This window comes from Bacillus sp. SRB_331, from assembly GCF_003264175.1.
Lineage (GTDB): Bacteria > Bacillota > Bacilli > Bacillales > Bacillaceae_G > Bacillus_A > Bacillus_A mycoides.
The window spans coordinates 283,010-369,759 of sequence record NZ_NADV01000011.1; the positions used below are offsets into that span (position 1 = coordinate 283,010).

Consider the following 86,750-nt stretch of genomic DNA (forward strand, 5'->3'; position numbering starts at 1 on the left):
GGAGCAACGGGAGCAACAGGTTCAACAGGAGCAACAGGAGCAACAGGTGAAACAGGAGCGACGGGAGTAACAGGTACAAGTATCACGGCAACATATGCATTTGCAAATAATACTTCGGGTACAGCGATATCGGTACTGCTTGGTGGAACAAATGTCCCACTTCCAAATAATCAAAATATCGGTCCGGGAATTACTGTGTCTGGGGGGAACACAGTATTTACGGCCGCAAATGCCGGGAATTATTATATTTCATATACAATTAATATAACGGCTTCATTATTAGTTAGTTCGCGAATTACAATTAATGGTGCACCGCTTGCTGGGACTATCAATTCCCCTGCATTAGCAACGACATCATTTAGTGCAACAATTATTACGACTCTTGCAGCGGGGAGTGCAATTAGTTTGCAGTTGTTTGGATTGTTAGCTGTTGCCACGTTATCAACGACTACACCTGGTGCAGTTTTAACGATTATAAGATTAAGCTAAGTAACGTGAACTCTCTTATTCTTTTAAAATTAGGAGAGTTTCTACATATAATAAGAAGTTAAGGAGGTAAAGCATAGTTGTAAAAAGTCAGAATATTATGATTGTAACGATGTTACGACTATAATATAATGAAAACAACCATCATGAATGAACATTCATTTATTTTCACAAGTATTGGAAGGGGGAATGAGAGTGGAAAAACCTTGGTTGCAGAGTTATCCAGAGGAAATCCCAGGTACGATTTCATATGATATTCAGCCACTTCATGGATATTTAGAGAAAATGGCTGCTCGTTATCCAGAAAAGAAAGCGCTTCACTTTTTAGGTAAAGATGTTACATTTTCAGATTTCCATGACAAGGTAAAGAAATTTGCGAATTACCTTCAAAGGCTTGGTATTGAAAAAGGCGATAGAGTTGCGATTATGTTACCGAATTGTCCGCAATCTGTAATTGGTTATTATGGTACTTTGCTTGCGGGGGGGATTGTTGTACAAACGAATCCTCTTTATACAGAAAGAGAGCTTGAGTACCAACTTCATGACTCAGGGGCAAAAGCTATTCTTTGCCTGGATTTAGTGTTTCCGAGAGTTACTAATGTTCAAACTGCAACAAAGCTTGAGCATATTATCGTAACCCGTATTGCAGATTTTTTACCATTCCCTAAAAATTTACTTTATCCATTTGTACAAAAAAAGCAGGCAAATCTTGTTGTGAATGTGTCGGAAAGCGAAACGATTCATCTTTGGAAATCGGTAGAAAGAGAAAGTAATGCTGATGTTGAAGTTCCATGTGATCCTGAAAATGATCTAGCCCTTTTGCAATATACAGGGGGAACGACAGGGTTTCCGAAAGGGGTTATGTTAACGCATAAAAACCTCGTTTCGAACACTTTAATGGGAGCGCATTGGTTATATAATTGTAAAGAAGGAGAAGAGGTAATTCTTGGTGTCCTTCCGTTTTTTCATGTGTACGGGATGACAGCTGTAATGAATTTAAGTATTATGCAAGGATATAAAATGGTGCTTATTCCGAAGTTTGATATGAAAATGGTTTTTGAAGCAATTAAGAAACATAAAGTTACACTATTTCCAGGAGCACCAACCATTTATATTGCTCTATTAAATAGTCCTCTTTTAAAAGAATATGATATTTCTTCAATTCAGGCTTGTATTAGTGGTTCTGCACCACTTCCTGTAGAAGTGCAGGAGGAGTTTGAGAGAGTTACAGGTGGTAAATTAGTAGAAGGTTATGGATTAACGGAGTCATCACCAGTTACACATGGGAATTTTTTGTGGGAAAAGCGTGTGCCGGGAAGTATTGGGGTACCGTGGCCGGATACAGAGGCAATCATCATGTCACTTGAAACAGGAGAGTCATTACCTCCAGGTGAAATTGGTGAAATTGTTGTAAAGGGCCCACAAATTATGAAAGGGTATTGGAATAAGCCAGAAGAAACGGCAGCTGTACTGCAAGATGGCTGGCTCCATACAGGTGATGTAGGATACATGGATGAGGATGGCTTTTTCTATGTGAAAGATCGTAAGAAAGATATGATCGTTGCTAGTGGCTTTAACGTATATCCTCGTGAAGTAGAAGAAGTGTTATATGAACACGAAAAGGTGCAAGAAGTGGTAACAATCGGTGTTCCTGATCCGTATCGAGGGGAAACTGTAAAAGCGTTTGTTGTTTTGAAAGAAGGCGCTGAGTGTTCTGAAGAAGAATTAGATCAGTTTGCACGTAAATATTTAGCAGCTTACAAAGTTCCGAAGGTATATGAGTTTAGAAGTGAGTTGCCGAAGACGACAGTCGGAAAAATTTTACGCCGGGTCCTAATAGATGAAGAGAAGAGAAAGAATGAGGATGAGCAAACGGGCTAAGGCCCTTTCTTTTTGAAAAAATAGGATTGACACTTTTCTAAATAGTCAGTATTATAAGAATATGAATGACTATTCATTCAGTCATCTTCTTGAAGGGGACAGTAAAGTGAAGAAAAATAGACCGAAATACAATCAGATTATTGATGCTGCAGTCATTGTGATTGCGGAGAATGGATACCATCAAGCGCAAGTTTCTAAAATTGCAAAGCAAGCTGGGGTAGCTGATGGCACGATTTATTTATATTTTAAAAATAAAGAAGATATATTAATATCCTTATTCCAAGAGAAGATGGGAGAATTTGTTGAAACAATTCGTCAAAAAATAGCAGGAATTGAAAGCGCTGTAGCGAAGTTATTCATGTTGGTAGAAACGCACTTCTTGCTGTTGTCACAAAATGATCCTCTTGCTATCGTTACGCAATTAGAGCTAAGGCAGTCCAATCAAGACTTGCGCCTTAAAATAAATGAAGTATTAAAAGGCTACTTACAAGTTATGGATGAGATTTTAGAGACAGGTATAAAGCAAGGTGAATTTCAGGCGGATTTAAACGTTCGCGTGGCAAGACAAATGATCTTTGGAACAGTAGATGAAGTTGTGACCAATTGGGTAATGAGCGATCATAAGTATGATCTGGTCGCACTTTCAAAAACGGTACATGGGCTACTTATTGCAGCTTGTGGTTATCGTCAATAATGGGAGGGATCATGTTGAAATTCCTATCTGTAAAAGTTGAAGATCATATCGCGGTGGCGACGTTAAATCATGCGCCAGCTAATGCGATGTCTTCACAAGTTATGCATGACGTTACTGAATTAATCGATCAAGTGGAAAAGGATGATAACATTCGTGTTGTTGTTTTACATGGTGAAGGACGCTTCTTCTCAGCAGGGGCAGATATTAAAGAATTTACATCTGTTACTGAAGCGAAGCAAGCAACAGATTTAGCACAGCTTGGACAAGTTACGTTTGAGCGTGTTGAAAAATGCTCAAAACCAGTTATTGCGGCAATTCATGGAGCGGCACTTGGCGGCGGCCTTGAGTTTGCTATGTCTTGCCACATGCGCTTTGTAACTGAAAGTACAAAGCTTGGTTTACCTGAATTAACACTTGGATTAATTCCTGGTTTTGCAGGTACACAGCGCTTACCACGTTATGTTGGTAAAGCGAAAGCTTGTGAAATGATGTTAACAAGTACACCAATTACTGGTGCAGAAGCATTACAATGGGGACTTGTTAACGGAGTGTTTTCTGAAGAATCCATTTTAGAAGATACGCTTAAAATTGCAAAACAGATTGCTGGAAAAAGCCCAGCAACAACTCGTGCTGTGCTAGAGTTATTACAAACGACAAAATCGTCTCATTATTATGAAGGTGTACAGCGTGAATCACAGATTTTTGGTGAAGTATTTACGAGTGAAGATGGAAGAGAAGGCGTAGCAGCGTTTTTAGAAAAACGTAAGCCTTCATTTAGTGGTAGGTAGTCCAATTATTTTTTTAATAAAAATTAACAGAATTTTAAAATTGATAGAATCTTTCTGAAAAATAAGGGGGTAAATGGAATGAACATCTACGTACTCATGAAACGAACATTTGACACAGAAGAAAAAATCGTAATTAAAAACGGTGCAATTTACGATGGCGAAGCGGAATTCATCATCAACCCTTACGATGAATATGCGATTGAAGAAGCGATTCAAGTAAGAGATGCACAAGGTGGAGAAGTTACTGTTATAACAGTTGGTGGCGAGGATAGTGAAAAAGAACTTCGCACAGCATTAGCGATGGGCTGCGATAAAGCGGTACTAATTAACATTGAAGATGATGTTGAGAATGGTGACCAATTTACAACAGCAAAAGTGCTTGCTGAATATTTAAAAGATAAAGAAATCGATTTAATTTTAGGCGGGAACGTTGCGATTGACGGTGCATCTGGACAAGTTGGTCCACGAGTAGCTGAAGCGTTAAATATCCCATACGTAACGACGATTACGAAGCTTGAAATTGATGGTACAAATGTGAAGATTGAGCGTGATGTTGAAGGGGATACAGAAGTAATTGAATCATCATTACCTCTTCTAGTAACAGCGCAACAAGGTTTAAATGAACCGCGTTATCCATCACTTCCAGGTATTATGAAAGCGAAGAAGAAGCCACTAGAAGAAGTAGAATTAGATGATTTAGATTTAGAAGAAGATGATGTGGAAGCAAAAACAAAAACAATTGAAATCTATTTGCCTCCTAAGAAAGATGCAGGAAAAGTGTTACAAGGCGAGCTGCAAGATCAAGTAAAAGAACTTGTATCGTTGCTCCATACAGAAGCGAAAGTAATCTAATAAAATACGAAATTATATATGCAGGAGGGAAAATCTATGGCTCGTAAAGTATTAGTAATGGGTGAAGTTCGTGATGGATCGCTACGTAACGTTTCGTTTGAAGCGGTAGCAGCAGCAAAAACAATTGCAGAAGGCGGTGAAGTGGTAGGTCTTCTAGTTGGAGACAGCGTTGCCTCTTTTGCAAATGAATTGATTCATTACGGTGCAGATCGCGTTGTGACAGTTGAAAATGATAAGTTAAAATCATATACATCTGATGGATATGCACAAGCGTTTTTAGCTGTATATGCTGAAGAAAAGCCAGAAGGCATTGTATTTGGACATACGGCACTTGGTAAAGATTTATCACCAAAATTAGCAGCGAAATTAGAAGCTGGTTTAATTTCTGACGTAACGGCTTTAGAAGTTGAAGGTGGAAATGTTATCTTCACTCGTCCGATTTACTCTGGTAAAGCATTTGAGAAGAAGATTGTAACAGATGGTATATTATTTGCGACAGTGCGTCCAAATAACATTGCAACTCTTGAAAAAGACGAGTCTCGCACAGCTGACGTGTCTTCTATTACAGTTGATGTGAAAGATTTACGTACAATCATTCAAGATGTTGTCCGTAAAACTGCAGAAGGTGTTGATCTTTCTGAAGCGAAAGTTATTATAGCTGGTGGACGTGGTGTGAAGAGTGAAGAAGGATTTAAACCGTTAAAAGAATTAGCTGACGTACTAGGCGGCGCTGTTGGAGCATCTCGTGGTGCTTGTGATGCTGAGTACTGTGATTATTCATTACAAATTGGTCAAACAGGTAAAGTTGTTACACCAGACCTATACATTGCATGCGGGATTTCTGGTGCGATTCAGCATTTAGCTGGTATGTCTAATTCAAAAATAATTGTTGCGATTAATAAAGATCCAGAAGCTAGTATCTTCAAAGTAGCTGACTATGGTATTGTCGGTGATCTGTTTGAAGTATTACCTCTTTTAACAGAAGAGTTTAAAAAGTTAAAAGTACATTCATGATTTGAGTACCCTTGAGTTCCAAGTGAAGTACCCCTATATATAGAAAAAGGTGAGAGATCCCCTGTCTCTCATCTTTTTAGTATTTCATCCATATTTTTATATAGTATAAAGGAACATTTTTTTGTTACAATACATAACGATACATAATATTCGCCACGTATAAAAGTTAATGATATACTCTTGGTAGAATATACTTGAAGGAGGAAATAAAATGGCAATTATAAATGCAAATGACCAAAGCTTCGCAGCTGAAACTAGCGAAGGTGTTGTACTATTAGATTTCTGGGCGCCTTGGTGCGGACCTTGTAAAATGATCGCTCCTGTATTAGAGGAAATCGATTCAGAGTTAGGCGAGAAAGTAAAAGTAGTAAAAGTTGACGTTGATGAAAACCAAGAAACTGCTCGTCAATTCGAAGTAATGAGCATTCCAGCTCTTTTCGTATTAAAAGACGGTAAAGTGGTTGATCAAGCGTTAGGATATAAACCGAAAGAAGCGTTAGTAGAATTAGTTTCTAAACACTTCTAAAATAAAGAAGCTACCATTTGGTAGCTTTTTTTATTTTCTTTTTTACAACCTTTCCGTTACAATAAAAGAACGTATGTTGGGTGTTTTGGCATAGTATGTTTTTATGTGAAAATAAAAATGATAAGCATAAGCATGTAGAAATGGAGGGAGACGAGTGCACGAGCATTTAAAAGAGAAGTTAGCAATTTTGCCCGATCAACCTGGTTGTTATTTAATGAAGGATAAGCAGGGAACGGTTATATATGTCGGAAAAGCAAAGGTACTCAAAAATCGTGTGCGCTCGTACTTTACTGGTTCGCATGATGGGAAAACACTTCGGCTTGTTGGAGAAATTGTTGATTTTGAATATATTGTGACTTCCTCAAATTTGGAGGCTCTTATTTTAGAGTTAAATTTAATAAAAAAATATGATCCAAAATATAATATTCAATTAAAAGATGATAAAACATATCCTTTCATTAAAATTACAGCTGAAAAACAGCCGCGCTTACTCATTACGCGAAATGTAAAAAAGGATAAAGGAAAGTACTTTGGGCCTTATCCAAATGCGCAATCGGCACATGAAACAAAGAAATTATTAGATCGTATGTATCCACTTCGTAAATGTTCAAATATGCCAGATAAAGTTTGCTTGTATTATCATATGGGTCAATGTTTAGCACCTTGTGTGAAAGAAGTAACGGATGAGCAAAACAAAGAAATTGTTGATGAAATTATTAAATTCTTAAACGGTGGGCATAAAGAAATTCGTTCAGAATTAGAAACGAAGATGTATGAGGCTTCAGAAAAGCTAGAATTTGAACGGGCGAAAGAGTTGCGAGATCAAATTGCTCATATTGATGCAATTATGGAAAAGCAAAAGATGATTATGAGTGATTTAGTGGATCGTGATGTGTTTGGATATGCAGTTGATAAAGGGTGGATGTGTGTTCAAGTTTTCTTCGTTCGAAAAGGAAAGCTAATTGAACGTGATGTTTCTATGTTTCCGATTTATGATGAACCAGAAGAGGGATTTTTAACTTTTATCGGTCAATTTTATGAAAACAGTAGTCATTTCAAGCCGAAGGAAATTGTTGTTCCAGGAAGTATAGATTCAGAATTAGTAGAGCGCTTTTTAGAAGTTGAAGCGACACAGCCGAAGCGTGGGAAGAAAAAAGATCTTGTGGAATTAGCAAATAAAAATGCAAAAATTGCACTAGAAGAGAAATTTCACTTAATTGAACGTGATGAAGAACGGACGATTAAAGCTGTTGATAATCTAGGGAAGCAACTAGGGATTGAAACACCATATCGTATTGAAGCGTTTGATAATTCAAATATTCAAGGGATAAATCCTGTTTCAGCAATGATTGCTTTTATCGATGGGAAACCAGCGAAGAAAGAATATCGGAAATATAAAATTAAAACGGTCCAAGGGCCAGATGATTACGAGTCTATGAGGGAAGTTGTAAGACGCCGTTATACGAGGGCGCTTAAAGAGAATTTACCTTTACCAGATTTAATCATTATTGATGGTGGAAAAGGCCATCTGGCCGCTACAAGTGATGTTCTGGAGAATGAACTCGGATTATATATTCCAATGGCAGGGCTTGTAAAAGATGACAAACATAAAACATCACATTTAATCATTGGAGATCCGCCTGAACCTGTGATGCTTGAGAGGAATAGCCAAGAATTTTATTTATTGCAACGCATTCAAGATGAAGTGCATAGATTTGCAATTACATTCCATCGCCAGTTGCACGGGAAATCGGTCATTCAATCAGCATTGGATGATATTCCAGGAATCGGCGATAAACGAAAAAAGGTATTGCTAAAACATTTTGGTTCATTAAAAAAGATGAAAGAAGCTTCTATATCGGAATTTGTCGAAGCGGGTATGCCGAAAAATGTAGCGGAGACAATTTATACTTATTTAACAGATAAGAAGACGTTGTAGTTTACAACGTCTTCTGTTTTTTGGTATAATTTCTGAAGATTTAAAATAAACGAACCTAAATGAATATACAAAAAAGTCAACTAAACTTATATGTCTAGTTGACTGTAAGTAGATGCTACACTTCAATGAGATCTTTTATATCCCATTTAACAAGAAATGTAATAGAGTCTGAACGCTTTTTCTGTTCCTCATAGGACTCTGCAACGACGTTTCTTTGTCTTTGAATTTGCTCGGCGATAAATCCAGCTTCTAATTGATAAGATGAATGCCTTTTTTGTTTTTGACGCTCAGTAATAAGTGTACCTTTAAGTTGAAACTGCATTTCACGACGTTTATGTTCAATGATACTTAAAGTGCCCCAACCAGCTTTTTCAAAAAACTGAATGACTTCTTCAATTGTTTCTAGCGGATATTTTCTCGCAAGGTTTCTACCGGCCCAGTATAAAATACCATCTAAATCGTTACCAATTAAATCAGGTAGTAATTCTTCACGTAGCAATTCATAAGCGAAGGCGTTCAATGAAACATCTTCTAAAGATGTTATATCGATTGTATTTTTGCTCACAATATTCCCCTCTTTCTATAGGGATTATTATATAACATTTTTCATTTATAAAAATAGATTTTTCTTTGGGGAAATCTGAATATATAAGAAAAAAAAAGAATTGGCAAATTATATGCAAATTATGTATACGTTTTCTTGACGCTTCGACAAAAATAGGGGTAAAATGAACTTGGTATTAAATTATGCTGAAATATTTTGAATAATTTTTTCAGTTTTTCTTATGCCAATAGTGAAAAAACATTATTGTTGTAAATTAATCTGAAAACAGCAGTCAAACATTCAAGGGGGTAATGGGGACATGAAAGGCCGCGAGTATACGTTTCGTAAGTGGCACTCATTAATGGGGGTCATTCCGGTTGGTGTCTTTTTGACGCAACATTTAATTGTAAACAACTTTGCAACAAGAGGAGCAGAGGCTTTTAACAAAGCTGCAGGCTTTATGGAGCTCCTTCCATTCCGGTATGCGCTAGAAATTTTCATCATCTTTTTACCTATACTGTACCATGCTATATATGGCTTATATATTGCATTTACAGCTAAGAACAATGCGGTATCTTACGGCTATTTCCGTAACTGGATGTTCGTCTTCCAACGAATTTCAGGTATCGTTACGCTGATCTTCATTTCTTGGCACGTCTGGGAAACTCGTATTCAAGCATTGTTAGGTAAAGAGGTAAACTATGATATGATGGCAGATATTTTAAACAACCCATTTATGTTTGGTTTCTATTTAGTTGGTGTTGTTTCAACAATTTTCCACTTTGCAAATGGACTATGGACATTCTGTATAAGCTGGGGAATTACAGTATCTCCACGTTCACAAAGAATCTCTACTTATGTAACATTAGCTATTTTCTTAGGTCTATCTTATGTAGGTGTGAGTGCATTATTAGCGTTCATCGATCCACAGCTAGCAAACCAGTAAGGAGTGGGAGAGCATGAAAGGGAAACTTATAGTAGTCGGCGGTGGCTTGGCCGGCTTAATGGCAACGATTAAAGCGGCAGAAGCAGGAGTAAATGTTGAACTATTTTCTTTAGTACCAGTAAAACGTTCACATTCTGTATGTGCCCAAGGTGGAATTAACGGTGCCGTAAATACAAAAGGTGAAGGGGATTCTCCATGGATCCACTTTGACGATACAATTTATGGTGGGGACTTCTTAGCGAACCAACCACCAGTTAAAGCGATGTGTGATGCAGCACCTGGTATTATTCATTTAATGGATCGCATGGGTGTTATGTTCAACCGTACGGAAGAAGGACTTCTGGATTTCCGTCGTTTCGGTGGAACACAACATCACCGTACAGCATTTGCTGGCGCAACAACTGGTCAACAATTACTATATGCATTAGATGAGCAAGTACGTCGTCATGAAGTAGCAGGACTTGTAACGAAATATGAAGGTTGGGATTTCTTACGAGCTGTTGTAGATGATGAAGGTGTGTGCCGAGGAATCGTCGCGCAAGACTTACAAACTATGGAGATAAAAAGTTTCCAAGCTGATGCCGTGATTATGGCAACAGGGGGCCCTGGTATCATCTTTGGAAAATCAACAAACTCTATTATTAATACAGGTACAGCAGCGTCTGCTGTATATCAACAAGGTGCATATTATGCGAACGGTGAGTTCATTCAAATTCATCCAACGGCAATTCCTGGAGACGATAAGTTACGTCTTATGAGTGAATCTGCACGTGGTGAAGGTGGACGTGTTTGGACGTATAAAGATGGTAAGCCATGGTACTTCTTAGAAGAAAAATATCCAGCTTACGGAAACCTTGTACCTCGTGATATTGCAACGCGTGAAATCTTTGATGTTTGCGTAGAGCAAAAACTAGGTATTAACGGTGAAAACATGGTGTACTTAGATCTTTCTCATAAAGATCCGAAAGAACTAGATATTAAACTTGGTGGAATTATTGAAATCTATGAGAAATTTACAGGTGATGATCCTCGTAAACTACCAATGAAAATCTTCCCAGCGGTTCACTATTCAATGGGCGGATTATGGGTTGATTATAAGCAAATGACAAGTATTCCAGGTTTATTTGCAGCAGGTGAGTGTGATTATTCTATGCACGGTGGTAACCGCCTTGGTGCGAACTCATTATTATCAGCAATTTACGGTGGTATGGTAGCAGGACCGAACGCAATTGAGTATATGAAAGGTCTTTCTAAATCATCTGATGCTGTTTCAACTACTGTATATGAGCAAAATGAATTAATCGAAACAGAGAAATTTAACAATATTTTAACGCTTGATGGTAACGAAAATGCATATGTTCTTCATAAAGAGCTTGGAGAATGGATGACAGATAACGTTACAGTAGTTCGTGAAAATAAAAAGTTACTAGAAACTGATGCGAAAATTGAAGAGTTAATGGCGCGTTACAAACGCATTAACATTAACGATACAGCAAGATGGAGTAACCAGGGTGCTTCATTTACACGCCAACTTGCAAATATGTTCGAGTTAGCACGTGTTATTACAATTGGCGCATATAACCGTAATGAAAGCCGCGGAGCGCATTACAAACCAGAATTCCCAAATCGTGATGATGCAAACTTCTTAAAAACTACGATGGCGAAATTTGAGGGAGAAGGAAAGGCACCAGCATTCCATTACGAAGAAGTGGATGTTTCATTAATTAAACCACGTAAACGTGACTATTCCTCAAAACATGATGTAGCTGCTAAGGGTGAAGAGAAGGGGGATAAGCAACATGTCTGAGAAAACAATCCGCCTCATCATTACGAGACAAGATGGACCAGATGCACAAGAGTTTGATCAAGAGTTTGAAATTCCATATCGTCCAAATATGAACATTATTTCGGCACTGATGGAAATTCGTCGTAATCCTGTTGATTCAAAAGGAAACCAGACGACTCCGATTGCATGGGATATGAACTGTTTAGAAGAAGTATGTGGTGCTTGTTCGATGGTGATTAACGGAAAACCACGTCAATCATGTACAGCTCTTATTGACCAGTTAGAGCAACCAATTCGCTTAAAGCCGATGAAGACATTCCCGATTGTACGTGATTTACAAGTTGACCGTAGCCGTATGTTTAACGCGTTAAAACGTGTTAAAGCTTGGATTCCAATCGACGGTACGTACGACCTAGGGCCAGGTCCAAGAATGCCAGAGAAAAAGCGTCAATGGGCATATGAACTTTCGAAATGTATGACATGTGGTGTTTGCTTAGAGTCATGTCCGAACGTAAACAGTAAGTCTGACTTTATTGGTCCAGCACCGCTTTCACAAGCACGTTTATTTAACTCGCATCCAACTGGTGAAATGCATAAAGCAGATCGCTTACGTGCAATTATGGGTGATGGAGGACTTGCAAACTGTGGTAACTCTCAAAACTGTGTGCAATCATGTCCGAAAGGTATTCCATTAACAACTTCAATTGCAGCATTAAACCGTGATACAACAATTCAATCGTTCAAAGATTTCTTTGGTAGCGACAATAACTATTAATAAATATTGCCTCTTCATGTTGAAGAGGCAATATTTATAACTTTATATTTCTGTTTATTCAGTTTATTTTAAGGGCGAAAAGGAGAGGGAACGATGAAGAGAATTTCTTATATTGAAGACTTTGAGCAATGGGAAAGTGGTTTTTCATTTTATAATCCTGTCAAAGTTCGTTTTGGTGAAGTAGATATGTTTGGACATGTAAATAATGTCGTTGCTTTTACATATTTTGAAGAAGCGCGTATCGCATTGTTTAAAGAACTCGGATTTATGCAAGAATGGACACATGAATCATCAGAAACGATGATAGTCGTCGCAGATCTACAATGCAATTTTATTAAACAAATTTATTTTGATGAGCAGTTGAAAGTATATGTAAAGGCGGGAGCGGTTGGGAATTCCTCTTTAGATTTACACTATATGGTCAAAAATGCAGAAGGAGAAGTTTGTTTAGTTGGACGCGGTATGATGGTCCAAGCATCGAAAAAAACTGGAAGAGGCGAACCGTGGCCTGAGGAATGGAAGGAATTGCTATTATAATAGAATAAAAGAAAAATAAGAGAGCGATTCGCTCTCTTATTTTTTGTCCTCCATCGCCTCTTCTAATGTTAGGTGGTGCTTATATATGTATGTGGCGTATGGATTACCGACGTAGCGTAAGTGCCACGGTTCATATGCATACTCTGTTGTTTTTGTTTTATCCTCTAAATAACGAATGACAAATCCGAACTCATGGGCATGTTCTGCAACCCATTTTCCTTCTGCTGTCTCTCCGAAGATTGGTTCTAATTGGAATTTAGCAGATTTTGAGCTAATATCCATTGCTAGACCGGTTTGATGCTCACTTGTTCCAGGAATTGCACTTACCGAATCAGCCTCAGCTTTTCCTTGGCGTTTAATATATGTATTATGTAATGACTGTTGGCGTTTGTAAGAACGGTAACCTGAAACTGCTGTAAGTTCTAAACCTTCTTCTTTCGCTGCTTGGAACATTTTTTCAAGAGCGTCTGCAGCATCTTTGCGAAGTAATGTTTTCTCTTTATCTTTTGGACTAGTAAATGGTACGTTCGGTTTCGTCAAATCTTCTGGAATGTACCCATCTGGTAATTTACGATGTTTATTGACTAATACAAGAGCAGAATCTGGATTTGTTACAACGGAAAAATTATCATCTAGTTTCTTTGCATTATGATCAGCTTTTTGAAAAGCAGGAATCTCTTCTTTTTGGTGGTTATTATGTTTTTGATTTTCGACAGCTTTCGCTTCGTTTTGTAGTGGTGATTTAGAACCAAAGTAAACGAAAGATGTGATACCGATTACAATAGTAGCGGCAGAAATAATTATTATTTTTTTCATGATGCCCTGTAATCACAGTCCTTTCTTAATAAAATATGTATCGTTTTTATTATAAGTCTAGTTTGTTGAAAAAGAAATATAAGAGTCGTAACGTAATAGAAATGCAAAGAAAATGTCAGAAAATGTCAGAAGATGTGTGAAAATGTAGTATTTTTTCATATAATTCATTTCTTATCTTTCATGAAGTTCATTTTTTATGTAATATATGTATATAAGAAGATGTAGCGATTATTAAGAATAAAAGACCTCTGGTATAGACTAGGAGTGAATGGGAATGGATTTTGCAACAATTATTGGAAACATTTTAGGAGTATTAGCGGTAGTCGTAGGGATGGTCGTCAAGGGCGCTGACATAACAGCCTTACTAAATCCTGCCGCAGCACTAATTATTTTCGTCGGTACATTTGCTGCAGTGTGTATTGCATTTCCGATGAATCAACTAAAAAAAGTTCCAAAATTATTTAAAGTTCTTTTTGGTTCAAATAAAAAAGATCTAAGTTATGAACAATTGCTAGAATTATTTGTTCATTGGACATCTGAGAGTAGAAAATACGGTATTTTGTCTTTAGAGCAACAATTAGATGAAATTGAAGATGAATTTCTTTTGCGTGGTATGAAATTTGTTATTGATGGTGTATCTGCAGAGGATTTAGAACAAATTTTAGAAGCCGAATTAGAAGCGATTGAAGAGAGACATGCAAAAGGGGCTGCTATTTTCTCGCAAGCTGGTACATATGCACCTACACTAGGGGTTTTAGGTGCTGTTATTGGTCTTGTAGCTGCACTTGGAAATTTAACTGATATTGAAAAGCTAGGGCATGCTATTTCGGGTGCGTTTATTGCAACGATTTTCGGTATTTTTTCAGGTTACGTATTATGGCATCCATTTGCAAACAAATTGAAGCAAAAGTCTGCTGCTGAATTAGAGAAGAAACGTTTAATTATTGATTGTTTATTAATGTTACAAGAAGGTACATATCCGTTTATTATGAAAAACCGCATTTTAGGTGCGCTTTCTGCAACTGAGCGTAGGAAGCTAGAAAAAGGAGCGGAAAAAAATGCGGAGTAAGAAAAATAGAAGAGGCAAAAAGAAAAAACATGAAGAGCATATTGATGAAACTTGGTTAATTCCGTATTCTGATATGTTAACGTTGTTATTTGCATTGTTCATCGTATTATTCGCAATGAGTAGTATAGATGCTGCGAAGTTTAAACAGATGGCAGTTGCTTTTCGAAGTGAGTTAGCCGGTGGAACAGGAAATAAAGAATTTTTAAGCGATCAAAAACCAAATGAGGAAAAAGAATTATCAGCAAATAGCCTTGAGGCAGAACAAGCAAAAAAACAAGCGGAAGATAGAGCTAAAGAAAAAAAAGAAATGGATGAGTTGAAAGCATTACAAAAAAAGATTGATCAATATATTAATGAGAAACAACTATCCTCTTCTTTTCAAACTAAGTTAACTGAAAAAGGATTAATGTTAACGATATTAGAAAATGTACTATTTGATTCAGGGAAAGCAGATGTGAAGTTGGAATCGTTAGGGATTGCAAAAGAGATGTCTAACCTACTTGTTTCAGCATCACCTCGTGAAATTACAGTGTCGGGTCATACAGATACGGTTCCTATCGCAAATGCTCAGTTTGCATCAAACTGGGAGTTAAGTACACAGCGTGCAGTTAATTTTATGCAGGTGTTACTCCAAAATAAAGAATTGCAACCAGAAAAATTTAGTGCAGTTGGTTATGGAGAATACCGTTCAATTGCACCAAATGATACGCCAGAAGGAAAAGCGAAAAATAGACGTGTAGAAGTATTTATTTTACCTTTAACAAGAAATATGCAATAAAAGAGGATGGCGAAGGCCATCCTCTTTGTTATTTTGCATCAAATGATTTTAAATTGTCACGACGGATTTTGTCTTTTTCTGCATCTGATTTTTTGAAATTATAGTCATATAGAGCACCTTCCCAATCACCGTACATTGGATTAGGGAAAATGATGAATTTCTCACCAAATTGTGCTTTTGATTCTGCTACTGTTTCATTGCGATCTTTCACAGATTTTCCATCAAAACCAGTGAAATCAGATAAGTTGTCACCGAAGAATAGGACGATGTCATGTGTTTGAGAAACAAGTTCACGACGCTTTTCTTTCCCTTTTTCTTTCGGGTCCTGTAGTAATATATGTTCTTTCGTCGCTTGAGGAGCACCTACGCGCTCAAGGTTTTTAATTGTTGCATCTAGTTGATTTGTTTTACGATTTGAGATGTAGTAAATATCTACACCTTTAGACTCTGTATATTTTAAGAAATCAATAGCGCCTGGAAGAGCGTCAGCTTCAGCCTTATTAATCCAATCGTCCCATTTATAAGGATAGCCTTTTCCTGTTTTTACGCTCATTGCTTGATGAGGACTGTTATCTAAAACAGTTTCATCTAGATCAAGTACGATAGCAGGTTTTTTTTCTGTCCCTTTTGCAAGAGCTGCATCAAGCTTTAATTGACCAATATTGTAGCCTTGGTAGTAAAGTGCTTTCGTTTCGCCAGCTGTTTGATACCATAAATCGGCCATCAATTGCTGGTCTGTTAATTGTACTTTCTCTTCTTTTGCCACTGTTTTCTCAGCTGTTCCTGAACATGCTACAAGCGATGTGGAAAGAACGACTATAGATAATAAACTGGTAATACCCCTCTTCATCTTCATATGTATCCTCCTCGATGTTAGAAAATCATCTTATATTATATATTAAAATATAAAAAATTTTTTATGAACATTTGCATATTGTCTTTTGTATATATAGTAGTATGTCCTATATTAGAAAGATGGGAAAAATAACAAAAAGTGATTTGACGTGTTTTATTGTCGAAATGACAATTATAATTGACAAATATATCTTTGTTATTTACAATTTTAACTAAATAAAACAAATGGTGGATGTGGGATCATGATACGTATAAAAGATTGAAATATAGTACTATATTTTATTTCGAACAATCATAGTCTTTAATAGAGAGTACGAATGATACTAAAGGGGAGGCTTTATACATTGAGTTTACAAATTCAAAACTTAACAAAAATATTCGGAGAATCTAAAGCGGTTAATGGTTTGCAAATCTCGTTACCGAAAGGTGAAGTGTTAGGGTTACTTGGCCGAAATGGTGCAGGGAAAACAACGACAATTAAAATGTTACTAGGTTTATTAACGCCAAATGAAGGTTCTATTACGTGGGATGGAAAATCATTTGGTGATAGCGGGGTAACAATTGGATATTTACCAGAAGAAAGAGGCTTATATACAAAAAGTAGAGTAATAGACCAGTTGCGATATTTTGGTAGATTAGAAGGAATGACGAAAAAAGAAGTAGATCTTGCAATTGATTACTGGTTAGAGCGCTTAGCAATCCCAGAATATAAATTCAAAACAGCAGGAGAACTTTCAAAAGGGAATCAGCAAAAAATTCAATTGATTGCTGCTCTTCTTCATGATCCAGAACTTCTTATTTTGGATGAACCATTTAGCGGACTTGATCCAGTTAATGCTGGAATGTTGGCTAGTATTATTGGAGAACAAGTACAGAGCGGAAAGACAATTATTTTATCTAGTCACCGTATGGAGCAAGTAGAGGCTTTTTGCCAACATGTATGTATTTTGAAAAAAGGTGAAGCAGTCGTAGAAGGACAATTAAGTGATATTAAGAAAGAATACGGTTTTCGTAATTTAACAATCGAAGATACAAAAGAGAATGAAAAGGGATTAGAAGCTATACATGTCCCGTATGAAAAACAACAAGGCCTTCTTTATGTGAAAGTACAAGATGATGCAGAAGCTCTAAAGATTTTGCAACAATTGCAAGAACAAGGTGTTGGTTTACGACAATTTAAAATGTTAGAGCCGACGTTAAACGAAATCTTTGTAGAGAGGGCGAAATAAAGATGCGTAAATTTTCTCATGTATTTTCATTTTATTTTAAAGAAGCATTTTTATCTAAAAAATCATTAATTACGAGTGCGATTTTATTTTTGGTTGTGTTTGGGATTTTTGCATTTAATCATTTTACTTCAGGCGATGATAAAAATAAGGATAAAGATAAAATTGCAGTTGTAGTAGAGAGTTCCACATACAAAGTACAAAAAGAAGAGCTAAATAAGCTATTGCCATCAGCAAAAATAACGGTCGGTTCAAAAGATGATTTTGATAAACTACATAAGCAAGTAGAAGAGGGAGATTTAGATGGTCTATTCCATGTGACGGAAAAGAATGGAGTTCCAGAAGTTACGTATATGTTTAATAAGTTACCTAGTGAAACAACTTCTACAATTATAGCTAGTTATTTAAAAGCGCAATATACGGCGGTAACAATTGCTAAACATAATGTTTCACCGGAAATTGCACAGCAATTGCAAACCGAAATTTCTGTGAAACAAGAAGCGATAAAAGATCGTTCTGCTTCCGCAGGAATCGCATATTTCTTTACATTTGCTTTGTATATGTTTATTGTCATGTTCGGAAGTACAATTGCGATGAATATTGCTTCTGAAAAAGCTTCTCGCGTTATGGAAGTTATGATTCCGAAAGTAAAACCACTTACGATGATGTATGCGAAAATTTTAGCGGTTGTTTCAACGGCGTTATTACAACTTGCCATATTGGCATGTGGTTACTTGGTTCCTTGGTTACTAGGATGGGTAGATTTAGAAAATGGTTCATTATTTGGAGCGCCAATTGATTTTACAAAGATAGATGCACAAGTTATCGGTATGTTCCTTATTTATTTTGTTACAGGATATTTCCTTTATGCGATGATGTATGCGGCTGCTGGAGCGGTTGTCTCTAGGACTGAGGATTTACAAGGTGTTATATTGCCAGTATCGATTTTAATAATGGCCGCGTTCTTTATAAGTATTAAATCGCTAGGTGATCCAAATAGTACTGTTGTTGTTGTAAGTTCTTACGTTCCATTCTTCAGCCCGATGATCACATTTTCACGCTTTGTAGCTGGTGAAGCTGGTATGTTAGAAATTACGATAACAATGGCGGTTCTTTTAACAACAATCGGTATATTAAGTGCTGTTACAAGCCGCATTTACGTAAATGGTGTAATGAATTACTCAGAAAAAGTGAAATTTAAAGATTTAGCGAAATTTATAAAGCGTCAATAAGGAGAGAAAAGCATGATTTTCTAATGGAATCATGCTTTTTCTTTATGTATAAATTAAAAATAGTATATAATAATAAGAGTCGTCTTTTAATAGAATGAATAAAAAGGAGGGTGTGCAGATGGGAATTAGTAGTCGTTTTACAGTAGGTGTTCATATGTTAACGTTACTTGCAATAGATCGAAACTCTCGCTGTACCTCTGAATGGATTGCTGGTAGTGTGAATACAAATCCAGTTGTGATTCGTCGCATTACAGGAATGTTGAAGAGAGCGGGACTTGTTGATGTACAAGCTGGTAAAGGTGGTACGACACTTGCTCGTGATTTAGATGAAATTACATTACTTGATGTATATAAAGCTGTGGAAGTTGTAGAAGAAGGACATCTATTTTCTTTCCATGAAAATCCCAACATTGAATGTCCAGTAGGAGCTAATATTCAATCGGTATTAGAGATTGTTTTAATACAATCGCAAGAAGCGATGGAAAACGTACTTGCAAATGTAACGGTGCAGCAGTTAGTTACAAATTTAAAGTCGAAAATTAAAGAATAAAAAAAGCGAGCTTCCTCATGATGAGGGCTCGCCTTTTTTTATTCGGAAATATTGAAAATTCTATTTTTCAGTATTTAAAATAAACTTTCCTACAACAGCTGCTACGATACCACCAAAAATTGGGGCAACGATGAACACCCATAGTTGAGAAATTGCTTCTCCGCCAGCGAATAGAGCTGGTGCGATACTACGAGCTGGGTTAACAGATGTTCCAGTTAACGGAATACCTAATAAGTGAATTAATACTAATGTGAAACCAATTACTAGTCCAGCTAAAGAAGAACTTCCCTTTTTACCTGTTACAGCAACGATAACTAAAACAAATACGAAAGTTAAAATGAATTCAACTAAAAATGCTCCAGATAAACCAAGAGTTCCAAAACTATTTTGTCCTAAATTATCTAAAGGTAATTTAGCAGATCGTAAAATTGTTACTAACGTTGCAGTTCCTAATAAACCACCTAAAATTTGGGCTAATAAATAATAGCTAAGTTCCATAGCGTTCATTCTTTTGTTGATGAACATAGCGATTGATACTGCTGGATTAATATGACATCCAGAAATTGTTCCAATGCTATATGCCATAGCCACGATAGATAATCCGAAAGCCATAGCGATACCTAACGTTCCAATTCCTTCAATTCCGCCACCAATGACAGCTACTCCAGTTCCGAATAATACAAGTACAAACGTACCAATAAATTCAGCAATTGCTTTTTTTAACATAATTTACCTCCTAATAATGCGCATGAAACGTATTATAACATAAGTTTTAGTATAAACAGCTAATAAAATACTATTCTGATAAGGCGAAATAGGGAGACAATAAAAATAGATATGGTTCTATAGAGAAGAACCATATCTATTTTTATGCTGATTTTTTTGTTTAATGACTGGAGTAGAACGGTTTAAAACACTATTTACGACCATTCCTAACATTATAATAATCATCCCAATCAGTGACAGACCGCTAGGGAATGAACCATTTAAGAAAATAATCTCACCAAGCACAGTGAAGACCATCGTTCCAGCTTGTGTTGCTTCAACAGCTCCAAGTAAAGCAAGATTGTTTTTTGCTAAGTCAGTAGCAAAGAAAAATGTCATCGTCGCAATAACTCCGGAACATAATGCTAACAAAAATCCTTGCATCATTTGACTTGATGATGGAATACCGGTAGTGGAAAATCCGTATATACCAAGTAGGATTGTAATAGGGAGACTTCCGATTGCCATTCCTAATACACGTTGGAATGTATCAAGACGCCCGCCAACAAGTTCCATCATTTTTCGGTTACCGAAGGGATATAAGAAAGCTGCTAAAACGACAGGTAAAAAACCAGAAATGAATTGAGTCATTGTAATATGACCCGCTTCAGTAGCTTGCATACAAAGTACACCAAGTAAAATAAATAAAGCGACGTATAAACTGCGTAGTGGAATTTTTCCACGCACAAGTTTTGTACCTGATTTTGTTTCTATTTTAATGAAGAATAATGGCGATAAAAGTAAACCTGCTAATATCGTAACTTGCCAAGTTCCAGCAACGAGCCAAGCTGGAGAAAAAACAGCTGCGAAACTTAATAAAGAATAGAAGCCGATGCCAGCGACCGAGCCCCACCCGATCCATACAAATGGATGTTTTTTTAATTCTGCCCATAAAGCTCCTAAGTTTTTGCGAAATAAAACGATAAGGAATAAAATAGGGAGAGCAAATAGAAAACGGAAGGAAGCAGTCCAAGCCCAGCTTGTTCCAGATACATTCATTGCTCTGTTAATAATAAAGGTTGCAGAAAAAAAGGCCGATGATAAAAGACCTAGTAATATTGCGCGCATGAAATATAACACTCCTTTTGGAAAAAATAATTATGTATAGTATAATATACTTTAATATAATAAAAGTAAACTTTTTTATACTTTAAGGTGGTTTTATAGATGAAAGAAAATGAAGATATGCAAACGAAAGAAGTAATTCAGCAAGTAGGTCAGCTATTAAGACAAATTCGAAATGAACAAAAATTAAGTTTAGAAGAATTAGCCCAAAAAACAGGGGTTAGTAAATTAACATTAGGGAAAATTGAGAGAGGCGAAACGAATCCAACGTTAGCTGTCATTTGGAAAATAACGAAAGGGTTATCGATTCCTTTATCGAGATTAATGGTTGTTGGAGAACCTGTAGCTGTTGCGCGCTGCGGAGAAGGATTTGCAGTAGATGTAGGACAAGCATGGCATTTAGAAACGATGTTCCGTTACACGAAAGAAACAGGGATGGAAATGCACCGTGCTTGTTTAAGAGCGAATAGTATATATGAACCGGAAGCTCATCATGAAGGAGCAATTGAGCTTGTAACAGTAATGAAAGGGAAAGTTTCTATTCAAGTTGAGAATGACGTATATGTGCTAAATGAGTTTGACTCCATTCAGTTTGAAGCTAATAAGAAACATAGTTATAAAAATGAAGAGGATGAAGTAGCGGTATTACATTTAACGATGAAATATTCTTCATGAAAAAATCCCCTATAGAAAAATCTATAGGGGATTTTTTATACGCTATGCTCAAATATATGAAAGAATGTTATTAGTAAGAGCGTGGCATAAGTAATAAACAAATAAAATAAACTAAAAACCCCGTCCCAAAACATAAAATAGCAATGACCCAAAGTATGCGAATGAGAGTAGAGCTAATATCAAAATATTCTCCTAAACCACCGCATATACCAAATAACATTTTATCAGTTTCGGATTTATATAACCTCTTCGACATATTATGATCCTCTCCTTTTTATATCACCGCTGTTATGTATGAGTGATACAGTGTACTTTTATTCTATATGGAAATTTATGAGAAGACCATTAGGTTATATTACATTTTTTTGTGAAAGGACAATACAGTGGATTAATTGTCTTAATTTTCAGTTGGTATTAAAATGAAAATGAGGGTGTGACGTATTTTCTAATATAAGGTGGGGAAATGGTAATGACATTATATTGGTTGACTAATGTAAAGCTTGAAACAGGTTATACATATGAAGAAGCGAAAATTTCACAAACGGAAACTGAGATATGCAGTCTTCTTATTGAAGATGGGCGAATTAAAAGAATTATATCGGGAATCGCCCAAGAGGAAGGAACGTTAACTTTTGATGCTAATCGTTTATTAGTTTTACCAGCTTTTGAAGAGATGCATATTCATATTGATAAAACATATTATAGTGGGCCTTGGAAAGCTTGTATGCCAGCAGAAAATATTTTTACACGTTTTAATGAAGAAAAAACGATTTTACCAAAGCAATTAGCAACTGCTCAAGACAGGGCGGAAAATATGCTAGAGTTATTGCTTCGAAATGGTGCAACAAATATTAGAACGCATTGTAATGTGGATCCGGTTATTGGACTTCGTAATTTAGAGGCAACGTTAGCGGCTTTAGGAACATATAAAGATCGGTTGTCTGGTAGAATAGTTGCATTTCCGCAACATGGATTATTGCGAAGTAATTCTATGCAACTTGTGAAAGATGCGATGCGTATGGGCGCACAATTAGTTGGCGGAGTGGACCCTGCTACAGTAGATAATGATATTGAAAAATCATTACATACGATTATGGACATTGCGGTAGAATTTAACGCGGATGTTGATATTCATTTGCATGATGCAAATAACCTTGGAACGTTTACAATGAAGAGATTGGCAAGTCTAACGGAAGAAGCAGGATGGCAAGGTCGTGTAACAATTAGTCATGCGCTTGGACTTGGTGGTGTTACTGATAAAGAAGCTGAAGAAGTGGCAGAAAGACTAGCAGCATTAAAGATTGATATCACTTCAACTGTTCCAATCGGTAAACAAGTAATCCCAATTCCATTATTAGATCGAAAAGGAGTTAAAGTTTCATTAGGAAATGATAGTATTACAGATCATTGGTCTCCGTTCGGCACAGGTGATATGCTTCAAAAGGCAAATCGATCGGCAGAACGATTTGGTTGGAGTGATGAAAGGTCTTTAGGGAAAGCTCTTCGTTTTATTACTGGAGGGAAAGAAACGTTAAATAATGAAGGGAAACGAGTGTGGCCGAATGTAGGGGATGAGGCAAGTTTTGTTTTAACGAATGCAACATGCTCCGCGGAAGCAGTGGCTCGTCAAACAGAGAAGCGTGTAGTTATGTATAAAGGGAATGTTGTTATAGGGGATTTAGATCAAGTGAAATCTGATAATCTTGTATAGAAGAATCGTTTAGATGTTTTGAGAAGGGTTCTAATTGTGAAAATAGAACCCTTCTTTTTTATTTAGTAGAAACAGGGAAGTACTATACTTCCTTATAAGGAAGCAAGAAGGGATGAAAAGTTTGGACAATCAACATAATCAAAATCATATTATGGGAACTTTGCAATGGTTTATTTTTTTATTAGCAAACTCAATCGCGCTACCAATTGTCGTTGGCGGATTATTTCATCTTACGACGGAAGAAGTATTTTATTTAATGCAGCGTACGTTTTTCGTAGTTGGTATATCTTCTTTTTTACAAGGATGGCTTGGACATAAGCTTCCGATTGCGGATGGACCAGCTGGATCTTGGGTTGGTGTATTTACCGTGCTTGCTTATGCAACTGTAGGGCAGGATCAATTACATAGTACATTGCAAATTTTAGAATTAGGAATGATGGTTGCGGGAGTTGTTTTAATAGGGCTAGGAGTAACGGGAGTTATCGGGCGTATTTTATTTTTATTTACGCCGCTCGTGACAGGGACGTTCTTACTTTTATTATGTTTACAATTAAGTGGTGTATTTTTAAAAGGAATGCTAGGAATTACAGCTACTGTTTCTCAAATTGATGGATTTACAGCATTAATTGCTTTTGGCATATTTTTATTCGTAGTCATACTCTCCAACTTCGGAAAAGGGTTTGTTAAAAGTTATGCGGTTTTAATAGGGTTAATTAGTGGCTGGATTATTTTTCTCATTGCAGGAAAAGTGACGATCCCATCTCAAGTAACTCATTTTGTGCAACTTCCACATATATTCGCGTGGGGAATTCCAAAATGGAATACAGGTATGGCTGTATCAAGTTTCGTTATGGTATGTATTTTAGTTTCAAATACAGTGGCAGCTATTATAGCAATTAATCAAGCTACCATTCATAAAGCGACTATTGAACAAAAACAGTTGAAGGATGGAACGTGGGTTGGAGGGATTTCACATATCATTTCCTCTGTATTTTCAACTGTAGGTGTCGTTCCGTTACCAGCAACGGCAGGGTTTATACGCTTAACAAAACAAAAATATATACGATCGTTCTTAATGGCATGTGCGTTACTAGTCGTAATGTCTCTTTTTCCAAGTATCATTCGTTACTTAGCGTCTTTACCATCCGCTGTCGCATCGGCCGTTTTAATGGCTTCGTTCGTACAGTTAATTGGAATTGGATTTAATAATATAAAACAAGTGCCAATGAGCGAAAGGAATGTAACGATTTTAGGAGTTGCTATATTATTTGGAAGTGGTGTTATGTTTTTACCGTCTGGAGCACTCCAATCCTTGCCGTCTGTGATGCAATATATATTCGGAAATGGTTTGTTCGTAGGTACAGTTGTCAGCATATTACTAGAACAAATATGGCGTACTGAAAAGTAAGTGGATAAAAAGAGTGTACGCACTGTATAAAAGTCTAAAATAACATAAGAAATAAAGCCCATTTTCATTCACCACCTGCACATTTCGTTCATACAATATCTTGACTAAATAAACACCCAACTTACACATATACAGCTCTGGCTTAAGCAAGGAGGGTTATACCAGTTGAAGGAAAAAGCGTATCAATCTAAACCGTTACTCACAAAGAGAGAAAGAGAAGTATTTGAATTACTGGTTCAAGATAAAACGACGAAGGAAATTGCAGGTGAACTGTTTATAAGTGAAAAAACAGTACGTAATCACATCTCAAATGCAATGCAAAAGCTAGGGGTTAAAGGACGTTCACAAGCAGTTGTTGAGCTTCTTCGTATGGGAGAGCTCGAACTATAAGAAAGCAGCCGACTTTTATACAAAAGGTCGGCTATTTTTTTGTTTGTTTCATGCTCCATATGAATGATAAGAATGTTTCATACATAAATAGGTAGTAAGGAGGGGATATGTTGAAAAGGGTATTATTAGTTTCAACAAGCGCTCATGATTTAAATGGACACCCGACTGGTTTGTGGCTGGAAGAGCTCGCAGCTCCTTATCATTTATTTAAAAAAGCTAAGTTCGATGTTGATATTGTGTCGATAAAAGGCGGGAGAGTACCAATTGATAGAGTGTCTATTCCGAATGGCATACCTCGTGAATTTAAGCAGGTCGCTTCTTTATTGCAAAATACGAGGGCGATTTCAACTGTTCATTCTTCAGAGTATGATGCGGTATTATTTGGTGGTGGGCACGGGGCGATTGTAGATTTTCCAGGTAATCCATATGTAGCAAATTTAATTGAGAATATGTACAATAATAACCGGATCGTAGCGGCTGTTTGTCACGGGGTAAGTTCTTTAGTTGGTGTGAAAAATAAAGATGGCTCGTTTTTTGTTGCCGGTAAGCGTATAACAGGTTATACAAACGATGAAGAAAAAGCTGTACATTTAGAAAATCGAGTTCCGTTTTTGCTAGAAAGTAAGTTGAAAGAAGAAGGGGCTTTATTTTATGTAGCACCTAATTTCACGCCGCATGTTGTAGTAGATGGGCGTTTGATTACAGGGCAGAATCCGCAGTCTAGTGTGGGAATAGGTAAGGCTATAAAAAGAGCTGTAAATAAATTATAGAAAAGGTGCCCGCTACTAACAAAGGTAGCGGGTACTTTTTATGTATAGCGTAGATTGAAATTGTAATAAACTAAAAAGACGTAATGAGTATAATAACTTCATTTATAAACATTCATGAATTTGCTATACTATTTTGTATGAACAAAAGGGGAGGCTCTTTTAAATGAGAAAAGTAGCGTGTGCAAATACTTATATTAATAAAATAAAGCCCGTTATTCGAAAGACGAGTTTTAGCCAATTAAAAATAGATGAAATTGCGAAATATATGGATATTAGTAAAGCTACTTTATATAAACGTTTTTCTTCGAAAGATGAGATTATTGAGGCAGTAGTAGAGGATTTTATAAACTATCTTCTTGAAGGAGATGCGGATAATCAAGATGAAAGTATGTCGTTTACAGAACGTTTCCAAAAGACGTTTATCCATTCTTTAAAATGTGTGACGTATATTTCGGATGTCTTTTTACAAGATTTGAAAGAAGCGTATCCGCATTTGTCGGATCAATTAGTCGCTGCACAACAAAATCGCAATCGTAATTTGCAAATGTTTTTTGAATCGGGTATGGAACAAGGTTACTTTAATAAAATGAATGCGCAACTATTTATGGTGCAAGATGATGTGATGTTAAGACGCATTATAGATCATACTTTTTGCATTCAGTACGATATTACGTTAAAGCAAGCGATACTTGATTTCTACAATTTGAAGAAATACCAACTGTTTAAACCGGAATTTTTAGATGTAGTTGATGATTCTGAAATTGAAAAAGAAATTATAGCTAATCTACAAATGATTTCGTAAAAAAAGCAGATTTCCCTTACTAGAGGGAAATCTGCTTTTTTAGTACATATTATTTTTGCAACTGTTTTAATACTAATTCAGCTACTGAACCACCTGAAGCAGGGTTTTGACCAGTAATTACACGATTATCTTCTACAGCGTAAGCTTCCCAAGGTTGCGCAGCTTTTTCGTAAAGTCCCCCATATTTAACGAGTTCATCTTCTGTTAAAAATGGAACGAATTGATCTAATTCAGCTAGTTTCTCTTCTTCATTTGAGAATCCTGTTACTTTTTTATCGTTAATTAAACGATCCCCGTTACTTAATGTGATATGGAATAAACCAGCAGCTCCGTGACAAACAGAGGAAACAATTCCGCCATTTTCATAAATGTTGCGGCTAATAGTTTGAAGTTCTTTGTTTTCTGGGAAGTCCCAAATAACTCCGTGACCACCCGCGTAATAAATAACAGCGTAGTCTTCCTGATTCACTTCACTCGGTTTCATTGTAGAACCGAGACGATTCATAAATTCTTTCTTTTGATACCATTCCCAATCAATGCTCTCCGCCATCGCTAAACTATGCGGATCAATCGGTGTATAGCCGCCTTGTGGACTGACATAATCTACTTCGTAACCAGCTTCTTCTACTTTTTTAACGAAATGGACAGCTTCACCAAGCCAAAGCCCGGTAGCTCTATTTAAATTTGGGTATTTTTCTACGCTCGTTAATACAACTAACATTTTTTTCTTCATCATAATCCTCCTGTAATGTTTCTTCTATATAAAAGTTCTTTATTTACTTAATTATATTAAGTTAGAAATTGCAAATTTGAATAACCATGTCAGTCCCCCTTATACCGGATTCGAAATTAGTGTATAACAATTTTTGGACAAAGTAAACTAAAAACACTAAATTAGTTTACTTTGTATATTTTTCGTTGACAAACTGTAATGCTGAAACTATGATAGTTCCATGAATATCGAACAACATAATGTTACGTTTCGAATTCAATTTGTCGCGCGATAAATTTATACATTTGATGAAGTTGTTTAGTAGTGATAGAGGAGCTAAACAACTTTATTTTTCATTTACAGTTACTACAATCAGAAGAGGTGTTACGCATGGGGAAAGATATAAGTAACCATTCAAAATGGTTTGTTTTCACATTATGTTTTATCGTTTTATTAGGACCGATGAATGCGGTTTTATTTAATGTAGCGTTAGAGGATATTGCTAATGATTTATCTATTAGTCAATCGAAAGTAAGTTGGGTTGTAGTAGGTTATTCCTTAGTTGTCGGTATTGGTTCGATGATATATGGGAAGTTGGCTGATCGTTATAGCGTAAAAAAACTATTGGTTATTTCAATTATCATATTTGTAGCGGGTTCTATTATTGGATTTATGAATCAATCTTATGCGATTACCATTCTTGCAAGATTAGTGCAGGCGAGTGGGGGCGCGGCGTTTATTGCGCTTAGTATGATTGCAGTGGCAAAATTAGTTGCTCCTGCTAAGAAGCCTGGTGCATTAGCGACGATTAGTTCTTCTATTGCATTAGCGATAGGCATTGGTCCTTTAGTTGGCGGGGCTATTACAAATACATTAGGGTGGCCATATTTATTTTTGTTTATGGTTATTTCAGTAGTGGGGATTTTCTTGCTTATAAAATTTATGCCAGAAGAAGCGCAGCATACGGATGAAGCGTTTCATTTTGATTACATTGGAGCGGCGTTATTATTTGCATTCATTACGACTGTTTTATTAGGTGTCAATATTAATAGTTGGCTATTTGTGTTATCGGTAGCTTTCTTATTTTTATTCACGGTTCGTATGAAGAACGCGGAGCATCCATTTATTGATATTGAGTTATTTTCGAACAAACCATTTCTTCGTTTAATAGCGGTCGGGTTTATAATTAATGTTGCGCTATGTGCTAGTTTGTTATTATTACCATTACTGTTAGGAAGAGGGCACGGATTGTCGCCATTCGTTATCGGAATTGCATTGTTTGTTGCATCACTCTTTGGTATTGTATCTAGTTTTATTACGGGAAAGATTGTCCCTTCGTTTGGAAATGTGAATATGATTTATGTAGCGTCCGTCATTATGATCGTTGGCTTTTTAATTTTAGGGCTTATTCCGAACGGGAACTTAATCATTATTTTAGTGGCGGTTATTTTAACATTTATGAGTTATTCAGCTATTCAAGTATCATTAAACACATTTATACCGAAAACATTACATCCAGCTAAAGTTGGAGTCGGTCTTGGTTTATATAATTTAATTAACTTTTTCGGTATGGCATTTGGGCCAGCTGTAGCGAGCAAAGTTATGGAATCTACAAATAGTTATCGTTTGAATTTTATTTTAATCATCATTTTAATTTCTGCTCATTTCTTCTTATTAATAGGAATGTCTTCTTTCCAAAAAAAGATGGAGCAATAAAGTGAAACTTTAATTAGTGGGGGGCATCCCCCACTAATTATTAGCCCCCATATAACTTCTTTGCTTTCGCTGAATTTTGAGGTGGGGGTCTTACTGTCCGGCAAAGAGCGGGGTAAATACGCAATTTATATAGAAGAAACCGACTTTCATATAGAAGATCGGTTATTTTTCTGTCTTGCAAATTATGAAAAAAAGGAGCAAAATAAAAAAGGTCCTGATCTATATAGGTACAAATGAAAATTTTTATACAGGGGCACTTTAAGTTAGCGAACTTAAAGTGTGTAAAATATACTGATAAACATAAAAGATGATGAATGAGAAAACGGGTGATTAAGTTGAATAGAGCGATCGGTGTTATTGATTCAGGAGTGGGCGGTTTAACAGTAGCGAAGGAATTAATTCGTCAGTTGCCGAAAGAGCGTATTATATATTTAGGGGATACAGCACGTTGCCCTTATGGTCCGCGTTCTCGTGAAGAAGTGCGTCAATTTACGTGGGAAATGACGGAGCATTTATTAGATTTAAATATCAAAATGTTAGTTATTGCGTGTAATACAGCAACTGCGGTTGTATTAGAAGAAATGCAGAAACAATTACCAATTCCAGTAGTTGGAGTTATTCATCCAGGATCACGTACAGCTTTAAAAGTGACAAATACGTATCATGTTGGGATTATTGGAACGATTGGAACAGTAAAAAGTGGCGCCTATGAAGAGGCGCTAAAGTCTATTAATAACCGTGTTATGGTAGAAAGTTTAGCGTGCCCACCTTTCGTTGAGCTTGTAGAGAGTGGGAATTTCGAAAGTGAAATGGCGTATGAAGTTGTAAGAGAAACATTGCAACCGTTGAAAAGTACTGACATTGATACGCTTATTCTAGGATGTACACATTATCCGATTTTAGGTCCTGTTATTAAAAAGGTAATGGGGGATCAAGTACAATTAATTAGTTCGGGTGATGAAACAGCGCGTGAGGTAAGCACGATTTTATACCATAGTAAGATGCTAAATGAGGGAGAAGAACAAAGTGATCATCTCTTCTTAACGACTGGTAAAATAGGCCTGTTTAAAGAAATTGCATCAAAGTGGTTCGGTCAGCCGATTGAAAATGTGAAGCATATCAATTTAGAAATAGAATAATAGTAGATTCATATAAGAGAACTCCTGAGAAATCAGGGGTTTTTTCTGTATAAGCAGCCATAGCTTGTTCTAAAACATGAAACAGCTCGTATACATAATAGTACAAACTTAGATTTTAGGGGGGAATGGCATGCCTAAATCCACTTTTAAATGGGTTGTTGGTGCTACTGTGAGTGCGATTTTATTATCAGGGTGTGGCTTGTTAAATCAAGAGAAAGCGACAGAACAAATTGATCCGCCAAAAAAAGTTACGTATACAGAAGGTGAAAAGAAAGAAACTGCTAAAAAAGATAAACAAGGGCAAACAGTAAATAGAGAGTTATACCTCGTTGATAAAAATGGATATGTCGTACCGCAAACTATTGCAATGCCTACTCCGAAAGCGAATGAAGTTGTCCAGCAAACGTTAGAGTATCTTGTGAAAGATGGACCAGTTACAAATTTATTGCCAAATGGATTTCGAGCAGTCCTTCCAGCGAATACGACGATGACCTTGAATTTGAAAAAAGGCGGGACAGCAGTAATTGATTTCTCTAAAGAAATGAAAAATTATTCAAAAGAAGAAGAACGTCAAATTGTTGAATCAGTAGCGTGGACTTTGACTCAATTTACAGAAATAAAACAAGTGCAGTTCCAAATAAATGGTGAAAAGTTAGCGAAGATGCCTGTTGCGGGTACACCGCTTGGTGAAGGTGTAAGTCGTGCGAATGGAATTAACTTTGATGATGAACAAGTAGCAGATGTGACGCATACAAAACCGGTTACACTTTACTTTATGGCGCAAAATAATAATAAGCAGCAATATTACGTACCAGTAACAAGGCGCGTTGCAGAAGGAAAAGAAAATGATTACTCGGCAATTGTGGATGAGCTTGTAAAAGGTCCGATTCAAGGATCGCTACTAAATGATTTTAATCCAGGAGCTAAGCTTATTACGAATCCAAAAGTGGAGAACGGAAATATTACATTAAACTTTAATGAAAATATATTTGTGAACCCAGACAAAAACATGATTTCAAATTATGTGTTGAAATCGTTAGTCTTATCTTTAACGGAAAAACAAGGTGTGAAAAATGTTTCTATTGAAGTGAATGGGAAAGCAAATCTTATGGATGAGAAAGGTGAAAAGTTAATAAAACCTGTTGATCGTCCACAAAACGTGAATACAGGTAGTTTTTAATCGCGAATAATTTGATATACTTATGTAAGAAAGGGGAATTGCTTTTTGAGTTCCCCTTCTTTTATTGTTATACATAGCGTACATTTAAATTTGGCTATACTAATGAGAGTATTTATGAGGGGGTTATTTTTATGCGAGTAGATGGTAGAGGAAAAGCAGAGCTACGCCATATACATATTCATACAAATTATTTAAAACATCCAGAGGGATCAGTACTAATTGAAGTTGGAGATACAAAGGTAATTTGTTCAGCGACAATTGAAGAGCGTGTACCGCCGTTTATGCGCGGAGAAGGAAAAGGCTGGGTAACAGCAGAATACTCAATGATTCCACGTGCGACAGAGCAACGTACAATCAGAGAGTCAAGTAAAGGGAAAGTAACAGGGCGCACAATGGAAATCCAGCGTTTAATTGGACGAGCATTACGTGCGGTTGTTGATTTAGAAGCGCTTGGCGAAAGAACGGTTTGGATTGACTGTGATGTAATTCAAGCGGATGGCGGAACGAGAACAGCTTCTATTACAGGTGCTTATGTAGCGATGGTATTAGCTTTTGAAAAATTATTGCAAGCAGAAAAAGTATCTAAAATTCCGGTGAAAGATTATTTAGCGGCAACGTCAGTAGGTGTTGTTGAAGAACAAGGTGTTGTTTTAGATTTAAATTATGCTGAAGATTCTAAAGCAGACGTTGATATGAACGTTATTATGACTGGAAAAGGTCAGTTTGTTGAAGTGCAAGGAACTGGAGAAGAAGCGACGTTTAGCAGAGCTGAATTAAATGAATTACTTGATGCTGCTGAACAAGGGATTTTCCAACTTGTTGAAAAGCAAAAAGAAGCGTTAGGTGACATCGTATCTCATATAGAGTAGAGGTGGAAAATATGAAGCAAGTTGTTGTAGCGACGAAAAATCTTGGGAAAGTACGTGAGTTTGCTGAGTTATTTGAGAGATTTGACTTAGAAGTGAAATCTTTACACGATTTTCCTCATATTGAAGAAGTCGAAGAAACTGGTGAAACATTTGAAGAAAATGCAATTTTAAAGGCGGACAGTCTTAGTAGACAGTTGAATTCCATCGTAATTGCGGATGACTCTGGTCTTATTGTAGATGCCTTAAACGGGAAACCAGGTGTGTATTCAGCTCGTTTTGCTGGAGAGCCGAAAGATGATCAGGCGAATATAGATAAGGTGTTACAAGGGTTAACTGACGTCGATTTAGAAAAACGTACAGCTCGTTTTTACTGTGCGCTAGCAGTTGCTTTCCCTGAAGCAGATAAAGAGCCGGTTATTGTAAACGGAACGTGCGAAGGGAAAATTCTAGAACAGCGCCGCGGGGAAAATGGTTTCGGATACGATCCGATTTTTTATGTAGAAGAATATAAAAAAGCGATGGCTGAGCTAAATTCGGATGAGAAAAATGCGATTAGTCACCGCGGACGCGCTCTTCGTAAATTAGAAGAAAAAATCCCAGAATGGTTTTTAGAAGAATAAGGGAGAGAGATTGATGAAAGCTTTAATCGTGAGCGATAGTCATAGCTCTGTGAAGGAATTACAGCAGTTAAAAGAGAATTATGAAGGGAAAGTAGATGTCATGATTCATTGTGGTGATTCAGAGCTAACGCCTGCTCACGAAGAGCTACAAGGTTTCCAAGTTGTAAAAGGGAATTGTGATTATGCTAACTTTCAAGATGAAATTGTAACTGATGTAGATGGAATTCGTTTCTTAGTTGTACACGGTCATCGTCATAATGTGAAAATGACGTTACAAACGTTAGCGTATCATGCAGCAGAAGTAGGAGCGCAAGTAGCATGCTTTGGACATTCTCATATATTAGGGGCAGAATTAATTGATGGGATTTTATTTATTAATCCAGGAAGTATTTTGCTCCCACGCTCTCGTGTGGAAAAAACATTCGCTTTATTAGAAATGGATGAAAATCATATAGAAGTTCGTTTTGAAACATTAGATGGACAGCTGGTGGAACAAGCAATTTTTAAAAGAGGATAAGAAAAATTATCCTCTTTTAAAAAAGTGTTGACTTTATAAGTGGTTATGAATATAATAAATATTGTCGATAGGGCAACGGCGCTAACGAAGAAAAATTAAATAACATATGCGGGTGTAGTTTAGTGGTAAAACAAGAGCCTTCCAAGCTCTGGTCGAGAGTTCGATTCTCTTCACCCGCTCCATGTCCCAGTAGCTCAGCCGGATAGAGCATACGCCTTCTAAGCGTACGGTCGGGAGTTCGAATCTCTCCTGGGACGCTAATAAAACCTTGTTATCTTTTGATAACAAGGTTTTTTGTTTGTTTTAAATTAGTTATTAATAAATTTTTCAAAGACAAAACCGTAATCTTTCACGTTATATTGCTTTTTCGTATCAACGAGCCAGTTAAAGGCGATCTCGTTCATCTCTTTAAACTGTTCTGCTAAATTTACTTGTGCATTTGAAATACGGCTGAAAGCGTTAGATGCCATATCTAAACTTTTATGTGCATACTGCAATGTAATGTCGTTGTCGTATGAAATTTCTTCGATTTTAAGAAGAGCCTTATATAAATCTTTTAATTCTTCAATATGTTTTTTATGAACATCAATTGAGTAATGCTCATCCCCCATTTGAAATTTAATTTCTACATCTAAATCAATCGTTCCTGCAGTTTCAAGTGCTACGTTTTTAATTTGATATTTACTATAGCTAAAGCGGCGTAATGTACGTTTTTTACTTGTAGCACTTGTACCATCTAGGTGAATTAATCCTTTGTTTGTAAAGCAATATTCATCCGATTTTGATTTAATAAGAAAGTAAATTTTCTCCCCATCTTCATGCATTACGTAATCATCAGCATCGACCTTATCGTAATCTTTTGGTGTGATAACGGAACCTACATCGCTTAATCCTAAAACGTCAGCTGCCATTTTTTTGAACATATATAATCCCCCTTGTAAATTAAATTCTTAATTGTACAAAAATATATTAACATGATTTTAAACTTATTTTTGAAATCTTACAACTCTGTAAGGTAAGTGTAAGGAAGTTCGATGGTAACAAATTACTAATCTTATATAATGAAGATAACAACGATAAATGAGGAGGAAGAGATGATGAAAGGATTAATCGTAACGGGTTTAACAGTAGCTTTTGGGTTTGTGGCGTATGAAAAGTTAACATATGTAATTGATGTTGTAAAACATTTAGTAGCGTAGAAAAAACTGCCATGAGAGGGAAAGGGAATGAGTGAATGAATGGAATGGTTATTTGGAATTATAGGTACTTGTAGTGTAGTTTTATTGTTCTTTGTCCCGAGTGGTATACTTAGTTCGACAACGAGTTTGTTCTTTTTAAGTTTGTTTGCTTGTACGATGCTTATTATTATGTTTTTAATGAAGCGAAGTAAACTAATCTTCTATTTTAGCATGATTGTTATGGCAATTATTGTTCTCCAAATTATTACCCTTGTTATATACCCCACAATTATAAAAGCTTTCCATTAATGATGAACCCTCTGCCGTCTGTTGCTGAGGGTTTTTGTTTGTGAAAAATGAATTTCATTTAGAAGTTTGTTGCTTTTTCGTTATGAAAATAGAATATTCCTATATTTCAAATAAATAATTTTGGAATGTTGTGTTCTCATTACGCATTTGATATATTTACTTTGAAGATCATTAAAATCTAGAAAAAGAGGCGGACGTATGGATAAAAAAGAAAATACGGTCGTATTGTTTCCGCAACTATCAGAACGCTATATTGATAAAGGTTTTTTAGCGTTGAAAGAGCGGGAATTCGAAGATGCATTGCGCTGCTTTGAAATATTACGTCAGTATAATGCAGAAACGGAACAAACAGAATTAGCTTCCGTTATTTGTTTGCTAGAATTAAAACGTATGGAAGATGCGAAAGAAAAATGTGAGCAGTTACTTGAAACAGGAGCTGTATTATTTGGTGATATTCTTGAAACGTATGTAACTATTTTAGTTCAAACAAATGATTATGAAGGTGTCATTGAAACTGTTGAGGAAGTTTTGCAAACGAAAGATATAATTCCTGAGCAAAAGGAAAAATTGGCGCAGCTTGCTTTGTTTGCACAAGGGATGCTGAATGAAGAAGATATACCGCTAGTGGAGTCGAATTTTGAATTAGAAGAATTTACCGATGGGCTTTTTGGAGAAAACTTTGGTCAAAAGCTAAGAGTGATCCAGAAACTTTCGTTAAAAGACCTGGATCTCGCACTTCCTACTTTAAAGAAATTTTTAATAGACGAAGATCAGCACCCTTATTTAAAAACTTCTATTTTGTATAAAATGGTAGAAAATCAAATAGAAGAAGAGATAGAAGTAGAGAAGTTTGGAAATACGATAAAGGTGATTCCAGCATTTACAGGTCATAATGAGGAGCAATCCGATAAAATTATACATAAATTCTCAAACCGATTAGAGCAAAATTATCCAGATATATTTAGTACGATGGTTACATACTGGAAAGAATTACAAATTAGCATTTTTCCGTTCCCTCTATTAATGGATAAAGTAGAAATTTGGGCTGCTGTCTTAGAGAGAATTGGAAGAAAGCGTTTCGGATTGGCTATTGATGAAGAAGAACTTATGACAGCATACAATATTGAGTTTGAGGAATTTCATATTGCCTATCAATGGTTACTGTGCATTGAAAGAGAAGGTTATTTGCCCGTATAATTATGAAAAAGAATCGTTCAGTTATTGAAACGAGCACATTCTATGTTATAATGTAAGGGTTGCAAAAGGCAGAAATCTGCCTGTTTGTAAGAGAAGAGGAGTATAATTCTCTTACTTAATATGTTTCATATTAGTCTCGAACAAAATATACCGTAGTTGTCTTTTAGACAATTAGTAGATTGGAACATTGTATCTGAAAGCTTTTTGCTAGAGGGTTATTTGTACATTTGTTATTTCAAGAAAGAGATAATAAAAATTTTGATCTATAGAGGTATGTGCATACATTATTATAGTTGGAGGGAAAGAATAAATGTCTACAAAATGGGAAAAATTAGAAGGTAACGTTGGCGTTTTAACAATCGAAGTTGATGCTAAAGAAGTAAATAACTCTATCGACGCTGCATTCAAAAAAGTAGTAAAAACAATTAATGTACCAGGTTTCCGTAAAGGAAAAATGCCTCGTCCATTATTCGAACAACGCTTTGGTATTGAATCTTTATACCAAGATGCTTTAGATATCATCTTACCAAAAGCATACGGTGAAGCAATCGATGAAGCTGGTATCTTCCCAGTTGCTCATCCTGAGATTGACATCGAGAAATTCGAAAAAGGCCAAAACTTAATTTTCACTGCAAAAGTTACTGTAAAACCTGAAGTTAAATTAGGTGATTACAAAGGTTTAGCAGTAGAAAAAGTTGAAACAACTGTAACTGACGAGGATGTAGAGAACGAAGTAAAAGCTTTACAAGAGCGTCAAGCTGAACTAGTTGTTAAAGAAGACGGAACTGCTGCAGATGGTGATACAGCTGTAATCGACTTCGAAGGTTTCGTTGATGGCGAAGCATTTGAAGGCGGAAAAGGCGAAAACTATTCTCTTGCAATCGGTTCTGGTACTTTCATCCCAGGTTTCGAAGAGCAAGTAATTGGTCTTAAATCTGGTGATTCTAAAGAAGTTGAAGTATCATTCCCAGAAGAGTACCATGCTGCTGAATTAGCTGGTAAACCAGCAACATTCAAAGTAACAATTCACGAAATCAAAACAAAAGAACTTCCTGAGTTAAACGACGAGTTCGCTAAAGATGCTGACGAAGAAGTTGCAACTCTTGATGAATTAAAAACAAAACTTCGTACAAACTTAGAAGAAGGCAAAAAGCACGAAGCTGAGCACAAAGTACGTGACGAAGTAGTAGAATTAGCTGCTGCTAACGCTGAAATCGACATTCCAGAAGCTATGATCGACACTGAGTTAGATCGTATGGTTCGTGAATTCGAGCAACGTTTAAGCCAACAAGGTATGAACCTTGAGCTTTACTACCAATTCACAGGTACTGACGCTGACAAATTAAAAGAGCAAATGAAAGAGGACGCACAAAAACGTGTAAGAATCAATCTTGTTCTTGAAGCTATCATTGAAGCTGAAAACATCGAAGTTACTGAAGAAGAAGTAACTGCAGAAGTTGAAAAAATGGCTGAAATGTACGGTATGCCAGTAGACGCTATCAAGCAAGCTCTTGGAAGCGTAGACGCTTTATCTGAAGACCTTAAAGTGCGTAAAGCTGTAGACTTCTTAGTAGACAACGCTGCATAATAAAATAACAAGGCGCGATTTTAATCGTGCCTTGTTTTATAAATATAGAAATATATTTATAAAACTTTTCGATGAAGAAGGAAAAGTGCCTTTGTAAGTCGAATATACATATTTCAAAAGTTTTAAAATTTTTTTATTTGTACATAACTAGTCATATTATTTGTATTTCTCGCTACGTAGTGACATAATATGTATTTACATACGATACATTTATCGTGTACATACGAAGGCAAGAGGTTAGCACTTTGTAAGGGGTGTGAAAATATGTTTAAATTTAATGATGAAAAAGGTCAATTAAAATGTTCTTTCTGTGGTAAAACACAAACGCAAGTTCGAAAGTTAGTTGCAGGTCCAGGTGTTTACATTTGTGACGAGTGTATCGAGCTTTGTACTGAAATTGTACAAGAGGAGCTTGCGAAGGACGAAGAAGTAGAATTCAAAGATGTACCGAAACCGGTAGAAATTCGTGAAATCTTAGATGAGTATGTCATCGGACAAGATAACGCGAAAAAAGCACTAGCGGTAGCGGTATATAACCATTACAAACGCATTAATTCTAACAGCAAAATTGATGATGTAGAATTAGCGAAGAGTAATATTTCACTTATTGGGCCAACTGGTAGTGGTAAAACATTATTGGCACAAACATTAGCGCGTATTTTAAATGTTCCATTTGCAATCGCGGACGCAACATCTTTAACAGAAGCTGGATACGTTGGGGAAGATGTAGAAAACATCTTACTAAAACTAATTCAAGCGGCTGATTACGATGTAGAAAAAGCGGAAAAAGGAATTATTTATATTGATGAGATTGATAAAGTGGCACGTAAGTCCGAAAATCCATCAATTACACGTGATGTATCTGGTGAAGGTGTACAGCAGGCACTTCTGAAAATTTTAGAAGGTACTGTAGCGAGCGTTCCACCTCAAGGTGGTCGTAAGCACCCGCATCAAGAGTTTATTCAAATTGATACAACGAACATCCTATTCATTTGTGGTGGAGCGTTTGATGGCATCGAGCCTATTATTAAACGTCGCCTTGGTGAGAAAGTAATTGGATTTGGTGCTGAGAAGAAAAATGCTGATGTAAATGAGAAGCATGTTTTATCTCACGTTTTACCAGAGGATCTTTTAAGATTCGGTTTAATTCCGGAGTTTATCGGTCGTCTTCCAGTTATTGCGAACCTAGAGCCGCTTGATGAAGATGCTCTTGTAGATATTTTAACTAAACCGAAAAATGCACTTGTTAAGCAATTCCAAAAATTATTGGAGCTTGACGATGTTGAGTTAGAGTTTGAAGAAGGTGCACTAGTTGAGATTGCGAAAAAAGCAATTGAACGTAAAACAGGTGCTCGTGGACTTCGTTCTATTATTGAAGGCTTGATGCTTGATGTAATGTTCGAACTTCCATCTCGCAAAGATATCGAGAAGTGTATTCTTACGAAAGAAACAGTAGCTGATAATGAACCGCCGAAATTGGTGTTACAAGACGGTACTGTACTTGATACAAAAACATCTGCATAATGCGAAGAAGAAACAGCAATTTTTATAATTGCTGTTTTTCTTTATGTTTAGCACTATTCCTCCCAGGAAATACTAAAAGGTAAAACATAGCGGGAGGAAATGAATTATGAGCTGGACAAATATATTTTTACTTGTTCAACTTGTTTTTGGCGTAATTGTCGGATTGTATTTTTGGCATTTACTTCGAAATCAGCGAACACAAAAAGTTTCAATTGATCGAGAATCGAAAAAAGAATTAGAGCAGCTTCGTAAAATGCGTGAGGTTTCTTTAACAGAGCCGCTTGCGGAAAAGGTACGTCCTACATCCTTTATAGACATTGTAGGGCAAGAAGACGGGATTAAGTCGTTAAAAGCGGCTCTTTGTGGTCCTAATCCGCAACATGTGATCATATACGGTCCGCCAGGTGTCGGAAAGACAGCGGCAGCACGCCTTGTATTAGAAGAAGCGAAACGAAATCCGAAATCTCCATTTCGTACAAATGCAACATTTATCGAACTTGATGCGACGACAGCTAGGTTTGATGAGCGTGGTATTGCGGATCCATTAATTGGTTCAGTGCATGATCCTATTTATCAAGGAGCAGGTGCAATGGGACAAGCGGGTATCCCGCAACCGAAAAAAGGGGCTGTAACAGATGCGCATGGTGGTATTTTGTTCATTGATGAGATTGGTGAATTACATCCAATTCAAATGAATAAAATGCTAAAAGTGTTAGAAGATCGGAAAGTGTTTTTGGAAAGTGCGTATTATAGTGAAGAAAATTCGATGATTCCAACGTATATACATGATATTTTTCAAAAAGGTTTACCTGCAGATTTTCGCTTAGTTGGTGCAACAACACGTTCACCAGAGGAAATTCCTCCAGCAATTAGGTCGCGTTGTTTAGAAGTGTTCTTCCGTGAGTTAGATACAGAAGAAATTCAAAAAGTAGCGAAAAATGCAGCTGACAAAGTGGAGATGCAAGTAGGTGAGAACGGTATCGAAATGATTGGAATGTATGCAAGAAATGGGCGAGAAGCAATTAATCTCGTGCAAATTTCTGCTGGTATGGCGATAAATGAAGAACGACCTTTCATTAAAGATGAAGATATTGAGTGGGTTGTTCATTCTAGTCAGCTTACACCAAAGTACGAAAAACGTATTTATCCAATTCCGAGAATCGGTCTTGTGAACGGGCTTGCTGTATATGGGCCGAATACAGGTGCGTTATTAGAAATTGAGGTAACAGCTATTCCTGCGAAAGATAAAGGATCAGTAAATGTCACTGGAATTGTAGAAGAGGAAAGTATTGGAAATCAAACGAAATCAATCCGCCGTAAAAGTATGGCGAAAGGTTCTGTTGATAATGTGTTAACAGTACTTCGTTCTCTAGATGTGTTGCCAGAAGGGTATGATATACATATTAATTTTCCTGGTGGTATCCCGATTGATGGTCCTTCAGCAGGTATTGCTATGGCAACAGGTGTCTATTCAGCAGTGCATCGTACGTATGTGAATAATGAAGTAGCGATGACAGGTGAGATAAGTATCCACGGAGAAGTGAAGCCTATTGGTGGTGTGTACGCAAAAATAAAAGCTGCGAAAAAAGCGGGAGCTAAGAAAGTCATCATTCCGGCTGAAAACATGCAACCATTTTTGTATACAATAAAGGGAATTGAGATCATTCCTGTTCGCAAATTAAAAGAAGTATTTGAATTAACATTTATGCAGGAAAATATGCATCGTGAGCTTGATGCACATAATGATTTGGACGAAACAGATGCACAATCAATGTGAGAATATACAATAATAAAAATTTGCCAGACTTCGTTTAAGTTTGTATGCTTAAGCGGAGTCTTTTTTCTTTTCGTGAGGCACAAAAAAACAGGGGATTAACAATTGCGAAGAATCTCTGCAATTGCATCTAGATGTATTGTAATATAAAATAGTTGAACAGGAGTTTAATTTATTATGGAGGTGCTATGTCTAGTATGAATACGAATGAAAGAATTGTGCCCCTCCTACCATTAAGAGGCATTCTCGTATATCCAACGATGGTTCTGCATCTTGATGTAGGACGTGATAAATCGATACAAGCACTAGAGCAGGCGGCAATGGATGAAAATATCATCTTTTTAGCAATGCAAAAAGAAATGAATATCGACGATCCGAAAGAAGATGACATATATAGTGTAGGTACAGTGGCGAAAGTGAAGCAAATGTTAAAATTGCCGAACGGTACGCTTCGTGTCCTTGTAGAAGGTTTACATAGAGCAGAAGTAGTAGAGTTTATCGAAGAAGAAAATGTGGTACAAGTTTCTATTAGAACAGTAACTGAAGAAGTAGAAGATGATTTGGAAGAGAAGGCTCTTATGCGTACGTTACTGGAGCATTTCGAACAATATATTAAAGTTTCGAAAAAAGTTTCAAATGAAACATTTGCAACGGTAGCTGATGTAGAAGAACCCGGAAGACTAGCTGATTTAATTGCTTCTCACTTACCGATTAAAACGAAGCAGAAACAAGAGATTTTAGAGATTGTATCTGTGAAAGAGCGACTACATACACTTATTTCAATTATTCAAGATGAACAAGAGTTACTTAGCCTAGAAAAGAAAATTGGACAAAAAGTGAAACGTTCAATGGAGCGCACGCAAAAAGAATATTTCTTACGTGAGCAAATGAAGGCGATTCAAACTGAACTTGGTGATAAAGAAGGCAAGGGCGGGGAAGTTGAAGAACTTCGTGAGAAAATTGAACAGTCGGGAATGCCTGAAGAAACAATGAAGGCTGCACTGAAAGAATTAGATCGTTATGAAAAATTACCTGTAAGTTCTGCTGAGAGTGGTGTCATTCATAATTATATTGATTGGTTATTAGCTCTCCCATGGACAACAGCAACAGAGGATATGATTGACCTCACTCATTCGGAAGAAATTTTAAATAAAGATCATTACGGTCTTGAAAAAGTGAAAGAGCGAGTACTTGAATATTTAGCTGTACAGAAGTTAACGAATTCATTAAAAGGGCCAATTCTTTGTCTAGTAGGACCTCCTGGGGTTGGGAAAACTTCGTTAGCACGTTCTATTGCAACATCGTTAAACCGTAATTTTGTACGTGTTTCTCTTGGTGGTGTGCGTGATGAATCTGAAATTCGTGGTCACCGTCGTACATATGTAGGAGCGATGCCAGGACGTATTATTCAAGGTATGAAAAAGGCGAAAACAGTTAATCCAGTCTTCTTATTAGATGAGATTGATAAAATGTCTAACGATTTCAGGGGAGACCCATCAGCGGCGTTACTTGAAGTGTTAGATCCAGAACAAAACCATAACTTCAGTGATCATTACATTGAAGAGCCATATGATTTATCGAAAGTTATGTTCGTTGCAACTGCTAATACACTTGCAAGTGTTCCGGGCCCATTGCTTGACCGTATGGAAATCATTTCAATTGCTGGTTATACAGAACTTGAAAAGGTGCACATTGCTCGTGAGCATTTATTGCCGAAACAATTAAAAGAGCACGGTTTGCGAAAAGGTAATTTGCAAGTACGTGATGAAGCGCTTCTTGAAATTATTCGTTATTATACACGCGAGGCTGGTGTTCGTACGTTAGAGCGTCAAATTGCAAAAGTTTGCCGTAAAGCAGCAAAAATTATCGTTACAGCAGAACGCAAGCGCATTGTTGTAACAGAGAAAAATATTGTTGATTTACTTGGTAAGCATATATTCCGTTATGGTCAAGCTGAAAAAACAGACCAAGTTGGTATGGCAACAGGTTTAGCTTACACAGCAGCGGGCGGCGATACACTCGCAATTGAAGTGTCTGTAGCGCCAGGAAAAGGGAAATTAATTTTAACAGGGAAACTTGGGGATGTTATGAAAGAATCCGCACAAGCCGCGTTTAGCTATATTCGTTCTCGTGCAGAAGAACTTCATATTGATCCGGATTTCCATGAGAAAAACGATATTCATATTCATGTTCCAGAAGGAGCAGTTCCAAAAGATGGACCATCAGCAGGTATTACGATGGCAACGGCACTTATTTCTGCACTAACGGGTATTCCTGTAAGTAAAGAAGTTGGTATGACAGGTGAAATTACACTTCGTGGTCGTGTATTACCGATTGGTGGTTTGAAAGAAAAAACATTAAGTGCTCACCGCGCGGGATTAACAAAAATTATTTTACCGGCGGAAAATGAGAAAGATTTAGATGATATTCCAGAGAGCGTAAAAGAAAACCTTACGTTTGTGCTTGCATCTCATTTAGACGAAGTATTGGAGCACGCATTAGTAGGAGTGAAACAATGAAAGTAACAAAAGCAGATATTGTAATTAGTGCCGTTAAACCGGAACAATATCCAGACAGTGATTTACCAGAAATTGCCTTAGCAGGTCGTTCTAATGTCGGGAAGTCTTCCTTTATTAATAAAATTTTAAATCGTAAAAAGTTAGTACGTATTTCTTCTAAACCAGGAAAAACGCAAACGCTGAACTTTTTCTTAATCAATGAAATGATGCATTTTGTTGACGTTCCAGGTTATGGATATGCGAAAGTATCTAAAACAGAGCGCGCGGCATGGGGCAGAATGATTGAAACTTACTTTACAACACGTACGCAATTAGACGCAGCTGTATTAGTAGTTGATTTACGTCACCAACCAACAAAAGATGACATTATGATGTATGATTTCTTAAAGCATTATGAAATCCCAACAATTATTATTGCAACGAAAGCCGATAAAATTCCGAAAGGGAAATGGCAAAAGCATTTAAAAGTTGTAAAAGAAACGCTTGCTGTTGAAATTGGCGATGAAATCGTTCTATTCTCTTCTGAAACAGGACTTGGAAAAGAAGAAGCATGGAAAGCAATTCATAAAATGACAAAAACAAAAAACGCGTGACGAATGTCGCGCGTTTTTTTTATTTACTAAACTTTTAGCGTACGTTTAATGTAACTTCAATATTTCCTCTTGTTGCTTTAGAGTAAGGGCATACACCGTGAGCGGCTTCTACAAGTTCTTGTGCTTCGGCATGAGAAACACCAGCAACATGTACGTCAAGTACAGCAGATAGTCCGAAACCACCATCTGTATCTTTACCGATAGAAACGTGTGCAGTCACTTCTGTACTTTCCACCTTCATACGTTTTGTACGAATTACAAGTTGCAATGCACTATCAAAGCAAGCTGCATAACCAGCTGCAAATAATTGTTCTGGATTTGTTGCTTCTCCGCCTGCGCCACCTAGTGCTTTTGGCATTTTTACATCAAGATTTAATATGCCATCATCTGAAACTACCTTACCGTTTCTTCCACCTGTTGCTGTTACTGAAGCAGTATATAATTTATCCATGTTTATTCCCCTTTTCTGTCATTAATTTTTTTCATTGTTTCAATTAATGTGTTTAATTGGATTAATAAAGAATGATATTCTTGTTCTGTAATGCCTAAATTTGTAGCCATCGTTGTTGGTAATGAACAAGCTATTTCTTTTAAATCTTTACCTTGTTCTGTTAATTCAATACAAACTTTTCGCTCGTCTTCTTTTGAACGAACACGTTGTACAAGTTTTAATGATTCCATACGTTTTAACATAGGTGTTAAAGTACCAGAATCTAAAAATAGACGTTCTCCAATTTCTTTTACTGTTAGTCCGTCTTGTTCCCAGAGTACGAGTAAAGTAATGTACTGGGGATACGTAATGCCCATTTCTTCTAAATAGGGGCGGTAAAAACGGGTAACCTCTCTAGAACAAGCGTAAATAGAGAAACAAAGTTGGTTATCTAGATGCAAAGGATTTTCTTTCATAGGCAACTCCTTGTATTTTTAAATTGTGCACAATTTAATTTTGTAAAACCAATATAACGAAAAAGAAATACAATGTCAAATGCATTGTATCGAGAAAGTGAGTACTATATTTTGGAACAATCATACATATTTTCCTTCATGATGAAAGAAGATAGAAAAGATGATGTTATAATTAATATGGAATAGTTTCCATCACTTGATTATGAGGACTTTTTTTGGTAACGTACAAATAGAGTTATTATTTTATAATTATTATAAAGTAGAAAGTTCTTTATTAATCTTACTGAAGCTCCTTTATTACATATGGAGAATAAATAAAAAATAATCAGTTGTTCACACGATTGTCAGATTCATAAGAGGAAAGTTGTATTATGATAGTAGATAAAGTGATAAAACGGGTGAAGGGGGACATGCTGCGTGCATATTCTTGTTGTTAGTGTAAATTATCGAACAGCCCCTGTAGAATTTCGTGAGAAACTCACATTTCAGGCAGCAGAGCTAGAGCAAGCAATGACTATATTACAAAACCAAAAGAGCGTGCTAGAAAATGTCATTGTATCAACTTGTAATCGCACTGAGATTTACGCTGTTGTCGATCAATTACACACGGGACGGTATTACATTAAGAAGTTTTTAGCTGATTGGTTTCAGCTTGAAATAGAAGAAGTCGCACCATACTTGTCTATTTTTGAACAAGATGGCGCAATAGATCATTTATTCCGCGTAACGTGCGGTTTGGATTCTATGGTTGTTGGAGAGACGCAAATTTTAGGTCAAATAAAAGATAGCTTTTTAGAAGCACAACAAGTAAAAGCGACAGGTACAATTTTTAATGAGTTGTTTAAGCAAGTGGTTACGTTAGCAAAACGTGCGCACTCAGAAACAACGATTGGTGAAAGTGCGATGTCTGTTAGTTATGCTGCTGTTGAGCTCGGAAAGAAAATATTTGGCGATTTAACAGATTGTCATGTACTTATTCTTGGTGCGGGTAAGATGGGTGAACTTGCACTGCAAAACTTATACGGAAGTGGAGCTCGTAAAGTAACGGTTATGAATAGGACGCTTACGAAAGCGGAAGTGATGGCTGAGAAATATATGGGACATGCAAAGCCTTTAAGTGAATTGCAATGTGCATTATTAGAAGCGGATATTTTAATTAGTTCAACGGGTGCATCAGAATATGTCATTACGAAAGAAATGATGACAAAAGTAGAGAGAATGCGCTCTGGTCGTCCGTTATTTATGGTTGATATTGCAGTACCACGTGATATTGATCCGGCGATTGATGAATTAGAAGGCTCTTTCTTATATGATATCGACGATCTGCAAGGTGTAGTTGAAGCAAACCGTGCTGAACGTTTAAAAGAAGCAGAGAAAATTCAATTTATGATTGAAGAAGAAATGGTTTTATTTAAAACGTGGTTAAGTACGCTAGGTGTTGTACCGTTAATATCAGCTCTTCGTGATAAAGCGCTAGCAATTCAAAGTGATACGATGGAAAGTCTTGAGCGAAAAATACCAAACCTTAGTGATCGTGAGAAAAAAGTAATTAGTAAACATACGAAAAGTATTATTAACCAATTGTTAAAAGACCCAATTTTAGTAGCTAAAGAATTAGCTGTTGAAGAGGGAGCTGGCGAAAAATTAGCTTTATTTGCGAAGATTTTTGATTTAGAAGTGGAAGAAGCGGGAAATACGGAAGAAGTAGAACATAAAAGAGCGTGGACACCATCCGTTCCATCTTTATAACTTGGAAGGATGATCGGATGAGTTTTTTAAATAACAGTATTATTTATCATATTGCAATTATTTTATATGCTTGTAGCATTAGTTTATATTTTATAGATTATTTCCAAAGTAACCGAAAGGCGAACCGCTTTGCTTTTTGGTTACTTTCGATTGTATGGGTTCTGCAGTCTATCTTTATGTTGCTTAGGGCTACAGATTCAGAAACGAATCCCATTTTAACTTTATTATCAGGGATTTATTTTTATGTTTGGTTATTGATTACGATGTCATTAGTCATTAATCGATTTATGCGTATTGACTTTTTAGTCTTTTTTACAAATGTTGTAGCATTTGGCGTAAGCGCTTTTTCTATTTTTACACCGCTCGGGAAGATGTCGCCAGTACTTGCAGAGCAATTAGTTTCAGAACTTGTATACGTGCATGTCGGTATGGCGATTATTTCTTATGCAACGTTTACTGTATCGTTTATTTTTTCTATTATGTATTTATTGCAATACCGACTATTAAAAAAGAAAAAGTGGAATGCGAGATTAAGAAGATTAGGAAATTTGCCGAAGCTTGAATCTATGTCTTACGGATTAAATTTATTTTCTGTTCCGTTTTTCTTATTAGCAATTATATTAGGATGCATATGGGGATATACAAAATTGGATAATTTCCATTGGTATGATACGAAAGTAATTGGGTCTTTTGTCGTTCTATTTGTATATTGCGTGGGCTTATATTTACGAGCAGCAGATGTGTTGCAAGGTAAGAAAATTGTGCAGTGGAATATCGGGGCATTTCTCGTAATGCTAGTTAACATTTTTCTATTAAGCAGTTTATCTAATTTCCACTTTTGGTATTTATAATGAGGAGAGAGAATTATGCGCAAAATTATTGTAGGTTCACGAAAGAGTAAACTAGCATTAACACAAACTAATTGGTTTATTGATCAATTAAAAGCGCTTGGTTTACCATATGAATTTGAAGTGAAAGAAATCGTCACAAAAGGTGATGTTATTTTAGATGTTACTCTTTCAAAAGTAGGCGGAAAAGGTTTATTTGTAAAGGAAATTGAACATGCGTTACTTACGAAAGAAATTGATATGGCTGTACATAGTATGAAAGATATGCCAGCTGTACTTCCAGATGGATTAACGATTGGTTGTACGCCAAAGCGCGTTGACCCTCGTGATGCTTTTATTTCTAAAAACGGAGAATCGTTTAAAGACTTAGCAGAAGGCGCGATCTTAGGAACGAGTAGTTTGAGACGTAGTGCACAACTACTAGCTGCGAGACCAGATTTACAAGTGAAATGGATTCGCGGGAATATCGATACACGCTTACGTAAGTTAAAAGATGAAGATTACGATGCAATTATTTTAGCAACAGCTGGATTACAGAGAATGGGCTGGGACGGAGAAGTTATTACAGAACATTTAGATGAAACGTTATGTGTACCAGCCGTAGGACAAGGTGCATTAGCGATTGAATGTCGTGAGGATGATACGGATTTACTTCAGTTGTTAGCGCATATTAATGATGCAGTAACAGAAAGAACAGTGGCTGCTGAACGAGTATTTCTTCATAAACTTGAAGGTGGATGCCAAGTTCCAATCGCTGGATATGCAACTCTTAAAGAAAATGATGCAATCGAATTAACAGCGCTTGTCGGTTCTATGGACGGTTCTGTTTTATTGAAAGAGATAGTAGTAGGTAATGATCCGAAGCAAGTTGGATTAGAGGCTGCGGACCGTTTAATTAAACAAGGAGCAAAAGAGCTCATCCTTGCTGCAAATAAGGAGCAACAATAAATATGAACGCTCTCGCTGGCAAAACAGTATTGATTACACGTGCCCAGCACCAAGCGAAACAAATGAGTGTAGCAGTGAAAGAAAGGAGCGGAATTCCATTGGAAATTCCGCTTTTGCGTATGGAAGGTACGTCTCATAGGCAAATTCAACATATAGCAGGGCAGCTACATTCGTATGACTGGGTTATTTTCACGAGTAAAAATGGTGTAGCTTTTTTTCTAGATAGTTTGAGAAAGAAGCTCCCCGGACCGATTAAAATTGCTGCAGTAGGCGTGAAAACAAAGTTAGAGTTAGAAAAGCGAGGTTATCAAGTAGATTTTGTTCCCACTGCATTTGTTGCAGAAACATTTGCCGAAGAGTTTCTAAAAGAATTAAGTGGAAACGAGCGTATTTTATTTCCGAAAGGGAATTTAGCAAGAGATGTAATCCCGGTTAAACTTAGGGAGTTTGGTGTGTCTCTAGATGAGTTCATTGTATATGGTACGAAGGTGAATGTAGAGAAAAAACAAGAACTTATAACAGCATTGAAATTAGGGAAAGTAGACATTATTACATTTACGAGCCCTTCAACTGTTGATAGTTTTGTTCGTTTACTTGAGGGTACAAACTGGAGAGAATGGACGAAAAAATGTACAATTGCTTGTATAGGGCCTATTACGGAAAAAGAGGCGAACCTCTATTTTCCACATGTTATTGTGCCAAAAGAGTACACTGTAGAAGCATTACTGCAATGCATTTGTGAATCTATAAAATAAAAGAATGGGGATAGAAATCTATGAATTCTTTACAATTTAATCGTCATCGTCGTTTAAGACAAAGCGGGGGCATGCGTGCGCTTGTACGTGAAACATTTTTACATACAGAAGATTTTATTTACCCTATTTTTGTATTAGAAGGAGAAAATACTCGTAATGAAGTTCCTTCTATGCCGGGCGTATATCAAATGTCTTTAGATTTATTGCAAGCTGAAATGCAAGAGGTCGTTGATTTAGGTATTCGTTCTGTTATTGTATTTGGTTTACCTGCTGAAAAGGACGAAGTTGGATCATCGGCATATTGTGAGCATGGAATTGTACAGCGTGCAATTAAGCAAATTAAAGATGAGTTCCCAGAGCTAGTAGTAGTTGCAGATACATGTTTATGTCAATTTACAAGCCATGGTCATTGCGGTGTTATTGAAGATGGCGTTATTTTAAATGATGAGTCTCTTGCAGCTCTTGCAAAAACAGCTGTAAGTCAAGCGAAAGCAGGGGCAGACATTATTGCACCATCTAACATGATGGACGGATTCGTAACAGCAATTCGCCATGCATTAGATGAAAATGGTTTCGCGCACGTACCAGTTATGTCGTACGCTGTGAAATATTCATCAGCATTTTACGGACCGTTCCGTGATGCAGCACATGGTGCACCGCAGTTTGGTGACCGTAAAACATATCAAATGGACCCAGCGAACCGTATGGAAGCATTCCGTGAAGCAGAATCAGATGTAATGGAAGGGGCAGACTTCTTAATTGTAAAGCCAGCTCTTTCTTATCTAGATATCGTTCGTGATGTGAAAAATAACTTTAACTTACCAGTCGTTGCTTATAACGTAAGTGGTGAATATTCGATGATTAAAGCAGCAGCACAAAATGGTTGGATTAATGAGAAAGAAGTTGTACTTGAGAAATTAATTAGCATGAAACGCGCAGGAGCAGACTTGATTATTACGTATCATGCAAAAGATGCAGCAAGATGGTTACAAGAAGGAGGCGCTAAATAATGAAAAAATTTGATAAGTCGATTGCGGCGTTTGAAGAGGCTCAAAATTTAATGCCTGGAGGCGTAAACAGCCCTGTTCGTGCTTTTAAGTCTGTTGGTATGAATCCGCTGTTTATGGAGCGCGGAAAAGGCTCTAAAGTATATGATATCGATGGGAATGAATACATCGATTACGTATTATCGTGGGGACCTTTAATTCATGGTCATGCGAATGATCGTGTTGTTGAGGCTTTAAAAGCTGTTGCTGAAAAAGGAACAAGCTTTGGTGCACCAACAGAAATTGAAAATAAATTAGCGCAGCTTGTTATCGAGCGTGTACCATCAATTGAGATTGTGCGTATGGTTAACTCTGGAACAGAGGCGACAATGAGTGCACTACGTTTAGCTCGTGGTTACACTGGACGTAACAAAATTTTGAAATTCATTGGTTGTTATCACGGTCATGGTGATTCTTTATTGATTAAAGCAGGTTCGGGTGTAGCAACGCTAGGTTTACCAGATAGCCCTGGTGTACCAGAAGGTGTAGCGAAAAATACGATTACCGTAGCGTATAACGATTTAGAAAGTGTAAAATATGCTTTCGAACAATTCGGTGATGACATCGCTTGTATAATTGTAGAACCAGTGGCAGGGAATATGGGTGTTGTTCCCCCGCAACCAGGGTTTTTAGAAGGACTTCGTGAAGTGACAGAGCAAAACGGTGCACTACTTATTTTTGATGAAGTAATGACAGGATTCCGTGTTGCTTATAATTGTGGACAAGGTTACTACGGTGTAACTCCTGACTTAACTTGTTTAGGTAAAGTAATCGGTGGTGGCTTGCCGGTAGGAGCATACGGTGGTAAGGCAGAGATTATGCGTCAAGTTGCACCAAGCGGACCGATTTACCAAGCTGGAACATTATCGGGTAATCCACTTGCAATGACAGCAGGTTATGAAACGTTAGTGCAGTTAACGCCAGAATCATATGTGGAATTTGAGCGTAAAGCAGAAATGTTAGAGGCTGGACTACGTAAGGCAGCTGAAAAGCATAATATCCCGCATCACATTAATCGTGCAGGTTCTATGATTGGTATTTTCTTTACAGATGAGCAAGTTATTAATTATGATGCAGCAAAATCTTCAAACTTAGAATTCTTTGCAGCTTACTATCGTGAAATGGTAGAACAAGGTGTATTTTTACCACCTTCTCAATTTGAAGGTTTATTCTTATCGACAGCACATAGTGATGCAGATATTGAGGCGACAATTGCGGCGGCCGAAATTGCAATGTCAAAATTAAAAGCATAATTTCTTAGAGAAAATCGCTTTCCATTAGGGGAGCGATTTTTTTTATTCATAAAGTAGCTTTAGGGAACATAAATCTGTAATGACATATAGTTTGGGAGGGGGAAAAGAAGTGGCAACAGATCATTCATTACGATTTTCATTAAAAGAATCTGTTTGGTTCCAGAAGGGACAGGAAGTCGAAGAACTTTTGTCAATTTCGTTAGATCCAGACGTTGAGATAGAGGAGCTCGATCATGAAGTTATCGTGAGGGGGCAATTAGATTTAACGGGAGAGTACGTTGCAAGGCAAGATGATTCAGCTTATTCATTAAGAGAGCTATCACCAGCAAAGGCAATTGATTATGTAGAAACAAGGGCAGACGGGGTTAATGAGCTTGTCCATTCCTTTCCGCTCGAAATATCAATTCCAAGAAATCGAGTGAAAGTAATTGAAGAATTATATGTATCAATCGAGGAATTTGATTATGAATTAAAGGAAAATGGTTGCTTACAACTATTAGCGGATATATCTATTACAGGTTTATGTGACGAAGAAAGAACCGAGGATGAAGAGGAAGAGACGGTGTATGCCGAGTTGGAAGCTGATTCAGCTGAAGAAGATGAAAGTAGACCTGCGCCGCACGAAGAGGTACCAGCCTATAAAGAATCAGATGGATGGGAAGATTATGCATTTGAGCCGTTTCAGTTAGAAGAAAGAAAAGAGCAAGAAATAGAAGAAGAGGAATTAGAAGAACATGAACTTGTGGAGCGTGAAGAGGAGCAAGAAAAGACGCCACAATTTGAATTGTTCGGGCGGAAAAATTTCAAGAAAGAAAAAGCGAAAAAGCAGGAAGAGCCAGAGGAAGAAGCATATTCACAGCGAGATGAAAATGCACTTTATTTAACGAAATTATTTACGAAAGAACCAGAAGAAGAATTTACGAAGTTAAGAATGTACTTCGTACAAGAAGGAGATACAATTGAATCGGTTGCAGAACGTTATGAAACGACTATACAAAGCTTATATCGTGTAAATCAATCAGAAGATATATATTTAACTACAGGGCAAATTATATATATTCCTGTTTCAAAAGCAACAGTGAAATAAGTGAGTGAGTTTTTTCACTCACCTCTTTTCTTTTCCTAGAAGCTATGTTTTGAATAAGAAAGGGTTATTCGTATGGATATTGAATTACGAAATCGCTATGAACCCATTGTGAGGCAATATAGATTGGACACTCAGCATATGGAAGAGCACGGAAGTGTAATGAAAATTTATACGAATCAAGGTCCGTATGCGTTAAAGAAAATACAAGATAGAAAATTAGAGCGGAATAATTTTTTACACCATATTCAATATTTGAAGGAGAAAGGTTTTTCGAATTATGTACCTATCTATCACACGACGGACGGGAATTATGTTTTAAGTGATGGGGCATATAGCTATTATTTAATGCCTTGGTTAGAACGTGCGGAAGGAAATGGCGAAGATAATGATCAATACCATAAGATGTTTCAAACGCTCGGGACGTTGCATCAAAAAACGGTGAAAGAGGAGACTTATACAGAAGAAGATTTAGAAAAACATTATACAAATATATCCGGCCGTTGGGAAAATGATGGTGAGATATTAGAAGAGTTTCTTGTAGAATCAGAAGCGAAGTGGTATATGTCTCCATTTGAATTACAATATTGTACGTATTATCACCACGTTATGAGAGCACGTGAGTTCGCAACGAAACAATTAAGTGAATGGCATGATGCAATGAAAGAAAAGGAAAAAACACGTACTACTTTCGTTCATGGAAATGTATCGCTTAATCACTTTTTATTTGATTATGAACGAAACGGTTATTTTATTAGTTTAGAAAAGTCTCAGTTTGCTACACCGGTACAGGATATCGTCAGCTTTTATTCAAGGTCTTTGAACACATATCCAATTGCGCGGAGCGACCGCTTTGAATGGTATCAAATGTATCAAAAAAATTTTCCATTTACGAAAGAGGAGCAGCTTCTTATGTTTGCGTATATGACGTACCCGTCGCATTTTATTCGGCAAATTCAGTCGTATACGAAAAGAAGAAAGAGTCGTAATGAAGAAAATGAGCTTCGCGGGGTAAAAATTCTGCAGCAATCGCATTGGCTCATTAGTAATACAGAATATTTCCTTTCGCAATTACAAGCTGCCCAGCAAGGGAACGGATAAAGAAGATAAGTAGGGAGAACCCTGCTTATCTTTTTTTATTAGTTTCATAAAGAGATAAAAGCCGTAGTTTCAAATTTATCTTGACGAATAAGGTTTCGTTTTTTACACTATTGTATATAATAATTAACAATCACATAAATGCATTGAAGGGGAAGAGTATAACATGAAACGTCTTCAGAGAGGGGAACCATTGGCTGGGAGGTTCTCTAGATAGTTATGTTAGAAGGTAGCCCTGGAGCATCTTTTCTGAACGGAATGATTCTTATTAGGAAAAGACGGATTTGTCCGTTATCAAATTAAGAGTATAAGCAAATTCTGAATTTGTTTGTAAATAAAGGTGGTACCGCGATGTCCCTCGTCCTTTTTTGGATGAGGGGCATTTTTTATTTTAAGGAGGGAAAATAATGTCAAATACGGAAAATAATTTACCAACTAAATATGATCATATGTCCGTTGAAGAAGGCCTTTACAAGTGGTGGCTTGAAGGCAAATATTTCGAAGCAACAGGAGATGAGAAGAAACAACCATATACAATTGTAATTCCACCTCCGAACGTAACTGGTAAGTTACACTTAGGTCACGCTTGGGATACGACGCTTCAAGATATTTTAACTCGTACAAAGCGTATGCAAGGTTACGATGTATTATGGCTTCCAGGAATGGACCATGCTGGTATCGCAACGCAAGCGAAAGTAGAAGGAAAACTTCGTGAAGAAGGTATTTCACGTTACGATCTTGGTCGTGAGAAATTCCTTGAAAAAGCTTGGGAATGGAAAGAAGAATACGCTTCTCACATTCGTCAACAATGGGGGAAAGTTGGTTTAGGACTAGACTATTCTCGTGAACGCTTCACATTAGACGAAGGTTTATCTAACGCTGTTAATAAAGTATTCGTTCAATTATATGAAAAAGACTTAATTTACCGCGGTGAGTATATCATCAACTGGGATCCAGCAACACGCACAGCTCTTTCTGATATTGAAGTAATTCATAAAGAAGTTCAAGGTGCATTCTACCATATGAACTATCCGTTAACAGACGGTTCTGGTCACATTCGCCTTGCAACTACTCGTCCAGAAACAATGCTTGGTGATACAGCGGTAGCAGTTCATCCAGAAGATGATCGCTACAAACATTTAATCGGAAAAACAGTTACACTTCCAATCGTAGGCCGAGAGATTCCGATTATTGCTGATGAATACGTAGAAAAAGACTTCGGAACAGGCGTTGTAAAAATTACACCAGCTCATGATCCGAATGACTTTGAAGTAGGTAACCGTCATGACTTACCACGTATTTTAGTAATGAACGAAGATGGAACGATGAACGAAAAAGCTGGTAAGTATAACGGTATGGATCGTTTCGAATGCCGTAAAGAGTTAGTGAAAGACTTACAAGAAGCTGGCGTATTAGTAGAAATCGAGCCTCATATGCACTCAGTAGGTCATAGTGAGCGTAGCGGTGCAGTTGTTGAGCCTTATTTATCAACACAATGGTTCGTAAAAATGGCTCCACTTGCAGAAAAAGCGGTAGAACTTCAACAAAAAGAAGAAGAAAAAGTAACGTTCGTACCAGAGCGTTTTGAAAACACATACTTACGCTGGATGGAAAACATTCATGACTGGTGTATTTCTCGTCAATTATGGTGGGGACACCGCATTCCAGCTTGGTATCATAAAGAAACTGGTGAAGTATACGTAGGTACAGAAGCGCCAGCAGATCTTGAAAACTGGAATCAAGATAATGACGTGCTTGATACATGGTTCAGTTCAGCATTATGGCCATTCTCAACACTTGGCTGGCCGAATGAAGATGCAGCAGACTTTAAAAAGTTCTATTCAACAGATGCTTTAGTAACTGGTTATGATATCATCTTCTTCTGGGTATCTCGTATGATTTTCCAAGGTTTAGAGTTTACAGGAGAGCGTCCATTTAAAGATGTATTAATTCACGGTTTAGTTCGTGATGAGCAAGGACGTAAAATGAGTAAATCTCTTGGTAACGGTATTGATCCGATGGATGTTATCGAGAAGTACGGTGCAGATGCGATGCGTTACTTCTTATCAACAGGAAGTGCACCAGGTCAAGATTTACGTTTCAGCATGGAAAAAGTAGAATCTACTTGGAACTTCATTAATAAAATTTGGAACGCATCACGTTTCGTATTAATGAACATGGATGACATGAAGTATGAAGAAATCGATTTAACTGGTGAAAAATCAGTTGCAGATAAGTGGATTTTAACTCGCTTAAACGAAACAATCGAAAGTGTAACACGTAACATGGATAAATATGAGTTCGGTGAAGCTGGTCGTTCATTATACAACTTCATTTGGGATGATTTCTGTGACTGGTACATTGAGATGGCGAAACTTCCACTATACGGTGAAGATGAAGCAGCTAAGAAAACAACTCGTTCTATTTTAGCTTACGTATTAGACCAAACGATGCGTCTATTACATCCATTCATGCCATTTGTAACAGAGAAAATTTGGCAGCATTTACCGCATGAAGGCGAGTCTATTACAGTAGCAGCATGGCCAACAGTTCGCGAAGATTTACAAGATAAAGAAGCGGCAGCAGAAATGCACCTTCTAGTTGATATCATTCGCTCTGTTCGTAACATCCGTGCGGAAGTAAATACACCAATGAGCAAAAAAGTTCAAATGCAAATTAAAGCAAAAGATGAGGTAGTACTAGCTCAGCTTACGAAAAACAGTTCTTACATTGAGCGTTTCTGTAACCCAAGTGAACTAACAATTAAGATTGATTTACAAGCGCCAGAAAAAGCGATGACTGCAATCGTATCAGGTGCAGAGTTATTCTTACCGTTAGCTGATCTTATCAATCTTGATGAAGAGAAAGCGCGTCTTGAAAAAGAACTTGAGAAGTTCGATAAAGAAGTAGAACGTGTACAGAAGAAACTTTCAAACCAAGGATTCGTAGCGAAAGCTCCTGCAGAAGTTATTGACGGAGAGCGTGCGAAAGAGCAAGATTATCTAGAAAAACGCGAAGCGGTTCGCCAACGTCTAGCTGATCTTGAGAAATAAAAATGTTTTTCAGAGACTCACTATATTGGTGAGTCTCTTTTCTTTGCGTATAATAGAATTAAGAAGTTTGTCTTTTGAAAGGGGAATAGCAAACGTGATACATACATACGAAGAAGCGATAAACTGGATTCATAGCCGATTGAAATTTGGGATAAAACCAGGGCTAGAAAGAATGCAATGGATGTTAGAAGAACTCGGAAATCCAGAGCGTCATATAAAATGTGTTCATCTTGCCGGCACAAATGGAAAAGGTTCAACTTTAACATATATGCGCTACATGTTAGAAGGCGCGAAATATAAAGTAGGAACGTTTACATCGCCTTACATAGAAACATTCAATGAACGTATTAGTGTAAACGGAATACCGATTGCAGATGAAGAGATTGCGGAACTTGTAAATATGGTAAAGCCAGTCGTTGAAAAATTAGATGAGACGGACTTAGGAGAAGCGACTGAGTTTGAAATTATTACAGTAATGGCAATTTGTTATTTCGGTAAAGTTAATTTCTGTGATGTTGTTTTATTTGAAACGGGGCTTGGGGGAAGATTTGATTCTACAAATGTTATTCATCCGGTTCTCACGATTATTACGAATATCGGCCACGATCATATGCATATTTTAGGCAATACACTAGGAGAAATTGCATATGAAAAGGCAGGGATTATTAAGTCTGGTGTTCCAGTTATTACTGGTGTGAAAAATGAAGAAGCATTGCAAGTAATTCAAAAGGTTGCTAAGGAAAACCATGCAAGCTTATATGAACTTGGAAAACAGTTTACAACATTACATAAATATTCTAATGAAGATGGGGAACATTTTGATTTTGATTGTCCATTTGTCTCGTTTGAAAATGTTCGAATTTCAATGAAAGGTATTCATCAAGTAGGCAATGCAGCGCTAGCGCTTATGGCAGTAATGTATTTAAAAACATATTTATCATTTTTAATTAATGAAGAGGAGATGAAAGCTGGCTTACAAGAAGCCTACTGGATTGGTCGATTTGAAAAGTTACAAAGTAATCCAGATATTATAATAGATGGTGCTCATAATCCAGAAGGTATTGAAAGTCTTGTAAAAACAGTAGAGGCACATTATAAAAAGAAGAATGTAATAGTTTTATTTACTGCTCTTGGTGACAAACAGTTACATAACATGGTAGGGCAATTAGAAAAAGTTGCTGATGAAATAATATTTACGACGTTTGCCTTTGATCGTGCCATTTCTGCTGACAAGCTTGCATCGTATTCGCAACAAGAGTCAAAATTAGTTTTTGAAGATTGGAAAGAGGCAATTGATACAAAGGTTGACATGATAGGAGAACATGATGTTTTTATCATAACAGGTTCTTTGTATTTCATTTCCGAAGTTAGAAAATATATTCGCGAGAAAAACTAGATAGTCTTTGCTATCTAGTTTTTTGTTCTACAAATGAAGTCAAATGCATACATATAAGATAATAATATAGGGTTATTTGACGAATTCCTCTGACAAATATCTCGTTTTTTTGTGGAATGAATATGATATGATGCGGACAATGACAAGAGGTGAGGTGTGAGTGTATGGACAAGCAATCACGAACGATCTCGGTGAAAGTAAATGGAACAGAAGCGAAGTATGAGGAAAAAAAGAAGGATGAGTTTGACTGGATGATAGCAGAAAGTGAGAGACCGAAAAATGTCGTTCCGTTTCAAAAAGCGAAATCAGTATCTATGGAAAAATATCGAAAGAAGTGGAGCAATACAATAATCGCAATCGTTGCAACTGCAATAATTATCGGTACTGCATTTGGGATGGGTATGATTCATTTATTAACTGGACAAGGGACGACAGGAGAAGGTAAGGTAACGGCTTCGAAGCAGACAGGTAATGAGGAACAAAAGGTGGGTGGAACGGCAGAGCACACACCAACACCGAAAGAGGAAAAACCAAAAGCACAGGTAGGAACGTCATTAGAACCAATGAAACTATTTTTCGTTCAAGGAGGGCTTTATTCCTCTGAAGAAAAAGGACAGGCTGCTATTGAAGAGTGGAAAAGTAATGGGGGCGTGGCTACTTTGAAACCGAGTGGTGATAAGTATGCGTTAGTTGTTGCTATTACGAGCGATGAACAGGCTGTTAATCAATTAATAGATCAGTATAAGCAAGATGGTGTTTCAGTTTTGAAAAAAAATTGGGATATTACAGATAAAGCATTGCTCAAAAATGATAAAGAAGTAGGAATGTTTTTAGCGAAAGTGCAGCCATTATATACTCATTTAGCAAAATATGTGTCCAGCGTACAAACTAGTGGAAAAAGTAATCCAAAAGATATAGAAGCGATTCAAAAAGAGTGGAAAGCTATGGAAAAGGAAGGGAAGAGTATGAAGCGTGAAGATGCAAAGAAGCTTTATACGTATACGTCAATAGCGGTGCAAACGATTAAGGAAGGGAAGAGCGATAAGGAATCTATAGCTAAATTAAATCAAGTTATTATTGATGGATTACTTTCGTACGAAAAAATGGTTTCACAAAAAGTAAAATAATAAGATAATGATGAAGGGGAAAGAAGTACATATACTTCTTTCTTTTCTTTTGAATTTAGAGCAAAGTGCTTTCTGTATGGGCAGAATATAATCGTATTTAAAAAGAACTATTATTTTGTTTAGAGAAAATGATATTTCTAGAATTTGTGGGGAAACTATTCCTTTGATACGATTGATTTGAATTATTCTGCTTCATGCGAGAAGGGAAGGAGAAAATATGAGGAAAATTATTTTAGCTTCAGGATCACCTAGGAGGAAGGAACTGCTTGAATTAGCTGATGTGCCATTTGAAATCGTTGTTAGTGAAGTAGAAGAGACGATTGGTGCATATTCATCACCTTCTGATATTGTTATGTCGCTTGCTTTGCAAAAAGCATCTGCTGTGGCAGAAAATCATAGTGATCACGTTGTATTAGGTGCAGATACAATTGTTACATATGATTCACGTATTCTTGGAAAGCCGTCTAATGAGGCTGAGGCGAAAGAAATGCTACAATTATTATCAGGGAAAACACACGAAGTATACACAGGTGTTGCAATTATATCGAAAGAAAAAACGGTAACTTTTTATGAACGTACAGAAGTAACATTTTGGGGATTAACAGAAGAAGAAATAGACGTATACGTTGCATCGAAGGAACCACTTGATAAGGCAGGAAGCTATGGAATTCAAGGTAAAGGGTCTATTTTTGTTCAACATATTCAAGGGGACTACTACAGTGTAGTTGGCTTGCCAATTGCGCGTCTTGTCCGTGAATTAAAACAGTTTGATAGCGATGTAACCCATGTGTAAAATTGCATGGGGTTTTCTTTAGGAGAAATCGTAAAAAAAGGGGTGGAGAGATGAACGGTATTCGTGATGTTGTGAGAGAAGAGCAGCCACGGGAGCGTTTATTGTTAGAAGGAGCAGGAAGTTTATCGAATCGAGAACTTCTTGCAGTTTTACTCAGAACGGGTTCTAAAGAAGAAACGGTGTTAACGTTATCAGATAATATTCTACATCATTTTGACGGCTTACGAATGTTAAAGGATGCAACGTTAGAAGAGATGATGAGCATTCATGGTGTTGGGATTGCAAAGGCGTCGCAGCTTATGGCTGCTTTTGAATTAGGTAGAAGAATGGTACGTTTAGAATATCAAAATAGATATAGTATTCGAAGTCCAGAAGATTGTGCGAGTTATATGATGGAAGAGATGCGTTTTTTGCAACAGGAGCATTTTGTTTGTTTATATTTGAATACGAAAAATCAAGTTATACATAGGCAAACTATTTTTATTGGAAGTTTAAATACGTCGATTGTGCACCCAAGGGAAGTTTTTAAAGAAGCATTCCGTCGGGCAGCAGCCTCTATTATATGTCTTCATAACCATCCCTCAGGAGATCCGGCGCCGAGCCGTGAAGATATTGAAGTTACAAAACGATTAGTAGAATGTGGTCGAATTATCGGAATTGAAGTACTTGATCATATCATAATAGGTGACCATAAATTCGTGAGTTTAAAGGAAAAAGGTCATATTTAAGACTATTCTTTTTACTTATTTTGTTTTATAATGTGATTTATGAGTTTTTTGTAGAAAATTATCTACAAAAAGGATGCAGATATAAAAAAACGTACTGTTTTTATAAATATAAAGTAAGAAAAATGAGTCCGTGAAAATAAGAAGGGAAGATAAATGATATGTTTGGATTTGGTGGATTTACTCGCGATCTTGGAATAGACTTAGGAACAGCGAATACGCTTGTATATGTGAAAGGGAAAGGTGTAGTTTTACGTGAACCTTCAGTAGTAGCATTACAAACTGATACGAAACAAATCGTTGCGGTAGGTAGCGATGCAAAACAAATGATTGGTCGTACACCAGGAAACGTAGTGGCACTTCGTCCTATGAAAGATGGTGTAATTGCTGATTACGAAACAACAGCAATTATGATGAAATACTACATTCAACAAGCTCAAAAATCAAATGGATTCTTCTCACGTAAACCATATGTAATGGTATGTGTACCATCTGGTATTACAGCTGTAGAAAGACGTGCAGTAATCGATGCGACTCGTCAAGCTGGCGCTCGTGATGCTTATCCAATCGAAGAGCCATTTGCAGCAGCAATTGGTGCAAACTTACCTGTTTGGGAGCCGACTGGTAGTATGGTTGTTGATATCGGTGGTGGTACAACAGAAGTTGCAATTATTTCTTTAGGTGGTATTGTAACAAGTCAATCAGTTCGTGTTGCTGGTGATGATATGGACGATTCAATCATTCAGTACATTAAGAAAAGCTACAACTTAATGATCGGTGAAAGAACAGCAGAAGCATTAAAATTAGAAATCGGTTCTGCAGGCGAGCCAGAAGGTATTGAGCCTATGGAAATTCGCGGTCGTGATTTAGTAAGTGGTTTACCAAAAACAGTACTAATTCAACCAGAAGAAATTGCAGATGCATTAAAAGATACAGTAGATGCAATTGTAGAATCAGTTAAAAATACGTTAGAAAAAACTCCACCTGAATTAGCAGCGGATATTATGGACCGTGGTATCGTATTAACGGGTGGCGGGGCATTACTACGTAACTTAGATAAAGTTATTAGTGAAGAAACAAATATGCCAGTTCTTGTTGCAGAGGATCCATTAGATTGCGTAGCAATTGGAACGGGTAAAGCATTAGACAATATCGACCTTTTCAAAACTGCTGCTCGATAATATTGCAAAATAAAAATCAATGAAATTAAGAGGGTGTGAACGTGCCACAGTTTTTCTTAAACAAAAGATTAATTGTTTTGTTAGTTAGTATTATTCTTCTCGTGGCATTGATTGGAATCTCATTGAAAGAACGGAACAGTTTATCATGGCCAGAGCAGTTTATAAAAGATACTGTCGGTGTTGTAGAACGTGTATTCCAAAAGCCAGCGAATTATGTTGCCGGATTCTTCGAGAACGTAGAAGATGTAAAGCGCACGTATGAAGAGAATAAAGAATTAAAAGCAAAATTAGATAACTATGCAAAGTTATCAGGTGACGTAAAGCAATTAGAAGATGATAAAAAGAAACTACAAGAGTTAACGGGTAAAAAAGAGTTAAATAGCGGTTATACTGAAATTCCAGCTACTGTTGTTTCTCGTAATCCCGACAAATGGTACGATCTAGTTGGAATTGATAAAGGGGCACAGCAAGGAATTAAAAAAGATATGGCTGTAATAACTTCACAAGGTTTAGTTGGACGAGTGAAAAGTGTATCTCAGTTTACATCATCAGTAGAGTTGTTAAGTTCTATGAGCCGAACAAACCGTGTTTCTGCTATTGTACAAGGGGACGAAAAAATCTTTGGATTGATTGAAGGTTACGATAAAGAAAAACAACTACTTCTTTTCACAAAGATTAGCTCTGATGCAGAGGTGAAAAAAGATCAACTAGTTGTAACATCTGGACTTGGTGATATTTTCCCTAAAGGTCTTGCGATTGGGAAAATTGTTGATGTTCAGCCAGATCCATACGGTTTAACAAAAACGGCTTATGTAAAACCATCCGCTGATTTGAATGATGTAGAGCATATTATAGTTGCAAAACGTGATATGCCTACAGCGTCGTTAGAATAGGAGGGAGAGAAGAGATGATGACGATTTTAAAAAGAGCAGCTCTTCCTCTTTTGCTCCTTTTTGTTTTTTTATTTGAAAATATGTTCTCTACTGTTGTTCCAACAGACGTCTTTTGGAAAGGCAGTATAGCAGCACCGCATTTCTTTATAATTGTGTTATGTTTTATTACAGTGTACTATAGTCCGGTTCAAGGGATTTACTACGGACTATTATTTGGTTTCTTATTTGATACCGTATACACGGAACTTGTCGGTATATATATATTTGCTTATCCGATTTTAGCTTATTTAGTTTATAGTGTGATGAAAGTATTACAATTGAATTTATTTATTGTCGCTTCTATCGTACTGGCTGGCATTGCAGCATTAGAGTATTATGTGTATGGGTTTTTAACTTTGTTAGGACGTACTCACATGTCAGCATCTGTCTTTTTCACAGATCGTCTCCTTGCTACTTTATTGCTAAATGGAATTTTCTTATTAATAGTTTGTTTCCCACTGAGACGATATTTAGTGCGTCTTTCAAAAGCGATAGAAGAAAAAGAAAAAAGGATTTTCTAATTTTATGTCGAATTGAATCGGTGGGGTGAACTTTAGTGGAAGAAAAAAAGCAACAAAATGTAACGATAAAAGGGACAAAAGATGGAATAACACTTCATTTAGATGATTGCTGTTCATTCTCTGAGCTACTAAAAGAATTGGATGAAAAGCTTTCTACACATTACTATGAGAGTGACGGACGTTCTTTAATTGAAGTGCGTGTTAAAGTAGGAAATCGCTATTTAACAGAAGTACAACAAGAAGAGATTCGTACGTTAATTCGCAATAAGAAGAACCTTGTTGTAGAATCAATCGAAAGTGATGTTATAACAAAAGCAGAAGCAATAGCTTGGAAAGAAGAAACAGAAATTGTCCCTATTTCCAAAATTGTTCGCTCTGGACAAGTGTTACATGTAAAAGGCAATTTATTATTAATTGGAGATGTTAATCCAGGCGGAACGGTTATCGCTGGGGGGAATATTTTTGTCTTGGGATCATTAAGAGGAATTGCACATGCGGGGTATGATGGAGATTCAGAAGCTGTTATTGCTGCATCTATTATGAACCCTATGCAACTCCGAATTAGTGATGTGACAATGCGGGCTCCGGAAGAGAAGGAAGACGGAGCAGAGGCGGCAGAATGTGCGTACATTAATGAGAACAATCACATTGTTGTCGATCGCCTGCAACTTCTCACTCATCTTAGACCTAATTTAACAAAGTTAGAAAGGGGAATTGTATAGCTGTGGGAGAGGCAATAGTAATTACATCTGGAAAAGGCGGAGTAGGTAAAACTACAACGTCTGCGAACATTGGTACAGCCCTTGCGTTATCTGGAAAAAAAGTGTGTTTAATTGATACAGATATCGGTTTACGCAATTTAGACGTAGTAATGGGGCTAGAAAATCGTATTGTATTTGATCTTGTTGATGTCGTTGAAGGGCGTTGTCGTTTACCTCAGGCTCTTATTAAAGATAAGCGTTTTGATGATCTTTATTTATTACCTGCAGCACAAACGAGCGATAAATCGGCGGTAACACCTGAACAAATGGATGAATTAATACAAGTATTACGTCAAGATTATGATTACATATTAATTGATTGTCCTGCGGGGATTGAGCAGGGGTTTAAAAATGCAGTAGCAGGTGCGGATAAAGCAATCGTTGTAACAACACCAGAAGTATCCTCAATGCGTGATGCGGATCGTATTATCGGGCTTTTAGAGAAAGAGGATATTGAACCACCGAAACTTGTCATTAACCGTGTGCGTAGTCATATGCTTCATGAACAGGATATGTTAGACGTTGATGAAATTGTACGTACACTGTCAATCGAGCTTCTTGGAGTTGTCGAGGATGATGATGAAGTTATTCGTGCTACGAATACAGGTGAACCTGTAGCACTGCAACCTAGTGGGAAAGCAGCAATAGCTTATCGTAATATTGCAAGACGCTTGTTAGGTGAGAATGTACCATTACAAGCATTTGAACAAGAAAAAGTATCGGTATTTACAAAGATGAAAAATTTCTTTGGAATCCGTTAAAAGCACTTCGCATAAATGCGGAGTGCTTTCTTTTTTCTTCGCATGAATATCTTCCTTCTATAACTCATACATATGTACAAACTGTATATAACTGTTTCTATTTGAATAAGGCTAACGAAAGAAAGGAGACAGTATGAAGAATAGACGTGTGGAAGAAATTAAAAAGCGGATTGCGAAAAGGAAAGCAGAGCAAGAATTGCTAGAAGAAGAGCGGTATTTTGCGGGAGGAGATTTTGATAGCGAAACGGTCTTTATTGAAGAGGGGGAGAAGGAAATTCATCCTCTATTTCGAAAAGAAGTTTTTCTCTTCAAAGTTTTGCTATCAGCAATATTAGTTCTTTCGGTTGCTATTTTATTTAAGAACGCACCTTCTTCTTTTGATGGTACTAGAGCTGTTACAGAAAAAGTTATGCAAGAAGAATTTCAATTTGCTACTATATCGAAATGGTATGAAAATCAGTTTGGAAAACCTCTCGTGTTCTTTTCTCCAAATGAGAAAAAAGAAGAGACTATTCAGCAAAAGAATTATGCGATTCCTGCCTCTGGAAAGGTGATGCAAGGATTTCAAAAAAACGGCCAGGGTGTATTTGTTCAAACGGCTACAAATGCAACGGTGGAGTCAGTAAATGAAGGTATAGTTGTTTTTGCGGGCAAGAAAGAGGAACTTGGAAATACAGTTCAAATTCAGCACGCTGATGGCACGGAGTCATGGTATGCAAATTTAAATGATATGTCAGTAAAATTATATGATTACGTTTCAAAGAAACAAAAAATTGGAATAGTGAGTAATGATGAAAATAATAAAAATGGCAAATTTTATTTTGCAATAAAAAAGAATGAAAAATTTATTGATCCAATTCAGGTGATTTCATTTGATTAAATATAGGGATGTTTTCACGAAAATTTCTGTGCATCCGTTGTTTTGGGTTATTATTGTCATTGGTATTTTTACAGCACGTTTTAAAGAGTTACTATTACTATTTTGTATCGTTTTAGTTCATGAACTTGGGCATGCTTTTGCCGCAGCGTATTATAATTGGCGTATTAAACAAATTCAGCTTTTGCCGTTTGGTGGCGTAGTTGAGATGGAAGAACATGGGAATAAATCGTTAAAAGAAGAATTAATTGTCGTTATGGCGGGGCCAATTCAGCATATATGGATGATTGCGGTCGCTTACATTTTGTATAAAGCGGGCTGGGTAACTGACGATTTGTACCATTTCTTTGTATGGAATAATGTCATTATTTTAGGGTTTAATTTATTGCCTATTTGGCCACTTGATGGTGGAAAAGTATTATTTAATGTATTATCATATCGTTTTCCCTATTTACAAGCACATGAAAAGATGATGAAATTGTCATGTGTTTTTTTTAGTGTAATATTAGGATGGCAGTTACTTTGGAATAGTAATAACATTATGATGTGGGTATTACTCGTTTTTCTAGCGATTTCTTTATATCAAGAATGGAAACAAAGACGGTACGCATTTATGCGTTTTTTATTAGAGCGTTATTATGGGAATAAAAGAGATATTGAAAAAATAGCACCTATTGAGGTGAAAACGGAAGATCATTTATATACGATTTTCACAAAATTTCGCAGAGGATATAAACACTCTATTATCGTCCATGGAAAATATAAAGAGCATTACACATTGGACGAAAATGAATTGTTGTATGCATATTTTGCTGAAAAACGAACAACCTCATCTGTTGAAGAATTAATTGGTTAGTGTTGACGACGACACTAACCTTTTATATTGTAAGGAAAAGAAATGAAAAGTGAGGAAAGAATTTTGAAGACGTTATATATTAACTACACTGGTTCGGAAAAGCGTGTTGCGATAGAAGAGAAACAAAAAATTGTAGAGCTTTTATGGAAACGGAATGAAGAGCAGGAGATTGTCGGACATATTTATGTTGGGCGTATCGTAAGAACAATCGCTGGAATGAACGCAGCCTTTGTAAATATCGGATTAGAAAAACATGCATATCTTTCATTTGATGATGTACCATCTTCATATCGCATACATGAAGGACAGGCGATACTTGTACAAGTTGTGAAAGAGGCAATTGATACGAAGGGGCCAAAATTAACGGCGAAGATAGAAGTTACCGGAAAATATGTCGTTTACATGCCCTATGATGACATGCGCGCTGTTTCTCGGAAAATAAAAAATAATAAAAGAAGACAACAGTTACTGGGAATTGAAGCAGAAGGAACAGGTGGATACATTTTCCGTTCTGCTTCTGAAAAAGGAACGATCGATGAAATACAAGCTGAAATGCAAGGGTTGCAGCAGTTATATGAAGAGTTAAAAAGAAAAGAAGATCAAGGGAAGGCGCCCTTACTACTTCATCAACCAGCGACGTTTTTAGATCGTGTATTTCAGGAGAACCCAATTGAAACAATTGAAAAAATAGTTGTAGATACGAGAAGTATAGTAAAAGAATTAGAAGAAAAAGTAGGGAAAGAAAGAGTATCCTTTTATAATGAAAAATCTTCGATGTTTAACCATTTTGGAATAGAGCGTGAAATCGAGAAAGCACTTCAAAAAATTGTGTGGCTACCAAATGGTGCCTATCTAATTGTAGAACAAATGGAGACGATGACTGTAATTGATGTGAATACAGGTAAATTTACTGGAAAACAAAATTTACAAGATACCGTATTTCGCACAAATGAAATGGCTGCTGAAGAGATTGCTCGTCAATTAAGACTTCGTGATATTGGCGGGATGATATTAATTGATTTTATTAATATGAAAAGACGGGAAGATAAAGAGAAGGTAAGAGAGCGTTTAATGATAGCTTTACAAGATGATCGCACATATACAAGAGTGCTTGGGTTTACAGAGTTAGGTATTTTAGAGATGACGCGTAAGCGCAAGAAACATTCGTTACGTGACGTATTATTAGAAGAGTGTGCGCCTTGTAAAGCGACAGGTTACGTTATATCTAATGAAACAATTGCGTATGAGCTAGAGAGAGAGCTTATTACTTATGGTAATATAGAGGATGAAGCTGTATTGATTGGTGCTTCAAAAAAAGTACAAAAACATTTTTCACAAAAAGAATTACAAAAAAATATTCCATTTGAAATTTATTTCAAAGATGATATTATCGAAAAGTACGCTATTATCCGTTTTGGAAGTAAGAAAGAAATTGTAGAACGGAAAAAATAGTTAGCAGAACATTCATTGACAATAGTCAATGAGTCATGGTAATATTTTTATGTTATAGTTTATAGCACCTAAACTGCTATATGCTACAACCGCACAAGACAGGTTCCCTAAAGACATTTTATGTCTACCTCGTTTTTGGCGAGTCTTAGTAATTAAGAGGAGGTGCAAGTATGTACGCAATTATCGAAACAGGTGGAAAACAAATTAAAGTTGAAGCTGGTCAAGCAATCTACATTGAAAAATTAGATGTTGAAGCTGGTGAAACTGTTACTTTTGACAAAGTTCTTTTCGTTGGTGGCGAAAACGTGAAAGTTGGTAGCCCAGTTGTAGAGGGTGCAACAGTTACTGCGAAAGTTGAAAAACAAGGTCGCGCTAAGAAAATCATCGTTTTCAAATACAAAGCGAAAAAGAACAATCGTAAGAAACAAGGTCATCGTCAACCTTACACTAAGCTAGTAGTTGAAGCTATCAACGCTTAATTCTGGTTAAGATGATTAAGATTACGATAAGTCGCACGAAACTAGGAAGTATCCGATCATTTAAAATGACTGGACATGCCAATTATGCGCCACATGGACAAGATCTTGTCTGTGCTGGAACTACAGCGGTTGTGTTTGGTTCTATAAATGCAGTGGAAGAACTTTGTAATGTGCAGGCAACTATTGAACTCGGAAGTGATGGCGGATTCTTGACGTATGAATTGCCTAATGATTTAGACGTTCATACAGCAGAAAAAGCACAAATACTTTTAGAAGGATTGGTTGTTTCACTTAAGACGATTGAACTTGATTACGGAAAGTATATCCGTTTAATAGAAAAAGTGCAGGAGGTGTAACGTATGTTAAGATTAGATCTTCAGTTTTTCGCATCTAAGAAAGGTGTAGGTAGTACAAAGAACGGTCGTGACTCTCAGTCAAAACGTCTTGGTGCTAAACGCGCAGATGGTCAAACGGTTTCAGGTGGTTCAATTCTTTACCGTCAACGCGGTACAAAAATTTATCCAGGTGTTAACGTTGGTCGTGGTGGCGATGACACTTTATACGCGAAAGTTGACGGCGTAGTACGCTTTGAGCGTCTTGGTCGTGACCGCAAACAAGTGAGCGTATATCCTGTTGCTCAAGAAGCATAAGAACTCACGGAAAACTCTAACCTGAGTGCAGGTTAGAGTTTTTCTATATTAAGGGGTATCTAAATGAATGAAAAATGGACAATTATAGATGCGTTGAGCCACTCGAGACATGATTGGCTCAATCGTTTGCAGATGGTTAAAGGAAATCTTTCCCTTGGAAAAGTGGAAGAGATTCATAGGCTCATCGATCGTTTTGTCCAAGAAGCGAGACAAGAATCCAATCTGATGGGGCTATCAATGCCTTTATTTTCAGAGTGGATTTTAACATATAATTGGAAACAGCAACCGTGCTTATTGGAGTACGAAGTATTAGGGAAATTACATAACTTATCTCATCTAGATGAGACTGTATGTACATGGACGAATCAGTTTTTCTTAATGCTTCAGCATAGTTTAGACGTATATGTTGAAAATTATGTTTGTATCACAATTGAAAGTGACGCGGAGAATGCTCGTTTCTTTTTTGATTTTCGTGGAAAGCTAACGAATGTAGAAGAACTACAAACGTGGCTTGCGAACGAAAACAATAAATGGTATTCCATTTCTTATACAGTACGAGACGAAGAAGTCTCAGTTATATTACAACTAATCGAAAAAAGTGTGGTGAAATAATGTTTGTAGATCAGGTCAAGATATATGTAAAAGGCGGCGACGGTGGTAACGGAATGGTTGCGTATCGTCGTGAGAAGTATGTACCTAAAGGTGGCCCAGCAGGTGGCGACGGTGGTAAAGGTGCAGATGTTGTTTTTGTTGTTGAGGAAGGCTTACGTACATTAATGGACTTCCGCTACCAACGTCATTTCAAAGCTGATCGCGGTCAGCACGGAATGAGTAAAGGTCAGCACGGTCGTAAATCTGAAGATTTAATCGTAAAGGTTCCACCAGGAACAATAGTGAAAGATGAAAAAACAGGTGAAATTCTTGCCGATTTAGTAACGCATGAACAAACAGCTGTAATCGCAAGAGGTGGCCGTGGTGGCCGTGGTAATTCACGTTTCGCAACAGCGACGAACCCAGCGCCAGAAATCGCTGAGAACGGGGAACCAGGTCAAGAACGTGATGTCACGTTAGAACTTAAAGTGCTAGCAGATGTTGGACTTGTTGGATTCCCAAGTGTAGGTAAATCTACATTATTATCTGTTGTATCATCAGCGCGTCCGAAAATTGCAGAATATCACTTTACAACAATCGTTCCGAATCTTGGTGTTGTTGAAACTGGTGATAACCGCAGCTTCGTTATGGCTGACCTTCCTGGACTAATTGAAGGCGCACACTCCGGCGTTGGACTTGGACACCAATTCTTACGTCATATCGAACGTACACGTGTAATTGTACACGTTATCGATATGTCTGGTTTAGAAGGACGTGAGCCATATGAAGATTATGTCACAATCAATAATGAACTAAAAGAATACAATATGCGTTTAACTGAGCGTCCACAAGTTGTTGTTGCAAACAAAATGGATATGCCAGATGCAGAAGAAAACTTACAAGCATTTAAAGAGAAATTGGGAGACGAAGTGAAAATTTTCCCAATCTCAGCTGTAACGAAACAAGGTGTTCGTGACTTACTATTTGAAGTAGCGAACTTATTAGAAACAACACCAGAATTCCCAATGTACGATGATGTAGAAGAATCTGAAGCAAGTGTAATGTACAAATTTGAATCTGAATCTAATTTTGAAATTACACGCGAAAGTGATGGCACATTTGTTATTTCTGGTTATGACATTGAGAAAACATTCAAGATGACAGACTTCTCACGTGATGAATCTGTACGCCGATTTGCTCGTCAAATGCGTGGAATGGGTATTGATGAAGCCCTTCGTGCACGTGGTGCAACAGACGGAGATATTGTGAAAATTCTTGAATATCAATTTGAATTTATCGATTAAGACTGCCGAAATATGGCGGTCTTTTTTTTTCGTTATTTGAGTCCAGTAAAAACCCAATTCATATAGGTGAACCATAAGTCGATATAGGAAAAAATCCCCATTGATTAAAGTTTCAATTTATAATAGAAAAAGGAGTGATTTTAGAAGAATATTTTATGGGGAGAAAAGGAATATGTATAAAATATTAATTGTAGAAGATGATGAAAAAATTGCAGAGATATTAGAGGAGCATTTAGAAAGGTATGGATATCAATCTTTCAGAGTGAGCGATTTACGGCATATAAAAGATGAGTTTGTAAAAGTAAGTCCTCATCTTGTGTTACTTGATATTAATTTACCATACTTTGATGGCTTCTACTGGTGCCGCCAAATCCGCACTGTATCGAATGCGCCGATTATTTTTGTTTCTGCAAGAACAGGGGAAATGGATCAAGTAATGGCGATTGAAAATGGCGGAGATGATTACATTACGAAGCCATTCCATTTAGATATCGTAATGGCAAAGGTGAAAAGTGCACTCCGCCGCGGGTATGGTGAGTATGCTTTGGCCGCGGAAAGTGACTGCTTAGGTGTTAATGGATTGTTATTATTCCCATCACAGCACACAGTAGAGTGGAAAGGTCAACAAACGGAACTTACAAAAAATGAGTTTTATTTATTAGAATGTTTAATGAAACAAGCAAATCAATACGTGACACGTGAAGAGCTGTTAGAGGCTTTATGGGATGAAGTAGCTTTTGTTGATGATAATACATTAACCGTGAATGTAAAGCGTGTAAGGAAGAAACTTGAGGAGTTAGGCATTAAAAATGCAATTGTCACAAAGCGTGGGTACGGTTATGTTCTTCTTACTGAGTGGGGCGAAGGGCATGAAGGTTAAAAATTATCTCATAGAACGTTTTTCCTTAATCCTTTCTTACATTATAAGCCTTTGTTTATTTGGACTCGTATTGCAGTTGCAAAGCCTTTTAGAAAAGCGTGCGCTGGACTGGAGTACATGGTTATACGGACTTTTATTAGGGACAGTTGTGTTTAGTGTATACCTTATTTACGATTACCGAAAACGAAGTGTGTTTTTAAAGAGGATAGAACAGTATATTGCCGGTGGACATACATTACATGACTCTTTACTTATCGATACTTCTTATACGTCAGAGCAAGAAATGGTTGTTGAAGCGTTTACGCTATTAAGGCAGCAATATATGAATGAAGTTCATAAGCAGCATGCAAAAGAGCAACAGCAAATGATTTTTATGAACCAGTGGATCCATCAAATGAAAACACCAGTATCCGTTATTGAATTATTGTTACAGAAATATGGTAAGGAGCACCGTGAAGCAAGGGGAACGATTGAAAGTATTCGTGAAGAAAATAACCGTATTTTAAATGGGTTAGATTTAGCGTTACATATGGCAAGGTTAGATCAATTTTCGAAAGACTATAAAGTAGAAGTAGTAAATGTTATAGAGGTCATTCGAGATATTATTAATGAAAATCGGAAGTCGTTCATTCAATCTTCTGTATTTCCGAAAATGATGTTTGAAGAAGAGACTTGTATGATTGCGTCTGATAGAAAGTGGCTTAGTATCGCGATGAGCCAAATTGTTGTGAATGCAATTAAGTATACAAAAATTTCAGAAGCAGAGAAAAAAGAAATTCAATTTCAAATTGAAGAGAAAGATCAAAAGGTGTTATTACATATTAAGGACAATGGAATTGGTATTCCTGAGCAAGATGTAAAGCGTATATTTGATCCGTTCTTTACGGGAATAAACGGCCGTAAAACAAGGGAAGCGACAGGTATGGGTTTATATATTACGAAGGAAATCTGTGGTAATTTACATCATGGAGTGTATGTACAATCAACTGAAGGGGAAGGAACAACAGTTACGTTCCAATTTGCAAAAGATGAAGAATATCATACATTAATGAGAAAAATGACAAAACTGTAAGATAACAAAACGTTTTGTAAGGGAAATCACTCGTTTCTTTTTCTTATTTTTCTTATAGTAAATGTAAGAAGAAAACACGTAGGGGGATTAGAAATGAGTGTTCTTGAAGTAAAAGGGTTAACAAAGGTGTACCAATCAAAAGGTTCAGTAGCGACGACTGCTTTAAATGATATAAATTTTAAAATTGAAGAAGGCGAGTTTGTAGGGATTATGGGGCCTTCAGGAAGCGGAAAAACAACGCTTTTAAATTTATTAGCAACAATTGATAAGCAAACTTCAGGTCATGTGCTTGTAAATGGTGAAGAAATTAATCAAATGCGTGCTGCAAAATTAGCGGAGTTTCGTCGTACACATTTAGGATTCATCTTCCAGGATTTTAACTTACTTGATACGTTATCGATTAAAGAAAATATCATTTTACCACTTGTAATGGCGAAGAAATCTGTAAATGAAATCGATGCGAAAGTGCTTGAGATTGCAAAGTTTTTAAACATCGAAGAAATTTTAAATAAAAAAGTATATGAAGTGTCAGGCGGACAACAACAACGTGCAGCAGCAGCGAGAGCAATCATTCATGAACCTACGCTAATTTTAGCGGATGAGCCAACTGGAAACTTAGATTCGAAGTCAGCAAAATCATTAATGAGCGCGTTGCAAGATTTACATGAACAAAAGAAAGTGACAATTGCAATGGTAACGCATGATCCAGTAGCGGCGAGTTATTGCGAACGTATTCTTTTCATTCGCGACGGAGAAATTTTCTCAGAAATACATAAGGGAAGAACGAAACAAGCCTTTTTCCAAGAAATTCTGGATGTACTTGCGATGCTAGGAGGAGAATATCATGAACTTTCGCCAGCTCGCGCTTAATAACGTAAAAGGAAATTGGCGTAATTATAAAGCGTTTCTTATTAGTAGCTGTTTATCGATTGTCGTATTTTTCATGTATGCTTCCTTCATTTATCATCCAGATGTCGTAAGCGGTAATATTAGTATGAGGGATATGATCTCAAAAGGGCTAGAATCGATGAATTATATTGTAGTCATCTTCTCAGCACTCTTTATTTTATATGCAAATTCAACATTTTTACGAGCAAGAAAAAAAGAGTTTGGTCTATTAACATTAATAGGCGGAACAAAATCTCAACTTGGCCGAATGATTATATTAGAACAGCTTATGTTAGGTAGTATTGCAATTGTAGTAGGTATTGGGCTTGGCATGCTTTGTTCAAAATTATTTTTCCAAGCATTAAGCGTAATATTGAAAATAGATAAAACACTTCCACTCGTATGGAATAGTAAAGCAATTCTTATTACAGCTGGTGTATACTTTATTCTATTTTTAATCCTATCATTGTTTAGTGTTTGGACAGTAGGGCGCTTGCAAATTATTGATTTATTAAGAGAAGCAAGAAAACAAAAAGTAGAACCTTTTGCATTTACATCGTTATGTGTAGTTGGTATAGGATGTATTATTGTTGCATATGTACTTAGCTTCCAAGTGACATTTATGAATTTTATCATACTGTTTTTACCGATTGTAGGGCTGACGATAGGCGGAACTTATTTACTGTTTACACAAGGTAGTACAGTCGTATTAAAAGCACTGCAAAAAAGAAAAAGATCTTTTTATACATATCCAAACATGTTCGTACTTAGCAATCTTATTTATAAAATGAAAGATAATGCTCGTTTTCTATTTGTAATTTCTATCATTACGGCGGTTGTATCTTCGGCAGTTGGTACACTGTACGTATTTTTTGAGGATATGAGTTATAAGGCAGTAACTAGTACCCCGCATGCTATTTCGTATGAGGAAAAAGGCATTCATACGCATAATGTCATAAAAGAAGGGAAAACAAAAGAATTAATAAAAAAACACGGATTTGAAGAAGCGCGAGAAGTAACGTATGTAAAACTTCCTGGAACTCAAAAAATCACGATGTTTAACAGTGAACATGAAGTACCGATGGCGATTGTTTCAGAAAAAGAATATAATGCTGAAGCACGTAAACAAAAGAGGGAGCAAGTTAGAGAAGTTCATAATGCACCAGGTAGTGCAACGATGGTCATAATGGATATGGCGAAAGATATGATGAAGGTAGATCTTGCAAAACCATATGAATTTAAAATTAACGGACAAACGCAGTCTGTTCAATTAAATGAGCCAACTCCATTTTCTGTTTTTAATGATAGTGAATATCTCATTGTGAATGATCAAGATTTTGAGAAATACGCAAAGCTCGTACCAGATGAAGAAAAGACGAAATATTACGGTTATTATATAGAAGACTGGAAAAGTACGGAAGACCTTGTGTTAGATTTGAAAAAGGAAGTTGCACCAGATAAGCAAGAGGAATTAAATAACTCGGTGCTCGCTTATAAAAATATAAGAGAATCAGGAGCAATTACGATGTTTATCGGTTTCTTTGTAGCTGTACTGTTCTTCTTCTTCGCTTGTAGTATGACATACTTTAAATGGTTTAACGATAAAGAACAAGATCGTATTCAATTTAAATCGTTAAAGAGAATCGGTATGACAGATAAAGAAATTCGTAAAATTGCAATTCGACAAATGGGCGTTATCTTCTTTATCCCAATTTTAATCGGTGCAATTCATAGTGGATTTGCTCTTCATACGTTAGGAAAAATGCTTTATATTGATTTATGGAAATCAGGAGCGATTGTAATTGGAGCATACATTGTAGCTTCTGCGATTTACTTTATGATCGCGCAGAGAGGATATTTGAAACACGTGCAAAGCTAGAGAAACCTCTAGCTTTTTGCCTATGTAGTAAGTTATAGGGGGACGATAGATGAACATTCGGCAACTAGCGCTGCAAAATATAAAAGGAAATTGGCGTAATTATAAAGTGTTTTTCTTAAGCAGTTGTTTTGCAATATTTGCGTCTTTTGCATACATGTCTGTTATTGTACATCCGTATATGCAAGAGACGATGTGGTATCAAAACGTACGCTGGGGACTTATCATATGTAATGTTATAATTATTTCTTTTTTTGTCATATTTATCTTGTACGCTACTTCTATTTTCATAGAAGCACGTAAGAAAGAATTAGGGTTATATATGTTAATGGGAGCGACGAAGTCTAACGTAATAGGAGTGATTATGACCGAGCAAATATTGATCGGAATTTTCGCTAATATTTTCGGTATTGGGCTTGGCATGATTTTTTTGAAACTCTTTTTTATGGTATTTAGTATGTTACTTCATCTTCCGAAAGAACTCCCTGTCATATTTGACATGAGAGCGATTGGTGTAACGTTTGTTACATATATGCTCGTCTTTGTTCTGTTATCTTTTATAAGTGCTTTACGTATATGGAATATAAAAATCATACGGTTATTAAAAGAATTTCGAACAGATAAACGAGAGAGGAAAACATCAAAGTGGCTTTGTTTATTCGGCTTTGCTTGTTTAGGAACGGGATATGCGCTAGCGCTACAAGTGACGATGACAACGATAGCATTATACTTTTTCCCTGTGTCTATACTTATCTTTTTTGGAACGTATTTTTCTTTTACACATGGTGTTAGCCAATTGTTAGAAGTGATAAAACGAAATAAAAAGATTATGTATACATATCCGTATTTATTTATAGTGAATCAATTGTCACATCGAATGAAGGAAAATAGTCGCTTTTTCTTTCTGTTGTCTATGGCAACAACGTTTGTCGTTACGGCGACAGGTACGGTGTTCTTATATTTTTCTAGCATGAAAGATATGTGGCGTGGCGGAGGAGTACACTCATTTTCATACATAGAAAAAGGTACTTCTGTTCATGAAGTTTTCGAGAAAGACAAGGTTGAAAACTTATTACATCAATATGGATATGATGATTTTCAATATATGAGTTTTGTTGGAGTGTATGCATCTTTTCAGTCCAATAAGGGAGAAACAGAGGTAGCACCGCTTATAAAGGAAAGTGAATACAATCAAGAGGCAAGAAAACAAAAACAGAAAATGTATTATCCTAAAAAAGGAACAGTTACACTTGTCTATTATAATAAACGCAATTATCCAAATGTATATAATCAAAAAGAGATTCAATTGCAAGTAATGAATCAAGCGTATCCATTCGCATTTAACGGTCAGAGAGAAGGGGTACAATTTAACTATCACCGTTCATACATTAATGGTCTGTTTTTTGTCATGAATGATGAAGATTTTAACAGTATAGCAAATAAAATTCCGGATTCTGAAAAAATGATATATAGAGGTTACACATTACCAAATATCGAAAATACGAAAGAATTAAACGAAGATTTACGGAAACATATGAAACAAGATACAAATGATGCATTTCGAAGTAATATGGAGTTATATGTGAATATGAAAGAGTTCGGTAATCTTACTCTATTTGTAGGCTCATTCATTAGTATATTATTCTTCCTTACGTCATGTAGTATTGTATATTTTAAATGGTTTCATAATATTGCATCGGATCGAAAGCAGTACGGGGCACTCTCTAAACTTGGAATGACGAAGGAAGAAGTGTGGAAGATTTCTCGTTGGCAATTATGTATGCTATTTTTTGCACCAATTATAGTAGGAAGTATGCATAGTGCAGTTGCGTTATATACGTTTCATAATACTCTCTTTATGGACGGTTCATTAAGGAAAGTGGGCTTGTTTATTCTGTTTTACATTGCTGCATGTATCATTTATTTCTTCTTTGCTCAAAGAGAATACAAGAAACATTTAGACTAGCGAATGCTAGTCTTTTTTAAATATTCGAAATTTACATAGAAGAATATAAAAAAGTATGGTATAACAGTAAGAAAACGAAAAAGAGAGGGGAAAGACGATGATTCGAGTAGGATATTTAGGACCAGAGGCAACATTTACAAATATGGCGGTGAGTCGTTTTTTTCCGGAAGCAGAGCATGTACCGTATCGAACGATTCCAGATTGTATTGATGCAGCCGCAAATGAAAACGTAGATTTCGCAGTTGTACCGTTAGAGAACGCCATAGAAGGTTCAGTTAATATAACGGTTGATTATCTCGTACATGAGCAGCCACTTTCCATTGTAGGAGAAATTACAGTGCCAATTCAGCAACATTTACTCGTACACCCGCAGTACGAAGGAGTGTGGAAAGAAGTATACGCTGTACATTCTCACCCACATGCCATTGCACAGTGCCATAAATTTTTAAATGAGGAATTAAAAGGGGTAACCGTTCGCGATATGACATCAACAAGCGCTGCTGCACAATATGTGAAAGAACATCCTGAAGAAAAAATTGCAGCTATTGCAAATGAAGCAGCGGCAGAAAAATACGGATTAACAATTGTAAGGCGTGATATTCATACGCATAAAAACAATCATACACGTTTCCTTGTTCTCCATAAGAAAAAGAAAGCAGTACTCCCAAATAACGGAGAAAACCGAGGAGAGAAAACGACGCTTATGATAACGTTACCTGCTGATTACGCAGGGGCACTATATCAAGTGTTATCAGCTTTCGCATGGAGAAAATTAAACTTATCCAAAATTGAATCGCGCCCGATGAAAACAGGCCTTGGAAATTACTTTTTCTTAATCGACGTCGATAAAGCATATGATGACGTATTATTGCCAGGCGTAATGATGGAACTTGAAGCACTTGGCTTTTCTGTTACTGTTTTGGGGAGTTATTCTTCTTATTGGTTGTAAGGGGAGTGTTTGTCGTATTTTGTAGTTAAGTCGATATAATTTCGGTCGCTAGTATACCGTATGATAGATAAATAGAGTCCCACCTATAAAAGGTGGGATTTATTATTTTAACTTCGAAAGACGATCCTCTAACTGACCACGCCAAATCTCGGCTAGTTCTTGTACAGCAAGAACCTTCGCAATGCCATCTTTATCTTTCCTATTATGAAAATAAATTTCGTTAGAGAACAAAACAGATACATTGTTTGATGGACGCTCTAGTAATGTGATTTTAGAATCTTTACGCACAGTACCTTCTTGAAGAACGCGGCATAAGTAGCCAGTATATCCGGTTGCTACAATACGTGGCAAAATGCCAGGAATGCCAAGACGTTTTGAAATTGTACTACAAGGTACGCGAGCTTGTGTTACTTGAATGATTGCTTCGCCTAGTTGATATGTATCTCCGATGCAAACATCACGCTCTAACATATTTGTTACGGTAATGTTTTCGCCAAATGTGGAAGCTGGAAGTGTAGTTTGAAATTCCTCTTCCCATAGTACGTAATGCTCGTGTGGGTACACACAAACTGCGCGATCAGGTCCCCCGTGGTGTTTTAAATCCGCTACATCATCACCACGGAATCCGTCTTTTGAGAGGAAGGCCTCTTCTGTAGGATCTTTACATATACCTGTTATCATTTCTTTATCTTCGCCATATTTCATTTGTTTCGGTTTACCAGTGCTAAAGTGAACGAGTTCAATCCCCATAGTTGATCTCCTTTACAATTGATTTCAATATTATATCACTAAAAAAGCACAGAGCATGATAAAAAACTCTGTGCTTTACATTAATAAACGAGAAATCCAGCGCGGTCTAGTGCCTCACAAGCGGCATCTAATTTCTCTTTAGAATCTGCTTCAATTGTATGTAAGTGAATACCATCTGTTAGTTGCGAAAGATAGGAAGCGTTTGTGTTTTCGATTTTTTGTAAATATTGCTCTACATCGAAGCGATTACTTACCATAATCGATGCTGTTAAGTCGCCGTATACAGGATGCTCAACTTTTACGTCTTTAATTGTAACGCCGTGGTCAACTAACATAGTAAGTTCTTGACGTACTTCTGCCGGTTTATGTTGGCATACGATTACGCGTTCAAAAGCTTGTTGTCTTGTTTGTGGCTTTAAATATAAATACCCTTGTGCAGTCGCAATAATTGGTTCATTTCGTGCTTTTAGTAAGGAAATGTCTTGAACGATAACTTGCCTACTTACGTTTGTCTTTTTAGATAGTTCATTCCCTGATAATGGTTCATTTGCAGCAAGAAGCCACTCAAGGATGAGTTGTCGTCTTTCTTCGCCTAAAATCTTTTTTTGATCATTTTGTTTCATTATGATTTAACACCTCTATAAAATTGATTTCCAATTGTGTGTAGTGCATGAATAGTTGTATCAATTTGTTCTTTCGTTGTGTGATGTCCGAAAGAAAAGCGGACATATTGTTTTGCCTCTTCATACGTTTTTCCAATTGCAAGCATTGTTTTTGAAGGGTCTTGTTTACCTACTTGGCAAGCACTTCCAGTTGAAATGGCTATACCATGACGGTTACATTCTAACATTGTATACTGACCTTCTATTCCTTTTATTGTAACCCCAATAATATGTGGTAAACAAGAAGTAGAATGTCCTTTCACTTCAATTTCTAGAGGAAGTGTTTGTAATTGCTCTAAAAAATAAGATCGTAATTGTTTAAAACGAAAGCTCTCTTCCTTTTGATTCTTTAATATATGCTCTGCGGCTGTTAAAAAAGCAGCGATTCCAGGAACGTTCACTGTACCAGGGCGAAAGCCTTTTTCATGAGAAGTTCCCGGAAATACTTGTTCCCAGCGAACTTGCGGATTTATATAGCAAGCTCCAACTCCTTTCGGTCCGTATATTTTATGGGCTGAAACAGAGAGGCTATCAATCTCCATCGCTTTAACGTCTATTGGAAGTTTACCAAACGTTTGAACACAATCCGAATGAAATAAAACATTATATTTTTTTAAAAGTGCTCCGATCTCTGCAATGTTTTGAACGGTCCCGATTTCAGAGTTTCCGTGCTGTATACTTGCTAGAGCAGTATCTTCTGTAATAGCTGCTTCTAAATCTACTAAATGAATTATCCCACTTTTATCAACAGGAATCTCAGTAATAGTATAACCTTGCGATTGTAAGGATTGAAAATAACTTCGAATCGATGCGTGTTCCATAGGTGTCGTAATAATGTGCTTTCCATTTCTAGCATTTAGAAGGGATTGAATCGCAAGGTAGTTAGATTCTGAACCGCCGCTTGTAAAGAATACACCTTGTTCCTTACCCCCAATCATTTCTGCAAATGTTTCTCTACAAACTTGCAATAAAGATGATGCGCTTCCGCCGATATCGTGTAAACTTTGTTCATTTCCGAAATATTTCTTTGCTGCTTCTACATATGTTTCTAAAGCTTCTTCGCTCATAGGTGTTGTCGCTGCATAATCTAGATATATCATCATGTAATTTCCTCTCTTCAGTAAGAGTGACATTTGTTTTCGTTTTTAGAATGGTAGTGAAAATAAGAATTGTAAAAAAACTCTTGTCATTATTTTAAAACTATGTAAATATAGGTGTCAAGACAGTTGGAAAGTGTAAAGTGGGAGGCAACAATTATGCCAAGTGCAGATGTCTTGATTATTGGAAGTGGCGTTGCGGCGCTTCGTGTTGCGAAAGAGCTTTGTCACGAAAAGAATGTGATAATTATCACAAAAAAAACAGGACGTAATAATAATACACATTTAGCTCAAGGAGGAATTGCAGCAGCAGTTGCTACATATGACGATCCGAGTGGGCATTTTGAGGATACATTAGTGGCAGGTTGCCATTATAACAACGAAGAAGCAGTTCGTTATTTAGTTGAAGAGGGACCGAAAGAAATAAGTAAGCTTATTACGAATGGAATGAAATTTGATGGGGATGAAAAAGGGATCCACCTTGGTAAAGAAGGGGCGCATCGAAAACGGCGCATTTTACATGCCGGAGGAGATGCAACTGGTAAAAATCTATTAGAGCATTTAATACAAGAAGTAGTTCCGAACGTTACTGTCGTTGAGCATGAAATGGTGCTCGATTTTATTATAGAAAATAATAAATGCATAGGAGCTTTAACGCGAAATAGTGAAGGGAAGCTGAAGCGTTACTATGCTGATAATACGGTGTTAGCATCAGGAGGAATAGGTGGTTTGTACGCCTTTACATCGAATGATGAGACAATTACAGGCGATGGACTTGCGATGATATATCGAGCTGGGGGGGAACTTGTTGATTTAGAATTTGTACAATTTCATCCGACGATGTTATACGTGGACGGGCGATGTTGTGGTCTCGTTTCTGAAGCAGTCCGTGGTGAAGGAGCTGTCCTTATAAATGGAAAAGGACAGCGTTTTATGATGGATATACATCCCGGGAAAGATCTCGCACCGCGTGATGTAGTGGCAAGGGCTATTCATGAACAACTTCTTGCAGGTGAAAAAGTGTACTTAAACATCGAAACCATTCAAAACTTTGAACAACGTTTTCCGACCGTCTCATCATTATGTAAAAAGAATGGTATTGATTTAAAAGAAAATTCTATTCCGGTCGTACCGGGCGCTCATTTTCATATGGGCGGCGTGAAGACGAATTGTGACGGAGAGACGTCCATTTCAAACTTATATGCGGTCGGTGAAGTGGCTTGTAATGGAGTTCATGGTGCGAATAGATTGGCGAGTAATTCATTATTAGAAGGTCTTGTGTTTGGAAGACGAATAGGAAAACACATTTTAGCTAAGCCAGCAGAGGAAAGAAAAAATGTGCCGGAAGAGAGAGGGAAAAGTTTTATAGCTCTTAATGATTTACCGTTGAAAGAAGAAATACAAGAATGCATGATGAAATATGTTGGGATTGTGCGAACTGAGAAAAATTTATCATATGCTCAGAGATGGTTTAGTAGGTACGGTGTGCGAAATATGATCTTACAATATGATGCACTTACAAATGAAGAGATAACGCTTATTAATATGTTAACAGTTTGTGAGCTTATAACAGTATCAGCTTTGCAAAGAGAAGACAGTATTGGTGGTCATTATCGCATTGATTATCCAAAAAGAAATAGCGTAAAAAAAGAGATTATCCGAGTGAGAAGAAAACTACAACTTGTTTAATAAGGGGAAGAGGGGTTTTATGAATACGTTAAAAGTTAAGGAAGCATTAAATCGATTTTTTCTAGAAGATATAGGAGAAAGAGATGTAACATCTCAGCTTATCTTTCCCGATAATGCACTTGCGAAAGGAACGTTTCTTGTAAAGGATACAGGGGTATTTGCAGGGGGCTTAGTAATTGAAGAAGGATTTAAATTAATTGATCAGAGAATTGAAGTTGAACTTCATAAAAAAGATGGGGATCTTGTAGAAAAAGGCGAAATAATTGCAACCGTGCAAGGACCAATCGCATCATTATTAACGGCAGAGCGCGTTATATTAAACGTTATTCAGCGTATGAGCGGGATAGCGACGATGACACGTAAGGCGGTTTTTGCTTTAGATAGCAGTCATACACGCATTTGTGATACGAGAAAAACGATGCCAGGACTACGTATGTTTGATAAATATGCTGTAGTATGCGGGGGCGGGTTTAACCACAGATTCGGTTTATATGATGGTGTCATGATTAAAGACAATCATATTGCTTTTGCTGGCTCGATTACAAAAGCTGTTACATCGGTGAAAGAAAGATTGGGACATATGGTGAAAGTAGAAGTCGAAACAGAGACAGAGGCGCAAGTAAGAGAAGCAGTAGAGGCCGGCGCAGATGTTATTATGTTCGATAATCGTACGCCAGAAGAGATTCGTGAGTTTTCAAAAATTGTACCAAGTGCCATCGTTACGGAGGCTTCAGGTGGTATTACAATTGAAGATTTGTCAAAATACGGAAAAACAGGGGTAGATTATATTTCACTTGGAGCGTTAACACATTCAGTGAAAGCACTTGATATTAGTTTTAATATTGAGGCCTAATGAGAGTGGTTTAGAGGGGGAGAATCATAAATGGGTATTTTAGAGAAAGTTCAGCCAATCGAAGTAATGTTACCAGAGCGTTATCAAATGATGTCTACATTAGAGATGGAAGAGCGTGTCCGTGAAATTAAAGAAAAAATGGGGGCATTACTATTTATTCCAGGACATCATTATCAAAAAGATGAAGTGGTGCAATTTTCAGATGCAGCAGGGGACTCGCTGCAACTCGCGCAAGTTGCAGCGAATAATAAAGAGGCAAAATATATTGTGTTTTGTGGTGTGCACTTTATGGCAGAAACGGCAGATATGTTAACGACAGATGATCAAATTGTCATCTTACCAGATATGCGTGCCGGCTGTTCTATGGCAGATATGGCAGATATTGAACAAACAGAAAGAGCGTGGAAAGAGCTCGCGAAATTATTTGGGGATACGATGATTCCATTAACGTATGTAAATTCAACAGCTGCGATCAAAGCGTTTTGTGGTCGTAATGGAGGGGCAACAGTAACCTCTTCTAATGCAAAACAAATGGTGTCTTGGGCGTTTACACAAAAAGAGCGTCTCGTCTTTTTACCAGACCAACATTTAGGAAGAAATACAGCGTATGATTTAGGTATTCCGTTAGAAAAAATGGCAGTGTGGAACCCGCATACAGATTCATTAGAGTACGATGGAGATATAGAAGAAATTCAAGTGATTTTATGGAAAGGCCATTGTTCTGTTCATCAAAACTTCACTGTGAAAAATATTGAAAATGTGCGGAAAAATCATCCGGATATGAATATTATTGTTCACCCTGAATGTTGTTATGAAGTGGTTGCTGCTTCTGATTATGCAGGATCAACGAAATATATTATTGATATGATTGAAGCAGCTCCGGCGGGAAGTAAGTGGGCGATTGGTACAGAGATGAATTTAGTGAACCGAATTATTCAGCAACATCCAGATAAAGAAATTATTTCGCTAAATCCGTTTATGTGTCCTTGCTTAACGATGAACCGAATTGACTTACCTCACCTGTTATGGGCACTTGAGAACATAGAAAGAGGAGAACAAATTAACGTTATTCGTGTAGAGAAACAAGTAACAGAAGAGGCAGTTCTTGCATTAAATCGTATGTTAGAGCGCGTTTAAAGCAGCGGGATTTCCGTTGCTTTTTTTCGTACATATAATCATAACAAGGATGAAATAGGCATACATTGTGTTGAGGAAATCATTGCGGTTTTTCTATGCTTATTCCACTTCGAATCATATTGAAAATAGAAGAAGTGATAAAAGTAAAAGAAGTTAATGTTGTTTAGAAAGTGTTACTTCAAAGTGTTTTTACTTATAGATAAGTTATACAGGAGGGGGAAAATTTGAAAATTCATATCGTGCAAAAAGGGGAGACCCTTTGGAAAATTGCAAAAAAGTACGGAGTGGATTTTGAAACGCTAAAAAAAACAAATACACAGCTTAGCAATCCAGACCTAATTATGCCAGGGATGAAAATTAAAGTGCCATCGCATAGCGTTCATGTGAAACAACAAACTGGATCGGGTTCAGCGCCCCCGAAACAATATGTAAAAGAGGTGCAGCAAAAAGAGTTTGCATCAACACCAACGCCACTTGCAATAGAAGATGAAGATGAGATCACGTATCAATCAACACCTATTACACAACAACCAGCTATGCAACAAACGCAAAAAGAAATGCAGATAAAACCGCAAAAAGAAATACAGGTGAAGCCGCAAAAGGAAGTGCAAGTGAAGCCACAAAAAGAAGTGCAAAAAGAAATTCCGATTCAAAAAGAGAAGCCAGTTGAAAAGCCGCCTGTCATTCAAAAACCACCTGTTGTAGAGAAAGTAGAAAAACTAAAACCTACTACGAAAGAAAACACTAAATTTTCTATCAATGTATTACCGCAGCCGCCGCAACCACCAATTAAAGCGAAAAAAGAATATAAAATTTCAGACGTAATAAAAAAGGGAAGCGAGTTAATTGCTCCTCAAATTAATAAAATGAAACCTAACAATGTCATTTCTCCGCAAACGAAAAAAGACAATATAGGAAACATAGTGTCACCGCAAGTGAAAAAAGACAATATAGGGAATATAGTGTCACCGCAAGTGAAGAAAGAAAATATAGGGAATATAGTGTCACCGCAAGTGAAGAAAGAGAATGTAGGGAATATAGTGTCGCCGCAAGTGAAGAAAGAGAATGTAGGGAATATAGTGTCGCCGCAAGTGAAAAAAGAAAATGTAGGGAATATAGTGTCACCGCAAGTGAAGAAAGAGAATGTAGGGAATATAGTGTCGCCGCAAGTGAAGAAAGAGAATGTAGGGAACATAGTCTCACCAAACGTATCAAAAGAAAGTGTTATTATCCCGCAAGTAATACCGCCTAATATTCAAGTGCCGAATATAATGCCAATAATGGATAACAATCAACCACCAAATATAATGCCAATAATGGATAACAATCAACCACCAAATATAATGCCAATAATGGATAACAATCAAATGCCAAACATGATGCCGATAATGGATAACAACCAAATGCCAAACATGATGCCGATAATGGATAACAACCAAATGCCAAACATGATGCCGATAATGGATAACA

84 protein-coding genes, 2 tRNA genes, 1 pseudogene and 2 other annotated features are annotated in these 86,750 nt (G+C 36.8%); of the genes and pseudogenes, 74 read left to right on the forward strand and 13 right to left on the reverse strand.

Annotation, left to right across the window (positions count from 1 at the left end):
- The 8 genes from B5P42_RS10070 to uvrC all read left to right on the forward strand — a co-directional run.
- Window positions 1–489 (forward strand): BclA C-terminal domain-containing protein (locus tag B5P42_RS10070; RefSeq protein ID WP_483295815.1); only part of this gene is annotated, 489 nt, incomplete at its 5' end.
- Window positions 490–681: 192 nt separating this feature from the next.
- Window positions 682–2,367: a long-chain-fatty-acid--CoA ligase gene (locus B5P42_RS10075; protein ID WP_113734146.1), complete on the forward strand. Its 1,686-nt coding sequence runs from the start codon at window positions 682–684 to the stop codon at window positions 2,365–2,367.
- A gap of 106 nt (window positions 2,368–2,473) precedes the next feature.
- On the forward strand, window positions 2,474–3,061 hold the full coding sequence (locus B5P42_RS10080) for a fatty acid metabolism transcriptional regulator FadR (RefSeq protein WP_012261773.1): 588 nt from the start codon (window positions 2,474–2,476) through the stop codon (window positions 3,059–3,061).
- 11 nt (window positions 3,062–3,072) lie between these two features.
- Complete coding sequence (locus tag B5P42_RS10085) at window positions 3,073–3,849, forward strand: enoyl-CoA hydratase (RefSeq protein ID WP_044442315.1); 777 nt, start codon at window positions 3,073–3,075, stop codon at window positions 3,847–3,849.
- A gap of 78 nt (window positions 3,850–3,927) precedes the next feature.
- Window positions 3,928–4,701: an electron transfer flavoprotein subunit beta gene (gene etfB / locus B5P42_RS10090; protein WP_002088867.1), complete on the forward strand. Its 774-nt coding sequence runs from the start codon at window positions 3,928–3,930 to the stop codon at window positions 4,699–4,701.
- A 36-nt stretch (window positions 4,702–4,737) separates the two neighbouring features.
- Window positions 4,738–5,715, forward strand: coding sequence for an electron transfer flavoprotein subunit alpha (gene etfA, locus B5P42_RS10095; RefSeq protein ID WP_002015402.1), 978 nt, complete (start codon window positions 4,738–4,740; stop codon window positions 5,713–5,715).
- A gap of 211 nt (window positions 5,716–5,926) precedes the next feature.
- Entirely contained in the window at window positions 5,927–6,241 is a 315-nt protein-coding gene (gene trxA, locus B5P42_RS10100) for a thioredoxin (protein ID WP_000974757.1), read from the forward strand.
- 154 nt (window positions 6,242–6,395) lie between these two features.
- Complete coding sequence (uvrC, locus tag B5P42_RS10105) at window positions 6,396–8,180, forward strand: excinuclease ABC subunit C (protein ID WP_113734147.1); 1,785 nt, start codon at window positions 6,396–6,398, stop codon at window positions 8,178–8,180.
- Window positions 8,181–8,295: 115 nt separating this feature from the next.
- Here the strand turns inward: uvrC and B5P42_RS10110 are convergent, their stop codons facing one another.
- Window positions 8,296–8,745: a YslB family protein gene (locus B5P42_RS10110; RefSeq protein WP_002015405.1), complete on the reverse strand. Its 450-nt coding sequence runs from the start codon at window positions 8,743–8,745 to the stop codon at window positions 8,296–8,298.
- A 298-nt stretch (window positions 8,746–9,043) separates the two neighbouring features.
- Here B5P42_RS10110 and sdhC point away from each other — a divergent pair, with 298 nt between their 5' ends.
- The 4 genes from sdhC (at window position 9,044) to B5P42_RS10130 (ending at window position 12,768) form a co-directional block, all read left to right on the forward strand.
- Complete coding sequence (gene sdhC, locus B5P42_RS10115; RefSeq protein ID WP_002015407.1) at window positions 9,044–9,670, forward strand: succinate dehydrogenase cytochrome B558; 627 nt, start codon at window positions 9,044–9,046, stop codon at window positions 9,668–9,670.
- Window positions 9,671–9,683: 13 nt separating this feature from the next.
- The gene (gene sdhA, locus B5P42_RS10120; RefSeq protein WP_002165022.1) at window positions 9,684–11,477 is read left to right on the forward strand and encodes a succinate dehydrogenase flavoprotein subunit; all 1,794 of its coding nucleotides are present in this window, start codon (window positions 9,684–9,686) and stop codon (window positions 11,475–11,477) included.
- Entirely contained in the window at window positions 11,470–12,231 is a 762-nt protein-coding gene (gene sdhB / locus B5P42_RS10125; RefSeq protein WP_002088861.1) for a succinate dehydrogenase iron-sulfur subunit, read from the forward strand. The genes sdhA and sdhB overlap by 8 nt, the downstream gene beginning before the upstream one ends.
- 93 nt (window positions 12,232–12,324) lie before the next feature.
- Window positions 12,325–12,768: an acyl-CoA thioesterase gene (locus B5P42_RS10130; protein ID WP_002088859.1), complete on the forward strand. Its 444-nt coding sequence runs from the start codon at window positions 12,325–12,327 to the stop codon at window positions 12,766–12,768.
- A gap of 36 nt (window positions 12,769–12,804) precedes the next feature.
- On the opposite strand, the gene B5P42_RS10135 is transcribed toward B5P42_RS10130, so the two are convergent.
- On the reverse strand, window positions 12,805–13,584 hold the full coding sequence (locus tag B5P42_RS10135) for a M15 family metallopeptidase (protein ID WP_002088858.1): 780 nt from the start codon (window positions 13,582–13,584) through the stop codon (window positions 12,805–12,807).
- A gap of 274 nt (window positions 13,585–13,858) precedes the next feature.
- On the opposite strand from B5P42_RS10135, the gene motA reads away from it, so the two are divergent.
- Together motA and motB are read left to right on the forward strand one after the other, a co-directional pair.
- Complete coding sequence (gene motA / locus B5P42_RS10145; RefSeq protein WP_113734148.1) at window positions 13,859–14,653, forward strand: flagellar motor stator protein MotA; 795 nt, start codon at window positions 13,859–13,861, stop codon at window positions 14,651–14,653.
- Window positions 14,643–15,431, forward strand: a complete 789-nt coding sequence (gene motB / locus B5P42_RS10150) for a flagellar motor protein MotB (RefSeq protein WP_088034117.1) — start codon at window positions 14,643–14,645, stop codon at window positions 15,429–15,431. Before motA ends, motB begins: the two co-directional genes overlap by 11 nt.
- A gap of 28 nt (window positions 15,432–15,459) precedes the next feature.
- On the opposite strand, the gene B5P42_RS10155 is transcribed toward motB, so the two are convergent.
- Window positions 15,460–16,287, reverse strand: coding sequence for a 5'-nucleotidase, lipoprotein e(P4) family (locus B5P42_RS10155; protein WP_113734149.1), 828 nt, complete (start codon window positions 16,285–16,287; stop codon window positions 15,460–15,462).
- A gap of 343 nt (window positions 16,288–16,630) precedes the next feature.
- Here B5P42_RS10155 and B5P42_RS10160 point away from each other — a divergent pair, with 343 nt between their 5' ends.
- The 3 genes from B5P42_RS10160 (at window position 16,631) to B5P42_RS10170 (ending at window position 19,294) form a co-directional block, all read left to right on the forward strand.
- On the forward strand, window positions 16,631–17,515 hold the full coding sequence (locus B5P42_RS10160) for an ABC transporter ATP-binding protein (RefSeq protein ID WP_113734150.1): 885 nt from the start codon (window positions 16,631–16,633) through the stop codon (window positions 17,513–17,515).
- A 2-nt stretch (window positions 17,516–17,517) separates the two neighbouring features.
- Window positions 17,518–18,744, forward strand: a complete 1,227-nt coding sequence (locus B5P42_RS10165; protein WP_113734151.1) for an ABC transporter permease — start codon at window positions 17,518–17,520, stop codon at window positions 18,742–18,744.
- Window positions 18,745–18,862: 118 nt separating this feature from the next.
- Complete coding sequence (locus tag B5P42_RS10170) at window positions 18,863–19,294, forward strand: Rrf2 family transcriptional regulator (protein WP_002112095.1); 432 nt, start codon at window positions 18,863–18,865, stop codon at window positions 19,292–19,294.
- A 60-nt stretch (window positions 19,295–19,354) separates the two neighbouring features.
- Here the strand turns inward: B5P42_RS10170 and B5P42_RS10175 are convergent, their stop codons facing one another.
- Both B5P42_RS10175 and B5P42_RS10180 read right to left on the reverse strand, forming a co-directional pair.
- Window positions 19,355–20,020 carry an aquaporin gene (locus B5P42_RS10175; RefSeq protein ID WP_002067333.1) on the reverse strand — a complete coding sequence of 222 codons (666 nt, stop codon included), beginning with the start codon at window positions 20,018–20,020 and terminating at the stop codon, window positions 19,355–19,357.
- A 117-nt stretch (window positions 20,021–20,137) separates the two neighbouring features.
- The gene (locus B5P42_RS10180; RefSeq protein ID WP_113734152.1) at window positions 20,138–21,127 is read right to left on the reverse strand and encodes a DMT family transporter; all 990 of its coding nucleotides are present in this window, start codon (window positions 21,125–21,127) and stop codon (window positions 20,138–20,140) included.
- A gap of 99 nt (window positions 21,128–21,226) precedes the next feature.
- Between B5P42_RS10180 and B5P42_RS10185 the strand changes: the two genes are divergently transcribed.
- A complete protein-coding gene (locus B5P42_RS10185; RefSeq protein WP_002034214.1) occupies window positions 21,227–21,799 on the forward strand; it encodes a helix-turn-helix domain-containing protein in 573 nt (190 codons plus the stop codon).
- A gap of 70 nt (window positions 21,800–21,869) precedes the next feature.
- Here B5P42_RS10185 and B5P42_RS10190 read toward each other — a convergent pair whose 3' ends face one another.
- Window positions 21,870–22,055, reverse strand: coding sequence for a PspC domain-containing protein (locus B5P42_RS10190; protein ID WP_002129290.1), 186 nt, complete (start codon window positions 22,053–22,055; stop codon window positions 21,870–21,872).
- A 213-nt stretch (window positions 22,056–22,268) separates the two neighbouring features.
- Between B5P42_RS10190 and B5P42_RS10195 the strand changes: the two genes are divergently transcribed.
- The 5 genes from B5P42_RS10195 (at window position 22,269) to B5P42_RS10215 (ending at window position 26,880) form a co-directional block, all read left to right on the forward strand.
- Window positions 22,269–23,510: an amidohydrolase family protein gene (locus B5P42_RS10195; protein WP_113734153.1), complete on the forward strand. Its 1,242-nt coding sequence runs from the start codon at window positions 22,269–22,271 to the stop codon at window positions 23,508–23,510.
- Between the two features lie 112 nt (window positions 23,511–23,622).
- On the forward strand, window positions 23,623–24,918 hold the full coding sequence (locus B5P42_RS10200) for a purine/pyrimidine permease (protein ID WP_113734154.1): 1,296 nt from the start codon (window positions 23,623–23,625) through the stop codon (window positions 24,916–24,918).
- Window positions 24,919–25,083: 165 nt separating this feature from the next.
- Window positions 25,084–25,308 carry a spore germination transcription factor GerE gene (gene gerE / locus B5P42_RS10205; RefSeq protein WP_000659484.1) on the forward strand — a complete coding sequence of 75 codons (225 nt, stop codon included), beginning with the start codon at window positions 25,084–25,086 and terminating at the stop codon, window positions 25,306–25,308.
- Between the two features lie 107 nt (window positions 25,309–25,415).
- Window positions 25,416–26,078: a type 1 glutamine amidotransferase domain-containing protein gene (locus tag B5P42_RS10210; RefSeq protein ID WP_044442350.1), complete on the forward strand. Its 663-nt coding sequence runs from the start codon at window positions 25,416–25,418 to the stop codon at window positions 26,076–26,078.
- Window positions 26,079–26,241: 163 nt separating this feature from the next.
- Window positions 26,242–26,880 carry a TetR/AcrR family transcriptional regulator gene (locus tag B5P42_RS10215; protein WP_001233017.1) on the forward strand — a complete coding sequence of 213 codons (639 nt, stop codon included), beginning with the start codon at window positions 26,242–26,244 and terminating at the stop codon, window positions 26,878–26,880.
- Between the two features lie 49 nt (window positions 26,881–26,929).
- Here the strand turns inward: B5P42_RS10215 and B5P42_RS10220 are convergent, their stop codons facing one another.
- Window positions 26,930–27,613 carry a type 1 glutamine amidotransferase domain-containing protein gene (locus tag B5P42_RS10220; protein WP_113734155.1) on the reverse strand — a complete coding sequence of 228 codons (684 nt, stop codon included), beginning with the start codon at window positions 27,611–27,613 and terminating at the stop codon, window positions 26,930–26,932.
- Between the two features lie 369 nt (window positions 27,614–27,982).
- Here B5P42_RS10220 and B5P42_RS10225 point away from each other — a divergent pair, with 369 nt between their 5' ends.
- The 8 genes from B5P42_RS10225 (at window position 27,983) to B5P42_RS10260 (ending at window position 33,890) form a co-directional block, all read left to right on the forward strand.
- Complete coding sequence (locus tag B5P42_RS10225) at window positions 27,983–29,308, forward strand: MFS transporter (RefSeq protein ID WP_113734156.1); 1,326 nt, start codon at window positions 27,983–27,985, stop codon at window positions 29,306–29,308.
- Between the two features lie 314 nt (window positions 29,309–29,622).
- The gene (gene racE, locus B5P42_RS10230; protein WP_048517140.1) at window positions 29,623–30,447 is read left to right on the forward strand and encodes a glutamate racemase; all 825 of its coding nucleotides are present in this window, start codon (window positions 29,623–29,625) and stop codon (window positions 30,445–30,447) included.
- A gap of 130 nt (window positions 30,448–30,577) precedes the next feature.
- Complete coding sequence (locus B5P42_RS10235) at window positions 30,578–31,627, forward strand: GerMN domain-containing protein (protein ID WP_002015339.1); 1,050 nt, start codon at window positions 30,578–30,580, stop codon at window positions 31,625–31,627.
- Window positions 31,628–31,758: 131 nt separating this feature from the next.
- Window positions 31,759–32,496, forward strand: a complete 738-nt coding sequence (gene rph, locus B5P42_RS10240; protein WP_002015340.1) for a ribonuclease PH — start codon at window positions 31,759–31,761, stop codon at window positions 32,494–32,496.
- Between the two features lie 11 nt (window positions 32,497–32,507).
- Window positions 32,508–33,116: an XTP/dITP diphosphatase gene (locus B5P42_RS10245; RefSeq protein ID WP_113734157.1), complete on the forward strand. Its 609-nt coding sequence runs from the start codon at window positions 32,508–32,510 to the stop codon at window positions 33,114–33,116.
- Window positions 33,117–33,129: 13 nt separating this feature from the next.
- The gene (locus tag B5P42_RS10250; RefSeq protein WP_113734158.1) at window positions 33,130–33,633 is read left to right on the forward strand and encodes a metallophosphoesterase; all 504 of its coding nucleotides are present in this window, start codon (window positions 33,130–33,132) and stop codon (window positions 33,631–33,633) included.
- 108 nt (window positions 33,634–33,741) lie between these two features.
- A tRNA-Gly gene (locus B5P42_RS10255) sits at window positions 33,742–33,815 on the forward strand.
- A gap of 1 nt (window position 33,816) precedes the next feature.
- Window positions 33,817–33,890: transfer RNA gene (locus B5P42_RS10260), tRNA-Arg, on the forward strand.
- A 51-nt stretch (window positions 33,891–33,941) separates the two neighbouring features.
- On the opposite strand, the gene B5P42_RS10265 is transcribed toward B5P42_RS10260, so the two are convergent.
- Window positions 33,942–34,556, reverse strand: coding sequence for a PH domain-containing protein (locus B5P42_RS10265; RefSeq protein ID WP_000473869.1), 615 nt, complete (start codon window positions 34,554–34,556; stop codon window positions 33,942–33,944).
- Between the two features lie 315 nt (window positions 34,557–34,871).
- Between B5P42_RS10265 and B5P42_RS10270 the strand changes: the two genes are divergently transcribed.
- The 7 genes from B5P42_RS10270 to yihA all read left to right on the forward strand — a co-directional run bounded on the left by B5P42_RS10270 (window position 34,872) and on the right by yihA (window position 44,315).
- Window positions 34,872–35,120: a hypothetical protein gene (locus B5P42_RS10270; RefSeq protein WP_081110174.1), complete on the forward strand. Its 249-nt coding sequence runs from the start codon at window positions 34,872–34,874 to the stop codon at window positions 35,118–35,120.
- A 198-nt stretch (window positions 35,121–35,318) separates the two neighbouring features.
- Complete coding sequence (locus B5P42_RS10275) at window positions 35,319–36,317, forward strand: hypothetical protein (protein ID WP_113734159.1); 999 nt, start codon at window positions 35,319–35,321, stop codon at window positions 36,315–36,317.
- A gap of 310 nt (window positions 36,318–36,627) precedes the next feature.
- Window positions 36,628–37,905, forward strand: coding sequence for a trigger factor (gene tig, locus B5P42_RS10280; RefSeq protein WP_002015345.1), 1,278 nt, complete (start codon window positions 36,628–36,630; stop codon window positions 37,903–37,905).
- A 264-nt stretch (window positions 37,906–38,169) separates the two neighbouring features.
- Window positions 38,170–39,429: an ATP-dependent protease ATP-binding subunit ClpX gene (gene clpX / locus B5P42_RS10285; protein WP_000472285.1), complete on the forward strand. Its 1,260-nt coding sequence runs from the start codon at window positions 38,170–38,172 to the stop codon at window positions 39,427–39,429.
- Between the two features lie 106 nt (window positions 39,430–39,535).
- Window positions 39,536–41,206: an ATP-dependent protease LonB gene (gene lonB / locus B5P42_RS10290; protein ID WP_002034202.1), complete on the forward strand. Its 1,671-nt coding sequence runs from the start codon at window positions 39,536–39,538 to the stop codon at window positions 41,204–41,206.
- Between the two features lie 185 nt (window positions 41,207–41,391).
- On the forward strand, window positions 41,392–43,722 hold the full coding sequence (lon, locus tag B5P42_RS10295; RefSeq protein ID WP_002192456.1) for an endopeptidase La: 2,331 nt from the start codon (window positions 41,392–41,394) through the stop codon (window positions 43,720–43,722).
- Window positions 43,719–44,315: a ribosome biogenesis GTP-binding protein YihA/YsxC gene (gene yihA, locus B5P42_RS10300; RefSeq protein WP_002088829.1), complete on the forward strand. Its 597-nt coding sequence runs from the start codon at window positions 43,719–43,721 to the stop codon at window positions 44,313–44,315. Before lon ends, yihA begins: the two co-directional genes overlap by 4 nt.
- 34 nt (window positions 44,316–44,349) lie before the next feature.
- Here yihA and B5P42_RS10305 read toward each other — a convergent pair whose 3' ends face one another.
- Both B5P42_RS10305 and B5P42_RS10310 read right to left on the reverse strand, forming a co-directional pair.
- Window positions 44,350–44,766, reverse strand: a complete 417-nt coding sequence (locus tag B5P42_RS10305) for an organic hydroperoxide resistance protein (protein WP_002015349.1) — start codon at window positions 44,764–44,766, stop codon at window positions 44,350–44,352.
- A gap of 2 nt (window positions 44,767–44,768) precedes the next feature.
- The gene (locus tag B5P42_RS10310) at window positions 44,769–45,221 is read right to left on the reverse strand and encodes a MarR family winged helix-turn-helix transcriptional regulator (RefSeq protein ID WP_002015350.1); all 453 of its coding nucleotides are present in this window, start codon (window positions 45,219–45,221) and stop codon (window positions 44,769–44,771) included.
- Between the two features lie 417 nt (window positions 45,222–45,638).
- Between B5P42_RS10310 and hemA the strand changes: the two genes are divergently transcribed.
- The 32 genes from hemA to pheA all read left to right on the forward strand — a co-directional run bounded on the left by hemA (window position 45,639) and on the right by pheA (window position 79,092).
- Complete coding sequence (hemA, locus tag B5P42_RS10315; RefSeq protein ID WP_002015353.1) at window positions 45,639–46,970, forward strand: glutamyl-tRNA reductase; 1,332 nt, start codon at window positions 45,639–45,641, stop codon at window positions 46,968–46,970.
- A 17-nt stretch (window positions 46,971–46,987) separates the two neighbouring features.
- Complete coding sequence (locus tag B5P42_RS10320) at window positions 46,988–47,821, forward strand: cytochrome c biogenesis protein (RefSeq protein WP_002015354.1); 834 nt, start codon at window positions 46,988–46,990, stop codon at window positions 47,819–47,821.
- Window positions 47,822–47,836: 15 nt separating this feature from the next.
- Complete coding sequence (gene hemC, locus B5P42_RS10325; protein WP_002034194.1) at window positions 47,837–48,766, forward strand: hydroxymethylbilane synthase; 930 nt, start codon at window positions 47,837–47,839, stop codon at window positions 48,764–48,766.
- 2 nt (window positions 48,767–48,768) lie between these two features.
- Window positions 48,769–49,521: a uroporphyrinogen-III synthase gene (hemD, locus tag B5P42_RS10330; RefSeq protein ID WP_113734160.1), complete on the forward strand. Its 753-nt coding sequence runs from the start codon at window positions 48,769–48,771 to the stop codon at window positions 49,519–49,521.
- Between the two features lie 20 nt (window positions 49,522–49,541).
- Entirely contained in the window at window positions 49,542–50,531 is a 990-nt protein-coding gene (gene hemB / locus B5P42_RS10335) for a porphobilinogen synthase (protein ID WP_002015358.1), read from the forward strand.
- Window positions 50,531–51,820 (forward strand): glutamate-1-semialdehyde 2,1-aminomutase, encoded by a 1,290-nt coding sequence (gene hemL / locus B5P42_RS10340; RefSeq protein ID WP_002034163.1) that lies wholly within the window; start codon window positions 50,531–50,533, stop codon window positions 51,818–51,820. Before hemB ends, hemL begins: the two co-directional genes overlap by 1 nt.
- A 79-nt stretch (window positions 51,821–51,899) precedes the next feature.
- Window positions 51,900–52,907 carry a stage VI sporulation protein D gene (spoVID, locus tag B5P42_RS10345; protein ID WP_181458789.1) on the forward strand — a complete coding sequence of 336 codons (1,008 nt, stop codon included), beginning with the start codon at window positions 51,900–51,902 and terminating at the stop codon, window positions 52,905–52,907.
- Between the two features lie 72 nt (window positions 52,908–52,979).
- Entirely contained in the window at window positions 52,980–54,005 is a 1,026-nt protein-coding gene (gene ysxE, locus B5P42_RS10350) for a spore coat protein YsxE (RefSeq protein ID WP_012261764.1), read from the forward strand.
- A 134-nt stretch (window positions 54,006–54,139) separates the two neighbouring features.
- Window positions 54,140–54,371 (forward strand) — a binding site (T-box leader).
- A gap of 38 nt (window positions 54,372–54,409) precedes the next feature.
- Window positions 54,410–57,055 (forward strand): valine--tRNA ligase, encoded by a 2,646-nt coding sequence (locus B5P42_RS10355; protein WP_002129263.1) that lies wholly within the window; start codon window positions 54,410–54,412, stop codon window positions 57,053–57,055.
- 94 nt (window positions 57,056–57,149) lie between these two features.
- Entirely contained in the window at window positions 57,150–58,451 is a 1,302-nt protein-coding gene (locus B5P42_RS10360; RefSeq protein ID WP_088034152.1) for a bifunctional folylpolyglutamate synthase/dihydrofolate synthase, read from the forward strand.
- Window positions 58,452–58,615: 164 nt separating this feature from the next.
- Window positions 58,616–59,578 carry a stage II sporulation protein B gene (locus B5P42_RS10365; protein ID WP_113734161.1) on the forward strand — a complete coding sequence of 321 codons (963 nt, stop codon included), beginning with the start codon at window positions 58,616–58,618 and terminating at the stop codon, window positions 59,576–59,578.
- Window positions 59,579–59,795: 217 nt separating this feature from the next.
- Window positions 59,796–60,371 carry a Maf family protein gene (locus B5P42_RS10375; RefSeq protein WP_044442394.1) on the forward strand — a complete coding sequence of 192 codons (576 nt, stop codon included), beginning with the start codon at window positions 59,796–59,798 and terminating at the stop codon, window positions 60,369–60,371.
- 50 nt (window positions 60,372–60,421) lie between these two features.
- Window positions 60,422–61,099 (forward strand): DNA repair protein RadC, encoded by a 678-nt coding sequence (gene radC, locus B5P42_RS10380; protein ID WP_002015368.1) that lies wholly within the window; start codon window positions 60,422–60,424, stop codon window positions 61,097–61,099.
- 158 nt (window positions 61,100–61,257) lie between these two features.
- Window positions 61,258–62,277, forward strand: coding sequence for a cell shape-determining protein MreB (gene mreB, locus B5P42_RS10385; RefSeq protein WP_002015369.1), 1,020 nt, complete (start codon window positions 61,258–61,260; stop codon window positions 62,275–62,277).
- A gap of 41 nt (window positions 62,278–62,318) precedes the next feature.
- Entirely contained in the window at window positions 62,319–63,170 is an 852-nt protein-coding gene (mreC, locus tag B5P42_RS10390; RefSeq protein ID WP_060751108.1) for a rod shape-determining protein MreC, read from the forward strand.
- A gap of 14 nt (window positions 63,171–63,184) precedes the next feature.
- A complete protein-coding gene (mreD, locus tag B5P42_RS10395) occupies window positions 63,185–63,730 on the forward strand; it encodes a rod shape-determining protein MreD (RefSeq protein WP_002015371.1) in 546 nt (181 codons plus the stop codon).
- Between the two features lie 35 nt (window positions 63,731–63,765).
- On the forward strand, window positions 63,766–64,452 hold the full coding sequence (gene minC, locus B5P42_RS10400; protein WP_002015372.1) for a septum site-determining protein MinC: 687 nt from the start codon (window positions 63,766–63,768) through the stop codon (window positions 64,450–64,452).
- A 2-nt stretch (window positions 64,453–64,454) separates the two neighbouring features.
- A complete protein-coding gene (minD, locus tag B5P42_RS10405; RefSeq protein WP_000503308.1) occupies window positions 64,455–65,252 on the forward strand; it encodes a septum site-determining protein MinD in 798 nt (265 codons plus the stop codon).
- Between the two features lie 133 nt (window positions 65,253–65,385).
- Window positions 65,386–66,132, forward strand: coding sequence for a M23 family metallopeptidase (locus B5P42_RS10410; protein WP_113734162.1), 747 nt, complete (start codon window positions 65,386–65,388; stop codon window positions 66,130–66,132).
- Complete coding sequence (locus B5P42_RS10415; protein WP_002088816.1) at window positions 66,125–66,985, forward strand: M50 family metallopeptidase; 861 nt, start codon at window positions 66,125–66,127, stop codon at window positions 66,983–66,985. The genes B5P42_RS10410 and B5P42_RS10415 overlap by 8 nt, the downstream gene beginning before the upstream one ends.
- Window positions 66,986–67,027: 42 nt before the next feature.
- Entirely contained in the window at window positions 67,028–68,437 is a 1,410-nt protein-coding gene (locus tag B5P42_RS10420; RefSeq protein ID WP_113734163.1) for an Rne/Rng family ribonuclease, read from the forward strand.
- A gap of 77 nt (window positions 68,438–68,514) precedes the next feature.
- Window positions 68,515–68,593: a sequence feature (ribosomal protein L21 leader region), on the forward strand.
- A 14-nt stretch (window positions 68,594–68,607) separates the two neighbouring features.
- Entirely contained in the window at window positions 68,608–68,916 is a 309-nt protein-coding gene (gene rplU, locus B5P42_RS10425) for a 50S ribosomal protein L21 (protein ID WP_000270907.1), read from the forward strand.
- 11 nt (window positions 68,917–68,927) lie between these two features.
- On the forward strand, window positions 68,928–69,272 hold the full coding sequence (locus B5P42_RS10430; RefSeq protein ID WP_002138477.1) for a ribosomal-processing cysteine protease Prp: 345 nt from the start codon (window positions 68,928–68,930) through the stop codon (window positions 69,270–69,272).
- A gap of 3 nt (window positions 69,273–69,275) precedes the next feature.
- A complete protein-coding gene (gene rpmA, locus B5P42_RS10435; protein ID WP_000944957.1) occupies window positions 69,276–69,566 on the forward strand; it encodes a 50S ribosomal protein L27 in 291 nt (96 codons plus the stop codon).
- Window positions 69,567–69,629: 63 nt separating this feature from the next.
- Window positions 69,630–70,178: a sporulation initiation phosphotransferase B gene (locus B5P42_RS10440; RefSeq protein ID WP_002015377.1), complete on the forward strand. Its 549-nt coding sequence runs from the start codon at window positions 69,630–69,632 to the stop codon at window positions 70,176–70,178.
- The gene (gene obgE / locus B5P42_RS10445; RefSeq protein ID WP_002015378.1) at window positions 70,178–71,461 is read left to right on the forward strand and encodes a GTPase ObgE; all 1,284 of its coding nucleotides are present in this window, start codon (window positions 70,178–70,180) and stop codon (window positions 71,459–71,461) included. The genes B5P42_RS10440 and obgE overlap by 1 nt, the downstream gene beginning before the upstream one ends.
- Before the next feature lie 172 nt (window positions 71,462–71,633).
- A complete protein-coding gene (locus B5P42_RS10450) occupies window positions 71,634–72,341 on the forward strand; it encodes a response regulator transcription factor (protein ID WP_113734164.1) in 708 nt (235 codons plus the stop codon).
- A complete protein-coding gene (locus B5P42_RS10455; protein WP_033707976.1) occupies window positions 72,331–73,413 on the forward strand; it encodes a HAMP domain-containing histidine kinase in 1,083 nt (360 codons plus the stop codon). The genes B5P42_RS10450 and B5P42_RS10455 overlap by 11 nt, the downstream gene beginning before the upstream one ends.
- A 93-nt stretch (window positions 73,414–73,506) precedes the next feature.
- Entirely contained in the window at window positions 73,507–74,283 is a 777-nt protein-coding gene (locus B5P42_RS10460) for an ABC transporter ATP-binding protein (protein WP_000114530.1), read from the forward strand.
- Complete coding sequence (locus tag B5P42_RS10465) at window positions 74,258–76,180, forward strand: ABC transporter permease (RefSeq protein ID WP_088293436.1); 1,923 nt, start codon at window positions 74,258–74,260, stop codon at window positions 76,178–76,180. Before B5P42_RS10460 ends, B5P42_RS10465 begins: the two co-directional genes overlap by 26 nt.
- A gap of 49 nt (window positions 76,181–76,229) precedes the next feature.
- Window positions 76,230–78,143, forward strand: coding sequence for an ABC transporter permease (locus tag B5P42_RS10470; protein WP_113734165.1), 1,914 nt, complete (start codon window positions 76,230–76,232; stop codon window positions 78,141–78,143).
- Between the two features lie 97 nt (window positions 78,144–78,240).
- On the forward strand, window positions 78,241–79,092 hold the full coding sequence (gene pheA / locus B5P42_RS10475) for a prephenate dehydratase (protein ID WP_002192473.1): 852 nt from the start codon (window positions 78,241–78,243) through the stop codon (window positions 79,090–79,092).
- Window positions 79,093–79,194: 102 nt separating this feature from the next.
- Here pheA and B5P42_RS10480 read toward each other — a convergent pair whose 3' ends face one another.
- From B5P42_RS10480 to B5P42_RS10490, 3 genes are all read right to left on the reverse strand, one after another.
- Window positions 79,195–79,842 carry an MOSC domain-containing protein gene (locus tag B5P42_RS10480; protein WP_113734166.1) on the reverse strand — a complete coding sequence of 216 codons (648 nt, stop codon included), beginning with the start codon at window positions 79,840–79,842 and terminating at the stop codon, window positions 79,195–79,197.
- An 80-nt stretch (window positions 79,843–79,922) separates the two neighbouring features.
- Complete coding sequence (locus tag B5P42_RS10485) at window positions 79,923–80,465, reverse strand: transcription repressor NadR (RefSeq protein WP_002034157.1); 543 nt, start codon at window positions 80,463–80,465, stop codon at window positions 79,923–79,925.
- Window positions 80,465–81,607, reverse strand: a complete 1,143-nt coding sequence (locus B5P42_RS10490) for an IscS subfamily cysteine desulfurase (protein WP_002190770.1) — start codon at window positions 81,605–81,607, stop codon at window positions 80,465–80,467. The genes B5P42_RS10485 and B5P42_RS10490 overlap by 1 nt, the downstream gene beginning before the upstream one ends.
- 153 nt (window positions 81,608–81,760) lie before the next feature.
- On the opposite strand from B5P42_RS10490, the gene nadB reads away from it, so the two are divergent.
- From nadB to exsA, 4 genes and pseudogenes are all read left to right on the forward strand, one after another.
- A complete protein-coding gene (gene nadB / locus B5P42_RS10495) occupies window positions 81,761–83,290 on the forward strand; it encodes an L-aspartate oxidase (protein ID WP_113734167.1) in 1,530 nt (509 codons plus the stop codon).
- A gap of 19 nt (window positions 83,291–83,309) precedes the next feature.
- Window positions 83,310–84,143 carry a carboxylating nicotinate-nucleotide diphosphorylase gene (nadC, locus tag B5P42_RS10500; protein WP_113734168.1) on the forward strand — a complete coding sequence of 278 codons (834 nt, stop codon included), beginning with the start codon at window positions 83,310–83,312 and terminating at the stop codon, window positions 84,141–84,143.
- Between the two features lie 30 nt (window positions 84,144–84,173).
- Window positions 84,174–85,280: a quinolinate synthase NadA gene (nadA, locus tag B5P42_RS10505; RefSeq protein WP_113734169.1), complete on the forward strand. Its 1,107-nt coding sequence runs from the start codon at window positions 84,174–84,176 to the stop codon at window positions 85,278–85,280.
- A gap of 224 nt (window positions 85,281–85,504) precedes the next feature.
- Window positions 85,505–86,750: pseudogene (exsA, locus tag B5P42_RS10510) on the forward strand (spore coat assembly protein ExsA); the annotation flags it as partial.

Coding starts and splice junctions, on each gene's coding strand:
- rplU (WP_000270907.1), top strand. CDS start 68,608: ATGTACGCAATTATCGAAACAGGTGGAAAACAAATTAAAGTTGAAGCT.
- B5P42_RS10310 (WP_002015350.1), bottom strand. CDS start 45,221: ATGAAAGAAAATCCTTTGCATCTAGATAACCAACTTTGTTTCTCTATT.
- B5P42_RS10235 (WP_002015339.1), top strand. CDS start 30,578: ATGCCTAAATCCACTTTTAAATGGGTTGTTGGTGCTACTGTGAGTGCG.
- B5P42_RS10470 (WP_113734165.1), top strand. CDS start 76,230: ATGAACATTCGGCAACTAGCGCTGCAAAATATAAAAGGAAATTGGCGT.
- mreB (WP_002015369.1), top strand. CDS start 61,258: ATGTTTGGATTTGGTGGATTTACTCGCGATCTTGGAATAGACTTAGGA.
- B5P42_RS10410 (WP_113734162.1), top strand. CDS start 65,386: ATGAAGAATAGACGTGTGGAAGAAATTAAAAAGCGGATTGCGAAAAGG.
- B5P42_RS10485 (WP_002034157.1), bottom strand. CDS start 80,465: ATGAAACAAAATGATCAAAAAAAGATTTTAGGCGAAGAAAGACGACAA.
- hemB (WP_002015358.1), top strand. CDS start 49,542: ATGAATTCTTTACAATTTAATCGTCATCGTCGTTTAAGACAAAGCGGG.
- hemD (WP_113734160.1), top strand. CDS start 48,769: ATGAACGCTCTCGCTGGCAAAACAGTATTGATTACACGTGCCCAGCAC.
- racE (WP_048517140.1), top strand. CDS start 29,623: ATGAGAAAACGGGTGATTAAGTTGAATAGAGCGATCGGTGTTATTGAT.
- B5P42_RS10455 (WP_033707976.1), top strand. CDS start 72,331: ATGAAGGTTAAAAATTATCTCATAGAACGTTTTTCCTTAATCCTTTCT.
- nadA (WP_113734169.1), top strand. CDS start 84,174: ATGGGTATTTTAGAGAAAGTTCAGCCAATCGAAGTAATGTTACCAGAG.
- B5P42_RS10190 (WP_002129290.1), bottom strand. CDS start 22,055: ATGTCGAAGAGGTTATATAAATCCGAAACTGATAAAATGTTATTTGGT.
- B5P42_RS10215 (WP_001233017.1), top strand. CDS start 26,242: ATGAGAAAAGTAGCGTGTGCAAATACTTATATTAATAAAATAAAGCCC.
- B5P42_RS10130 (WP_002088859.1), top strand. CDS start 12,325: ATGAAGAGAATTTCTTATATTGAAGACTTTGAGCAATGGGAAAGTGGT.
- B5P42_RS10195 (WP_113734153.1), top strand. CDS start 22,269: ATGACATTATATTGGTTGACTAATGTAAAGCTTGAAACAGGTTATACA.
- B5P42_RS10305 (WP_002015349.1), bottom strand. CDS start 44,766: ATGGATAAATTATATACTGCTTCAGTAACAGCAACAGGTGGAAGAAAC.
- B5P42_RS10220 (WP_113734155.1), bottom strand. CDS start 27,613: ATGAAGAAAAAAATGTTAGTTGTATTAACGAGCGTAGAAAAATACCCA.
- B5P42_RS10320 (WP_002015354.1), top strand. CDS start 46,988: ATGAGTTTTTTAAATAACAGTATTATTTATCATATTGCAATTATTTTA.
- ysxE (WP_012261764.1), top strand. CDS start 52,980: ATGGATATTGAATTACGAAATCGCTATGAACCCATTGTGAGGCAATAT.
- etfB (WP_002088867.1), top strand. CDS start 3,928: ATGAACATCTACGTACTCATGAAACGAACATTTGACACAGAAGAAAAA.
- B5P42_RS10165 (WP_113734151.1), top strand. CDS start 17,518: ATGCGTAAATTTTCTCATGTATTTTCATTTTATTTTAAAGAAGCATTT.
- motB (WP_088034117.1), top strand. CDS start 14,643: ATGCGGAGTAAGAAAAATAGAAGAGGCAAAAAGAAAAAACATGAAGAG.
- B5P42_RS10085 (WP_044442315.1), top strand. CDS start 3,073: ATGTTGAAATTCCTATCTGTAAAAGTTGAAGATCATATCGCGGTGGCG.
- rpmA (WP_000944957.1), top strand. CDS start 69,276: ATGTTAAGATTAGATCTTCAGTTTTTCGCATCTAAGAAAGGTGTAGGT.
- lonB (WP_002034202.1), top strand. CDS start 39,536: ATGAGCTGGACAAATATATTTTTACTTGTTCAACTTGTTTTTGGCGTA.
- clpX (WP_000472285.1), top strand. CDS start 38,170: ATGTTTAAATTTAATGATGAAAAAGGTCAATTAAAATGTTCTTTCTGT.
- B5P42_RS10245 (WP_113734157.1), top strand. CDS start 32,508: ATGAAGCAAGTTGTTGTAGCGACGAAAAATCTTGGGAAAGTACGTGAG.
- sdhB (WP_002088861.1), top strand. CDS start 11,470: ATGTCTGAGAAAACAATCCGCCTCATCATTACGAGACAAGATGGACCA.
- B5P42_RS10465 (WP_088293436.1), top strand. CDS start 74,258: ATGAACTTTCGCCAGCTCGCGCTTAATAACGTAAAAGGAAATTGGCGT.
- radC (WP_002015368.1), top strand. CDS start 60,422: ATGAACGGTATTCGTGATGTTGTGAGAGAAGAGCAGCCACGGGAGCGT.
- nadC (WP_113734168.1), top strand. CDS start 83,310: ATGAATACGTTAAAAGTTAAGGAAGCATTAAATCGATTTTTTCTAGAA.
- B5P42_RS10460 (WP_000114530.1), top strand. CDS start 73,507: ATGAGTGTTCTTGAAGTAAAAGGGTTAACAAAGGTGTACCAATCAAAA.
- spoVID (WP_181458789.1), top strand. CDS start 51,900: ATGACATATAGTTTGGGAGGGGGAAAAGAAGTGGCAACAGATCATTCA.
- B5P42_RS10180 (WP_113734152.1), bottom strand. CDS start 21,127: ATGCGCGCAATATTACTAGGTCTTTTATCATCGGCCTTTTTTTCTGCA.
- pheA (WP_002192473.1), top strand. CDS start 78,241: ATGATTCGAGTAGGATATTTAGGACCAGAGGCAACATTTACAAATATG.
- B5P42_RS10480 (WP_113734166.1), bottom strand. CDS start 79,842: ATGGGGATTGAACTCGTTCACTTTAGCACTGGTAAACCGAAACAAATG.
- etfA (WP_002015402.1), top strand. CDS start 4,738: ATGGCTCGTAAAGTATTAGTAATGGGTGAAGTTCGTGATGGATCGCTA.
- trxA (WP_000974757.1), top strand. CDS start 5,927: ATGGCAATTATAAATGCAAATGACCAAAGCTTCGCAGCTGAAACTAGC.
- B5P42_RS10135 (WP_002088858.1), bottom strand. CDS start 13,584: ATGAAAAAAATAATAATTATTTCTGCCGCTACTATTGTAATCGGTATC.
- B5P42_RS10270 (WP_081110174.1), top strand. CDS start 34,872: ATGGAATGGTTATTTGGAATTATAGGTACTTGTAGTGTAGTTTTATTG.
- B5P42_RS10355 (WP_002129263.1), top strand. CDS start 54,410: ATGTCAAATACGGAAAATAATTTACCAACTAAATATGATCATATGTCC.
- rph (WP_002015340.1), top strand. CDS start 31,759: ATGCGAGTAGATGGTAGAGGAAAAGCAGAGCTACGCCATATACATATT.
- B5P42_RS10250 (WP_113734158.1), top strand. CDS start 33,130: ATGAAAGCTTTAATCGTGAGCGATAGTCATAGCTCTGTGAAGGAATTA.
- tig (WP_002015345.1), top strand. CDS start 36,628: ATGTCTACAAAATGGGAAAAATTAGAAGGTAACGTTGGCGTTTTAACA.
- B5P42_RS10375 (WP_044442394.1), top strand. CDS start 59,796: ATGAGGAAAATTATTTTAGCTTCAGGATCACCTAGGAGGAAGGAACTG.
- hemL (WP_002034163.1), top strand. CDS start 50,531: ATGAAAAAATTTGATAAGTCGATTGCGGCGTTTGAAGAGGCTCAAAAT.
- B5P42_RS10490 (WP_002190770.1), bottom strand. CDS start 81,607: ATGATGATATATCTAGATTATGCAGCGACAACACCTATGAGCGAAGAA.
- B5P42_RS10420 (WP_113734163.1), top strand. CDS start 67,028: ATGAAAAGTGAGGAAAGAATTTTGAAGACGTTATATATTAACTACACT.
- B5P42_RS10365 (WP_113734161.1), top strand. CDS start 58,616: ATGGACAAGCAATCACGAACGATCTCGGTGAAAGTAAATGGAACAGAA.
- B5P42_RS10155 (WP_113734149.1), bottom strand. CDS start 16,287: ATGAAGATGAAGAGGGGTATTACCAGTTTATTATCTATAGTCGTTCTT.
- hemC (WP_002034194.1), top strand. CDS start 47,837: ATGCGCAAAATTATTGTAGGTTCACGAAAGAGTAAACTAGCATTAACA.
- mreD (WP_002015371.1), top strand. CDS start 63,185: ATGATGACGATTTTAAAAAGAGCAGCTCTTCCTCTTTTGCTCCTTTTT.
- motA (WP_113734148.1), top strand. CDS start 13,859: ATGGATTTTGCAACAATTATTGGAAACATTTTAGGAGTATTAGCGGTA.
- B5P42_RS10225 (WP_113734156.1), top strand. CDS start 27,983: ATGGGGAAAGATATAAGTAACCATTCAAAATGGTTTGTTTTCACATTA.
- B5P42_RS10450 (WP_113734164.1), top strand. CDS start 71,634: ATGTATAAAATATTAATTGTAGAAGATGATGAAAAAATTGCAGAGATA.
- B5P42_RS10430 (WP_002138477.1), top strand. CDS start 68,928: ATGATTAAGATTACGATAAGTCGCACGAAACTAGGAAGTATCCGATCA.
- B5P42_RS10170 (WP_002112095.1), top strand. CDS start 18,863: ATGGGAATTAGTAGTCGTTTTACAGTAGGTGTTCATATGTTAACGTTA.
- B5P42_RS10265 (WP_000473869.1), bottom strand. CDS start 34,556: ATGTTCAAAAAAATGGCAGCTGACGTTTTAGGATTAAGCGATGTAGGT.
- sdhA (WP_002165022.1), top strand. CDS start 9,684: ATGAAAGGGAAACTTATAGTAGTCGGCGGTGGCTTGGCCGGCTTAATG.
- B5P42_RS10275 (WP_113734159.1), top strand. CDS start 35,319: ATGGATAAAAAAGAAAATACGGTCGTATTGTTTCCGCAACTATCAGAA.
- yihA (WP_002088829.1), top strand. CDS start 43,719: ATGAAAGTAACAAAAGCAGATATTGTAATTAGTGCCGTTAAACCGGAA.
- sdhC (WP_002015407.1), top strand. CDS start 9,044: ATGAAAGGCCGCGAGTATACGTTTCGTAAGTGGCACTCATTAATGGGG.
- B5P42_RS10210 (WP_044442350.1), top strand. CDS start 25,416: ATGTTGAAAAGGGTATTATTAGTTTCAACAAGCGCTCATGATTTAAAT.
- obgE (WP_002015378.1), top strand. CDS start 70,178: ATGTTTGTAGATCAGGTCAAGATATATGTAAAAGGCGGCGACGGTGGT.
- nadB (WP_113734167.1), top strand. CDS start 81,761: ATGCCAAGTGCAGATGTCTTGATTATTGGAAGTGGCGTTGCGGCGCTT.
- B5P42_RS10200 (WP_113734154.1), top strand. CDS start 23,623: ATGAAAAGTTTGGACAATCAACATAATCAAAATCATATTATGGGAACT.
- B5P42_RS10175 (WP_002067333.1), bottom strand. CDS start 20,020: ATGTTAAAAAAAGCAATTGCTGAATTTATTGGTACGTTTGTACTTGTA.
- B5P42_RS10440 (WP_002015377.1), top strand. CDS start 69,630: ATGAATGAAAAATGGACAATTATAGATGCGTTGAGCCACTCGAGACAT.
- B5P42_RS10185 (WP_002034214.1), top strand. CDS start 21,227: ATGAAAGAAAATGAAGATATGCAAACGAAAGAAGTAATTCAGCAAGTA.
- lon (WP_002192456.1), top strand. CDS start 41,392: ATGTCTAGTATGAATACGAATGAAAGAATTGTGCCCCTCCTACCATTA.